This is a genomic window from Bifidobacterium choerinum (genome assembly GCF_002761235.1).
Taxonomy (GTDB): Bacteria; Actinomycetota; Actinomycetes; order Actinomycetales; family Bifidobacteriaceae; genus Bifidobacterium; species Bifidobacterium choerinum.
This window is the reverse complement of record NZ_CP018044.1, coordinates 1,496,812-1,611,597: the sequence shown is the minus strand read 5'-3', so window position 1 is coordinate 1,611,597 and position 114,786 is coordinate 1,496,812. Positions and strand designations below refer to the sequence as shown.

The following is a 114,786-nucleotide window of genomic DNA, read 5'->3' as shown; positions in this document are numbered from 1 at the left end:
CCGACCACATGCCGAATACGTCGTCGCCGCCGGTCTGCGTCTGCGTCATGTCGAACATGCCGCGGGCGTCCATGTCGGCCGCGTCCTGTTCGAAGTCGGCCGTGGTCGTCTCCGTCGCCCCGCCGGGCGCGGCGTCGCGCAGTTCGCCGCGTTCGATCTCGCTGGTCTCGGCCGGTTCGATGCCGGCGGCGGTGCGGTCGGCGGGCGCGGATTCGTCGAGGTCGAGGTCCTTGAGGTAGGCGATGGCGTCGTCGACGCCGTCGGAGTCGATGTCCTCGTTGGCGGCGCGCATGACGGCGTCGTGGATGCGCGTTTCGTCCCACCCGTACCATTGGCCTCCCCACCGGGTCTGCACGCGGAAGCCCACCGGGTGGGCGGCCAGGAACCCCTGCGGGTCGTCGGCGCGTTGCAGGCGCACGGGGATGCCCCCCTTGCGCAGCGCGTCGAGCGTGGCGTCCAGGTCGGCGCCGTGCGTCGCGTAGGTGATGACGGCCCGGTTCGTATGCTGGCAGGCGACGGCGGCGATGTCCCCCTCGCCGTGGCGCCGTGTCCATTCGTCGCGCATGACGTGTTGCGCGCGCTCAAGTTTCGCCGCCCATCCGGGGTCCGCGCCCTCGAGCTGCTCGCCGACGATCCATGCGCGCAGCAGGCTACGGTCGTCGAGTTCGCCGGCGCGGCCCGACAGGACGCTCTGCTCGAGCGTGTACTCGAACCCCTCGTTGAGCCGGGCGCGGTTGGCCGTCTCCCATTGGTGCAGGGCGGCGCGCTGCGCCTCCAGGCGTCTGGCCTCTGCCTCCTGCTCGCGCCGCTCGTGCAGCGTCTCCTGGCGCGCCTCGCGTCGGCGCTGCTCATGCCTGGCTTTGAGCTCGTGGCTCTTGCGGTCGATCCACACGTGCAGCCGGCTGAGGGTCTGCGCGCATTGGCTGTTCATATTGGAGAGCAGCTGGTCGAGGCCGTCCTCCGCGTCCTGTCCGCCCATCATTGCGTCCTTTCTGCGTATCGTGGGCCGCGCGGCGCGCGTCCCGTGTCCTCGCGCCCGCCTGCCGGCAGGGGTTCGTCGTGTCCGACGGCGAGCGTGGCGGTGATGCGCTGCCGCCAGTCGGCGGGCGGCGGCGCGCACGGCAGGGGCTGTCCCCGGTCGGTGTAGGGCTGCGCGGCGGGCAGCGAGGCGACGATGCCGCGGTCCGGGTTGAACACGCGGTCGAGGACCCCGTACAGCTGCATGTACCAGACCATCATGCCGGCCGGCTGTTTGCGGGCGGCCTCGTAGCCGCGCCACAACGCGTCCAGGGGGAACACGATCTGGGGCCAGCGCCACCAGTCCTCGACCCACCGGTACGGCGAGGACGTGTTCTGCTGGAAGGCGAGCACGTGCGCGACGAAGCCCTCGACGAACGCCGGCAGGTTGCGGTAGTACAGGTCGCGCGCGCGTTCGCCGAACTGTCCGATGACGCGGTAGTCGGCCACCTCGGGCGCGTTCGCGTCCGGCTGCGCACCGTCCGCATCGTCTTCGGCCGGCCCGGGCGCGTCCATGTCCTCCTGCGCCGCGTCCGGCCCGTCCTGCGGCGCGTCGGCCGCGGCGGGCCCGTCACGTCCGGTATCGGTGTCGTCGCGCGCCTCGGCGGCCGGGTCGGCGTCCGCGGCGTGTGCCGGCGTGCGCCGCCGGGGCCGTATGTCGGTGGCGTCGTGGCCCGACGCGTCGATGCTCTCCTCGATCATCGCGCCGAACAGCAGGGTCGCCAGGGAGTGCCCCTCGGCGCGCACGATCAGGCGCGCGGCCTCCTGCAGCTGCGTGGTGGTCGGCGCGGGCGGCGGTCCCATGGGGGCGTGCGCCGGCATGGGCGCCTGTTCGGCGCCGTCGACCGGGTCCGGCGCCTCCGGGGCCGTCTGCCGCCGTGCGGGATCCGCGGCGGCGGACGGTTCGGATGCGCCGGGACGGCGGAACCGTCCGAAGAACTGGACGGCGTTGTTCTCGCTCATGCCGCCTCCTTCGTGTGCCGGGCCGCGTTGACGAGGTCGGCCCATTGGCGGTGCTCGGTCCATGGCACGGTGCGCGCGATCTGCGCGCGGCATTGCGAGGCGAGGACCAGCGCGCGTCCGACGGGCCATTCGGCCAGGTCGGACACGTCGAGGATGTTCTCGCGTTGGATGGAGCGGTTCACGCTCCTGGATCCGCGCGAGTCGACGTTGACCGAGCCGCGCACGATGTCGCGCTGGCCGACCAGGCCGGAGATGTCGGCCAGCCATTTCGCGTCCTTGATGCCGCCGATGTACACCAGGGTGTTGGCGTTGTTGAACAGCGAGCCGAAGTTGGTTTCGCCGAACGCGGCCTTGCCCTGGTCGGGGTTCTGCCAGATCGTCATGATCGGGATGCCGGCCGATCCGAAGTAGCTGTACACGTCGGCCAGTTCGGGCCAGCGGCAGATGTTCGCGGCCTCGTCGAGCACGAGGCACAGCGGCACGGGCAGGCGCCGGTTGTTGGACGCGCATTCGCCCTGGGCGATGTTGAACGCGGTGAACGCGGTCATCGCGGTGAACGCGGCCGTCAGCGCGGTGCTCGGCCGCCCCTGCGCGCTCAGCAGGTAGAGCGTGTCGTGGCCCAGCGCGAACTCGCGCGCGTCGAACACGGGCCGGGGGTCTCCCTCGCGCGGTTCGACCCAGTCGAGCAGGTCGGGGTCGGCCAGGAACGCGACCATGGTCTGCAGGGAGCCGAACACGCCCGAGCGGGTCTCGGGCGTCAGCGCGATCACGGAGGCGACGCGGGCGGCGATGTTGTCGTAGCCGCCGTGGCGGCGCAGGATCTGGGCGGCCTCGTCGTCGCGCTCGTTGCTGGCCCATCGGAACACGTCGCTGATCGGCCGTCCGCCCAGATGCGCGGCGAACAGGTAGTCGGCGAGCTGCTGGGCGGCGGTGCCCGGGAAGAAGTCGTCGCCGCCGGTCTGGGGCTGTCCGGACGCGTACCGCCAGCAGTCGGCGACGCGTTTGGCGTCGGCCAGGGTGCGGATCGCGCCCACCAGGTCCCATACGAAGTTCGCGCGCCCGCGCCCGGGGTCGGCGATGCGTTCGGGGTCGAACACCCAGATGCGCCCGTCGGGGAAGCGGTGTTCGCGCACGGCGCGCGTGTTGTCGATGATGTCGCCCTTGTTGCTGGTCGCCAGGCACGGCCCGGGCGCGGAGTTGACCGCGGGGATCGCGTAGCACAGGGATTTTCCCGAGCGCGGGCCGGCGAACACGACGACCATGTCCTCCCAGCTGGTGCTAATCGGGCGCCGGTCCTTGAGGTTGACGCCCAACGGGTATCCGGGCTCCATCGTCGCCGCGTCCCAGTCGGCGACCAGGCGGCGCGCCATGTCCTGCGCGTGCTCGCGTGACAGTTTGCGCGTCGCCTCGCCGTATCCCATGGCCGCCGCGTACACGTCGACGCGCGTCTCGCCGCGTCCCGCCGCGCGGCCCGGGCGACGCCTCCAGGCGAGGGACGCGGCCAGGGCTGCCGCGCCCGCCGCGGCCATGATCGCGGCGAACCGCCACCATGTGGCCGCCTCGGGCCGCCACCGGCCGGCGGACACGGCGAGCATGGCGAACAGGTCGAACGCGCGGCCCTCGCCCATCGCCGCCGCGGCGAACGCGGCGAGCACGCCCACGACGCACAGGATGCACACGAGCGCGATCCTGCGGCTGGGGCGCACCGTGGAGCCCAGGTCGGCGATGCGGTTGGTCTGCAGGTGCGGGTTGACGCCCATGCTCACGCCTCCGTGCCGGCCGCGTCCGGCGCGGCCTCGCGTTCGGCGTACGGGCGGCTGCGGTCCGCGGCGTGCTCGGCGCGCCGGCGCAGCAGGATCGTGTCGAAGCACACGGCGGCCGCGGTCAGCTCGAACCGGGCGGCCGGCTCCCCCTCACGCGTCATGTAGGAGTCGACGCGCACCTGCTCGCCGATCGCGACGACCGGGTCGCCGCGGTGCATGTCGCATCGCGCGAGCGTCATCGCCGCGGCCCCGTACACGTTGACCGCGACCGCGACCGGTCCGCGCGGGTCGTCGCGCCATTCGCCGTCGGCGCCGCGCACGCGGCGGCTCTCCAGCACGGTCGCCGACCATCTGGCCGGCAGCATGACGCCACGGTCGTCGGGTTTCTCGGGCCAGAACACCGGGTTGGCGGCCAGGTTGCCGCGCACTGTCTGCATCGCCTGCATCATGTCTCCTTCCGCGAGGGTGCGGCCGCGCCGGTCCGTCGCCGGCGCGCCGTCTCCATCACATGCTCGCATCCGTGCGCGCGTCCCGCGGACCACATGCGCACGGCGGGTCGGGCAGCACGGCGAGCACGCCGCGCGCCCACGGGTGCGCGGCGTCGCCGTCCAGCACGTCGAGCGCGTCGACGAGCGCGTCCCCGGGCCGGCCCGCGGCCAGGTCGAGCACGCACAGCATCGCGCCCATGGCCGTGCGCTGCGCCGGGTCGTCGCAGGTGGCGCCGATCGCCCCGACGGCGTGGATCGCGCGCGTCAGCCGCATGTCGGCGCCGCGCGGCGCGCAGGCCGCGCGCAGCACCGCGTCGCGGTCCATGCCCGGCGCGCCGTCCGGGGCGAGCGTCATGGACAGCAGGGCGCGCATGAGGTCCTCGCGCTGGTAGCGCAGCCCCACCGATACGAGGGCCGTGTCGTCCATGCAGCCGCGGCCCTGCAGGGTGCGCGTCCAGGCCGTGCGCGCGGCCTCGGCCCAGCGGGCGCGCACATGCGGGTCGAAGCCGCCGCGCGTGCTGCCCTCGAACAGGTAGCGTGCGGCCGCGTGCCGGGTCCGGGCGCGCAGGTCGCCTCCCGACGGGGGCGTCAGTCTCATCGCCTCGCCCCGGGCGCGGCCGCCTCCGCCCCGCGCGCGCAGGCGGGATCGGGGTATCCCCATCCGGCGTCGCCGGCGAGCGTGCGCATGTCCGTGAAGCCCCAGTCGTCGCCGTCGACGGCGGCCAGGGCCCCCGTGTCGATGGCCTCGGCCAGGGCCGGCGGGGCGACGATGTCCATGCGGTGGCCGACCAGGCGCCCATGGCCCGCCGACAGCGTCTCGTCGTCGCCCTGCGCGGCGGGGCGCACGCCCCATCCGTGCGGCAGCGCCGTGCGCACGGACTGCGGCAGGCGCCCGTCGTCGAGCGCCCAGCCGTGCAGGGTGCGGCCGGGCAGGTCGAACTCGATGCGCCGCAGGCCGCGCGGGTCGGCGCCCGCGCGTTCCAGGGCCTCGCATACGGCGCCCATCTCCTCGTAGCCGTCCTCGTGCATCGCGTCTCCTCCTTGTCAGTGCCATTTGGCGTTCGTGTCGTTGAATCCGCCGCGTTCCAGGTCGCACAGCTCAAGCGAGATGGGGATGCCGGGCAGCCCCCCGAGCTTGATCAGGAACTTGCCCATGCCCTTGAGGGCGGCGTGGGCGCGGAAGTTGGTCGGCGTGGCCCAGTCGTCGAGCAGGTCCTCCTCGCGCGCCGACACCGGCAGGCCGCTCTCGGAGCGCAGGAAGCGCGACACCTCGGTGCGGCTCAGGGCGCCGAGGACCTTGATCTTCGAACGTTCCACGAATCCGCGCGCCTTGGCGTTCTGGGCGGCGGTGTCCAGGCACATGAGGTCGGCGAACGTGTGCGTGATCATGATCTGCCCGACGCCCCACTGTCTATTAAGGCGGGTGAGCAGGTCGAGCGAGTCGACCATGAGCGGGCTGGCGCGCAATGCGCGGTGCATCTCGTCGAGGATGATCACGTGGTTGCGCGCCGGGGCGAGGCCCGCGTCGGCGAGCACGTCCGCCTTGTTCTTGGCGGCGAACGCGCTCGTCCAGGTCGCGGCGAGGGTGGCCGCGACCACGTCGTCGCCGCCCTGGGCCAGCGCGCTGATGTCCCAGTCCACCGGACGCGTCAGGTCGACGTGCTCGGTGGTCTGCTCGCAGAACAGCCGCCCGTACCGGCCGCGCGGGTTGGCGATGCCGTGCAGGCTGGCGATCAGGTCCCGGGTGGCCCGCCGGTAGCGTTCGTCGTCGTCGGGGGCGTCGAACACGGCTGCGGCGCGCACCGCGTCGGGGCCCGCCTGGATGAGGTCGCGCAGGTCGGCGACGACCGGGGGCACCGCGTCGCCGCCCGTATGCTCGTGCAGGATCTGCAGGCTGGTGGACAGGATGTTGGATTCCACGTCCGAGACGGTGCGCGCGCCGTCGGCGCGGCCCGAACGCGAGATGGTGAGCACGATCTCGAGCAGCGTCTTGCGCCTCTCGTGCCAGTCGGCGAGCATGTCCGCGCGCGCGTCGCCCGTCACATGGCGCAGCGCCGCATGCACGTCGCCGGGGTCCATGATGTTGATCGAGCCCACGCCGGCGCCCAGCCGGATGACCTGGCCGCCGAGCATGCGCGTGAGCGGCGCGTAGTCGGGTTTGAGGTCGCCCGGGATGATCGCGTGCATGCCCAGGGCGGCCAGCCCCCACACCTGGCGGCGCACGAACGTGCTCTTGCCGATCGCGGGCAGCCCCATGACGAACATGGAGGGCTGCTCGATGATCCCCGCCTTGAACCAGCTGATCGGGTCGCAGCACACGGCCGCGCCCGTCGCCAGTGACCGGCCGACCGGCACGCCGTCGACGGGCAGCGCCATGTCCGTGGAGAACGGCCAGAAACCGCCGCACACCTGCGTCGACGCGCCGTAGAACTCGTCGACGCTCGGCATCAGGGCGGCGCGCCCGCCCCCGACGCCGGCCCGGCCGGCCCATGTCGTGCGCGCGGCCGCGTGGGACCGGTCGGCGCTCACGGGCTCCTCCAGCGCGCCCGCGCTGAACGCGTCCTCGTCCATGTCCCCGCCGTGTCGCCGCCATGCCATGACGTCCTCCTTTCCTATCCGACTTTCCTATCCGATGAATCCGGTCAGCGTCGACGGCTTGTAGCTGCGCACGTCGAAGCCGAGCGGCAGGCATGCGGCGAAGCCGGTGTCCTGCGCCGCGTAGCAGGGACGCAGGTTGATCTTCGCGGCGCCGGCCGCGGATTCGACCGCGTGGCTGGCGGCCTCCAGACGCGCCTCCTCCTGCTCGCCCGCGCGCACCGTCGCGGTCACCAGCAGGCCGAAGTACACCAGGACCGCGCCGTCCGCGGCCTCCTCGGCCTGCCGATTCGACATGGCCATCTGCTTCGACGCCTTCATGGAGGGGCGTTTCTCCTGGCTGATCTGGTTGACGGCCTTCTGCCGGTTCTGCTCGACCATGAACGCGGTGCGGTCGGAGGGCACCGCGTGGAAGATCAGGGTGACGCGTTTGCGGTCGACGTCGCGCAGCGGCCCCAGCAGCGCGGCCAGCGTGCCGCTCGTGACGTTGCTGGCCGGCGGGTCGCACATCTGCCAGGTCCTGGACAGGCCCGAATCGTGCCGGTAGTAGTCCCAGCGCGCCTCCGCGGCGACGGGGCCGGCGTCACGCCAGTCGACGTACGGCGCCTCGTCGCGCTCCTCGATCGTCTCCTGAGCGCGCGGATCGTACGCCTGGGCGACCAGGCGCGCGATCTCGTCGGACGTCATGCACCGCGGCGTGCCGCCGCCCGCGTCCGTGATCCTGCCCGTCAGCGACGGGATCAGCTGGCCGATGCGGCGCGCGGCCTCCTGACGGTCGAGCCATTTGCCCTTGCGGTCGCGGTAGCGGAACGTCAGCGTGAGGATCGTGTCGCTCGACGCGCCGCCCTGGGCGTACGAGTCCATGACCTGGCGCATGCAGCGGGCGGCCAGGTCCGGCGCGTCGTCGACCATGTGCCGGGTCAGGGATCGGCGGAAGCGCACGCCCGAGTCGGGCGCCGTGTCGACCGTGACCGCGAGCTGGGCCACGCCGTCCTCGTCGGCCAGCGATTCGAGCACGTGCGCCCAGGCCGCCACGTACGCGTCCTCGACGTGGTCGTCGGCCATCGCGGTGCCCTGCGGCTGGCACGCCATGAGCAGCGCGTACTCGCCCGTGTGCCCGTGCGACACGAGCGTGAACCGGTGGCCGAACGGGTCGGATGCCTCCACGAGCGTCACCTCGGAGCAGATGCCCGGCAGCGCGCACACGCCGGATTCGACCGGCGCGAGCATCCCGGAGCGGTACAGGGCGGCGCGCGAGCGGATCTGGCGGCGGTACGCGGCCCGTTCCAGCTGCCGGTCGGCGATGTTGCGGTGGGCGCGGTCGCGCACCGCCAGGACCGCGACCGTCCCCTCGCCCACCGCCAGGATCGCCAGCGCGACGAGCGGGTTCGCCATCATCACGAAGATGCCGACCACGAGGATCGCGATCGCGGCGATCGTCAGCGGCATGCCGATGTTGCGCAGGCCGCCGGGCATGTCGCGCATGTAGTCGCCGTACGTCGTGTTAGAAGCCATTGGACATCACTCCTCCCGTTCGTCCCTCGCCGCGGCGCGCCGCCTTCCTGTCCGCGCCGTCCGGCGCCGGCGCGGGCGCAGGCGGCGCGCCGGAGGGATCCATCGCCTCGGCCATGCGCGACGTCGCGGACCGCGCCGCCCCGGCCGCTCCGGCCGGCGGCGGGGGCGAGGGGCGCTGCGCGGATTGCGCGCCCCGGGCCCGGCCGGGGTCCCGGTCCGCGCCGTCCGGCGCCCCGCCCTGCGCGCCGGACGGGGCGGAGGGCTGCGCGGGCCGGGGTGCGCCCTTGGCGCCGGCGGAGCCGGCCGTGCGCGTCTTCGCGTCCTTGCCGGCCGAGGCGGCCGCGCCGGACGACAGGGCGCCCGCGCCGGCCGCGCCGGCCTTCTTCGCGCCGTCCGGCGCCACCGCCCCCTTGATCTTCGAACCCAGGGAGCCCAAAGCGCCCAGGGCCTTGCCGCCCAGACGCCCGCCGGTCCTCAGGCTGCCCGCCGCGGCGCCTCCCATGGCGCCGGCGGCGGTGCCGAGCACGGCGGGCGTCGCGCCGCCGCCGGACACGTTCGAGGCGACCGCGGGCACGATCGTGCGGATCATGGCGGGCAGCATGACGACGACCATGATCGTCAGCGTCAGCGTGATCGCCTGGCTGTCGTCGCCCTTGCCGGCCGTGACCATGATCGCCGAGCCGGTCGCCATGACCAGGGCGGCGATCGGCTTGTACAGCAGGAACGCGACGAGGGTGCCCAGCACCTTGCCGAACGACTGGCGGCCGTGCTCGGACCAGCTCATCGCGGCGAACACGGGGGCCACGCCCACCAGGATCGGCAGCATGCCGGCGCGCAGGTAGGTGAAGATCTTGCCGATCAGGTTGCACAGCCACAGGATGAACGTGAGCACGAACGCGAGCAGCGGGTCGAGGCGGAAGAACTCCCATGCCGCCAGCGTGTTCGACTCCCATGCGTCGCGCATCATGGTCGAGGCGCGTTTGAGCACGTCGCTCGTCCACACGTCCACGACGCCGGTGACCAGGTTGACCGCGCCGGCCAGGCACACGGAGGTGACGATCGCCCACATCAGCGCCTTGCCCAACGGCACCAGGTCGCGGCCCTCCTGGGTCGTGACCAGCTTGTAGCCGGCGGCGAACACGCCGAGCACGGCAGCGATGATCAGGAACGGGTCGACCTGCATGCGCACCCAGTCGGACACGAAATAGCCGTACCCCTCGCCCGGCGTCCACGACTGCAGGTGCGGCGCGACGGGGATCTTCGAGAACCCCTCCCCCCGGTAGTAGTCGCGCGTCGGCGTGAAGAACGTGCACGCGATCGACACGCACGACGAGGCGGCGAACACGCCCAGGAACACCCATCCGGTGCGGTCGAGCAGGCGGTGGTCCTCGCCGAGCAGCCCCTCGCGCGTGTTGGACACGACGCGCGCGCCCACCACGACCAGGCTGACCGCCGCGCACACCGCGAGCAGGCCCTGCAGCACGGGCAGGTACTTGTTCAGGATCGAGAACCATCCGTCGTACATCGGCTCGTCGTTCGCCTGCAGCGTGCCCACCGTCGACGGCGACGCCACCAGCGTGTTGCGGCTCGTGGTCAGCCAGCTGATCGTCTGCGCCGACTGGTCCTCGTACAGCGCCCACAGCGTGGCCTCCAGCCAGCTGATCTTGCGTTTCTTCTCGCAGGCGATGGCGCGGGTGCGCGCCTGGTCGTCGTCGGCGTATTTCGGCTCCCAGGCGCCCTCGTCGGGCGATTCCTCCTGATAGCCCTTCTCCAGGGCGTCGCACTGCAGGAACGCGGTCGCGGCCAGCTGGTCGCGCACGTCCTCGACGACCTCCTTGCATTGCGCGTCGTCCCAGTTGCTGCCGTTGCACAGCCCCGGGTTCACGCTCACGTCGGCGACGGCGGCGCGGATCTCGTCCTGGCCGATCCATTCGCCCAGACCGTCGGCGGGGATCTCCATGCGTGAGATCACCATCTCCTTGTTCACGACGGTGTCGTTGCCGAACTTGAGCTGCTCGCCCAGGTCCTCGGCGCCGGTGAGCTCCATGGGCGAGCACGCGCCCGCGGCCGCGAGCACGCCCACGGCGAGCATGACGGCCGCGGCCCACCGGCCGAAGCGACGAAGCACACGGATCACGGGTCCTCCTAGCAGCTGCCGGACACGGCCAGGCCGATCGCGGCGAGGAACGCCGCCGCGCCGCCGATGAACAGGGCGCCCACGACGAAGTTGAACAGCTTGTCGTACGTGTCGTCGCGGTCGGGCACGCCGTCGCCCTGCTGGCGCAGGACATGCACGCCGATGCGCATCAGGCTGATGATCGCGATCATCAGGCCCAGGGCCTTGACCCACTGCAGCACGGTCGTCATCGGGCCGCTGAACCCCGGCGGCAGGCACGCCTTGGGGTCGGTCAGGTCCTCCGCGAGCACCATCATCGCCATCGTCTTGAATTCCATCATCGTCTCCTTTCAGGTTCCGCCAATGGCGCCGCCGCCGCGCCGGCCCGCGGCGGGGCGGGCGGCGGCGTCGTCCAGGTCCCATCCTCGCGCAGCCTCGGCGGGGCCGCGGACCACGCGCGCGCCATGGCGTCCCCGGCCGCGGCGCGCACCTGTCCGCGCACGCGCGCGTACGCGCCCGGCCACCGTTGAGGGAAGCCGTCGACCTCGAGCCCCCTGATGTACGGCAGACGCCACAGGCGCGGCGCGCCCGCGCCCACGAGCGCCGTGCCGCGCCGCAGCGCCATGGGCGTGCGCGCCATGGGCGCGGTCACGGCCGCGCCGAGCAGCACGCACGTCCCGAAGGCGCCGGCGTCCCAATCGGCGAGCAGGGCGCGCAGCGATTCGAGGCCCCGCCCCGTGCCCATCGCGCACAGCACGACGAGGCTCGGCCGCGCCGCCTCGACGCTCGCCGGCAGCGCGCGCCCCGCGTCCGCCCACATGGGATCGCCCGCCATGGCGCCCTCCGTGTAGATCGTCGTGCATCCCGCGCCGCCGTGCGCGGCCACGAGCCATACACGCTCCGTGGCCGGCGCGGCGAACACGGGAAGCAGCGTCGTCGTCGCATTGGTCATGTCCTCAAAGCCTTTCCGTCACAGTCCCGGATCGCGTTCGGCAAGGGCGCCGTCGCCGGGGTCGGCCGGCACGCTCCACGAGGGCGGCGCGTCCGCCGCCCCGGGTTGCGGCGCCGGCGTCCATATGGGCGCGGGCGCCGTGCCGCTATCGGCCGGGGCCGTCGGGGCGCCGCCGGCCGCCGGAGTGTCCGCCGCCGACGTGCCGGAGGCCGCCGCCGTGCCGGACGTATCCGTTGCCTCGCGCCGTTCCCGTTCCTCCCGCTCCTCCCGCTCCCGGTCCTTCATGCTGGCGCGCACGCGGTCGCACGCCTTGTCGATCTCGTCCGTGCGCCGTTCGAGTGCGGCCGCGTCATCCGTGTCCGTCCCGCGCGCGAGCAGCGCGTCCAGGGCGGTGCGGGTCGCGGCGTCGGCGACCTTCCCGTCGCTCGAGGCGAGCAGGTCGCGCGCGGCGCGCGCGGAGGCGTCGTATCCGGATTGGGCGGCGGCGAGCAGTTTGCGCTCGTGCGCGGCGAGCAGGGCGGCGGCCAGATCCCCCACGCGTGCGGCGCGCCCGTCGAGCGCCGTCGTGCGCGAGGCGGCCTGCGACGCCGCCTCGCGCAGGCGCCCGGGGTCGCCGGCCGCGCATACGGACGCGTCCGGATCCTGCGGCGCGTCGAGCAGTCCGGCGAGTTGCCCGACCAGGGAGGCGGCCGTCCCGTCCACGTCGTCCGTGCCGATGGCGGCGGCGCGGGCCGTGTCGTCGGCGTCCAGGACGGCGCGCAACGCGGCCGCCGCTTGCGTCTGCCCGTCCAGTGCGGCGCGGCACTCGGCGGCCGCGCGCGACAGGTCGGCGTCACGGTGCCGCGCGTGCGCGACCAGGCCGCCGGCCGCGGCCGCGCACAGCGCGCACGCCACGACGGCGACCGTGATGATCCCGCGCATGCGGCGGGCCGGTTCATGCGGCTCCTCGTCGCACACCCGTTCCAGCGCCTGCGCGTCCCCGGACCCGTCGCCGTCCGCATCGTCCGATGCCGGGCGGGCGGCGGGAACGGGCGCGAGGGGGTCCGCGTCACCGTCGTGCACGGCCGTGCGCGACGGGTCCGGCACGAGCATGGGCGGCACGCGCCACGGGTCCGCGCCGCTTCCCTCGCCGCTCATCGTCTCGTGGCGGCGCCGGGTCGCGTCATGCGGCGCAGCGCGGCGTCCGCGTCCGCCGCCGGCCCCCCGTCCAGACGCGCCGTTTCGTCCTCCGCGAGCCTGTCGCGCGCGTGTTCGGGCGCGTCGCCGCGCGCATAGGCGGGCACCAGCGCGTTCGCGAACGCGCGCGACAGGCTCGTGCGCATGTCGTCCTCCCCGATCGCGTCCCACAGGCGGTCCAGGTGCGCCTTGAACTCCATCGCGGGGTCGTTCACGAGCCAGGACGCCATCGCGGCGACCCGGTACGCGCCGAGCCTGTCCGCGCTCTCGGGGATGCCCGCGGCGAGCTCGGCGAACGCCCGCGGCACGTCCCGCCGGTAGTGGGCGCGCACGGCCCGCTGCACGTTCCAACCCGCCTTGTACATGACCTTGTCGGCCAGTTCGGCCATGACCTGGGCGGCCTGCAGCTTGCCGCGCTGGTCGAGCCGTTCGCGTTCGGCGAGCAGCGTGAACCGTTCCGGATCCAGCCCCGGGTCGATGATCTTCGCGATCACCGCGTCGAAGAGCGCATGGTCGCCGCTCATCGCACGGCACGCGTCGCGGTAGCGGCGCTGCGCGTCCCCGTCGTCGCCCGGCCTCCACCGTTCCGAGCGCATCGTGCGCTCCATCAGATCCCACATGGCCTGCGCGTGCGCGTCCATGAGCGTCCTCCTTCCCGCCCGGCATCGCCCGGGCGTCGTTCGTGTCCCTGACGTCTTCCAGCATCCCGCGGCATGCGCTTGCGCGCGGACCACGCCCGCGGCTTGCCCGCGGGCGAAGACGGGAAGGCCCCGTCCCGCGTGTCGTGCGGGACGGGGCCTTCCGGTGCGGCCGATGGCATGGCCGGCGGCGAGAGAAAAGGGAAAGAACCGCGCGACCGTGCCATCGCCGCCCGGGTGCGCCGCGCCGGACGGGAGGGGGGAAGAAGAACCCGTCCGGCGCGGCGCAAGCGTCAGCGTCGTGCCGTGTGGCGCGACGCGTGCGTGCCGCGGCGGCGCACGACGAGCAGCAGTCCGCCGCCCAGGCCGCCGGCGCAGATCACGGCGGCGGCGATCAGGCCGATCGCGGCGCCCGTGGACGCCAGCGGGTTGGCGCGGTAGCCGTTCCAATCATCGCTGTCGTGCACCGGGGTGTCGTAGCATGGGCCTTCCTGCGCCACGCCGGGCTTGTCGTCGAACGGGTCGTCGTCCACGACCGGGCAGTCCACGACCGGCGTGCCCGTGACGCTCACGCGGTTCGTGTGCTTGTCGCCCGCCTTGACGCCCTTGAGCATGGCCTTGAGCGTGACGGACTGGCCGGGCTGGAGCACGAGCGTGTCCCAGTCCTTGGGGTACTCGATGTCCTCGAGTTCGCCCGAGCCGGCCAGCAGCGCGTCCGTGAGGGTCAGCTTGGCCAGATCGACCTTGCCGGTGTTCGTGATCTTGATGCCGATCTCCTGGTCGGCGCCGTCCATCTTGAGCGCGTCCTTCGTCTCGTCGCGGTCGCCGAGTTCCTCGCCCGACGCCAGATCGTACTTCTCGACGTCGATCGACGGGGTCTGGTCCGGGGTCTTGGTCCACACCTCGTTCGAGGGGCGGTCCGTGCCGTTGAGCGTCTCGGTGAACCGGTTGACGATCTTGTCGCCCACGGCGATGCGCGTGCACTGGATGTAGGCGCGCCATCCGGCCTCGGCGTTCGCCGCGCTCACGAGGTCGAGGTAGCGTTGGGTCGCCGTGATGGTGATGGTGCCGTCATCGGCCTGCGTCAACGTGAACAGGTCTCCGCCGAACCTGGCGGAGTCCACGCCGCTGCCGGCGATGCGGTCGCCCTTGGAGGCGAGCTTCGTGTCCCCGTCGGTCAGGTCGCGCGTCGCGTACACGGCCCACTGGCCGGTGTACTTGTCGTGCGCCGTGTCGATCTTGTCGACGATCTTCCAGTCCGTGACCTGCTGGTAGGCGCGGTCGGCGGGCAGGACGGAGCTGTCGAGCTGGTACAGGAACGTCGAGCCCAGATAGATCGACTTGCCGTTGGCGGACTCGTCGCCCATGTTGACCACCACGTCCTTGCCCGGGTTGATCTCCTTCAACGGATTCGACACGACATTCGTGGTGTCCTTGCGGTCGTTGGTGATCTGGGTCGCCTGGTTCTTCACCACATACCCATCGGTGACCTTGGTGACGGTCATCGGCAGCACCACCTGGTACTTCTGGCCCAGCAGCGACTGGTCGATGTACGCGTCCTTGAGCGGATCCAGCTTGCGGTCCGCGTATTCCTTGAGGTCCTCGGGCTGGGGGTCGCCCTTGAGGGTCTCGCCCGTGGCCGGGATCTCGGTGTCCACCGTACGCGCGAACACGTAGGCGACGCCGTCGCGGAACTCGATGTTGAACTTCGAGGTGACGTCCTTGCCGGCCGCGTCGAGGACCTCGACGCCCGTCTCGTCCGCGGCCAGGTACTCCTGGTCGTAGTCGTCGACGATGCCGGCGCGCTGGACGCGGTACGCGAGATTGTTCTGGTCGATGTGCTCCAGGTCCAGGCCGATGCGGTAGTAGACGCGGTCGCCCAGCAGGGCGGTCTTGCCGTCGATGCTGATCGTCGGGTCGGCCTGCGTGTCCTGCTTGTCGGGGGTGATGTCCGGCGGGATGTTGAAGACCTTGTTGCTCGGCGTGAGCGTGTTGTTCAACGTCAGCATCCACTGGTTGTCGACCTTGGTGTCCGCGGGCGCGTCCTCGCTCACGGTGCCTTCGAACCGGATCATGATCCGCGGGTTCTGCCCGTTGCGCCAGTTCGCGGCCACGTACGCGTCCGTGAACGTGAGCGTGAACATGTGCGCCTCGTCATCCCACTGGGTGGCGTACTGCTTCTTGCTGATGCTCTTGCCGGTCGACAGGTCGGTGACTTCGAGCGTCTGCTTGTCCGGCACCAGGTGCTCGTCGTACTGGTCGGTGACGGCCACATGCTCCACCTGGTACGCCAGGTCGCCCGGCAGCTTCGGCTGCGTGGTCAGCTGGTACTCCACCCGCTGGCCCGGGAACACGACCTTGCCGTCGACGGATTCCTGTTCGCCGCCCTGCGAGGATTCGGACACGACGTCCTTGACGACCGGGGGCACCCAGCCGCAGATCCATGGCTCGTTCGTCGGCACGCGATGCCCGTTGATGGTCTGCGCGCCGGCGTTGGTCAGCTTCGCGTCCGAATCCGGCACCGTGCAGAAATCGACCTCCGCGCCCGGCTCCTTGCCGAAATCGGCGCGCACCTGTTCGGCGCCGCCGCCGTTCGCGAAGTTGATTGTGCCGGGCACGACCATCGAATACTGGCGGTGGCTCTTGAGGCCCTGGAGGCCGGCGAGATGCTCGTTCTTCATGTGTGCGATCGCCTTCGTGCCCTCGATCGTGATGTCGAACTGGTCGGTGACGTCGGTGCCCTTGTTGGCGATGTCGGACACGCTCGACTCACGGTCGGACTGCGCGTCGGCCATGTACACGCGCACCGCCGACACATCGTCCGCGTCGAAGATGTAATCCGCGCCCTTCCAGTCGTCCTCCAGCTCGAATGCCGTGGGCGCGTCGATCAGGTTCGCGCTCACCGTGCCGTTGACCACGGATGCGACTTTGTCGCCGTCCATGAACCGGTTGCGGTCCGCGCCCGTGGCGTTCGTCTCGTCCGGGTCGATGACCGCGGCCCACGAACCGTCCGCGTTCTGCTTGATCCACGACTTGTCAGGGTTCGGCGCCCAGGTGGGGAACTCCTTCTGGTCGGTGTCCTGGCTCGTCTCGTTCCAGATGACCGTGCCCTTGTCGGTCACCTTGTTGATGTCGGGCTTGGCGACCGTCACGTCCAGATGGAACGCGTACGTATGCTCGAGCGGCATCGGCGTCGACGTGTCCTTGCGCACCGCCGTCACCGTGTTCGCCGCCTTGTCCCAGCCAATCGTGAACTGCTCCGAGATGTCCTTGCCATTGTCGGATTCGTCCACGACCCGCATGTTCGACACCGTGTAGTCGATGCCGTTCGGGGTGATCACGTCACGGAAGGTCATCGCGTATCCGCCGCGTCCCGTCGAACTGCGAATGATCGTGTGGTTGACCATCTGGTCCGCGCTCACGCCCTGCTCGATCTCCTTGACCGGCGGCTGCGGCGGCACGTCGACGATCCTGAACGACTCGGACGCCTCACGGTCGGCCGTGTCAACGGCGGCCTTCATATTGCCTTGTTTGGCGATTTTCACGTCGAACCAGTGCGAGCCGGCAGGCCATCCGTTGGTGAATCCGAAGTCGGCGGGGGCGAACTCGGGGGTGCGCGTATCGCCATTCGTGGTGATCTTCACGGTCTTGGTCACGCTCTTCGCGGCCACGTACTTGTTGCCGTCGAAATGCATGATCGCTTCCGCGTTCACCTGCTGCGGCTCGCCGCCCGACTGGGACGCGTGGATTACGTCGCTCACCTTGTCCATGCTTCCGGCCTTGAGGTCCTTCGGCTTGTTGACGTCGGTCGTGATGGTCAGATCATAGTCCAGCGGAGGCTTGGGCTGGTACTTGTTGAGCACGATCACGATGACGCCGGTCTGCGGCTTGGCGGCCTCCTTCTGCATCAATTTCGTCACGCTCATCGACGGGTCGTCATAGAACGGATCACCAACCATGTACTGCTGACCACCGTGTGTACGAGGAGTCGGCGCCACGTCCTGGTCCCAGAGCTGCTGCCACATGTCCTGCGCGGCCCAGCCCGAGCCGTCGTCCTTGTTCGAGGCCGCCGCGTAGACCGCGCCCACGCCCACGACGCGGCAGTCCGCCGCGCCCTGGCCCGGATGGTGCGCCGCGAAGTTCTTCTCGCACTCGGCGCGCGCCGCGTCTAGCGATGCCTGCGCGCGCGTGACGCCCGCGCCGGTCACCGTCACGCCGGCCGCGTTGAACGCGGCCTGCACGCTCGAGAAGCTCGACGCCGAACCGAATGAGCCGTTGTTAGTGTCTCGGTATTGCCAGAACATGGCGGGCGCCTGGTCGCCGCCCGTGCCTGATCCGGATCCAGATCCGCCGTCCGCAAACGCCGCCGGAGCGATCATGCCCAGCATGGTCGTGGCGGACAGCAGGGCTGCGGCCGATCTGCGCCACAGCCCCTTCTTCAGATTGTTCCTCATAGGGAATCTCTCTTTCCACTGTCCCGGCATCCGTCGCGCCGGACGCCAGCGATGGCGCATCTCGCCACCATGTGCCATCACACCATGCATCCGACGGCGCCGCGGACCACACGCGCGCACGACAAAGGCGGCCGCCGACGCACGTCGACGGCCGCCCTCGAAAAAGGTCAGCGATCAGAAGGTATCAGAAACCGTTGTGGTTGAACCCGTCATAAGTGCCGCAATCAACACCAGGAGTACAGCCGCCCTGCCCTGCACCTGAATGATTGAATATCATGCCGCCGCTTCCGGTGTTGGGTTTGCTGGGCGTCGTGGTCTGGGGCGCGCTCTGCTGCGGCGCGGCCGGCGCCGTGTACTGGGGTGTTGCCGGCGCCGTGTACGTCTGCTGGGGTGCGGTGTAGGTCGGCGTGTACGACTGCTGCGGCGCGACGTACTGCTGCTGCGCCTGCGCTGCGGCCGCTGCTTCGGCTTCCTGGCGGGCCTTCTCCTCGGCGGCTTTCTTGTCGGCGTCGGTCTTGGCTTTGACGGAGGCGTCCACCTTGCCCATGAGGTCCTTGAGCTGCTTGGCCTGCGAGTTCATCGTTTCCGCGTCTTTGCCGTCCTTGGTTTTGGCGGCCTTGTCGATCATGGCCTTGAGATCCTTGCGGGTCTTGTCGTCCTTGACCTTGCCGTCCGTGCTCTTGACCTTCTCCTGCGCGGCCGTCAGCTGCTTGGACAGGGCATCCTTGGCGTCCTTCAACGTCTTGGCGTCATGCGACTGGTTGACCGCGTCCACGGCCTCCGTCAGGGAGGCGGTGTGCGTGTCGTACCATGCGGCGTTCTCGTCGATGCGTTCCTTCGCCGCGCGCAGCTGGTCCACGCCTTGCACGTTGCATGCGGCCAGGGCCGGCGCCTCCTCCTTGTAGGTGTCGGCGAGCGTGGCGACGACGGCGGTGTCCGCGACCTGCTTGTCGGTGATCTTCACGGCCTCGGCCGCGTCCTGGTCGTGCAGCGCGTCGTACTTGTTGCGCGCCACCCGCAGCGTCTCGCTCGCCTGCGCGCACGCCTCCTTCGCCTCCGCCAACTGCGCGGACGCGCTGTGCTGGTATACGGCGACCGCGCCGCCGGCGGCCAGGACGGCGACCAGCAGCGCCGATCCGATGACGGCGGCGGTCCTTCTCGTCCGCTTCCTGCGGTCCGTTGCGCTATCCGCGTTCATGGTCGTTCTCTCCTTCGCTTGTCTCGGGCGGCGTGCGCCCGTCGATGTCCGGCGTGAAACCGAGCACGTAGTCGGCGCTCACGCCATGCCGGTGGAAGAACTCGAAGTCGCGGCGCACCCATTCGCATTCGCCGCGTTCCTTGACGCTGAGCGTCGCGGCGGTGATGCCCATCATCGCCGCCAGGCGTTTCTGCGTGAGCCCCAGGCCGCGACGCCACAGGGCGATCGGGTTGTCCCGCTTCCGTTCGGTTCCGGTCATGCTCCCATCATACCCCGGAATTAGACGATGTCTAACGTTGTCGTGTTCCGCGCGGCGTACGCGCACGGATATGACGACGTGGCGCCTTGACACCATGGTGTCAAGGCGCCACGTCGCGTCAGCGCGCCGGGGCGGAGGGCGCCGGCGCCGCGCAGGCGGCCGCGGGGTCGCCAGGGACGCCCGCGGCGGCCCGGTCGGCTTCCACGTCCCAGTCGTAGCGTTCGGTGTAGAACGCGTAGTCGGGTTGGAAGTCGGGGTCCTCGTATGCGGCGCGGATGCCCTCGGGGGTCATGGCCTCGACGTCGGCGGCGGAGTACTGGCCGTTGTCGCACAGCATCCAGGCCTGCTCCTCGAGCCGGTGGCCCTCCCATACCTCGTCCCAGGACTCCGCGGTGACGTAGTCGCCCATGTCGTTGATCCGGAAGCAGCCGCCGACCGGCAGTTCCGTCCAGTCCATGGCGCGTCCGTTCAGGCCGTCCGCGATCCTGTGCGCGCGCTCCACGAACGCCGCGCCGACGGGCAGTCCCTCGTGCACGGCCTCCTGCGTCCCGTCATGTGCCATGATGCTCCTCCTCGCCAGATAGTTAGTTATATATCTATATAGTTATTTATATAATATAATGGTTGGTGTTCATCGGGCGTACCCGCCGCCATGGGCCCACGGCGCGTACAGGGACTGGTCCGTCGCCGCGGGCGCGAACGGACGGCGCACGGCGGCCCGTTCGGCCTCGGCGAGCCAGGCGGGGTCGAGGGTGTCGAGGTTCGCGGGGATGTCGGTGTGGGCCCATACGGCGTGCGCGCGGCCGTCGAGGTCCGTGAACGCGGCGAGCGTGTCGATGACGTCCCCGAGGCCGGCGTCGTCGATCGGCGAGCCCGCCATGCGCCTGGCGGCGCCCCACTCGTACAGGTCGGCCGCCATGTCGTCCCTTCCCGTCCATCCCGCGCGGTCCCGCCCGGGCGTGCCGAAGGCGTGCAGGCGCGCGGGGAGGCCGGCGGGCGCGTCGGCGCCGCAGCGCATCACGGTCGCGTCCCCGGTGCCGTCCGCGAAGCGCGCGTAGCGCGTCTCGAGGACGCCCTCCTCGCCGAACCATGCGTCGAAGAAGGTCGGCTCCCGGGCGTCGGGGCCCATGGGGCGCAGGTCCGCCGGGCCCAGGCCGGTGCCGCGCAGGTCGCATGACGTCAGGTCGCACCCGGCCCAGTCGGCGGCCAGCAGCGAGCGGCGCGGCCAGGCGCGCAGATCGAGGCCGCGCACGGCCTCGCCGGCCGCCACGGGCGGCGCGCCGGGCGCGAAGCGCGAGATGTCCCGCGGGACGGCGGGCAGCATCCACCCTCCCCCGACCTCCAGCGCTCCGGCGGGGAGCCCCGCGGCGGGCACGGGTTCGGCGCCGAGCACCGCCGACGCCAGCGCGCCGAACCCGCCCGCGTCCAGATCCGGCCGTTGCGCGCGCAGCCGGCGCAGCGTGACGGCGACGGCGACGCGCGCGTCGCGGCGCAGGTCCCCGTCGCCCGCCGCGATGCAGTTGCGCATCGCGCGCGAGGGATCGCCGGGCAGCGTGTAGAACGCGATGCATTCGCGCGCGTCCCGCAGCAGGGCGCGCATCAGCTCGAACCGTCCGGCCTCGTTCATGGGGCGCCGTCCCCTCGCCCCGCCCGTGCCTGCCGCATGATGCCTCCTCCCGCCGAACCGATGGACAACGTGCGTCCATTGTCGGCGCGACGCGTCCGGGGCGCGGACCACCCCGCCCCGGACGGACGGCGAGCAACAAACTAGTTATATAACTAATTATCTATATATATAGTCGGATGGTCCACGAGCGCGCCCCGCCGTCGCCGCGGGACGCAAAGGGCCGGGCGCCCGTCGGACGCCCGGCCCCGCTCCCCCGGCGCGCTATTCGCCCATGGAGGCCAGCTCGCGCCGGATGGCGTCCACGACGATGGACGCCATCGTGCGCCCCGAGCGGACGGCCGCGACCTTGAGCTCGGCCTTGAGCGAGACGGGGACCTTGACCCCCATGAGCACGCTCGCCTCCGGCTCGACCGGCGCGCCGGCGTCGCCCTTGCGCTCGGTGTCCTGGATGTCCATGAGCCTGGGGGCCGCGGCCGGCCCCTGCGGGCGGGCCAGGTTCCTGACGGGTTTGATCATCGCATTGCCTCCTTGAGTTCGCGCCACACGTCCTCGTATCCATGCAGGTTGCTCGCGAAGCGCTGCCCGTACGCGTTGGACAGGTCGCTGCGCTTGGGGATCTCGGCCTCGAACACGCTCGCCTGCCGCGAGGCGAAGTACTCGCGCGCGGCGCGGGCGGCGAGCGTGTTCGCCTCGACGCGCACCATGAGCACCGCGTAGGGCCGGCCCGCCGCCTCGAGCACGTCGACGACGGCGCCCGTCTGCTGCAGGTCGAGGCCCGACGTGCCGGTCGGCACGACGACGAAGTCGGCCATGTCCTTGGCCATGTCCGTGACGTTGCCCGTCGGCGGCGTGTCCACGACGACCAGGCCGTCCCGGCCCTCGTCGCGCAGCCGCAGCAGGTCGGCCATGTTGGCGCTGCGCACCTCGAAGCCCAGCGGCGAGCCGCCCTGCGCGGCGTTGTACTGCCACAGGCTCGCACTGGACTGCGAGTCCGCGTCCAGCACCACCGTCGGCACGCCCTCGCGCGCCGCCTGCGTCGCCAACGCCATCGCGGTGGTCGTCTTGCCGACCCCGCCCTTGAGATTGATCACCGAGACGATCATCGTCGCCTCCCTTCCGCGGCGCACGCCGCATGGATACGGAACAGCATCATACACGCACCTATATAACTATATAACTAACTATATGCCCGTAGGCGCGCCACCGGGTCGAACCCGATATAGTTAATTATATAGATATATAGTTAACTAGCAAGCCCGGCGCGCCGCGGGGTGGCCCGCGCCCCGCGGCGCCGGATGCGACAATGGCCGGGACGCACAAGGACCGACGAAAGGAGACGCCATGGCGATCGACGAGGAGACGCTCAAGGCGTTCAGCGGCGTATACGACATCGAACAGCCGTCATACGACCGCGTCATCACGCTAGACCACATGAAGGAGCCCGTACCCAACCCATTGCTGGACAAGGACGACGTGTGCGCCGTGGTCCAGATCAACGCGCGCGGCGGCGAAGGCCCCTACGCGGTGGCGGCAGGGCACGGGGCCGCCATCCGCGACGCCCTGTTCGACGGGCTCACCCCCGGCCTCGACTACACGAAGCTCACCAGCGAACAGGCGTTCGACGACGAGGCCGCGCGCCGCATCATGGACGACTACCGTGAACGGGGATGGGACGCGGGCGAGTTCTGGATCGACGACGCCCGGCTCGTCGTCGCCGCGGCGCCCGGATACGGCACCGCGCAGGACGACTTCGACCTGCTCAACGACTGGGCCGCCGGCGATGTGTACGAGATCCGCGAATACCGCCGCCACGAATGGCGCGACGAACACGGGGCGACGATGAGCACATGGGACCAGACCGGCTACCTCGGCGACGTGTACCTCGGCGGCGAGCGGGACTGGACCGCTGCGTTCGACGACCACGAGGACACGCGGGACGCGGGCATCTCCGCCATGCCGGACATGGCCGCCGTCCCGACGGCCGCGCCCGACGTCCACGGAGCAGTCCGATGAGCGCCGGGGAACGCACGCCGGCCGACCCGACCAGCACTGGCCACGCGCACGACCCGGCCGCATGGCAGGCGTACTGGCGGACGCACGGCTACGAGCCGGTCGGGCTCGACGAGACCCAGGCCTCGACGAAGGCGGTCGAGCTCTCCCGCAGGGCGTCCGCGATCCTCGAACGCGAACGGCTCGACCTGCATGAAGGATCCGCCGCGCCCATCGAGATGCGGCGGTGGGGCGAGGAGGTGTGCTTCGCCGCCGACGCGCCGCACGGCTCGCAATGCCTAGTCTGGATCAGCGTGCAGGACACCGACCCCGAAGAGCTCGAGGCCATCGTCGCCGAGGAGCTGCTGCACTGGCGGCCCGAACACCCCCGCAGCACCCCGGACGGACGGCACGACGATCACCCAGGGCGACTATACAGCGCTAATGCGCATGCTCGACGGCCAGATCATCCGGCTGGGCGCCGACGTGGACTCGATCAACGTCACGGGCCCCGACGACGTACACGACGAACCGCGATTCGACATGACAGCGCCCTGGAACGCCATACCGGGCGAGGACGCACACGGCATGAACCGCTGAAACCCCACGGTTCCGGAGCGGCGCCCCCGCCAGCCCAAGGAAGAATCCGGCGGCGGCACGCCGTTGTCCCGCCGCCGCCACGACGGCCAGACCGGACGCAGGATCGGCGCGACGGCCTCTCGAACACCCCGGGACATCTTTAGCGATGAACGCCGGCCGCGTCCTCATAATAATGCTTGGTTCACGAACTTATCGAAATCGGTGCCCGAAAGCATGTGCCCCCTGCGGAACAGGGATCCCTCGGCGAGGCGCAGGAACTCGGCGATCCCCTTCTCTTCGTTCCCGCCGTCGTCGCCCTTCGCCTTGCCCCGCACCCGATTCCCGATGCGGGTCCGGGAAGGATGCACATACATGTATTCGACATGGGACCGCATCTGCTTGCAGGTCCATCCGGTGAGGTCGGAGAGCACCAGCAGGGAGCTGATCGCCTTCTCCCGGACATCATGCGCTTTGACGTTCTTCTGGGAGCCGGCTTTGAACTCGATGAGGTACACCGTGTCGCCTATCGCGAGAAGCGCATCGGATGACTTCAGCACATGGTCGGTGCATCCGCACTGGTTGAGCCACCGTGTCTTTACGGCGTCCATGTTCACGGCGTCCACGTCCAGCCCGGACAGCTCCTGTTTATTGTCCTCGTCCCGTGACGCCGCACGCAGCGTGGTGCGGCATGCTTTCAGCATCCGATTGGATCGCACCAGCCGCGCGAACGAGCGCGGTCTGCGCCCGCTCTTGCCGCGCGTCATCGCATCCCCGTTTCATCATCCAACCGGTCGAATGGCGCGGCAAGCAGCCCATACGCCTGTTCAAGCCGGTGGGTGACGTCCTCGCACACGCACACGCCGTCCTGCCTGCGCATCATGTAGTAGGACGTTTCATCCGCCATCCCCTGATGATCGGTGTACGTTTCCAATGCTTCGAGGAAATAGGGGCTGTGGGTGCTCACGAGGATCGTCAGATGGAACGCGCGCCGCAATTCCACCAGCATCTCCGCCAGATCAAGCTGCCAAGCGGGATGCAGATGGATTTCCGGCTCGTCCAGAATGAGCACGTCATCCTCACCGACCCGGTTGCCGGACAGCAGCTGCAGCAGCATGATGAACGTTTTGCGCCCATCCGACACGTCGCGCATGTCCAGATCGCGCCCGAGGCCGTCCTCCTTGAATTTCAACCCGTAGCGGTCAACGATGAGGTCGCCTCCCGCGTGGTCGCGCAATGCATTCAGCACGCCGGCAATGGAATCGTTGTTGGCCAAGGTGGTGACGGCATCCGTCTCGCCCCGGGAGAGTATCTTCTCGGCCAAGTCGGACGCATGGGCGTCCCCCCTCCCCCAGAAGGCGCTCCTGAACGAGGAGACGCCGGCCCTGTCCAACAGCCGCGGATCGTCCAGCATGGTCACGTCCGTCGTCAATCCCATCAGGGGATTCTCCGGGCGCGGGTTGACGGTCGCGTCGCCCTGCACGGTCAACCGGGTAAGGGGACGCCCCGGGAACTCCACTTCCGCATACCCGTCAGCGCCGCGGGCGCCGCGTCCGGAGACGTGTTCCCCGCGCAGCACATCGCCCCGCAATTGCCTGAGGACCTCCTCATCGCTGAACGACAGGCGCTTGCGCAGACGATCCATCAGGAGCGCCCTCTCTGCCTCGTCATCGGGCCCATCCGACGGGAGCGACCGGTCGATTACACCCGCGACGGACGAGTCATCCACCTGCTCGGGGAGCATGGCGACCAAGGCGTCCGCAGTTTCCGAAAGGGACGATTCAGGCATATCCTCAAAAGCATGGTCGCCGCGCATGAGGTAGTCCACAAGCAGGTTATAGGTGCTTCGCCGGCGTGATCTGCGCACGTCGTCCGAACCTTTGCGCAGCGCTTTGACCGTGGCGAACAAGGTGCGGCATACGGTGGATTTCCCCGTGCCGTTCTCACCGGTCAGGACGGTGATGCCCTCCAGACGCATGTCCGCGTCCCTGATGGCACCGATGTTATTGATATGCAGCCTCATGCTCCGCAGTCTATCGCACACCCCACTACGAAGCGAAGCGGCATGCCGATGTTGCGCCTTCCCGTCCCCTCCCGTCGTCCGCGTCATTCTCACCGCATGTCTGCAAGCATTCTCGCTCCACGGCCGGTATCCGATAGCCGGGCCGCGCCGCCCGGTTATCATGGACGGCATGGACCGGGTCATGAACATGGAGGGCGCACCGTTGTCCCGCCGCTACTACGGCGGCCAAGCCGGACGCAAGATCGGCGTGACGGCCGACGGGTATAACTGGCTGCTCAAATACCCCGCGGCCACGCGCCGCCTCGCCGGATCCGTCCCCTCATACACCACCGCGCCCCTGTCCGAGTACCTCGGTTCGCACATCTACTCGGCCCTCGGCATCCCCGTGCACGACACCAGACTCGCGGTGCGCGACGGCAGGATCGTGTGCGCGTGCCGCGACTTCGTCGCGGACGGCGAACGCCTCGTCGAGTTCGCGCAGCTCATGAACTACATGGACGAGGACGACCTGCCATCCTCGTCGTCGCCCGACACCACCCACGGCCGGCGGATCGTGTACCTCGCCGACGCGAGGGCCGCGCTGTACAGGGTGCCCGAGCTCTCCGGCACCGAGGGGGTCGTCGAACGGTTCTGGGACATGTTCGTCACCGACGCGTTCATACGCAACATCGACCGCGACAACACCGACTGGGGGCTGATCGACCACGGACGCGAACACGCGTTCACGCTCGCCCCCGTCTACGACAACGGCAACTCCCTGAACAACAAGAAGACCGCCGCCGCGATCGGCAGGGCATTGGACGACCCCGACAGGATACGACAGGACGCGCTCGACGTGCGCTCCTGCTACCACGACGACCGCGGCCGCCCCATCGCCCCATTCAAATACATGCGCAGCGGCGACGACGACTGCGTGCAGGCGCTCGACAGGTTCATGCAACGCTGGGAACCGGACCATCTCGACGACATCCTCGCGGCCGTCCCAGAGCGCGCATACGGATTGAGCGTCATGGACGAACGGCAACGCGAATACCACAGGCACGTGCTGCACGCCAGATACGAGCAGGCGCTCACTCCGATATGGCAAGACACCGCCACGCATGCCACACCATTCGACATGACGGCGCCCTGGAACGCCATACCGGGCAAGGACGCACACGGCATGAACCGCTGAAAGCCCCACGGCTCCGGCACGACTGACGCGCACCGCCGTACATGGGTGGCGGGAGTCACTCGCCGCCCACGCCCCGCCGGTCGTCGTTGAACAGCTTGAGCACATACAGGGCGACGGCGCCCACGCCGCACAACACGACCAGGAACCAATTGCCCTGGAACAGGAACCATCCGATTCCCGCATAGCACGCCCACCGGCCGACCTTGAGCAAGGACCCGACGGGATCGGCGAGGACGATGACCGCGACGGAGAACACCACGAAACCCACGACCGCATACAACGCGAACGAAACGACGTCACCGAACCGCATGGCGACCACCTCCAAAAGACATATAGTTATATAATTATATAACTAATTATATCACCGGTTCGACGCTGGAGCAATAAGGGATGCGGCACCCGGGCCGCGTCGGCGCCGGACGGATGGGAGCGATGTCGAAAGCATGCGGCCCAAGCCCCTGCACCCCCCCTCAACGATCCTCGGCTGCGCTTCGGGGTATCGCACCCATGGAATAGAGGTCTTGCGCCTGCGTGAGGCACATTAGCGCCACGAATGATTCAACCAACGCCTTCGGCAACGCAACATGAAAACAGATATCCGCCAAATAACTGACCGCGCCGAAGAACAGCATCAAGTACTGATAGAATTTCCACTTCCCAGTGTATCGCTGAACGCTTTCGTTGCCCTTTGCCCTCCACAGCTTCGCGAACATCCAGGCGGCGAAGCATCCTTGCACGAAACAGTAGACCGCAATGAGGCCAAGAGATTGCCGGTCCCTTCCTTCAGGGGAAGCCAAAGACACGTACACCAGAACAATGCCAGATGTCACACAATACCACACCGCGGCACCCGCCGTCACGAATCTCATCATCAGATTATAGGAATCACATTTCACTTGACGTATCATGAAGAAAACCGCTATGGCAAATGCAATAGACACCGTCGAGACGGCCTTGCCTTCGACGGAATCCGAATGCGAAATGAGCGCATATGCATGCATCAGCAGCCCAATGAACGTACAAAACAAACATGCAATTATCACCAAATAACTAATATACTGGCCCATCGGAAGGAACGGATCCTTCAGCTTGTGACGCACCAACCATGCATCGATGCGTTCAACCTTGTTTTTCCCATTTGACATGAGGTTGCCTTTCTCTAAGCGACTACAGCAATTCGCCATTGCCCTATGACACTAGGGCACACCACCCCTTTCCCGCCCCGGGTCACTTGCAACATACATCAACCCACCAATTGGGCGCAAGCTGGGGCAACGCGCCCTGGGCCCCCGCGAACGACAGGCATGTGAGCACCAGGGACAAGCCCATGTCGAAACCATGCGCACGCCGGCTCATGCGGAACTCATACTGCTCCATACAATCATGCATCGGATCATTGTCATGGTCGAAGATACCGGGCTCACGCAATTGCGCCTTGGGCAGCGTCCCCGGATCCGTGCTCACAGGCCGCTCCGAACGCAGCCGCTTGCGAAACACACCCCCATCCGCTCGGCCTGTCTGGCTAACGCGATCGGCGCGGCCGACCAATGCGACGATCATGCCGAGGCAGCTCGCCGCCGCGGCGATCATCATCAGCCACAGGATCACATACAGCCACACCTCGGAACCCTCACGGATCACCGCCGATCAACTCCTTTCGATGCGTGCGCGTCCGGCTTGCCGAGCGCCGGCTGGTCGTCGCGCAGCCAGTCGGTCACGAGCGCGTTGACGCTGGACCGTTGGCGGCGGGCGTGTTCCGCCAGCCGCGCGCACAGCGCGGCGGGCATGCGCACGCCGATGCGCACGGTGGCGCAGGGCGCCGCCTGCCGGCGCGGCCCGACGCCGCCCGTGGCGCCCGCGGCCCGGTCGAGCCTGGAGCGGATCACGGAGACGATGAGCGAGTTGAGCGATATCCCCGCGGCGTACGCATGCTCGGACAGGGCGTGGTGCAGCGGCAGCGGCAGGCGCAGCGGGACGCGCGGACGCTCCTCGCGGTCGATCCGGTCGAGTCTGGAACGGTCCAGCACCGGCGTATTGATATCCATGTTTTCTCTCTTTCCTTGGATGCCTAGTGTGTTCTGAATACGTCCCTGAGCTCGTTCGCCAGGGTGCCGTAGCCGGTGCCGGCCGGCGGCCGCTCCCCCGGTTCGGGCAGGGCGGCGAGTCCGTCGTCGTGGCCGATGGCCGCCACGGTGTGCGCGAGGCGGTGTTCGTCGAGCCATGCCTGCGCGCGTTCGCCCTCGCGACGGTCCGCGGCGTCGGCGATGAGCACGGACGACGCCACGGCGAGGTGGTGGCTCATCTGCCAGGTCGCTTTGAGCGATTCCTCGTCCGTGCGCGACACCAGGATCGCAAGGCTCGCGCATTCCAGGGCGCGACGTGTGCCCCGGGAGGCGCCGTGCGGCGCGTCCAGCAGCGTCCAGCCCCCGTCGTGGCCGGCGCCGGACTCCTCGAAGGCCGCCGCGTCGACCACGTCGAACGGCAACGTGCGCCCCGACCGCTCCGCCGTGCGCGCCCACGCGCACAGATGCCCGTCGGGGGCCATGTCGACCACGCGCACGGGGGCGCCGTCCGACGCCAACGCCCACGCGGTGCACACCACGCTGATGGTCTTGCCCGCCCCCGAGAGCGTGGACAGGAACGCGACCGTGCGCGCCCTGCCGCCCAACGCCTCGACCGCGCGGCTGCGCCGGTCGCCGCGTTCGCCGCGACGGCGTTCGGTCTGCACGATGCGGGCCTGGTCGATCGCCTCGGGATGCATGTCGAGCCACGCGACGAACCTGCTGCGCGACAGCTCGCTGCCGTCGGGCACGACGCCCTCGGTCTGGGCGAACCGGGCGAGCGTGCGACGGCCTTTGACCGTCAGGCCGCCGAACACGCCGTATTGGTCGTCCGCGCCGATCGCGTTAGCCAGACAGGCCGAGCGGATGGGGCACATGTCGCACAGCACCTGCGCGGCGGCCGTCAACGCCCGCTGCCGGGCGGGGTCGTTGAGCCGGTCGGGGCCCCACATGTAGTCCTGGATGCGCGGATGCAGCCCCGAGCACACGCCCTTCACGACGCGCCGCCTTGCTCGCGCAGCCGGCGCAGGACGCGCGACGTGTACGCCTCCACGGCGATGATCGCGCGCCTTCCCAACGGGCCGGCGCTCGGGTAGCCGGCCGTCACGTCCGCCAGCAGCCGGTCGATCGTCTCGTACGCGCCGCGCGCCATGAGGCGCAGCACCCCGGCCTCGCCGGGATCGCACGGCCCGTCCAGCCTTGCGAGGATGCGCTGCCCGTAGCGCAGTTCGGCCGACAGCGCCGGCAGGGTCAGCCGCAGCCATACGTGCATGAGCGCGTTCATGCCGCACCTCCCCGACGTTCGCGGGCGCCGATGAACATCGATCCGCCACGGCGGGCGCGTTCGGCCGCGATCTCTTGCTGGACGCGGGCCTTCTCCCGGGCCGCCTGCTCGGCCTGTACCCGCTGCGCCTGCGCGTCCTCGCGCAGCAGGCCGCGCAGCACCGCGCGCAGCTCCGTCTGCGACAGGCCGTCGTCGGCCAGGGAGGCCAGACGGCGGTCGTGCGCATGGCGCACCGCGAACGACGGATAGCGTTGCGTGAACTCGGCCGCCTCGCCGACGCCGCGCACATGCGGGCAATCCTCGCGGTGCCCGGCGGCGCACGCCGCGCCGGGCGACGGCGTGCGCGCACCGGACCGGCCCCTTGCCAGCGTCATGTCGTCGACGAGCTCGTCGAACCCGTCGGCGAGCCGGCGTCCCGAACGAAGCCGGCGCCGCCAGTACTCGCCGCCGGACATGCCGTCGCCGCCCATCGCCCAGTCGACCGCGGCGCACGCCCGCGCCGCCGGATCGGCCACGCCCTCGGCGCGCAGGCGGCGCAGCAGACGGGCCACCGCACGCAGGTCACGGCCCGTGGCCTCGGGACAGGTCAGCGACGCGGCCCGGCGCGCCTCGGCCAGATGGTCGCACACCCGGCGCGCCTCGGCGTCCGGACACGCGTCCGCATCCGGCCCGTCCCCCTCCCGCTCCGTTTCGGGGCTCTCCCCGCTTGCGGGGGGATACCCCGTAGGGGTAGGGGGTAGTTGTTGGTTATTAGTTGGTTGGGTGACATTGTGACACCCCTGCCCGGTCACAATGTCACCCCTGCCCGACGCATCCGGTTCAGGGGTGACATTCTGACACCCCTGAACAAACGGCGTGTTTCCAACGGTTTCGTCAGGGGTGACATTCTGACGCCCCTGACCCGCGACGGCCCCGCGCCCGTCACGGACACGCTCGGCGGACACGTCCTCCACACGCTCGAAACGCTCGGTGAGCACGTCATAGACGACCGTCCTGTACCCCTTGCGCTTCCACTCGCCCGTCTCGGGATCCATCCGGTTCCATGCCTGGTTCGGGTTCTGGCGCACGTACCCCAGATCGATCAGCGCGCCGAGCGCGCGGGTCACCGTGCGCTTCGACAGGAACGTCGACGCCGCGATCGTGTCCACCGAGGGCCACGCGCACCGGCCGTCCTCGTAATACGCCCTGAACGCCAGATACGTCAACACCGCGCCCATCGCCGGCGTGACTCGCCCGTCACGCAGACGATACACCCGCTCCGCAGTACCCGCCGTCATCTCAGCCTCCCCCGCTCATGCGCCGCGCCCATCAGACGCGCACGCTCCACCGCGACCATCGGCAACGGCATGCCCACCATCACCGACACATAGAAATCCTGGCTGCCGTCCGGCGGCGACGACACGATCAGACGCACCTGCCACCGCGCATACCGGCGCGGCGCACCATCATCGACAACACGCATCAGCACTTCCCCTTCCCGCCGGCACAATCGGCGATATGACGTTCGAACGAATCAAGAACCTCCTGCGCCGATGGTCCGAGCGGCACGTACCTGACGCGACCGTCCGGATTGTCATCGCGCGCGACGATATGGAGGCACAGATGATCTGGGGCCTGCCCGCCGAACAGATCGAGCATGGCTGGGACCAGCGCATCGAATACCCCGGGGCCGACACCCACGACCTGTTCAGGCCGACGCTTATAGGGGCGTGGGCCGGCGACGACCTGATAGGAGGAGCGTTCGTCATGCCAGACGAGCAGGACGCCGAGAGCTACAGGCCCGGCGCCGGCGACCACGGCGCGCAGACCGTCGAACGATACCGCGTAATGATCCAAGGGATCGCGACGCTCCCCCAGCACAGGGCAGAAGACGTCGGAACGCAGCTCAAGTACTTCTGCGAACAGTGGGCGCGTGAGCACGACGCTCTGCTCATATCGGGCATCCCGACCACCGATCAGGCGTACGCACTCAACCGACGCTGCGGCTACCACGTCCTTGAACCGCTGGTCCCGCTCATCATGCAACCCCACGACGCGCACACGGGACTCACGCCCATGCCCATACCGTTCGACGACACCATCCCCGGCTCCAGATGGGCGTTCAAAACACTCGGCCACTCTGCGTCGGCGTCCTTCCGCATCGGACAATTCGACGACACCCAGATCCCGGGACGGAGCGACGACCAGCGAATCCACATCCACTGGATCGCCGACACATTCCCTACCGGGCATCAAAGCCGGCTCAACCGCGCCATGCATGGGCGGCCCCCTTTCCCGTAGAACCGACACCATGGCATCGACGTTCGAACGAATCAAGAACCTCCTGCGCGCACGGCGCGCCGGACACCAGCCAACGACGGACGCGGGCGGGCCCGTACTCGCGGCACATCCAGCCGCCGCCATCGACATCCGGCCCGTCGAAACGCAGATGGAGGCAGACGAAGTCTGGGCATTGCTGTCCGAACAGATCGAGCATGGCTGGGACGACTGCCTGCCACAGCCCCTCGCCCACGACGACGACGCGTTCCGGCCTACGCTGATAGGCGCGTGGGGACAAGACGGCCTCATAGCAGGCGCGTTCGTCATGCCAGACGAACAGACAGCCGACACTTTCATGGCGAACGGCGTCCAACACGCCGCACAGATGACCCTGCGCGCGGTAGCCGTCACCCAAGGCATCGCCGTCGCACCGGAACACCGGCGTGAAGGCGTCGGACTCAAGATCAAACGCTTCTGCGACGCCTGGGCGGCACAACACCACGCTTGCCTCATGCTGTCCGTCATCACGGCCCACGAGGCGCTGGGACCCGACCAGAAAACCGGCCACCACATCCTGCCAACGGACGTCGTCCCCGTGATACAGATCCACGACGACGCCACGGGAACCGGCTGCCTGATCGACCTCGGCCCCCGCGGCCAGACAGCCGGGCACAGCCAATGGTCGATCGGCGTAATCGGCCAGACGCACGGGCTCACCATCCATCTCGGACAATACGGCGCGACCGAGGACCCGCCTCGGGGCCCGGACGACATCACATGGATAGCCCATATCGGGACCTGAACCACGCATCAGCACGTCTCCTTCCGTGCGAACGGGTCGATGACCGGCTTGCGCATGATCGCCGTCATATCGAACCGTGCCTTCGAACGGGCCTCGCGACCCCGCGAACCGGGCGTCGCGTCCGATGGCGGGAAGAGCAGATCCTCGTTCACCCGCGCATCCGCGCCACCCCCGGACGACGGGTGCTGCGCCTTCGCCGCCTCCACCGCCCGGCGTCTCCTTGATTTCCTGGACATAAGTCCTCCTCTCTCTCCATTCGTCTCCGTCGCGGCCCGTCTACGCTCTCGGAAGACACCGCATTGACATCCACGACCCAACCCGATACGCTGAAACGACGGGAAGAGCCGGGAACGAGCCGGGCGGCGCATCCACGCGCATACCGAACCGTTCCGGGAATCCTCTCTCCTTCTCGGACCGCCGAAGACCATACCCACATGAACCCGGCGGTCCTTTTTCATTCCCATCGGGCCTCACCGGTCCAGATCCTCGACGCCCAGCAACGACGCCACCGCCAGGACCGCCACCGCGAACCACCACACCGCCAGATCCGCAATCCGTCCGAAAACCGCACGGACACGCGCGGCGATCTCAGACACCATCGGAACCCCCGACGGCCGGCGCGTCCGTGAGTTCGCCGCCGATCCGCTCCAGCTCCCGACGGCACTGCGCCGCCCGCTTGTGCTTACGCTCGTTCTCGATCCGCTCGCTCGACGCGATCAACTCGTCGAGCAGCTCGTCCACACGCTCCTTGGCATGACGGTAATACTCCACGTCCCTGCCGCATCCGCGAGGTTCGGGCACCACGAACACCCACTGCGGGTCCGCGTTGTAGCCATCCTGGACGATCCGATACGAATACCCCGCATACAACGGGATCTCGAAACGATTCTCATTGGACATGATCCAACAACCTTTCAATAAACCGATACAAAGCCACCGCGCCACACGACCGCACGCACCATGCGGACCGCGGACCACACGAAACGCGCATACCATGCGACCGTGGCAGGAAACACGCCCCCACCCACGCCCGACGAGTAGCAGTCGCCGGACGAGGGAAGGACGCAACAGCGCCGGCAAGGAATACAACCGGCACCGCCATCCCGCCACAGCGAAAACAACGGGTCCAAACACAAGACCCCCGAATGCTCGCCATGAACGTGGCGGGAAAGGAATTATGATTATGGTCATTCTCAAAGCCATGACCCCGGACGGCACGATCCACACGTGGCAGATGCTTGAAACGGACGCCCGGCACTGCTTCGACGACAGCAAACCGCTGCCGAATCGAATGCCCGCTTCCACGATTGACACACCCATAGAACGGGTATTCGTCAACCCGCACCAGTTCATGCAATGGGAACTCCACCACATCTGACACACATAGGCCACACGAGTGGTCCGCAGCATGCACCGAAACCATATAACGTGACGAACGTGGCAGGAAACGCGTCTCTTCCTGCCCGACGAGTGCAAGTCGTCGGGCAGGAGAAGACGCACGGAACCGGCAAGGATACGACCGGCACCGCGACCCCACCACAACCAGCAACCGGGTCAATGATCCAGACCCCCGATTACTCGCCACGAACGTGGCGGGGAAGGATACAACCATGAGCATCGAACTCATCACATGGGAGCCGAAGCATGTCTGGCACCTGGCCGACGACACCAACCCCACGACACTGCTCGACACCATGTCGAAACACGCACGACGAGGCAGGACCCTGACCATCACGGACAGCCACGGCAACACCACGATTCTCAATCCGGCACGGCTCCAAGCCTGGACCATCGAAGTCAACCGCGAATAAACCGCAACCGTGATTCTGGTGGTCAGCACATGTGCGCGAGCCACCAGAATCACACCCGAATACACCCTGTCGCACGAGTGGTCCGCGACATGCACCGAAGCCATATAGCGTGACGAACGTGGCAGGAAACGCGCCCCACCCGCGCCCGACGAGTACCAGTCGTCGAGCACGGGAGGACGCACGGCACAGGCCAGCATTGGCTCGTACCGCAATCCCGCCGCACACAACATAACAACACCAAAACCAATAAAGGCTCTACTTTTCGTCGCTATGCGGCGGGAAAGGATTGAAACATGCAACTGCACACACTGACGGAAACCGCACGCGCGATTCTCGCCCAACACGGCGAGACCCGATTCTTCTGGCGATATCAGGACCAGTACGTGCCAACCGCACAATTCGAGGTGCTTTTCACGGCGACGCTCGCCAACGACGGCAGTATCGGGGATGCCGAACTCTTCATATGCCAATGTGGCGGAATCAACAATCCGTGGAATCACTCCTTCAGTCTGCTCATGCGCAACGGAACCTACCAATGCTCCGCCAGGCTCGAAGGCAAGGACTACTACACGCTGATCAACATCCTGCACATCGGACGCCGACGGCAAGGCACCGACCCGTGGAGTCCTGCGATCTTCCTTGGCGATGTCGACGGATCCTCCGCACATGTACGGAACAACTGGGCAAGACACCGCATACGAACCATCAATGACCTGCCCGCAACCTACCGATCGAATATCGAGGAATCGAACAAGATCTACTACATCTGCGCACGGGAGATCAGCCCGAACGGCCCCACCGAGGCGAATCAAGAAAAGACCCGCCGTCTGATCGGCCCCATGTGGGCACAGCAATGCAAAAAGCTGAGAAAATCCACCTGCTGGACGGATCAGCCCCCTAGGGATAAAGACGGGCATCCCATCCCCGTGAGACTTCCGAAGGACACCGATGCCATGAACAACTTCCACTGAGAACCGAATCATCACCACGCATCCCCTTCCTGCGGCAGCAGCAACGCCGACGCCACGGCCAGGGCAATGTCCTCCAGTTGCCCGGTCAGGAATACGCGTTCCCCGACCGGGAACGAGAACACCAGATCAGTCCACGATTCGCGCAGCACACGCACGCCAGACGACATGATCTCGCTCTCACGATCACAACGCTCGCCACGCACGACCCGAACCAGCATGCGCTCAACCGGCTCATCCAGTTGGGCGCATGCTTCACCCAACGGCTTGTGCAGACCCGCATGCAACAGCGCGCGTGCGGCACGTTCCACACCCGCGTCTGCCATAGGCGTCCCATGCCGCATACGCCAATAGCGGGCATCACGCATGGGGGCATCGGAAAGCAATTCCCGTACCTCCGGACGGCACACATCATATATGCACAACAGCCAGTCCGCCCCCAACAACGAATCCACATACCCGTTAAACCTGGCGATCAGGGCATCATCCGGCAAAGAGGACAGCTCATCCACCGACACGGTACTGTGAACACCGGCCGGCATACGAAGTGCACCGGAATGATCAATATCCAATAACACGGACCGCAGCAGCTCCCGTTCCACCGGAGTGAGAAAATCCCAACCCACCGCAGACTCGCACGAGAGCAGCCCCGCATACCCGGACTCTGACACGCCTAGGCTACGCACAGCCATCACGCCACCTCCAACCGTACGTCCGCACGCCCAGCCTCACCATCAAAACCAAACGCGAAAAACAAAAAACGACAGAGGCACCCGCCCGACACGTGGGCCGCGACCAGCGCCAAAACCTTATAGCGTGACGAACGTGGCAGGAAACGCGCCTCCCCCACGCCCGACGAGTACCAGTCGCCGGACGCGGGAAGACGCACGGCACAGGCCCGAACGGCCCGCACCGCAATCCCGCCGCGCACAACACACAAACCGGAACCAGCAGGTTCCCCAGCAAAACGTCGCGCCGCGGCGGGAAAGAATGAAACATGACAACCAGGATCAAATCTGGAGAAGACCCGACGATTCCTCGGCCCCGCGATCGCGGATGAATGCCGACGCCTGCGGGTCTCCTCACGATGGACCACGGATCAGAAACTGGCCAAACCGTTGCCGTGCCAGCAAGGCGCCGTGGAAGCCTATACACGCCAAGCATTCCAGAACCCTTGAGTGCCGTTCCCATGTCGATCAGCCCCTTTCGAACAGGAACTGACGCGCATCGGGATACGCACGGGCCCCGCCGCCACGACCGGCGAACAGCGACGGCAATGCATCGGCCAACGCCAAGGCCACGGACCCCGAATACAGGTACGACACATCACGGTCCGCCGGATCAATGGCCGACACCAGACCAAGCCACATCTCACGCAGCACCGCGACCGCATCATCACCCACATGCCCGTCATCGTTCACAACGCCGATGAGCATACGGGACGCACTCTCGGACGGCTCCATGCACCCGCACGCCAGCAGACACGAGACGCCGGCATCATTGAGCAGGCGGGCGCGGCGCTCCACCGAGGCAGCCTCCATGCCGAACCCGTCACGGCGACGCGCGAGCTCCGCATCCGCGTACGGCAGGCGCGGCAACAGCCAACGCACCTCCAACCGGCACGCATCATAGACGAACAGGAAATGACCCGACGGTTCGCAACCGGTGACCAACGCCGCGAACCTGTCAATCAGCTCGGCATCGCCCATCGCCTCAAGCCGCACATACAACGAACCCAGATCAGCCTCCGTCGGCATCGGCTCGGCCAGCTTTTGCACCAGCACCTGCCCCTCGCCGTCCAACACGGCCCACTGCATCAACGAACGCTCCGCCCGCGTCAGGAACCACCTCGTCCCATCAACGCCACCGAACGACGGCAAACCCGCATACCCAGCCATCACGCCACCTCCAACCGTGCGTCCGTACGCTCAGCCTCACCATCGAGACCAAGCACAAAATCAGACGAAAGGCCAAACTTGTCATGAAAGAACACAAGGTCACGAAGTTGCCACTGCACATCCCCATGCACCTTTTGCCACACAGATGTGGCCGAGAGCCCCATCTCAGCCGCAAGAGAGCGGTACGTCAGTCCCTGTTCCTGCATCCAGCTGCGCATATCACCAGTCATCTCCACTCCACACCAACACTAATCTTTGTTTGGGAATAACATACAACATATGTTTACATCCGTCAAACAGAGTATGACCATCATGCAGAATGGCTGTTTGAAGTTGACAAACGCGTAGAATCAGATAAAGATGTTTAACATAGCATAAAGAGGTGATTCCGTTGACTATGACACAGACCCCACCAGTAACCCAAAATGATAGGGACATTAATGAGGCCATCTCATTTAACGTAAAGACGCTGCTGGGGCTTTATGGTTATTCCCAGACAGAGCTCGCCCAAGCTCTCGGCATCAAGCGAGCGGCAATGTCACTGAAACTGACCGGCCGCACCAATTGGTCTGCTGCTGACTTGGCGAAAACGGCGACTTTCCTCGACACGACTGCCGACGCTTTGCTTAGCGGCAATTTGATGGGACGACTAAGCGAGGTCGTTAACACAGAATTAACAAAAAGCCCACGGCGACACGCCGTGGGTAATGATGGTGAGCTCCTGCGGCTGGGCTTGAACCAGCGACCGTCCGATTAACAGTCGGATGCTCTGCCAACTGAGCTACGCAGGAATACTGCTTGCATCGAATCTCTTCAACGCAACAAAAAGACAATATACGCGCCATGCACCGAATATGCAAATCGGCGTGTCGCACATATTCGCCAAAGCCGGGAACCGTCGCAGATAAACGAAAAAATCGGTTCAAGGCCGGCGGACGGGTCGCGGATTCCGCGCCCCCGAAACCAATGACGCGAACCACCCATGCGTCCGACGGGATCCGTTCCGCCGTCGGCCTTGAACCGACACCATCCACTGTACGCGCTTTGCCCATAGGCGGTGCGATTTCGCCCGCATGCATACAAATTCCCCATACATGCTTCACGGTTTGGACAAATCCGTCCACAGCGCAGCGCCTGCATGCGCGACGGTAACGAAAAAAGCCGCACGGAGGCGGCTTGTCGGCTCCTGCGACTGGGCTTGAACCAGTGACCGTCCGATTAACAGTCGGATGCTCTGCCAACTGAGCTACGCAGGAATACTGCTTGCATCGAATCTCTTCAACGCAACAAAAAGACAATATACGCGCCATGCACCGAATATGCAAATCGGCGTGTCGTCGTCATGGCATCACGATCCGTTCGAGCGGCATCGCCGAGTCGATTGGGAAGTCCGGCGACGACGGTGCGACACCCGACTGGACAAGGTTCGAGCCGAGCATGGCCACCATCGCGCCGTTGTCGGTGCACAGCGCGATGCGCGGCAGCCGCACGTCGACGCCGTGCTCCTCTCCCGCCATCAGCAGCGCCTGCCGCAGCTGAGAGTTCGCCGAGAATCCGCCTCCGACGATGAGCGTGTCCGCGTCGTACTGCGCACAGCCGCGCATCGCCTTCTTCGCGAGCACGTCGGCGACCGACGCCGCAAGCGACGCGCACACGTCGTCCACCGGAATCAGCTCACCCGCGGCCTGCCGTTCCTCGATCCAGCGCGCGACGGCCGTCTTGACGCCCGAAAAGCTGAAGTCGTACGGATGCTGCTTACCGGCGCGTCCCTGCGTGAGCCCCTGTGGCACATGGATCGCGTGCGGGTCGCCGCGCTGCGCGTGCGCGTCGATGTGCGGACCTCCCGGATACGGGAAGCCGAGCAGCCGCGCCACCTTGTCGAAGCATTCGCCGGCCGCGTCGTCGAGCGTCGTGCCGACGACGTCCACATGGCGCGCGATGTCCTCGACGTGCAGCAGCGACGTGTGGCCGCCCGAGACGATGAGCGCCATCGTGTTCGCCGGCAGCGCGCCGAACTGCAGCTGCGTCACCGCGACATGCCCGATCACGTGGTTGACGCCGTAGACCGGCTTGCCGGCGGCCCATCCGAGCGCCTTCGCGCCGGAGACGCCGACGGCGAGGCATCCGGCGAGGCCCGGCCCGGCCGACACTGCGATCGCGTCGACGTCCGAGATCTCCAGCCCGGCGTCCGCGAGCGCCTTCGAGACGACGGGAACGAAGGCCTGCGCGTGCGCGCGCGACGCGATCTCGGGGATGACGCCGCCGTAGCGCGCGTGTTCGTCCATCGACGACGCGACGACGTTCGAGCGCAGCGTGCCGCCCTGCACGACGGCCGCCGCCGTCTCGTCGCAGGTCGATTCGATGCCGAGGATGATCGGTCCGTCCATCGCTGCTGTCTGTTCCATGCTTCCACCTTGTCCTGTCATGTGTTCCCGTCCTGCCGCCGTCATGCCGTGAACCCGACGACGCGGGGCCTCAATTCGAGGCTCATCGTGTACGCGTCCACGCCTTCGGGCTGATAGTACCGTCTGCGCAGCCCCATCCGTTCGAATCCCATGCCCCGGTAGAGCGTGAGCGCGGCATCGTTGTCGACGCGCACCTCGAGCAGCATGCGTTCGGCGCCGGCCGCCTTCGCGTCCGCGACCATCCGTTCGAGCAGCGCGCGGCCGATGCCTTCGCGCTGATGGTCCCGGGCGACGCCGATCGTCATGATCTGCGCGTCGTAGCCGTCGTACCAGTATCCCGCGTAGCCGCGTATGCGCGGGGTCGCGTCGTCCGTTCCGCCCGCGCCGTCGTCCGTGTCGTCCACGTCGAAGTAGTAGGAGCGTGCGGGCGCGTCGAGCTCCTGCGCGATGGCGCGTTCGCTCCAGGCGCCGGCGCCGAAGAGGTCCCGTTCGAGCGCACCCATCGCCTTGATGACCGTCGCGCGGTCGAGCATGTCGCCGGTCACGATCATGCCGTCGCCGCCCCGTCGCCCGTCCCGTGCGCCGGATCGTGGTTGAGCACGTGCTTGAGCGGGTTCGGCACGCTGACGTCGGGCCTGCGCAGATACAGCGGCTCGACGGCGCCCGTGCCCTCGTCTGCCGGGGCGTGCGCCTGCGCGACGTCGGCGAACAGTGCGAGCCCCGCGGCGCCCATGTCGAGCGCGCCGATGTCGCTCACCGTCTCCAGCCGCGCGAGGCCGTCCCATGCGGACGCGTACTTGCGTGCGCCGTGGCCGACGACGTCGAGGACGACGTCGACGCCGGGGTGGGCGTCGCGGTAGCGGTCGACGGCCTCGCCGACGCGCCGCGCGATATGGTCGGGCGCGTCGATGTCCATGTCGATGAGCGTCGTCGGGTCGCCGGTGCCGGCGTCGAGGTCGGCATACAGGCCGAAGTAGAGCTGCCGGCGGCGCGCGTCGTTGACGCTGAGCGTGAGCGCGACGCGCGGCGTCCCGTCGGTGACGACGCTCACGTCGGCGTAGTCGAAGCGGTCGGCGAAGCGCGGGTCGTGGCGGTGGGCGTAGTGCATGAGCACGGCGTTCGGCGTCAGGTCGTCCTGTCCGAGCAATGTCGCGCCGGTCGCGTAGGCGATCGCCTTCGCCGTGACGATGCCGGCGCGCAGGCCGGTGAACGGCGCGGGCCCCACGCCGACGACGATGCGTTCCGCCTCGTGCGGTGCGACGCCCGCCTGCCGGCATGCGGCGTCGATGTCGTTGCGCAGCTTCTCCACATGAGTGCGCGAGTCGTGTTCGACGACCGGGTCGTGTCCGACGACGCCCACGGTCGAGCCGAACGATGTGTCGATGACTAGTGTGTGCATGTTCCGTCTTTTCGTTGTAGTGCGTCGGTCGTCGTCACCGGCGCGGGTCGAAGTCGAAGTCGTCGAGGAAGCCGTCCCAGCGCGCGCCGACGCCGGTGAGCGTCGCATAGCGCACGCCGTCGCTCGTCAGCGCGGCCCCGTCGGCCATCCCGTGACGCTCGGCGGGGCGTTCGAGCACGACGTCGAGCCGTTCGTCGGCGAGCGCGGCGGCCATCTGCTCGCCCCATTCCATCAGGACGACGGCGCGTTCGTCGACATCCTCGAGCTCCTCGTCCAGACCGAGCGATTCGAGCTCGTCGAGGAGCCGGTCGACGCTGTCCTGTCCGGGCGCGTAGTCGACGCCGCCCAGACGGTAGGCGTCGACGTGGATGAGGCGTGCGGGACGTCCGTCGGCGAAGGTCCCGGTCAGTTCGCGCGCGATCGTGAACGTCGGCGAGACAATCAACTCGTCGATGCCCAGCCCCGCGCCGAAACCCTGCGCGAAGGTCGTCTTGCCGGCCCCGAGCGGGCCGGATAGCAGAATGACCTCGCCGCCGCGCATGCGCCGCGCCACGACGGCGCCGAGCGCGCGCATGTCCTCGGCGCGCGGCACCGCGAATCGTTTCGATTCCATGTCCTTCGACCTTCCGATGTTGCCGTTGCTGTCCCGCACCATGTTACTCAACGCCTTTGTTCGCGATGAGCTCCACGCAGCGCTCGATCGCGTAGGCGGCGTCGCCGCCGTTCGTCTTGCACTGCTCGTCCGCCCAGGCGAGCCTGCGCACGCAGCGTCCGAGCGCCTGCGACGACCAGCCGGCGAGCTGGCGCTGCGTCTTGCGGATGAGCCATGGCTGCATCTTCGCCTCGGCGGCCGTGATCGACCCGGCGCGCACGGCGGACGCCTTCGCCAATGAGCGCAGCTTCATCGCGAGCGCGCCGACGAGCGCGATCGGGTCGACGCCCTGGACGAGCGCCGAACGCAGCATGACGACGGCCTGCGCGCCGTCGCCGGCGAGCGCGGCGTCGGCCACGTTGAAGCCGGTGACCTGCGGATTGCCGATCATGTACCGGTTGACCTGCTCGCACGTGATCGGGTCCTCGTCGAAGTCCATGCACAGCTGGCCGACCATCGCGCACAGCTCGCCGAAGCCGTGCTCGCCGTAGACGGCAGCCAGCTGTTCGGCGGCCTGCGGTTCGACGCGGCGTCCGCGGCGTTCGAATTCGCCGATCGCGAAGTTGCGCACGCCGCCCTTCTCCTTGAGCGCCTTGAGGTCGTCGACCTGCTGCATCGCGGCGCCTGCGCGCCGCAGCTCGTCGACGAGGCGCCTGCCCTTGGCGCCGCCGGCGTGGCGCATGACGACGCCCGAGGCGTTCGGGTCGCCGGCCGAGTCGCGCACGTAGGCGACGAGCGCCTTGCCGAGCGATTCGTCGGCGTCCTCGAGATGGGTGAGCAGCACGCCGGCGCGTTCGCTCAGCAGCGACGGGCTGACCGCCTCGTCGAAGTCGTACCCTTCGGTCATGCGCGCGTCGAGTTCGACGAAGTCGGCGTCGCGGTGGTTGTCGAGCCATCGGCGCACGTCGGCGCGCGCCTCGCGTTCGTTGAGGAACTCGATGCCACCGAAGACGATGACGCAGTTCGCGTCGTTGTTCACTCCCATAGTCCCAATGTGTGCGCATCGTTGGACAATCACGGCCCGCTCCCCTCCCCGCCGCCGGACGCCCGATGGCGAGGCGGCCGTGAGCCCGCCCCGACCCGTCCATGCGGCCGCCGACGCCCCGTCGCGCGGGCCGTGCGCGGACGCCAGCGCAGGCGCACGAGCATCGCGGCCGTGCGTCGCCACCACAGCCGAGACCGGACGATGGGCGCGGGCGACGCGAAGGCGCGACGGCGCGGCATGCCGTCGCGCAGCCGCGCCATCGCGCGCAACAGCACGGCGATGAGCAGCACGAGGATCTCGGCGGCCGCCATCCGCAGCGCGCCGACCGTGTCCGACGGCCATGCAAGCGTCGCGGAGCCGTCCTCGGCGCCGAAGACGTCGGCGGCGATCTCGACGCTCTTCGTGCCGAGCGACGCGCACCACGCGAACGCGAAGCCGACCCGCGGCATGCACCAGCTGACCGTGTACGCGACGAGTCCGCATACTGTGGCGGCGTCCATCCACGGAGCGACGAGCAGATTCGCCGGCACCGCCCACAGCGCGATCCGCGGCTGCATGAGCAGCTGCAGCGGCGACGTGAGCAGCTGCGCGCCGAGCGTCGTCGCGAGCGCGTCGGCCATCGTACGCGGCAGCCATCGGCGCAGCGCGGCGGCGAGTGGACCGGAGGCGAGCGCGATGCCGAGGACCGCCGCGCAGGACAATGCGAAGCCGAGATCGGCTGCGCGCGCCGGTCTGGCGACGATCGAGACGATGGCCGTCCACAGCAGCAGCGGCGCCGTCTGGCTGCGCCGTCCCAGCAGCACGTAGCCGAGGGCGAACAGATGCATGACGACGGCCCGCGTGATCGATTCGCTCGGCACGAGGACGGCGGTGAGCGCCGCGACGGCGGCGGCGCGGGCGCAGGCGACGGCCCAGCGTGGCATGAGCGCCCATGAGCACAGCGCCGTCGCCGCCGCGACGAGCAGCGCGTAGTGGCCGCCGGAGACGGCCATCAGATGGATGATGCCCGCACGCCGGCTGCCCTCCTCGAGCCGGCGCGCATAGACCTCGTCGACCGGTTCGCCCTCGCCCAGCGCGTCCTGTCCGAGCACGCCGAGCGTCAGTCCGGGCACGAGGACGCGCCCCTGGTCCGAAAGTCCTTCGACGACGTCGAAGAACCGCCGCTGCATCGCATGCACGGCGCGCCGCCACGGCGCCGGCGGCCGCAGGGCGAGGGCCGAGCCGGTGTCCCGCCGCGCCACCGTCAGCTGCAGCGTGCGCGCGTCCCACGGCGCGCGGGCGAGCGTGCCGGCCATGCGGTATTCGCCGCCCTGCACGATCCGCATGCACAGCGCCTCGGGAAGCAGCGCCTGCACGTCGACGGCCGAGGGCGTGCGCACGCCGGCCGCCTGCACGGCGCGCGTGGAGGCCCGCACCGTGCAGGCGGCCGCACGCGACGACGACCGCAGCGCCGGCGCCCGGGCCCTGAAGTCGACGGTCGCCCGCGACGGGCCGTCATGGGACAGCCGCATCGCCGGATCGGCCGCCTCATGCGTCAGCGCGACGACCGTCGACAACGCGCCCGTCAGCGCCGCCGCCGCGCACATGAGCAGGCATGAGGCGCAGCGCAGCGCGGGACGCGCGCGGCCGGCGCGCACATGGCGCAGCCAGGCGGACACGCCGTGCAGCGCCGCGAGCATGACGGTGCAGGCGGCAACGCACGTCGCGGCGGCGAATCCACGCAGTCCGGGCGCGCCGTCCGGCGGCAGCGCGGCGCGCGCCGCGAGCGCCGCCGCCCACAGGCACAGCGCGACGGGGAGCATCCGCAGGTCGCGGTGTCCCGATTCGCCGTCGATCCAGCGGGCCGGAAGACCGCGCAGGCCGACGTGGCCGCCGCCGGCCGGTCGCCGCCGCGCCGTCCCGGCCACCGTTCCCTCATCGCTCATCGTTCCCGCGCCGGTCATCGCACCGTCACCTGTCCGCGGATCTTCTCGAGCGTCTTGGGGCCGATGCCGTCGATGTTGAGCAGCTCGTCGACGGCACCGAACCGTCCCACGCCCGCGCGGTAGGCGATGATGTTCGCCGCCGTCACCGGCCCGATCCCCTTGACCGTCTCGAGCTGCTCCTGCGTCGCCGTGTTGAGGTCGATGGGCTGCGACGACGTGCCCGGCAGGGCCTGCTGCGCCGTCTGCGGCGCCGGATCCGTCGTTGGCTGCTGCTGCGGCGACGTCTGCGCCGCATCCTGCTGTCCCTGCGCCGCGCCGGTCCGGGACGACTGCGACTGCGCATCCGGGGCGCCAGACGTGCTCGGCGTGCATGAGGGGGCGGTGTCCCCGGAGGCGTGCGGCGACGTCGCGATGGATGTCGGTTCGGGCGAGGCGGCGGCCAGATTGACCGACTGCTGCACGAGCAGCGCGAGGCTCGCCGCGAGCATGACGACGAGGATCGCCATGACGACGAGCGCATGCACCGGTTCGACGCTCAGCCTGGGCCGCGTGCGGGGCTCGCTTCCCCGCCGTTCCTCGTCCGCGTGCACGCCGGCGAGGCCCTCGAGCAGCGCACGCGCGCCGGTGGCGTCCGCACCGTCGGCCCTTGTGTCCGCGTCCCCTGCGCCGTCGCAAGGGCCGACGCGCTCGCCACCGAAACCGCGCGCGCCGCGATCGTCCGGCGAGCCGCGCTCACATCGCCCACTGCGTCCATCCTGCCCGCCGCGCCGCGCAGTACCGGGTCGCGGCGGCAGCGGCACGTCGGGCCGGCGCGAACGGCGCGCGTCGGCTCCCCGTGTCGGAGCGGCCGGACGGCCCTCATCATCGTCATCGAACATGGCCCCACTATCGCGGCCCGGACGTGTCCGTGTCCATCCGGACGGAAGCATGTGTACGGACGGCCCCTCCGTCCACATTCCGCCATGGGCCAAGAACGGCGCCATATCAACGAAAAAGGGAGGGTCGCCCTGACGGGCGGCCCTCCCCCACGACGTGTCGCGGTCAGTCGCCGGGCACGACCGACACGATCTTCGGCGCCTTGACGATGACCTTGCGCGGGGGCACGCCGCCGAGACGGTCGGCGACGGCCTCGAGCGCCATCCGTTTGAGCTCGTCCGGATCGATGTCCGGGCTCACCTCGAGCTTGGCGCGCACCTTGCCCTTGATCTGCACGACGGCCGTGACCATGTCCTGGCCGACGTAGCGTTCGTCCGCCTGCGGCCACGGATGGTGCGCGAGCGAACGGTCGTGGCCGAGCCTGCTCCACAGCTCCTCGGCGATGTGCGGGGCGATCGGCGAGACCATCAGGATCAGCGGCTCGACCGCGGCGCGCGGCACGCGCTCGAGGCCGGTCAGATGGTTGTTGAGCACGATGAGCTTCGCGATGGCCGTGTTCGGACGCATCGCCTCCATCTCGACCGTCACCTCGGCGATCGTGTTGTTGAGCAGCTTGAGCGTCTTGTCGTCGGGCGTCTCGTCGACAACGGTGACCTCGCCGGTCGCCTCGTCGATGACGTTGCGCCACAGACGCTGCAGGAAGCGCATGCCGCCGACGACGTTGCGCGTGTTCCACGGGCGGGACTCATCGAGCGGACCCATGCTCATCTCGTACAGGCGGAAGGTGTCCGCGCCGTAGTCGTCGTACATGTCGTCCGGCGTCACGATGTTCTTCAGGCTCTTGCCCATCTTGCCGAACTCGCGGTTGACGTGCTGGCCGTGCCACGTGAAGGTCGGCTCGCCGGACGCGTCCGCCGGACCCTCCTCGACCTCGTCGGCCGGGACGTACTCGCCGCGGTCGTCGGTGTAGGCCCAGGCCTGGATCATGCCCTGGTTGAACAGCTTGTGGAACGGCTCGCTCGAATCCACGTAGCCGAGGTCGAAGAGGATCTTGTGCCAGAAGCGCGAGTAGAGCAGATGGAGCACGGCGTGCTCGACGCCGCCGATGTACAGGTCGACGCCGCCGGATTCGCCGGCCGTCGGATTGTGCTTCGGGCCCATCCAGTAGTCGTATTCGTCGCGTTCGACCATGTGCTCGGTGTCGTGCGGGTCGAGGTAGCGCATGTAGTACCAGCACGATCCGGCCCAGTTCGGCATCGTGTTCGTCTCGCGGTGGTAGCGCCTGGGGCCGTCGCCCAGGTCGAGCGTGACCTCGACCCAGTCCCCGTTGCGGCTCAGCGGGGCCTCCGGGTTGGACTGCGCGTCCTCCGGGTCGAAGGTCTTCGGGCTGTAGTCGGGCACCTCCGGCAGGTTGATCGGCAGCATCGAATCGGGCACGAGATGCGGTACGCCCTCGTCATCATAGACGATCGGGAACGGCTCGCCCCAGTAGCGCTGACGGCTGAAGAGCCAGTCGCGCAGGCGGTAGCTGACGGTGCCGTGGCCGACCTGCGCCTGCTCGAGCCACGCGGTGACGGCCGCGATCGCGTCGTCGACGCCCATGCCGTTGATGTCGAGCGCGTCGCCGCGCGCCCAGGTGGCGTCGACCGACGAGTTGACGACGACGCCGTCATGGGAGGTGTACGGTGCCTTGCCCTCGTAGTTCGCGAGCGTGTCGCCGCCGTCGGGCAGCGGCGCGACGGTGTAGATGACCGGCAGGCCGTACTTGGCCGCGAAGTCGTAGTCGCGCTGGTCGCCGCCCGGCACCGCCATGATCGCGCCGGTGCCGTAGTCCATCAGCACGTAGTCGGCGGTGAACACCGGCAGTTCGGCGCCGGTGATCGGGTTGATCGCATACAGGCCGGTGAACAGGCCGGTCTTCTCTCCGGCCTCGTTGACGCGGTCGGCGGCCGTCTTCGACTCCGCCACCGTGCGGTAGGCGGCCACGGCTTCGAGCGGCGTCGCATAGCCGCCGGTCCACTGCCCGCTCACGCCGTCGGGCCACTGTTCGGGCACGTGCATCAGCAGCGGATGCTCCGGGGAGACGACGCAGAAGGTCGTGCCGAACAGCGTGTCCGGACGGGTCGTGTAGATCTCCATGTCCTCGAGGCCGTCGCCGGCGCGCACCTTGAAATGCACCGACGCGCCATGCGACTCGCCGATCCAGTTGCGCTGCATGAGCTTGACCTTCTCGGGCCAGTCGATCGTGTCGAGGTCCTCGATCAGGCGGTGGCCGTAGGCGGTGATGCGCATCGACCACTGGCGCAGCTCGCGCTGGAACACCGGGTAGTTGCCGCGTTCGGAACGTCCCTCGGCGGTCACCTCCTCGTTCGCCAGCACGGTGCCCAGACCCGGGCACCAGTTGACCGGCGACTTCGAGATGTAGGCGAGGCGGTACTCGTTGAGCACGTCCGCCTGCTCGGCCTCGCTCAGGTCGTCCCAGGCGCGGCCCTCATGGCCGTCGATCGGGCGGGCGCCGGAGCGGAACTGCTCGACGAGCTCGCCGATCGGGCGCGCGCAGCCCATCGAACCGCTCGGGTTGCGCTTGTCCGGGTCGTACCATGCGTCGAAGATGCGCGAGAAGATCCACTGCGTCCAGCGCACGTAGCCGGGCTCGATCGTCGCGAAGGAGCGGCGGTCGTCGAAGCTCAGGCCCATGCGGTGCAGCTGGCGGCGCATGTTCGCGATGTTCTGCTCGGTCGTCACGCGCGGATGCTGTCCGGTCTTCACCGCGAACTGTTCGGCCGGCAGGCCGAAGGCGTCGTAGCCCATTGCGTGCAGCACGTTCTCGCCCTTCATGCGGTGGTAGCGGCTGACGACGTCGGAGGCGAGGTAGCCGAGCGGATGGCCCACATGCAGGCCCTTGCCCGACGGGTACGGGAACATGTCCATCGCGAAGAACGGCCGGCGGCCGTCCGCGTGCCGGCCCTCGCCGTCGGTCAGCCCGCCTTCGACGTTCGCCGCCCAGAACGTGCCCTGCTCGTCCCAGATCCTCTGCCATTTGCCTTCGATGGTCTGCGCCATCGCGGCGTTGTACCGGAATGCGGACTGATCCGCATCGTGCGCCTGCGCCGGCGCGCTCGCTTCGTTCTCACTCATAGGGCACGATTATCGTTTTTCAGCTGGACAGTGCCCTCCGCGCCGTCCGCAGTGCGAACGTGCGGCTCATTCCTCGTAGCGCGAGTCGACGATGTCGGGCGGGTTGAGTCTCAGGTCCGCGTCGACGCCGAGCGCGCGGCCCGCCTCGTCGACGATCCGGTCCCACGATCCGTCGTAGATCATGCCCTGCAGCGTCGTGTTCATCTGCGCGAGCAGCTCGTCGCCGCCGGCGATCGCGATGCCGTAGCCGCGCTCGCCGAAGGACGCATCGACGAGGCTCACGTATTCGGCGCCGGCCTGGGCGCGCAGGCCGGCGAGCACCGGACGCGCGCCGGCCACGGCGTCGGCCTCGCCGGCGAGCAGCGCGGAGACGCAGCGGGAGAAGTCGTCCTCCTCGCGGAAGCGTACGCCGTCGATGTGTGCGGCGAGCTGTTCGCGCACGCCGTCGTGTGCGACGACGCACACGCTGCGGCCGCGCACGTCGCCGGCTCCGCGGATCGCCGCACGTTCGTCGTTGCGCACGAGCAGCCCGTCCTCGGCGATCAGGTACGGCCCCGAATAGCGCACGTCGCCGCCGCGCGAGGCGAGCTGCTTTGTGAACGCGCGCGCGTCCTTGCCGCCCTCGTAGGCGTACGACGTCATCGCGAAGTCGATCGTGCCGTCGGCGAGCATCGCGTCGCGCGTCGCCGCCGTCATCGCGTGGAAGACGATCTGGCGGTTGCTGTAGCCGATCTTCTCGGCGACGTACTTGGCCACGTCGACGCTCAGGCCGCTGTATCCCTCCTCGTGGTACCAGGAGACGCCGGGCTCGTCGACGGCGACGCCGATGTCGACCATCGGGCCGTCGGCCTGCCCGGGCACCGTCACCTGCACCGACGTGCCGCACGCGGCGAGCGGCGAGACGGCCGCCACGGCGCACAGCGCGGCAAGGACCCTCATTCCTCCACGGCTACGCATGCTGCCTCACTTGAACAGACGGGAACGGGTGAGGAACCACAGCACGAGCAGCGCGAGCACGAGCGCGAACACGATGATGATCAGGAACCCCCAGCGCGAGCCGGTGAACGGCATGCCGAGCATGCCGTTCTGGAAGTTCATGCCGTACATCGAGAAGATGAGCGTCGGGACCGACAGCGTGATCGAGATGATCGTGAAGATGCGCATCACGTTGCTCAGGTTGTTGGAGACGACCGACGAGAACGCGTCGGTCATGTTCGCGAGGACGCCGCTGTAGATGTTCGCCATCTCGATCGCCTGCTTGTTCTCGGTGATGACGTCGTCGAGCAGGTCCTCGTCCTCCGGGTACTGCTTGATGCGCGAGAGCGTCGTGAGCTTCTCCATGACGATCTCGTTCGACTTGAGCGACGTGTTGAAGTAGACGAGCGTCTTGCTCAGCTCGAGCAGCATCAGGATCTCGCGGTTCTGCATCGAATGGCGCAGCCGCAGCTCGAGCTTGTCGGTCTCGCCGTCGATGATGCGCAGGTAGCGCAGGTACATCGTCGCGTTGCGGTAGAGGATCTGCAGGATGAAGCGCGAGCGCATGAAGGTGTTGAAGCCGCGGATCGTGCCCTCCATGAACGGGTGGAGCACCGGCGTGTCCTGCATGCACACGGTGACGATGAGCGTGCGCGTGACGATGATCGACAGCGGGATCGTCTCGTACCAGTTGCGTCCCGAACGCTCCCCGACCGTCGGGATGTCGACGATGATCATCGTGTAGTCGTCCTCGACGTCGACGCGCGAACGCTCCTCGTCATCGAGCGGGGCGCGCAGGTCGGCGAGGTCGATGCCGGTCTCCTGGGCGACGGTGGTGAGCTCGACGTCGGTGGGGTCGCACAGCGCGAGCCATGAGCCGTTCTCCGGCTTGTCTATCTGTTCGACCTGTCCGTGAACGGTACTGAACATGCGCAGCATGAGATCACCCGCCTCTCATTCGCCGAGCCGCGCGACGGACGCGGCCTGTCCTTGTGCAAACATCAACAGCTTAGCCGCACCTATGAGACACGCCGCCCGGGCGGGGCCGGGCGGCGTGGGCGCCATGCGGGCGGCTTCAGCCGGCGATCGGCCTCCACATCGGCATGTCGGGGTTGCGCAGCTGCTCGGGGCCGTTCTCCCAGTCAACGAACTCGGCGATCTGCGGGCCGTGGTTGAACTCGGCGAGCAGCCAGCGGTCGCCGTCGGCGCCGTGCTCGAGGCTCAGACGCGACCAGAAGGCGTTGCGCATGGCGTCGAGCCCGTTGGCGGCGTCGACGTCCATGCCCAGCAGCGTCGCGATCGTCGCGACAATCCACGATCCGTGGGAGACGACGAACAGCGTCTCCTCGCCGGGCACGTCCCGCGCCTGGCGCACATACGAGCGGATCGTCTCGGCGCCGCGCTCGCCGACCTCGCGCCGGCTTTCGACGCCGTGGGCGAGCTCGCCGCCCTCGTGGCGCCTCCAGGAGCGGAAGTCCTCGGGCCAGCGCTCGCGGATCTCCTCGCGCGTCATGCCCTCCCATTCGCCGAAGCCGCGCTCGCGCAGCCTCGGGTCGAGATGCACGTCGAGTCCGAGGATGTCGGCGAAGACGTGCGCCGTCTGCTGCGCGCGGAACAGGTCCGAGCTGACGACGACCATCGTGCGCTGCGAGGCCGGCGCCTTGCGGTACTCCTCGGCGTCGACGGCGCGCACGGTCGCCACCGGCGCCTCCGGCAGCAGCTCGGGATGGGTGGCCAGATTGCTCACCTTCGCCCAGTAGTAGCGCTGCGCGAGCGCGAGGCCGCTCTGGTCCACCTGCCATTGGCCGACGATGTCGAGCGGGACCTCGACCTGGCCCTGCAGGCGGCGTTCGAGGTTCATCGAGGTGCGCCCGTGGCGCAGCATGACGATGTCGGTGATCATCTTTCCTTGTGACTCCTTACGCTTCGTGGATGGCGACGGGGCCGGTTCAGTCCTTCGCGATCGTCTTGCCGGCGTGCGCGCCGGCGGACAGGTCCTCGATCGTGTCGATCGTCATGACCGGCACGCATGCCGGGACCTTCGTGCCGCGTTCCTTCGCGAGCCTGACCTGCTCGTCGTAGACCGCGTCGTCGGTGTGCAGGATGACCTCGCCGCGGAAGCGGTAGCCCTTCTTCTGCTCGAAGTTGACGAACGCGACGACCAGGGGGCTGCCGTTCTCGAGGTTGCGGTAGGTCTGTCCGGCGGTACGCTCGTGGTAGGCGAGATGCTCGTCGTCGAGCGCGAACATGCTCATCTTCGGTCCGAGGTCAGGCACGCCGTCGGGGCTGACGGTGGCGACCCATGCGAGGTTGTCCTTGATGAAATCCTTCATCGCTTCAGTAAGCTGTGCCATTGTGGGGCTCCTTTCTGTACACTCCCCACACTACGCGACCGCGGCCGGCCACATGCCCCGTTGCGCTGTGGAATGAGCGCGACGCATGTCATGCTGCTCACATGTGAGCCCGCTCACACCGATGCCGCACCGTCGCGGCCCGTCGGACGCTCTCCGTCGTGCAGGGTGCCGATAACGAAAAACCCGGCCGAAGCCGGGTGTCGATCGTGGAGCTAAGGGGATTCGAACCCCTGACCCTCTCCATGCCATGGAGATGCGCTACCAGCTGCGCCATAGCCCCGAATAGGGAGGAACCTGATGCCAGGAACCTTCGTGGAGCTAAGGGGATTCGAACCCCTGACCCTCTCCATGCCATGGAGATGCGCTACCAGCTGCGCCATAGCCCCATCGGCTTTTCAGCCAACTCGAAATAGTGTACATCATGGATTCCCAATATGCAAAGGTCCGGCGTGTCGCACTCTGCGACACGCCGGACCTTCCCTGTCGGAACACCGTCACTGGGTCTGCTGGCCGGTGTCGTCCTTGTGTCCGGAGTCGCCCTGCGTGGTCGTTCCCTCCTGCCCGTCGTCCGTGGAGCCGCCGTTCTGCGACCCGTCGCCGGTTCCCGCGCTCTGCGACCCGTCGCCGGTTCCCGCGCTCTGCGACGGCGACGGCGTCGCGCTCGGTTCGACGACCGGCGAGTTCGAGCCCTGATCGTCCTTCGTGTCCGAGCCGCCGTCCTGACGCCGGTCGTCCGTCGAGGGCGTCGACGCCGTATCCGACGCCGAAGGCTCCGGCGTCGGCGTGATGACGCTCTGCGACGGCGCCGGAGAGACGTCGCCGCCCTCCTCGCTCGTCACGCTCGGGCTGACGATGTCGTGGACGACCGAATCGGTGCCCCTGCCGCCGGTGAGCGCGAGGATGACGCCGGCGGTCACGGCTACGGCGACCAGACCGGAGACGACGGCCACGACGATCGCCACGCGCTTGTCATGACCGGTGAGCTGAGGCCCGGAGGGAGCCGGCTTCGCCGGCGCTTTCCCCGATGTGGAGGCGCCGGCGCCGTTCGACGCGACGACGCGGCCCTTGCGTCCGCGTTCCTGCGCCGGCCGGCCGACCGGGGTGATCGTCTGCGTGTCGTCGGACGCATCGGAGGTCCCCTCCTGCCGTCCATCCTTCTCGCCGAGCTGCTGCGCGGCTGCGTCCTGCAGCTTCTTGCTCGAGGCGTCGATGACGTTCTTGTAGATCTGCGATGCCGACGTCGACACGATCGAGGCGACGGCGACGCCGATCACCGAGCCTGCGATGCCGATCTTCGACGACAGCAGGAACGACGTGACCGCCGCGAGCGCGCCCGCGAGCAGCTGGGAGAACGATAGTCCATTGAAAAAATTCTTCACGGTCGATTCATCCGATCATGGCGCGCCCGCCGGCCGCTTGGACCGTCGGGCGCGTCGGTGGGCAGAACTGCCATAAGCATAGACCAGTTCACCGTCCGTCGGCCTTATGCCGTGTCGGGTTCTCCCACAGCTCAGTGTCGGCGAGCGCGGGCCCGTGGTTGTAGTCGACGAGGATCCAGCGGTCGGGGTCGTCGAGCCCCGCGTTGACCAGACGCGCCCAGTGCGCGTTGCGCATCGATGTGACGGAGACGAAGTCCGGCAGCGCCAAGCCGATGCCGAACAGCACCTGCAGCATGTTCTCGATGAGCGCGCCATGGGAGAACACGAACAGATCGGTGTCCGCGTCCGCCCGGTGCGACCAGTCGCGCAGCGCCTCGACGCCGCGTTCGCCGGCATGTTCATGGGATTCTGCCCGGTGGCGCATCTCGCCGCCGAGGCCGCGGCACCACAGCTCGAAGTCCTTCGGCCACTGCGCGTCGAGCTCCTCGCCGGACATGCCCTCCCAGTCGCCGAAGCTGCGTTCGCGCAGCCGCGGGTCGGCGTGGACCTCGAGGCCGAGCGGGTCGGCGAACAGATGCGCGGTGCGGTTCGCGCGCCGCAGGTCGGAGGCGACGACGAGCTGCCGCGCGACGGGGTCGCGTTCGACGTAGAGCCTGCGCAGCGCGTCGCCGGTCTGGCGCGCCTGCCAGACCCCCACGTCGTCGAGCGGGATGTCGATGCTGCCCTGAACGCGGCCGGCGAGGTTGTAGGAGGTGCGCCCATGGCGCACGAGCGTAATCGAACGCACCGTCCCGATCGCCGTCATCGTCGCCCCCCCCATCGGTCAGTCGGCGTCGGCGGCCGCGTCGGCCGCCTCGGGTAGTTCGAGGTCGATGCGCGGGCAGTCGCGCCACAGGCGTTCAAGCCGGTAGAAGTCGCGCGCCTCCTCATGCATGACGTGGATGATGAAATCGCCGTAGTCGAGCAGGATCCACTGCGCCTCCTGGATGCCTTCGCGGCCCTGGGGCTTGAGCTTGCCGCCCTTCGTGTACAGGTCCTTCTCGATCTCCTCGGCGACGGCGAGCACCTGGCGCTCGTTCGTCGCCAACGCGACGAGCATGCAGTCGGTGATGCCGACCAGGTCGCTCACGTCGTAGGCGACGATGTCGGACGCCTTCATGCGGTCGGCCGCCGCGGCCGCGATCCGCACCGATGCGATGGATGATTCAAGTGCCGTCATATCAACGCTCCCAAGCTGGTTTCCAATGCTGCACGATGTGCTGCGTGTTCTCCGAATAGACCATCGCGTCGTCCGGCACGTCATGGCGGATCACCGATCCGGCGCCGCTCGTGACATGGTCGCCGACCTCGACCGGCGCGACGAAGAGGTTGCCGGCGCCGATGTGCACGTCCGAGCCGATCGTCGTGTGGTTCTTGTGCACGCCGTCGTAGTTGGCAGTGATCGTGCCGCCGCCGATGTTCGTGCGCTCGCCGAGGTCGGCGTCGCCCACGTAGCTCAGATGCGGCACCTTCGTGCCGTCGCCGATGTGCGCCTTCTTCATCTCGACGAAGGCACCCGCCTTCGAGCCCTCGCCGAGCTCGTTGCCGGGACGCAGGTACGTCCACGGCCCGATGTTCGCGTCGCGGCCGATGTGCGACTCCTGCACGCGCGAGCGTTCGACGTGCGCGCCGGCGTCGACGGTCGCGTCGATGAGCGTCGTGTACGGGCCGACGACGGCCTCCTCGCCGACGGCCGTGCCCCCCTGCAGGAAGCAGCCGGGCAGGATCGTCGCGTCGCGGCCGATCGTCACGTCGTCCTCGATCCACGTCGTCGACGGGTCGAGGATCGTCACGCCCTCATGCATCCAGTACTCGCACACGCGCAGGTTGTGGGCGCGCGCGAGCGCGGCGAGCTGCACGCGGTCGTTGACGCCTTCGACGCTCAGCGGGTCGGGCGCCGCGAAGGCGCCGACCTTGCCGCTCGCCTTCGCCGCCTTGAGCGCGTCGGTCAGGTAGAACTCGCCCTGCGCGTTGTCGGCGTCGAGGTCGGCGATTGCGGCGGCGAGCGCATGCGCGTCGAAGACGTACACCGACGTGTTCACCTCGCGCACGGCGAGCTCGCTGCTGTTCGCGTCCTTCTGCTCGACGATCTTGAGGACGTCGCCGTCGGGGGCGCGGATGATGCGTCCGTAGCCGGTCGGGTCGTCGAGCACCGTCGTGAGCACCGTCGCGTCGTCGCCGCTGGCCGCATGGTAGTCGAGCAGCGCGCGCAGCGTGCCCGTGTCGAGCAGTGGCATGTCCGACGCCGTGATCAGCACGTCGCCGTCGAGGTCGCCGCCGGCCGTCAGCTGGCGCATCGCGCACTGCACGGCGCGGCCGGTGCCGGGGATGTCGTCCTGCTCGACGATCGTCACGTCGGGGTCGTAGCCGCGCGCCGCCTCGGCGACGCGTTCGCCCTGATGGCGCACGACGACGGCGAGCGTAGCGGGCCCGAGCGCCTCGACGGAGGACATGACGCGTTCGAGGAAGGTCTTGCCCGCGAAGGTGTGCAGCACCTTCGGCTTCGACGAGCGCATGCGCGTGCCCTCGCCGGCTGCCAGCACGATTGCGGCGGTTACCGTCATCTGTTCTCCTTTGCGAGGACGGGGCCGATCGCCCCGTCATGGTCCCTGATGCGAAAGGCGTCCACATCCAAACGCCGAAGGCCGGATGCGGACGCCGCTGGCTCCCCCACCTGGACTCGAACCAAGACAAAGGGTTCCAAAGACCCGTGTGCTGCCATTACACCATGGGGGAACGGCGGGCGGACCCGCCAAGTGTTCATTATGCCATAGGGCCGGACCATGGGCGCGACCCCGTGGCGGGTCAGGCAAAGAGGAAGCCCTGGCCGTGGTGCTCGGGATAGGTCTCGAAGAGCTCGGCGACCGAGCCGTCCTCGAACACCGCCTTGATCGCGCTCGCCAGCAGCGGCGCGATCGACAGTACGGTCAGGCCGTCCCAGCGCTTCTCCTCGGGGATCGGCACCGTGTCGGTGAGCACGACCTCGCGCGCGCCGCAGCTCTTGAGCCGTTCGACGGCCGGGCCGGAGAGCACGCCGTGGGTCGCCACGACGGTCACCGACTTCGCGCCGGCCTCCTGCAGCACCTTGCACGCGCCGGCGATCGTGCCGGCCGTGTCGATCAGGTCGTCGACGAGCACGCAGTCCTTGCCCCTGACGTCGCCGACGACGCGGTTCGCGACGGCCTGGTTCGGCCTCGTGATGTCGCGCGTCTTGTGCACGAAGGCGAGCGGGCCGCCGCCGAGGCGCTGCGCCCACTGCTCGGCGACGCGGATGCGGCCGGCGTCCGGGGAGACGACGGTCACATTGTCGAGCTGGTTGGAGAAACGGTCGCGGATGTAGTCGACGAGCACCGGCATCGCGATCAGATGGTCGACCGGGCCATCGAAGAAGCCCTGCGACTGCGCGGCGTGCAGGTCGACGCTCATGATGCGGTCGGCGCCGGCCGTCTTGAGCAGGTCGAAGACGAGACGGCACGAGATCGGCTCGCGGCCGCGGTGCTTCTTGTCCTGGCGCGAATAGCCGAGCAGCGGGCTCACGGCCGTGATCGAACGCGCCGACGCGCGCTTGAGGGCGTCGATCATGATGAGCTGCTCCATGATCGACTGGTTGACCGGGTTGCTGTGGCTCTGCAGCACGAAGACGTCGGCGCCGCGCACGGATTCGGTGTAGCGCACGTACATCTCGCCGTTCGCGAAGTCGTAGGCGGTCGTCTCGAGCACGTCGATGCCGAGCTGGTCGGCGACGTCACGGGCGAGCTTGGGATGCGCCCTTCCGGTGACGAGTATCAGGTTCTTGTCTGGTTTGCCTTCGAGGATTGCGCTCACCGTATCTCCAAACGTCGGTTGGTTCGTAGCCGAGTCCCCAGTGTAGTGCCGGCAGCTGACGTGGGCGGAGGGGACTCCTCAGCCGCGCCCGCGGTACAGGCCGTGCTTGCCGATGTACTGGACGACGCCGTCGGGCACGAGGTACCACACCGGCTCGCCGTGCGTCGCGCGGTCGCGCACGTCGGTCGACGAGATCGCCAGCGCCGGGATCTCGAGCATGTCGACGCGCCCCGCCGGCAGCGTGACCGCCGACGAATAGCCGGGGCGCGTGACGGCGACGAAGTGCGCGATGCGGAACATCTGCTCGACGTCCTTCCAGCGCATGATCTCGGCGACGGCGTCCGCGCCGGTGATGAAGAACAGCTCGGCGTCCGGATACAGCGCGCGCAGGTCGCGCAACGTGTCGATCGTGTAGGTGACGCCGGGACGGTCGATGTCGACGCGCGAGACGGTGAACTTCGGGTTCGACGCCGTGGCGATGACGGTCATCAGATAGCGGTCCTCGGCGTTCGTCACATGCTTGTCGAGCTTGAAGACCGGACGCCCGGTCGGCACGAAGACGACCTCGTCGAGGTCATAGACCCACGAGACCTCGGACGCGGCGACGAGATGGCCGTTGTGGATCGGGTCGAAGGTGCCGCCCATGATGCCGATGCGCGGGCGCGTGTGCCAGTTGCCGCGCGGCGAACGGCGCCCCGGCGGCGAGACGAGGTGCGCCGTGGCCGCGTCGGACACCGACAGCTCGGCCATGCGCCGTGGCGCGTCGGCGACGCGCGACGCGTCGCCGTTGTCGCTGCCCGCCATGTCAGCGCTTCTCCTCGGCGCCGGCCGCGGCGCTGTCGGCGGCGACGCGATCGATCTCCTGCTGCAACGTGAGCTCCTGGGCGCGGTCGTCGGCGGCGTCGCCGTCGGGGTCGATCTTGCCCATGTCCTCATTCCATTCGTCCTGCACGACGCGCCGGATCTCGGCGAAGGTCGGCAGCAGGAAGCTCGGCTGGAACGCGCGGCGCACATGGGCGACGCGTTCGGTGATGCGGATGAGCGTGTCGGTCATGCCGTCGATGTCGTTGTCGCGTTCCATCGTGCGGAAGCGGTCGATGTAGTCCTCCATCAGCACGATCTGTTCGACGACTTCGCGGTAGCGTTCGTCGTCGACGTCGACGACGTCGGCGGCGTCCGTCTCCGGCCATCCGATGAGCACGGCGTCGGCGTACTCGAGCGACGCGCGCTGCGCCGCCGAGGCGATGCCGTCCTCGATCTGCACGAGGAACACGTAGCGCACGAGGCTGAGCCGTTCGGAGGCGACCTTGAGCAGGTTGCGCCGGTCGGCGAGGTCGACGCCCCATGGGTTCGCGAGCACATGCGCGTCGTCGAAGGTGACGGTCGCCGCGTCGTCGCGCGCCGTGGATCCATTGTCCGCGACGCCGGCGTTCGCCGGCGCGTCGTTCTTCGCAACGCCGTTCCTCGCGGCGTCGGCGGACGTCATCGTTCCGTCGTCGTTCCTGACGTCGTCCGCACCGTCGTTCACGCCGTCGTTGCGCACGCTCATGCCCTCACCTGTCCCGTGCCGTAGCCGATCCATTTCGTCGTCGTCATCTCCTGCAGTCCCATCGGGCCGCGCGCGTGCATCTTCTGCGTCGAGATGCCCAGCTCGGCGCCGAAGCCGAACACGCCGCCGTCGGTGAAGCGCGTCGAGGCGTTGACCATGACGACCGCCGAGTCGACGTCCTTCGTGAACCGTTCGATCGCGCCGTAGTCCTCGGCGAGGATCGCCTCGGTGTGGTGCGTCGAATAGCGGTTGATGTGCGCGATCGCCTCATCCATCGAATCGACGACGCGCACGCCGATCTCGAGGGCGAGGTACTCGGTGCCCCAGTCGGTCTCGTCGGCCTCGAACAGCTTGATGTCGCGGATGTTCGCGTCGCCGATGATCTTATACGAGACCTCGTCGGCGTGCATGACGACGTCGGCGTCCGCGAGCGCCTTCGCGACGGCCGGCAGGAACTCCTCGGCGATGTCGCGGTGGACGATGAGCTTCTCGGCGGCGTTGCACACGCCGACGCGCTGCGTCTTCGCGTTGAGGATGACCGGGATGGCCTTGGCGAGGTCGGCGGAACGGTCGACGTAGATGTGCACGTTGCCGGCGCCGGTCTCGATGACCGGGACCTTCGACTTCTCGACGACGGCCTGGATGAGCTGGGCGCTGCCGCGCGGCACGAGCAGGTCGATGTGGCCGCGCGCCTCCATCATCGCCGTCGCGCCCTCGCGCCCGTAGGCGTCGACGGAGCCGACGAGCGCGTCGTCGAAGCCGAGTTCGCGCAGCGTGTCGCCGACGATGGCGAGCGTCGCCGCGTTCGTGCGCTCCGCCGCGTGGCCGCCGCGCAGAATCGCCGCGTTGCCGGACTTGATGCACAGCGCGATGACGTCGACGGTCACGTTCGGCCGCGCCTCGTAGATCATGCCGATGACACCCATCGGCACGCGCACCTGCTGCAGACGCAGGCCGTTGGGAGCCTCGAAGCCGCGCACGACCTGGCCGACCGGGTCGGGAAGCGTCGCGACGTGGCGCATGTCGTCCGCCGACGCGGCGACGCGCGTCACGTCGAACTTGAGACGGTCCAGCTTGCCGGCGTCCATGCCGTCCTCGAAGGCGCGGTCCATGTCGAGCGCGTTCGCGCCGGCGATTTCGTCGGCGCGCGCGTCGAGCGCGTCGGCGATCGCGTTGAGGATGCCGTTCTTGACGTCGGTCGTGGCCTTCGCGAGCTTCGCCTGCGCGGCGCCCGCACGGTCGGCCATCGCGCACACCGCGTCGAAGACGTCGTCGCTGACCTTGTTGTGTTCGCTCTGTGTGTTCGTCATACTTGCACATTAGTGGACGCCCTGCCCTCATGCGCGCACACGTCCGCGGGACGGTCGCCTGGCCGCGCGCGTCCGCCCGTTCCGCGACGCGGACAGCGTCGACGCGACTTTCGTCTGTGAACCCTATACTGAAATCATCCACACACTTCATCTCTCTACATCGTTAAGGACGGACGAGTGAACAAGTTCCACAGCACACGCAGCACCACCGACTCACTGACCTCGAAGCAGGCCATCCGCAAGGGCATCGCGGACGACGGCGGCCTCTTCGTCACCGACGAACTCGGCGAACGCCTCGTCCCCATCGACGACCTCGCCGGCAGGAGCTACCAGCAGATCGCCTATGACGTGCTCTCCGTGCTCCTCGACGACTTCACCGAAGAAGAACTCAAGGCATGCATCACCAAGGCCTACGGGCCGCAGTGGTCGGACGAGCGCATCACGCCGGTCAAGCCGCTCGGACAGGACTGGGTCATGGAACTGTTCCACGGCCCCACCTCCGCGTTCAAGGACGTCGCCTTGCAGATCCTGCCGCGCTTCATGGCGCGCACGACGCCCGCCGACGGCGACCCGGACGAGAAGATCATGATCGTCACGGCCACCTCCGGCGACACCGGCAAGGCCGCGCTCGCCGGCTTCGCCGACGCCGAGGGCACCGGCATCACCGTCTTCTACCCGCAGGGCCGCGTCAGCCGCGTGCAGGAACTCCAGATGACGACGCAGCAGGGTTCCAACGTCAACGTGTGCGCGGTCGAGGGCAACTTCGACGACGCGCAGTCCACCGTCAAGAAGATCTTCGGCGACAGGGACCTCACCGCGCGTCTCGAAAAGGACGCGCACGTCGCGCTCTCATCGGCCAACTCGATCAACGTCGGCCGCCTCGTGCCGCAGGTCGTCTACTACTTCTCCGCATACGCGCAGCTGCTCGAACAGCAGGCCGTCAACGTCGGCGACCCGGTCGACTTCGTCGTGCCCACCGGCAACTTCGGCGACGTGCTCGCCGGCTACTACGCGAAGATGCTCGGCCTGCCGGTGCGCCAGCTCGTCGTCGCCTCCGACAGGAACAACGTGCTCTTCGACTTCCTGACGACCGGCACCTACAACCGCAAGCGCCCGTTCTACGAGACGATCTCGCCGTCGATGGACATCCTCATCTCCTCGAACCTCGAACGCATGCTCTACTACATGAGCGAGAAGGACCCGCGCCTGACCGCCTACCTGATGAACGACCTCGCCGAATGGGGCGCGTTCGAGGTGCCGCCGGAGCTGCTCGCCCAGATCCGCCGCCTGTTCGCCACCGGCTGGGCCGACGAGGACCAGGTGCGCCGGATGATCGCCGAATGCTTCAGCGAACACGGCTACGTGCTCGACCCGCACACCGCATGCGGCTACTTCGTCATGCAGCAGATGCCCGCCGATCCCGGCGTGCCGCGCGTGCTGCTGAGCACCGCCAGCCCGTACAAGTTCCCGCGCGTCGTCAACGAGGCGCTCGGCCTCAAGCACGACGGCACCGACTTCGAATGCATGGACGAGCTGAGCGAGAAGACCGGCACCGAGATCCCGCCGATGCTGCGCAGCCTCGAGACCGCCGACGTGCGCTTCCGCGACTGCGTCGAGATCTCCGACATGGGCCACTACGTCGAACAATGCGCCGACCGCCTGTGACACCTGTGCCGCCTTACCGGTAGCATCGTAACGCACGACCGCCCGCAGTCCTCACGACTGCGGGCGGTCGTGCGTTACGGGTCGTGCGTTACGGGTCGTGCGTTACGGGTCGTGCGTTACGGGTCGTGCGTTACGGGTCGTGCGTTACGGGTCGTGCGTTACGGGTCGTGCGTTACGGGTCGTGCGTTACGGGTCGTGCGTTACGGGTCGTGCGTTACGGGTCGTGCGTTACGGGTCGTGCGTTACGGGTCGTGCGTTACGGGTCGTGCGTCGTTTGATCCGCCGTCGCTACCGGTAGCGCCGCATCGGCTCACTGCAGCCGGCGCGGCGCGTCGGCGAAGTCGAAGAGCACGCCGTCCGCGAGCGTGCAGATGCGGTCCCAGTCGTGGTCGGAGGAATCGTCGTGCACCGCCCACACCTGCATCCCGGCGGACTTCGCCGAACGCATGCCGGCCAGCAGATCCTCGAACACGGTGCAATGGGCCGGGTCGACACCTACCTGTCGCGCCGCCAGCAGATACACGTCCGGATGCTCCTTGCCGCGGTCGCCGGCATCGTCCACGCCGACGACCGCGTCGAACAGATCAGCCATCCCCGCATGCTCGAGCGCCGGCGTGCGCAGATCGGGCAGCATCGTCGTGGCGACGGCGAGCCGCGCGCCGCTCGCCTTGAGCGCGCGCAGATAGTCGACGGCGTGCGGCTTCGGCTCCACGGCCTGCGCGTACATCCGCCTGGCCATGTCGTTCCATTCGGCGACGAGCGCCTCCGGCGTGTCGTGCAGCCCGAACCGTTCGATCGTGTATTCGGCGATTTCCATGAACTGCATGGCGCTCACCTTCGCCATGTAGTCGTCCGGCACCGTGATGCCGCGCTTCGCGAGGAACTCCTCGTCGATCCGGTCCCACACGCCCATCGAATCGAGCAACGTGCCGTCCAGATCGAAGATCGCGGCGCGCCCCGTGTTATCGGCGGCGCCGCCCGCCGTCATGTCGTCGGTCCGCGTGCCGCCGGTAAGCGAATCGTCCATTGCATTCCTCCTGTCGAACCGTCGAATCGAATCGCCGTCTGATGGGTGCCGCCCGTAAGCATAACGGCTACGGGCGGCACTCGCAGCGGCATGTGCTTCCCGTAGGCATGGCGTCGGCCGATACCGCCCGTAAGCAGGCTGTGCCGTGTGATGCCACCCATAGGAGCACAGCGCCATCCGTAGGTGCGCCGTGCCGCCCATAAGCGGGGGCGTCGCCCATGCAGGCGATGCCGCCCGTAAGCGAACGGAGGCCGCGCGGGCGCGCCGTGCCGCCATGTCACGTGAGCTTCGAGGCGGCGAGCAGCTCCTTCGCATGTTCGAGCGACGTGGGCGTCGTGCTGCCGTCGAGCATGCGCGCGATCTCCTCGGTGCGCGCGTCGCCGATGACCTCCCGCACATGTGTGCTCACGGTGCCGTCGTCGTCCTTGCTTTTGCCGACGACGAACTGGCTGTCGGCCCACGACGCGACCTGCGGCAGATGCGTCACGACGATCACCTGCGCGCGCCGGGCGAGTCTGGCGAGCCTTTTGCCGAGCTCGACCCCGGCCTTGCCGCCCACGCCGGCGTCGATCTCGTCGAAGATGAACGTCATCGCCGGCACCGCCCCGTCGTCGCTGTCCGACTCGTCGGTCGCGCGCTCGCCGGCGCACGACAGCTCCAGCGCGAGCATCAGACGGCTGAGTTCGCCGCCGGACGCACTTTTGCCCATCGCGAGCGCCGGCGACCCCTTGAACGGCGTGAACAGGAATTCGACGTCGTCGCCGCCGTTCATGTCGAGCGCGTCGGCGCCGTCGCGCGCGTGCACGGCGACCGTCAGCGACGCGTCGGCCATCGCCAACTGCGCGAGTTCGCCGTCCACGTCCTTCGACAGTCGTTTCGCGGCGCGTTCGCGTGTCTTCGTCAACGCGGCCGCCGCCTTGCGCGCGGTCTCGAGGCAGCGGTCACGCCGCGCCGCGAGTTCCTCGAGCTTTTCGGGGGATGCGTCCAGGTCCTCCACGTCGAAGCGCGCCTTGTCGCGCCATGCGATGACGTCGTCGAGCGTCGGACCCCAGCGGCGCGTGAGCTCGTCGAGTTCGTGGATGCGGCCGTTGATCGTGTCGAGGTCCTCTCCCGACTCGTCGAGGTCGAGCTGCTGCGACAGCGTGAACGAGATGTCCTCGAGTTCCGCCTGCAGCGAATCGAGACGGTCCGCGCACTGTTCGAACACGCCGCCCAGACGGATGCCGCGCAGCGCCTGCGACGCGTAGCGGACGAGCTCGTCGGCGCCGCGGTACTCGCCGCCGTCGCCCTGCGACGAGTCGAGCGCGGCGAGCGCGCCGGCGACGCCCGCGTTGATCTGCGCGGCGTGCTCGATGCGTTCGCGCTGGCCTTTGAGCTCCTCGAGCTCGCCCGGCTGCGGGTCCACGCGGTCGATGCGCGCGATCGATTCGCGCAGATAGTCGGCCTGCTGGCGCATCGACGATTCCTGAGAGCTGAGCCTGCGCAGACGGTCGTCGATCTCGCGGTACGCGTTCCATGCCTTCGCGTAGGCGCGGCGCTCCTTCTCGTTGTTCGCGCAGCGGTCGAGGAACTCACGCTGGCGCGACGGCGACGCGATGCGCAGCTGGTCGCTCTGACCGTGGATTGTGATGAGTTCGCCCGCGATCGAGGCGAGCACCGACTTCGGCACCGTCCTGCCACACAGGATGGCGCGCGAACGTCCCGACGCGGGCACCGTGCGCGACACGAAGATCTCCCCGTCGTCGTCGGTGGCGCCCGCCTGTTCCGCAACCGCGAGCACGGCGTCGCCCTCGTTGGCCAGGAAGATGCCCTGCGCCCACGCCTGCTTCGCGCCGGCGGAGACGCGGCCGGAGTCGGCGGCGCCGCCGGAGATGAGCCTGATCGCGCTGAGCAGCATCGACTTGCCGGCGCCGGTCTCGCCGGTGATCGACGTCATGCCGCGCGCGGGCACGAGCTTCGCCTCGCGGATCGGTCCCAGATCACGCAGTTCGAGTTCTTCCAGCACCTGTCACCGTTCCTGTTCCGTCGTCGTGCCTTCGTCCGTCGCGTCGCCGCGTTCGGGATCGTCGAAGTCGCCCTGACCGCGCAGCGACGTGTCGACGCGCGCGCCGGCGGCGGCCGGATGCAGGTCGCGCCAGCCGACGACCGGAAGATTGAACTTCGTGACGAGTCGGCTCGTGAACGGCGCGTCGGACAACCGTGCGAGGCGCAGCCGTCCGGAGGACTGGCGAATGTCGACGCGCGCGCCGCGCGGCAGCGGGCGCTGGCGGCGGCCGTCGCAGCAGATCCAGCCGTCGGAGGTCGAATCGTCGTCGATGCGGATCGAGAACGTCGAATCCGAGCCGATGACGATTGGCCTCGAGAACAGCGCGTGCGCGGCGAGCGGCACGAGCAGCAGCGCCTCCACCGTCGGCCAGATGATCGGGCCGCCCGCCGAGAACGCGTACGCGGTCGAGCCGGTCGGCGTGGAGACGATGATGCCGTCGCAGCCGAAGGAGCTCATCGCCACGCCGTCGACGGCGATCGACAGCTCGACCATCTTGCCGCGGTCGGCGCGTTCGATCGTGATGTCGTTGAGCGCCCAGTCGCCGAGCGGCGCCGACGCGCCGGGCAGCCACACGTCCACATGCGCGATCATGCGTTCATCGATGCTGTAGTCATGCACGGCGATGCGGTGGATCGCCTCGTGGATCTGGAAGCTTTCGAATTCGGCGAGGAAGCCGACGTGCCCCATGTTGATGCCGAGGATGGGCACGTCCGTGCAGGTGACGAGTTCTGCGGCGCGCAGGATCGTGCCGTCGCCGCCGAGCACGAGCACGATCTCGGTGTCCGGGTCGACCTTCGGCGACGGCGAGCCGAAATCGGGCGCTTCCGTGTTGTCGATGACGGAGACGTCGAATCCCTCGTCACGCAGCTGTGCGATCGCGTTCTCGACGACCGTGCTGCGCCGGAGCCTCTCGTGGGTCACGACGACGACATGGCGTGGCCCTTTCGTTTCCGCTGCCTGCATGGACACCCCTTTACGCATGATGTTTCCACTCACAGTGTAATGGAACCGCCGGCGCAACGGAACCGACGCATGCGGGAGGTTTTCCCCTCGGCCATGCGCCGCCCCGCCGATTCCTACGGGCGGCACGTGCATCCCGTAGGCGCGCGCATCCGGCGCTCACGTCTACTGGATGCGCCTCACCCCCGAAGAATCGCGCCCGGCCGCGGACGCCGTGCGCCGCACGCCATGTGACGCGATCGCCGCAGGCGTCCGCGGCGCTCCCCGCAGGCGTCCGCGGTGATGCGCGGGTCGACGAAACGTCACCGACCCCTCTACAATGAGCAGCGTACTGAAAACAAGGATGGCGACCAATCGGAGGCAGCATGGCCAATCTCCTGTTCGACGAATCGGCGTCGAACAGCGACGCGTCGAAGGGATACGCCTGGTGGTTCTCCGGCGACACCTTCGAACAAGCAGCCGCTAACGAACGCCATCCCCGCAAACGTTCGCTCTCCTACCGGATCAACTCGCATCCCGGAAGGCTGACGATCCTCTACTTCCTGCTGCTCATCAGCGTATCGACGGGGCTGCTGCTGCTGCCGATAGCCACGCAGCCCGGGGAGAGGACCGAATTCTCGACGGCGTTCTTCACAGCCGTGTCCGCGCTGTCCACCTGCGGCATCTCGATCGTGAACACGACGACGCACTGGACGTACTTCGGGCAGGCCGTGCTCATCGTCTCCGTCCAGCTCGGCGGCCTCGGCGTGATGACCTTCGCGTCGCTCATCGCGCTCGCCGTCAACCATCACCTCAAGGCGATGCAACGCCTGCTCACGGCGAACGAACTCGGCACGAACAAGCTCAGCGAGATCCGCGGCGTGCTCGCCGTCGTCCTCACGACGACCTTCGTCATCGAGCTCATCACGTTCATCGCGCTGTTCCCCGGCCTGTTCCACGTCAACAAGGGCAACGTGGGCAACACGTTGTGGGAGTCGCTCTTCTTCGCCGTGATGGCGTACAACAACTCCGGCTTCACGCCCGACGGCGCCGGCCTGTACGTCGACAACTGGGCGGTCGGCATGCCGATCATGCTCTCGGCGTTCTGCGGCACACTCGGCTTCCCAGTCATCCTCAACATCTACCGCACGGCGCGACGCCATCAGAGCCCGAAACGCTGGAGCCTGCACACGAAGGTCACGCTCGTGACGACCTTCGCGATCGTGCTTGCCTCCCTCATCTGGTTCCTCACCGTCGAATGGGACAATCCGGCGCTGTTCAAGTACGCCGATGTCGAGACGCGCATGCGGCGCGCGATGGTGGCCGCCGTGATGCCGCGCTCGAGCGGCTTCGACCTGTCGTGGGTGCCGCAGGTGAGCGAGGCGACGAAGGTATTCATGAGCGTCGTCATGTTCATCGGCGGCGGCAGCACGTCGACGGCCGGCGGCATCCGCGTGACGACCTTCGCCGTCATCCTGCTCGTGTGCAAGGCCGCGTTCACCGGACACAGCGACGTCACGGCGTTCAAGCGGCGCATCCACACGCACGTCGTCATGACGGCGGTGAGCATCACGACCGCCTGCTTCGTGCTCGTCCTCTTCGCGTCGATGGCGCTCATGCTCATCACGGGCGCGTCGTTCAGCCACGCCGTCTTCGACGCATGCTCCGCCTTCGGTCTGGGCGGATACACGGTGGGCGTCGCGGACGTGAACAATCCCCCGTCCCTGTACATCCTCGCCGCGACGATGCTCGTCGGCCGCATGGGTCCGATGACGCTCGCGTACGCCGTGAGCCGTCCGCGTCAGGCCGAGCTCGTGCGCTACCCCACCGACCAGATCGTCGTCGGCTGACCGCGCCATCTGCCGGCAACGATGCGCCGCCGGCAGCACATCGTTACGGGCAGCGCATCATTATCGTTATCGGCAGCACATCGTTACAGGCAGCGTATTGCCGCCCATAAGGCAGTGCGTCCTTATGGGCGGCATCGCCTACAGGCGGCGCAACGTCACCGGATGCACACCATCGCATCACTACGGGATGCACATCACTACGGGAGACGGTGTCGCCACCGGTAGCGACACCGCTATCGATGACGCATCCATCATCATCGATTGCGCATCGTTACGGGTAGCATGCTGTAGCGGAACACAAAGGCAGGCGTACGGGTAGCGCGTCGCAGTCGGCACATCGGCTACCGGTAGCGGACCTGCAACAGACCTTAGGAGGTCAGGATGGCAGATAATCGCAGCGTGCTCGTCGTGGGACTCGGCCGTTTCGGCAGCGCGGTCGCCACGACGCTCGACGAGATGGGACAGGATGTGCTCGCCGTCGACAAGGACGCCGAGCTCGTCAACCGCTGGTCCGCGCAGATCCCCACCGTCCAGGCGGACATGACCGACGTCCTCGCGCTCGAACAGATCAACGCCTCCGATTTCGACATCGCCGTCGTGGCGATCGGCGACAGCGTCGAAGCCTCCGTCATCACCGCCGGCAACCTGCTCGACGCCGGCATCTCCGACATCTGGGCGAAATCGGTGTCCAAGGAGCACGCACGCATCCTGCAGCGCATCGGCGCACGCCACATCATCAACGCGGAGACCGACGCCGGCAAACGCGTCGGCCATCTCGTCTCCGGCAACTATCTCGACTACATCGAGCTCGAAGGCGCATACAACGTCGTCAAGATCCACACGCCGTCGCAGTTCGTCGGCTACACGATCGGCGACGCGAAGATCCACGACCGCTACGGCATCACGATCGTCGGCGTCAAATCCCCCGGCCACGAGTTCCAGTACGCGTCCAACGACCTCGAGCTGCGCCGCAACGACGAACTCATCATCATGGGCAAGCAGGACCAGATCGACCACTTTATCCGGGGCTGATCCGTTACAGGCGGCAATCCGCCCGCGCACGTCGAACAGGCCGCGCCATCGCTGCCGTACCTTAAGACTTACGGGAAGCGTCATCGCTTACGGGCAGTGCCTCCTCTTACCGGCGGCACTGCCCGTTCTGGTATGCGCCCCGCCTTTCTTACGGGATGCGCTCCGCCCGGTCATAGGTGGCACGCCCATTACGGGCAGTGCGATCGTTACGGGCAGTGCGATCGTTACGGGCAGTGCGATCGTTACGGGCGGCACGGCGTCATCCTGACTGTCGCGCCCATCACTGCTTACGGTTCGTGCCTTGCTTACAGGTCGCATGACGCGGACGGCATCTGCGTCTTTGCCTTCTTACAGGTCGCACCGTCTACGGACGGATGTCGTTCCGACGTCGCGTCGCATCGCATCGTTCCGCTCAGTCTCGCCTACGGGTAGCGGCATTGCGGAAACGAACACGGAAGGCATCCGCCGTCGGAAGATGGAGCCGGGCTTTCGCAACAGATGCCGCCCGTAAGGAGAACAGCTCGGTCGACACGACGACAGAGCTGCCCGTAAGAGAATGGTTGTGCAGTAACCCGTAAGTTAGGTGCGGCTACAAGCCAGACACGGCTACCCATAGGCATGGCACGGGCAGCTGCCCGTAAGCACAGTTAGCCACCCGTATACGATGCCGCCTGTAAGCGTCGGAAGCGCGAGAGCGCCGAAAAGGTACGAAGGCGACGGAGCGCAGGATCACAGAGTCACGGCGCGCGTCTTGACGGCGCTTCAGTCCGTCCGCGCGTAGAGCAGATATTCGATGTTGCCGTGGGTGCCTTCGATCGGCGACGGGGCGGTCGCCACGACGTGCATCCCGTAGGCGCGGGCACATTCGACGACGTGGTCGAGGGCGGCGCGGCGCTTCGCCGGATCGGTGACGATGCCGTGCTTGCCGAGCCCTGCGCGTCCCACTTCGAACTGCGGCTTGACGAGCAGCACGACCTGCGCGCCGGGTGCCGCGATACGGGCCACTACCGGTAGGACATAGGTCAGCGAGATGAAGGAGACGTCGGAGACAATCATCTGCGGACGGTACGGCAGATCGTCGGCTTCGACGTTGCGGATGTTGACGCCGCTCATCTCGATGACGCGCGCGTCGTCGGCGATCCTCGAATCGAGCTGCCCGTGGCCGACGTCAAGCGCGATCACATGGCGCGCTCCCCCGCGCAGCAGCACGTCGCAGAAGCCGCCCGTCGACGCGCCGATGTCGAGGCAGTCAAGCCCCCGCGGCCCCGTCAGTCCGTCGGCGGCGAAGACGTCGAAGGCGCCGAGCAGCTTGTAGGCGCCGCGCGAGACATAGTCGTCGGCATCGCGCACCTCGATGCGCGCGTCATCGCCGACCTTCATCGACGCCTTGCCCGCCCGCACGCCGTCGACGTACACATGGCCGTCGTCGACAAGGCGCCGCGCCTTCGCGCGCGACGGCGCCAACGCGCGCGCCGTCATCGCGACGTCGAGCCGTTCGTCCGCGCCCACGTCACGCTCCGGCGAAGGAGAACGCGGGCAGTGCGACGCCGTCCAGATCGACGCCGGCGTCGCGCAGGCTCCATCCGAGCATGCAGGCCGCACGCAGCGCGTCGACGCTCGCTGTGTCGTCGACGACGATCGCGTCGTCGACGAACCATGCCTTCGCGTCGCGGCAGCGGAACACATCGCCGCGCACGCCGGCGCCGGCCGCGCCGCCGTGTTCGCGCGTCACGGCGGGCTGCGCCTCATTGAGTCCGCGCAGGTCGAGCGCCACATAGGTCGGCCGCAGCTCCTTCGGCGCGCGGATGAGCAGGTCCGGATCGGTGACGCCGGTGAGCACGAGCAGCGAATCGTAGCCGCCTCGGTTGCCGGCCTCGATGTCCGTGTCGAGCCGGTCGCCGATCGCGAGGCTGTCGCCGACCGAGACCATGTCCTCGTCGTCGTGCGCGGCGAGCATGCGCGCCTCGTCGTACATCGCCGGTTCCGGCTTGCCCGCCGAGGCGACGGGCTCCACGCCGGTCGCGTTGACGACGGCCTGGATCATCGATCCACAGCCGGGCGCGACGCCATGCTCACGGGGAATCGTCAGGTCGCGGTTCGTCACGAAATACTGCGCGCCGCGTTCGACGGCGAACGACGCCTCGGCGAGCTGCTGCCACGTCATCTGCGGATACCAGCCCTGCACGACGGCGGTCGGCGCGCGGCCGGCGCCGTCCACGCCGTCGTCGACGATGCGCAGTCCCGCCTTGCGCACCTCGTCGCGCAGATGGTCGGCGCCGACGACGAACACGTCCACGCCGTCGTCGACGTGGCGCGCGACCATGCGCGCGGCCACGACGGACGACGTGATTACCTGCCATGCGGCCACGTCGAGCCCGAAGCCGCGCAGCTGTTCGGCGACCGTCTCCTGCATGCGCGACGAATTGTTCGTCGTGTACTCGATCGTCATGCCGTGGCCTTCGGCGTCGCGGATGGCGTCGGAGGCGTGCGCGACCGGCTGCTTGCCGTAGTAGACGACGCCGTCGAGGTCGAGCAGCGCGAGACGGTAGCGCCGTGACAGCGGCGTGTTCGTTGGTTTCAGCACGCCGCGCTCACTCCGTTTCGCTCTTGAGCTGCTCTTCGTAGTCGCCGACCTCGGCGTTCTCCTCGTCCGCGTCGTCAGCGGCGTCGGTCAGGTCGGGATCGCCCATCACGCCTTCCTCGTCGCGGCGCGTGTTGCGGTCCTCCATCTCGGCGGGTTCGATGTCCATCTCGGCGCCGGCGCGCTGCTCCTCCTCGGGGATGCGCGTCTCGTCGTCCATGTTGACCCCGTCCTCGTCGTCGAGCGGCGCGTACTGCGCGTCGTCGGGCGTCACGCCGAGCTTCGCCTGCAGGTCCTCCGGAAGGTCCTCGACGTCGTAGTCGACGACGAAGTCGTCGCTCGTCTCGTCCTCGTCGGCGTCGGCGTAACGCGCCTCGAGATCGTCGATGAGCTCGTCGAGCGCGACTGCCTCGTCGTCGCGTCCGGCCTTGGACAGGAAGTACTGCTCGGCCTGCGCGGCGCGCATGCGGTATTCGCCGGCGAGTCCCTTGGCGTGCACGAGCTTGGAGACGACCTCGATCGCCTGGTCGACCATGCCCATGTCGTTGAGCGCGCCCGCGTAGACGAGGAACATCTCCGCCTTCGCCTCGCCGGTGAGCCGCTTGGCGTTGTCGGAAAGCGCGATCTCGATCGCCTTCTTCGGCTTGTCGAGTCCGCGTTCGCAGTCGGCCATGAACGGCAGGTAGTCGAGGTAGCCGTTCATGCGGAACGCCGTCTGGAACTCGCGCAGCGCAAGCTTGTAGTCGCCCTGACGGTAGGCGACCATCGCGAGCGTCTCACGGGCGATGTCGACGCGCGACGCCTGCTTGGCGGCCCACTTGGCGTGCGCGAGCGCCGCCTGCGGGTCGTCGGCCTCGAGCGTGTACGCGGCGAGGATGTGCAGGCCGATGTTCTCGGCATGCTCCTTCGACAGGCCGCGCAGACGTTCGCGCTCGTCCTTGCTCAGCATGTTCCATTCGAGGCCCTTCGGCATGACCGGCTCGCCCGGACGGCGGTCGGTGTACGGGTTCTGCGATGGGAAGCTGACGGTGCCGTCCGAGTTCTTGCGCGAATGCGCCATGTATTCGGCGCGCTTGCGGTCGTGGGGCGCCTGGCGCTCGGCGGCGTCGTGACGCTGGCCGCGGCGGTCGTCGCGGCGGTCGTCATGGCGGAAATTGCGGCGGTCGTCGCCGCCACGGAAATTGCGGCGCTGGCCGTTGCCGTCACGACGGAAATCACGACGATCGTCGTCACCACGGCGGAAGTCACGACGCTGACCGCCGTTGCCGCCGTTGCGGTTGCTGCGATGGAAGTCACGGCGGTCGTCGTCACGACGGAAGCCGCGACGCTGGCCGTCGCCGTCACGACGGAGATCACGACGATCGTCGTCACCACGGCGGAAGTCACGACGCTGACCGCCGTTGCCGCCACGATGGAAGTCGCGGCGCTGTCCGCCGCGCTCGTCGTCGCGTCCACGGAAACGATTGCCGGAACGCTGACCGCCGTTGCCGCCGTTGCCGTTGCGGTGGAAGCGACGCTGTCCGTCGCCGTCACGACGGAACTCGCCGCCGCCCTCGCCGTCACGGCGGAAGTCGTTGTTCCTGCCGCCGCCGTTGCCGTTGCGGTGGAAGTTGCGTCCGCCGCCGTTGCGGTTGCCGCGATGGAAGTCCGAGCCGCCGCGCGAACGGAAGCCGCCGCCGGAGCCGTGACGATGGCCGCCGTTGCCCGATCCGTAGCGGCGGTTGCCGCCTTGGGAATGATGCTGTGATCCGCGTTCGTCTGCCATGTTCGTACCTTTTCAATCGAGAGGCGGGCATGTCGCCCGCCTCGTCCGTCATTGTCTTCCAGTGTAGTCAATCAGCGGTCCGGATCCGCCGTTTCGGCTGTCGGTGTGCAAAAAATCAGCCGAGTTCGACGACGCCGAGCGCCTTCTTGCCGCGGCGCAGGATCGCGAAGCGTCCCTGCAGGAAGTCGTCGCCGCCGAGCAGCTGCTCCTCGTCCTCGACGCGCGCGTTGTTGAGGTACACGCCGCCGGACTTGATCGTCTTACGCGCCTCGGAGATCGACTTGAACAGGCCGGCCCTGACGCCGGCCTCGCTGACGCGGTCGCCGGCAGCGGCCTTCGCGAAGGCCTTGGCGCCGTCCTCGTCCTCGACCTTGAGTCCTTCGAGCGCGGCTTCGAGGATGTCCTCGCCGATCTCGGCCACGTCGCCGCCGCGGCCGAACAGCGCGGTGGACGCCTCGATCGCCTGACGCGTCGCATCCTCGCCGTGCACGAGGCTCGTGACCTCCCATGCGAGCGCGCGCTGCGCCTCGCGGGCGCCCGGGTTCGTCTCGGTGGCTTCGAGCAGCTCCTCGATGCGCGCCTTCGGCAGGAACGTGAACGCCTTGAGCAGGCGCTCCATCTCGGCGTCCGGACGGTTGACCCAGAACTGGTAGAACTTGTACGGGCTGAGCATCGAGCCGTCGAGCCACACGGCGTTGCCTTCGGACTTGCCGAACTTCTTGCCGGTCGCGTCGGTGATGATCGGGCTGGCCATGACGTTGACGTTGACACCGCGCACCTTGTGGATGAGGTCGAGGCCGGAGGTGAGGTTGCCCCACTGGTCGGAGCCGCCGAGCTCGAGGACGCAGTTGAAGTGGTCGTACAGATGCAGGAAGTCGTTGCCCTGCAGCACCTGATAGCTGAATTCGGTGAAGGAGATGCCCTCCTCCGAGTTGAGGCGGCGGGCGACGATGTCCTTCGACAGCATCGTGCCGACGCGGAAGTTCTTGCCGACGTCGCGCAGGAAGTCGAGCACGTTCATCGTCGCGGTCCAGTCGTAGTTGGACACGAAGGTCACCGGGTTGTCGCCCTCCTGCACGAGGATGTCGCCGATCTGGATGCGCAGGCGCTCGCACCACTGCTCGACGACGTCCTTCGGGTTGAGGATGCGCTCGCCGGACTGGCGCGGGTCGCCGATGAGGCCGGTGGCGCCGCCGACGAGGGCGATCGGATGATGGCCGGCCTCCTGCAGGTGGCGCATGATGATGAGCTGCACGAGATTGCCGATGTGCAGCGACGGCGCCGTCGGATCGAAGCCGCAGTAATAGTAGATGGGCTCCCCGTTCAATGTCTCGGCGAGTCGATCCCTGTCGGTGGATTGCGAGATCAACCCGCGCCATTGCAATTCATCGAGCACGGAGTCGAATCCGGCTTCCTTGAAATCGATGACGTGAGCCATGCCAAACATCTCCTTGTGAAGTTTTCGAAGGTGCTCCCCGCCGTCCGGTCGGCGCGGAGCAAACACTGCCAGTGTGTCACACCTCGCCGACACTGCGCCGACGGCGTCACGGCCGCATCCACTCGCCTGTCGACTCCCCGAGATGCACCATGCCGCCCCGCGCGAGACCGCTCTCCCTCAGTGCCTTCCCTACCGGCTGCACCCCCGATTCCCTACCGGCGGCACATCTCGATTCCCTACGGGCGGCACCGCCGATTCCTTACGGGCAGCACCGCCGATTCCTCATCGATGGCGCCGTCTTGCAGGCGCCGCTTCTCGGTTCCCTACCGGTGGCACCATCGATTCACCGTCAACACTTATGGGTAGCACCTCTTACGGGCGGCATCGTCGATTCCCGACAGATTCCTTACGGGCGGCATCATCGGATTCCTATCGGCAGCGCCCCCGATTGCCCATCGACGGCGTCATCGATGGGCAAATCCTTACGGGCAGCATCATGTACCCCCTACCGGCGACGTCGCTGACGCTTACGGGCGGCATCCGCACGTTTACGCCGCAACAGCCGCGACATCCACGATGCGAGCGTCTCTTGGATGGCGCTCGCCGTATCGGCGACGTTCACAATGACCCCCTCAAGATGTTTCGGCGGTATCGGCGTCAGAGGAAACATATGCGTGCGGATGCTGTTCGCGACGACGTCGTCGATCTCGAAATCGGTGCGCGCGTTGCGTTCGGCGGCGTACGGGTGGCGGAATCCGTGCAGCCGATGGCTGCCGTCGTCGTAGTCGTGCCAATCGTACAGGAAGTAGTCGTGCAGCAGTGCCGCCCGTACGAGCGCGCGCAGGTTCACATGGTTCCACAGTCGCAGCCGATCGGCGATCGCCACGCTCAGTCGCGCCACCTCCAGCGAATGCTCGTACGTCGTGACGTCGCCGTGCTGCAGACTTCGTTTTTCGATCTCCATGTGCTCGTGGTCCAGAATGTCCTGCCCGTAGTGATGCACGATGGCGTCGATGCGTTCCCGACTCAGCATGCGCTCCCCCTTCATTCATCCGACCATGATGCGGCCATCCGCAATCGGTGCCGTTCTCTTACGGGATGCATCCCGTAAGAGAACGCCTCCCTAGACAGTGCGTCCCGTAAGCGTATGCGGACGCAGACGATATTGTTCACGGACGCCGCTGCCCGTAAGCGATGGCCGTGCTCAATCCCCGGGCGATACGTAGACGGCGCCGTGCTCCGAACGTTGCCGCCCGTAGACGATTGCGGGACGATATATGCGCGGCGCACGCGGCAGTCGACGGCGATGTCGACGGCCGTGTGCGCCGCGCGAACGCATGGGCGCACCGCCGGAGGTCTCCGTGCGGCGCGCCCATGCGTCAGGCGGACGTCACTGTTTCTTCGCGAGGGAGCCGGCCGCCTTGTAGGCGATGCCGTCGCTCTTGGCCTGGAACATGCCGTGCAGGCGCTCGATCTGCGACTTCGCCGACATGATCTGTTCACGCACGCGCGTCGGCGCCGTGCCGCCCTTGCCGGCGCGCGCGGAGACGGAACCCTCCGTCGACAGCACCTCGCGCACCTTCACCGCCTGCTCCGGCGCCACGAAACCGCGGAAGATCTCGATGAAATCGTCGTCGGACAGGTCCCACAGCTCCTCGCCGCGGCTTTCGGCCAGCTTGACGCATGCGCCGGAGAGTTCGTGCGCATGGCGGAACGGCACGCCGTTCTTCACGAGCCACTCGGCGATGTCGGTCGCGAGCGCGAAGCCGGTCGGCGCCTCCTGTTCGAGACGCTCCGCATTGAAGCGCATCGTGCGCACCATGCCGGTGAACGCGGGCAGCAGCACCTCGAGCGTGTCGGTCTGGTCGAACACCGCCTCCTTGTCCTCCTGCAGGTCGCGCGCGTACGCGGTGGGCAGGCCCTTGAGCGTCGCGAGCAGGCCGGTGAGGTCGCCGATGAGACGGCCGGCCTTGCCGCGCGCGAGCTCGGCGATGTCCGGGTTCTTCTTCTGCGGCATGATCGACGAGCCGGTGGAGTACGCGTCGTCGAGCGTGACGAAGCCGAACTCCTGCGTGTTCCAGATGATGATCTCCTCCGACAGTCTGGAGATGTCGACGCCGATCATCGCGGCGACGAACGAATATTCGGCGACGAGATCGCGGCTCGACGTGCCGTCGATCGAGTTCTCGGTGACCTTCGTGAAGCCGAGTTCGCGCGCGACGGCCGTCGGTTCCAGGCCGAGCGTGTTGCCGGCGAGCGCGCCGGAGCCGTAGGGGCTCGCGTCGACGCGGCTGTCCCAGTCGATGAAGCGTTCGACGTCGCGCAGCAGCGGCCACACGTGCGCCATGAGCTGATGTGCGAGCAGCACCGGCTGCGCGTGCTGCATGTGCGTGCGCCCCGGCATGACGGTGCGGCCCGCCGCCTTCGCCTGCTCGCACAGCGCGTCGGCGAGCGCGAGCACCTGCTTGGCGACGATGCGTGCGTGGCGGCGCAGCCACATGCGGATGAGCGTCGCGATCTGGTCGTTGCGCGAACGTCCGGCGCGCAGCTTGCCGCCGAGTTCGTCGCCGGCGATGTCGATGAGTCCGCGCTCGAGCGCCGTCGCCTCGTCCTCATCGTCCTCGATCGGCGCGAACTCGCCGCTGTCGACGCGGCGCTGCAATTCGTCGAGCGCGTTCTCCATGCGCTGCAGCTCGTCGGGAGTGAGCAGGCCCGCACGGCCGAGCGCACGCGCGTGGGCGCGCGAGCCGGCGATGTCGTCGTCGGCGAGTCGCCAGTCGAACTGCGTGGACTTGCTCAGCAGCGCGAGCTCGGGCGACGGGCCGGAGGAGAAACGGCCTCCCCACAACGCGAGATGCTCCCCCGACGGCTGTTGCTGCGCGGTCGGCGAGGTCTCGATGTCGGTCGTTCCGACGATGCGTTCGTCACTCATGATGTCTCCATGTCTCCTTCGTCGCCATGCCGACGACGTGATATGCAGTGGCGCGCGACGTCAGGCGCACCTGTGTTTTCTTCCTGCCGGTGTTCATCCTACCGGTGTTCGTCGAAATCCGCCGCCGTTTTCCACGTCCGCCGGCCGCCGAAGGTCGTCACGGCCCGTTACGGGACGTACGTCCTGCGTCATCTATCGTCATCTATTACGGGATGATATTACGGGATGTACGCGCCGCATCGTTACGGTGTGGTCGCTACGGGATGCATCCCCCACATCGTTATCGTTACGGGACGCATTCTCTCTCTGTCCTTAGTCCTTACGGGATGCGGCGAGCGGTTCGAACGGCTCGCCGAGCGTCCTGCGCACCCTCCGTGTCCTTACGGGATGCATGCTCCCGGTTGCCGTTCGTCCCGCCATCGTTCGTCGTTACGGGTCGCATGCACCCGCGACGGCAAATCTGTTACGGGAGGCGACGTCGCCTACGGGAGGCGAACGCGGCGGAAAAACGAGGAGGACGCGCAGCGCGCGGCTGCCGCCCTCCCCATGATCGGAACGTTCATCGATCGGAACGTTCATGCGCGATACGAGTCAACGTCACTCGACGTCGTTGTCCGGGACCTCGATGCCGTTGCCGAACTTGACATCGCGCGCGGCGGCGACCTTCGTCGGCAGGCCGTAGATCTCGATGAAGCCGTTCGACGCGTTCTGGTCGAAGGTATCGCCGGAATCGTAGGTCGCGAGGTTGTAGTCGTAAAGCGATTCCGCGGAGCGACGTCCGACGACGACGGCGCGGCCGCCGTGCATGACCATGCGGATCTCGCCGGAAACGTACTGCTGCGTGTCGTTGATGAACGCGTTGAGAGACTTGACCGCCGGCGAGAACCACTGCGCGTCGTAGACGAGCTCGGCCCAGCGCTTGTCGATGTCGCGCTTGATGCGGTGCTGCTCGCGCTCGAGGCACATGTTCTCGAGTTCCTGATGCGCGGTGATGAGCGCGATCGCGCCCGGCGCCTCATACAGCTCACGCGACTTGATGCCGACGAGACGGTCCTCGATGAGATCGACGCGGCCGATGCCCTGGGCTCCGGCGCGGCGGTTCATCTCCTCGATCGCCTGCAGCGGGGTGACGTCGCGGCCGTCGATCCTGACCGGCACGCCCTGCTTGAACTCGATGACGACCTCGTCCTCGACCGGCGGGAAGTCGGGATCGTCGGTGTAGGAATAGCAGTCCTTCGTCGGCGCGTTCCACGGATCCTCGAGGAAGCCGGTCTCGATGGCGCGGCCCCACACGTTCTGGTCGATCGAGAACGGGCTCTTCTCGGTCTGCACGATCGGCAGCTTGTGGTCGTTCGCGTAGGCGATCTCGACGTCACGCGTCAGCGAAAGGTCGCGGATCGGGCTGATGGCCTTGAGCTCGGGGTCGATCGACTGGATCGAGACCTCGAAGCGGACCTGGTCGTTGCCCTTGCCGGTGCAGCCGTGCGCGATCGTGTCGGCGCCGAACTGGTGGGCGGCACGCACGAGGTGCTTCGTGATGAGCGGACGCGAGATCGCGGAGACGAGCGGGTACACGCCCTCGTACATCGCGTTCGCCTTGAGCGCCTGCATGCAGTATTCGTTCGCGAATTCGTCACGGGCGTCCACGACGTAGGCCTCGACGGCGCCGCATGCGAGTGCGCGTTCCTTGATCGTCTCGAGGCTCTCGCCGCCCTGGCCGACGTCGAGGGAGACGGCGACGACGTCCTTGCCCGTGCGGTCCTTGAGGTACGGGATGGCGACCGAGGTGTCGAGACCACCGGAATACGCCAGCACAATGCGATTCTGTTCGCTCATGGGTTGACCTTTCTGTTCAGATATTCATGAGTATATACAGTCCTCTGTATAAATATTCATTCCGTGTCCATGACCGCGACCTCCCCAATCGCCTGCGTGCGGCATTTGCTTACGGGACGCATCGCTTACGAGCGGCCACTGCGGAATGCTTACGGGATGCATCGGCGAGCGTTTACGGGCCGCATCGCAGATCGTCTATCGGCAGCACCGCCGATCATCTACCGGTAGCACACGCATCTATCGACGTCACGATCAATCCCCCACTGGCGCCGTCGCCCGCCTGCCGACAGCACCGTCATCCGTCGTCCCGCCATCGATCTCCTACCGGCGGCAACTGCCTCCGCTACCGGTAGCGTCAACGTTCGTCGTCGGGCAACGGCATCCGCCGCCGATAACGACGGTATCCGCTTACCGGCGGCGCCGACGGATCGGCCATCCGCCGTCCGCGACGATTGCTTCCCATAAGCGACATGTACGACATGTGATGCACAGCGCACGTCATGCACAGCGCACGTCGTACGCCGCATGCCGCTTACGGGATGCGGCGTACGACGCGTTCTGCATGGCGCATCAAATACTCGACTGCCGGCTGCCGATTATCGGCAGCCGGCAGTCAGGCGGGCATTGCACAGCCACTCCCCGTAAGGGTTCGCGACGACGGGTCGCGCTCAGCTCTGCGTGGAGGCGACCTCGAGCAGCCATGCGGAGCGACGCTCGGCCATCGCATCGTCCACGCAGATGACGAGCACGGTGTCGTCGCCGGCGATCGTGCCGAGGACGCCGCCTATCGGATGCTTGTCGATGACGCTCGCGACGTACTGCGCGGCGCCCGACGACGTGTGCACGACGATGAGGTTGCGGGCGCAGGCCACCGACGTCACGAGTCCGGACAGGATGCGCGTCATCTGCTGCTGCGAGCGTTCGTCGCCGTCGAAGCCGGCGGCAGGAATCGGCTGGTCGTCGATCGTGTACGCCACCTTGCCGTCCGGAAGCCGCGTCTTCGTCGCGTTCATCTCGTCGAGGTCACGGCTGAGCGTCGCCTGCGTCACCTCGATCCCCTGGTCCGCGAGGATCTCGGAGAGCTGCGACTGCGACGTGACCACATGGTCGGCGAGCGCCTGCTCGATCGCGTTGAGGCGTGCGGCGCGACTGGCCGGACGCTGCAGCGGAGTCGTCGAATCGGTCATCAGGAGAGCAGGCTTTCGTCGCCGCGCTGCTTGCCGATGAGCCATGTCAGCAGCGCCTTCTGCGCGTGCAGACGATTCTCGGCCTCGTCCCAGACCACCGACTGCGGACCGTCGATGACGGCGGAGGTCACCTCCTTGCCGCGGTAGGCGGGCAGGCAGTGCTGGAAGAGCGCGTCCGGCTTGGCGAGCGCCATGAGCTCCTCGTTGACCTGATACTGCCAGAAGGGCTTCGAACGCACGTCGTACTGGCTCTCCTCACCCATCGACACCCACGTGTCGGTGAAGACGCAGTCCGCGTCGCGCACCGCCTCCTGCGGATCGGTGGTCACGAGGATGTTACCGCCGGTAGTGGCGGCGATCGCCTCGGCGTCCTGCACGATGGCGTCGTCGGGCAGGAAGCCGTTGGGCCCCGCCACCCGTACATGCATGCCGGCGACGGCTCCGGCGAGCAGGTAGGAGTTGGCCATGTTGTTCGCCGCGTCGCCGAGGTAGGCGATCGTCATGCCTTCGAGCGCGTCCACGCCGCCCTTGAACTGCGCGATCGTCAGGAAGTCGGCGAGCACCTGGCACGGATGGAATTCGTCGGTGAGGGCATTGACGACCGGCACCGTCGCGACGCGCGCCATCTCCTCGATGCGCGACTGCTCGAAGGTGCGCCACACGAGCGCGTACGCCATGCGCGTGAGCACTTCGGTGGTGTCACGGATCGGTTCACCGCGACCGAGCTGGGATCCCGACTTGTCGATGACGAGGGGGTAGCCGCCGAGTTCGGCGACGCCGATCGAGAAGCTGGAACGCGTGCGCGTGCTCGGCTTGTCGAACAGCACGGCGACGCCCTGCGGCCCCTCGAACGGGCGGTGGTAGAACCTGTTCTCGCGGAACTTCATACCGAGTTCGAGGATCTGCTTCTGCTCGTCATGGTTGACGTCGTCGTCGCGCAGCATGTGACGGAGCTGTCCCATGATGGCCTCCTTCTTGTTTCCCTGATGTTGGTTGTTGCGATTGTTTGCTTGCTTGTTGCGGCACGTATGCGCGGTGTCCTTTTGCCTCGTGCGGTCACGCCGCTTACGGGCGGCGGGCGGCGCCGCTTATCGGCAGTGCCGCCCGTAGCAGCGGCACTGCCCGTAGGCGATGCCGCCCGTAAGTGCGCGGATCAGTCGTCAGGCAGATCGTCGGGCAGCTGGGAGAGGATCACCACCGCCTCGTTCACCTCCTGCTCGCTGACAACGAGCGGCGGCGCCAGACGCAGGACGTTCGGCGCGCAGGCGTTGACGATGAGGCCATGTTCGAGCGCCCAGTCCACGGCGGCGTGCGCGCACGGACGCTTCAGCACGATCGCGTTGAGCAGGCCGCGTCCGCGCACCTGCTCGAACAACGGGTTGTCGGTGGCACGCAGGTCGGTGCGCAGCTGCTCGCCGCGCGCCTCCGCGCACTGCACGAGCCCCTCGTCCTCGATCACGCCGATCGTCGCGAGCGCGGCGGCCGCGCCCAACGGGTTGCCGGCGAAGGTCGAACCGTGGGTTCCCGGCGAGAACAGCGAGGACAGCTCCTCGCCGAAGCTGATCATGCCGCCCATCGGGAAACCTCCGGCGACGCCCTTCGCGAAGGTGACGATGTTCGGCGTGACGCCTCCGAGGTCCTCGCGCTGGAACGCGAACCACGATCCGGTGCGTCCCATGCCGGTCTGCACCTCGTCGATGATCAGCAGCGCGCGGCGCTCGTCGCACAACGCGCGCACGCCGCGCACATAATCGGCGTCGAGCGGCAGCACGCCGGCTTCGCCCTGCACGAGCTCCATGATGACCGCGGCCACCGGCCCCTTGTCGGCGGCGTCGAAGGCGGCCTTCATCGCGTCGATGTCGTTGGCGTCGACGAATTCGATGTTCGGCACGAGCGGCTCGAAGGGCACGCGGATCGCGGGCTTCCAGGTCGCGGAGAGCGCGCCCATCGTGCGTCCGTGGAAGCCGTGCGTCAGCGCGATGATGCGGTACGGCTTGTCCGTGCCGAGCTCGTCGCGCAGCCGCGCCCCGTAGAGCTTGGCCATTTTGAGGGCCGCCTCGTTGCCTTCGGCGCCTGAGTTGCCGAAGTAGACGTGCGATCCCTTCGGGGCTCCGGCGAGCTCGATGAGCTTCTCCGCGAGCCTGATCTGCGGACGCGTCGCGAAGTAGTTGCTCACGTGCGCGACCTGCGCGGCCTGCGCGGCGACGGCCTCGATCCACTTCGGGTGCGCGTAGCCGATCGAATTGACGGCGATGCCGGCGAGGAAGTCGAGGTATTCGTTGCCGTCGACGTCCCAGACGTGCACGCCCTGCCCATGGTCGAGGACGCGCAGCGGCGTGCCGAAGACGTGCATGTGCACGTCGTTATATTCGTCGAGCAGCCGCCTGTCCTCGGTCAATGCGCCGCTTGTCGCGCCATCGGTAGCGGATGCCGCGTTCGTGTCATGCTCGGTTGTCATATGAGTTCCTCATTTCCAGTCCCTCGCCGGGTTCGACCATCGTGCCGATCCCTGCGCTTGTGAATACCTCGTTGAGTATCGAATGCGGCTTGCGGCCGTCGATGATGTGCGCCTGCTGCACGCCGCCGTCGATGGCGCGGATGCACGCCTCCATCTTCGGTCGCATGCCGCTTTCGAGCTGCGGCAGCATGTCGCGCAGGTCCTCGACGCCGATGCGGCCGATGAGCGAGTCGCGGTTCGGCCAGTCGGCGTACAGGCCGTCGACGTCGGTGAGGATGATGAGCTTATGCGCGCCCAGCGCGGTCGCGAGCGCGGCGGCCGCCGAGTCGGCGTTCACGTTGAGCACCTCCGTCGCGTCCTCCTCGTTCGGCGCGACCGACGACACGACCGGTATGCGTCCCGAATGGATGAGGTCGATGACGGCGGACGCGTCGACGCCGATGACGTCGCCGACCAGACCGATGTCGGTGGGCTTGCCGTCGATGATCGGCATGCGCTGCGTCGCCGAGAAGAGCGCGCCGTCCTCGCCGGACAGTCCCACCGCGTACGGGCCGTGGGCGTTGATGAGGCCAACGAGTTCGCGCGACACCTTGCCGGTGAGCACCATGCGCACGACGTCCATCGCCTCGGGCGTCGTGACGCGCAGGCCGCCCTTGAACTCCGAATGGATGCCGAGCGCCTTGAGCATCTGCGAGATCTGCGGGCCGCCTCCGTGCACGATTACGGGATGCAGGCCCACCTGACGCAGGAACACCATGTCGTCGGCGAAGCAGCTCTTGAGATGGTCGTCGACCATCGCGTTGCCGCCGTATTTGATGACGACCGTCTTCCCGTAGAACTCCTCCAGCCACGGCAGCGCCTCGATGAGCACCTCCGCCTTCTGGTCCGGACGCAGGTCCGTGTGCACGTCCAGATGGAAGCCTGGACCTTTCAGTTGTTTCGTCATGATTCCTTATCGTTCTCCTGTTCTCGCGCCGTTGCGCCTGCACCGCCGGCGGCCCATACGGCCACGATAGTCGCCGTCCGCCCCCTGTCGCTTACGGGTGGCATGCGACATGCGGGCGGTTGCGGCGTTCCCGTTTACGGGTGGCATGCCGCCGAGGGTGCGCCGCGGAATCGGCCGTCCGCCTCCCGTAACGGCATGGCGAACGGTGCCGCCCGTAGCTGGCGGGGAGATCCGCGGCGCCATGGCGCATGCCGCCCGTAACGACGGATGGCCTTCCGCGATGGTCGCCGCGGACCGCCGCCCGTAGGGAGTCGCATCCCGTAAGGGTGGTGCCGCATCCCGTGGCGCGTGGCGCGCGCCGCCGGATGCGACGGTCAGCTTTCGTAGTCGGCGTTGATGTGCACGTATTCGTGGGTGAGGTCGTCGGTCCACACGGTGGCGTGGGCGCCGCCGACGTTGAGCCCGATGACGATGTCGACCTCGCGCGGGGTCATGTCGACCTCGCTGCGGTCACAACCGGGCTTGCCGCCGTCGCACACGCGCACCCCGTTGACGTCGACGGTCACCTGGTCGGGATCGTAGGGGGCGACGTCCACGGGCACCGTGCCCAGCGAGCTGACGATGCGTCCCCAGTTCGGGTCGTTGCCGCTGATCGCGCATTTGAGCAGGTTCGACGCGGCCACGGCGCGAGCGCACGCGAGCGCGGCGTCCTCGTCGGTGGCGCCGTCCACGGTGATCTTGATGTCGTGGCTCGCGCCTTCGCCGTCGCCGATGATCTGTCGGGCGAGCGCGGAGCAGCAGTCGGCGACGATCGCGTCGAACTCGTCGGCGTCGGGCGTGATGCCGGAGGCGCCGGACGCCAGCAGCAGCACGGTGTCGTTCGTGGACATGCAGCCGTCCACGTCGATGCGGTTGAACGACGTGTCGGCGGCGGCGTCGAGCGCACTCCGCAGCTGTTCGGGCGTGACGACGGCGTCGGTCGTGATCACGCACAGCATCGTCGCCAGCTGCGGCGCGATCATGCCCGATCCCTTGACCATGCCGCCGATGCGGAACCCGTTCGAGCCCAGACGCGTCACGGTCTTCGGCTTCGTGTCCGTCGTCATGATCGCATGGGACGCGTCCTCGCCGGCCTGGACGGTGTCGTCGAGCGCGGCGTATGCGGCCTCGGCGCCGGCGAGCACCTTGCTTAGCGGCAGCAGCTCGCCGATGAGTCCGGTGGAGCACACCGCCACGTCGTCCGCGTCGCAGCCGAGCAGCTCGCCGACCTTGTGCGCGGTCTTCGAGGACTGTTCGTAGCCTTCGACGCCGGTGCAGGCGTTGGCGCCGCCCGAATTGAGGATGACGGCGTCGACGCGGCCGTCCTTGACCACCTGACGCGACCACTGCACCGGCGCCGCGCAGAACCGGTTCGTCGTGAAGACGCCGGCGGCGGCCTTGAGCGGTCCATCGTTCACGACGAGCGCGAGGTCCTTCTTCCCCTCCACCGACGAGATGCCGGCGACGACGCCGGCGGCCGTGAATCCTTGTGCGAACGTTACGCTCATGGTGCCACTCCGATCTTGCTGAGTCCTGTTTCTTCGTTGAGTCCGAACGCGAGGTTGAGCGACTGCACCGCCTGCCCCGCCGTTCCCCGGTTGAGGTTGTCGATCGCCGCGAAGGCGTGCAGCGTCCGGCTTCGTCGGTCGACCGCCACCTGTATGTGCGCGGCGTTCGAGCCGAGCACGTTCTGCGTCGCCGGCATCACGCCTTCGGGTAGCACGAACACGAATGGCTGCCTCTCATAGGCCTTCGTCCATACGGCGCGGATGGCGTCGTCGTCCATGTCGAGCGCCTTGTCGGTGAGCTTCGCGCTCACCGAGGCGAGGATGCCGCGCGACATCGGCACGAGCATCGGCGTGAACGCGAGCGTGAATTCGTTCGCGGCCTCGGCGCCAAGGCCGGCCGCGTGCGCGAAGTTCTGCAGGATCTCGGGGATGTGGCGGTGCGTGCCTCCGACCGAGTACGGCGTCGCCGAGTTGAGCGCCTCCGATGCGAGCAGATTCGTACGCTTGAGGCTTTTGCCCGCCCCCGAATAGCCGACGGCCAGATCGGCGACGATCGTGTGCGGCACGACGAGGTTCTCCGCGATCGCCGGCTGCATCGCGAGCGTCGTGGCCGTGACGTTGCAGCCGGGTCCGGCGATCCGCCGCGTCCCCGTTCTTACGGGCCGCACGTCGTCCGACGTCTGCGTCCCGCTTACGGGCTGCACGCCCGTCGCCGCGGCACCGCTGATGACGTCGCGCTGCCTCAGGTACTGCCCGTTGGAGTCCTTGCCCAGAATGAGCTCGGGCATGCCGTAGGTCCAGTGCTCGTAGAACACGCCGCCGTAGTAGTCGTCCCATGCCTGCTGCATCTCCAGGCGATGGTCGGCGCCCAGGTCGACGACGGTCGCCGATTCGTCGAGCTGCGCGGCGAGCGCGCCCGATGCGCCGTGCGGCAGTGCTAGGATGATGACGTCGTGGCCGTTGAGCGCGTCGGCCGTCGTGTCGACGATGGTCAGGTCGGCCAGCTGCGGGATGTGCGGCTGGTAGACGCCGAGCTTCTCGCCGACCGACGAATGGCCGGCGACGGTCGTCACTTCGAAATTCGGATGGGCCGCGAGAATGCGCAACGCCTCCCCACCCGCGTAACCGGTCGCGCCCGCGACCGCGACGGTGTACTTCGTCATTCCCGATGCCTTCTTTCCCGACCCCGCCGGGGCCGTGCCGTCAGTGTTCTCCGTTGGTCGCCGACCATCCGCCACATGCCGCGCGCCGCATGTTCCTTACGGGCGGCACCCGCCGTCCGTCGTCCACATACGCCAGTCTCTTACTGGCGGCACCGCGTATGTCCATATGCATATGCGCCCGCGGCGCACGCCCGCATGGAGCGTATACGAGCGACGGACATCCGTTACGGGCGGCGCCCGCCGCTTTCCGCATCCGGCATCATGCTTCATGTGTCGCCGCTGCGGGCGACGTCCCATCGTTACGGGCGGCACGACGTCCACGGACATCCGCACATACGCCGCCGGTAGCGGCAGTAGTCGGTGATCGATGCGACCAACTTTTTGGTTATGCGAACGACGATACTCTTTATGCAGTACATTGCATAATTATGCATTCATAATCGCACGGGAGAAGACATGGCATCGCTCACATTGCCCCACGCTCGCGAGCATGACCACCCATAAGACGACGCTGCCCATAAGACGACGCCGCCTGTAAACACAGACGTCCACCACCCGTAAGGCGACATCAGGCGGATTCGGCTGGCCGCCGCCCGTAAGACCGCCCACACCCATAGATGCGCACGACCGCCAGTAAGGCATTCAGCCGACCGTCGACCGCCCATACGCAACGGACGACCAAAGAACCGAACGAACCGACTCTTCCGCACGTCCGTCCCTTCTCCACGCTCCACGTCCGCAACGCATATCTTCTGCGTGCTCTGATAGCCGGAGTTCCTACCAACTGCTCCGCACGCGCATCCTCCCTGATTTTCCGCATCCCATAGATCTACGCCACACGATCCCAAGCGGCCGCCGACATGCGCAGCGCATGGTCGGCGATCGCCTCAAGCGGGATCACGTCGTCGGTCGGATATCGCACGCCGGTGCGTTCCTCGAGCGCGTCCGCGACACGTCTGGCCATCCATGCGCGCGCGTCCGGCGTCGCCATGTCGACGCGCGTCACCTGCACATACAGCCAGCCGGAACATTCGATCTTCGCACGGCGTATGCGATCCTGCTCCAGCTGTCTGAGATGGTGCGCGCCGTCGTATTCGCAGACGACGCCGGCCTCGACGAACACCAGATCGCCGCGCACGACGGAACCGTCGTACAGCATGATCGACAGGTTGACGGACGGTTCCGGCAGTCCGCGTTTCTTCAGCTCCAGTGATAGGCGCGCCTCCTGCGGCGACTCCATGTTCCCCCGGAGCAGGGCGATGGCGCGACGTGCCTTCTTCACACCGCGCGGAGCGCGCTTGCGGCCGAGGACGTGCGATTTGCCGAGCTTCTCCATCTGTGTGACGAACGCGTCGAAATCCCCGATCGTGACCCGATCGTGCACGGCGCTGCGCATGAGCAGGCAGTCGCCGAGCGTCACGAGTTCCTCCAACGATAGGAATCGGGCAATCATGAACCACGCGCATACGACGTCCACGCAGCGCACGCCTGGCATCGGCTCCACGATCCGCAGCGGGATGTTCATATGGTAGAAGCGCGCGCCCTGCAATCGACTGCGCGTATTGCGACGCGTCGCGAGCACGCACAGGTCGTCGCTGCCGACCGTGTCCCCGTATCGGGGCAGCGTGCACGGCAACGGCACCCCCTGCAGCCGCAGCGCGGTGAAGCCGCCGAACAGCAGGTCGCGGCTGAGTCGCGACCGCGCCTCGAGGCATCGCGCGATCTCATGCGCCTGCAGCTCCATGAGCTGCAGGCGCATCGGCAGCAGGTTCGGCGGGCTTCCCTCGCGGAGCCTGCGTTCGTATCCGTCCTCATGCCCGGCCGGATCGTACTCCGGCCCATACGTCTGCGTTTCCATGTATCGACGGTACGGACGCGGCGCGCGCCGTGTCCACTCGGATGGGGGTATGTGACCGGATGGGTGTGTCGACGGCGTGTCGACGGAATTTCCACGGCGTGTCGCTGTGGATAACTCCTCCGGGCTTCGTCTTCCCTGTTCGCCTTCCGTGATATCCGCATCCCCGCCGTGGAAAGGCACCGCCCAGGCGCCGCCCGACACGCATATGAGGCGTGACCGGTCCCGATACGTTTGCGACTTTGATACGCCGATGACCCCGACGTGCCGACGACGAGCACGCCGTCCACCGCACGCTCTCGCCCTGCCGGCTCTTACCGGCGGCGGCCATGTTGCCGACGGCGTCCGCGTTACCGGCGGCAGCCATGTTGCCGGCACCGGCACACATGGCGTTTACGACGCACCGACGGTGATGGCATCAACGACGATGCCGCCCGTATCCCCGCGCCGACGATGTCATCGGCATCGGGTTACGGGCGGCATCATGAACGACGTCGCCGAAGGTCAGCGCACGTCTCCGTCACAATCCCATCGCGGACGTCACACCGTCACCGGCGGTGCCGCCCGTAGACGACGGCGAAGGCATCGGCGCGGCCGTATCGGTAGGAGTGGGCGTCGGCGTCGTGGAGGGGCTGTCGGTGGGGCCGCTGAGCCCCAGCATGTGCAGCATGTCGTTGAGGACGTCCTGGGTGGATACGCCGTTGATCATCATCCAGATCATCGCGATCGAATAGATGACGTTGATGATGACGGCCGCCAACGCGAAGCCGAAGCCCTTCATCCTCATCAGCTTCGTGCGGTACATCCCGAAAGCGCCGAGCAGCGCCGGCAGGAACGGCACCGGCAGCAGCAGCGACAGCGCGAACGCGATGATCGAGCTCGTGTCCCACCGCCCGTAGTACACGTTCTGATTGGGGTCGTCGAGGTCGATGCCCTGCACATAGCGCGGCAGCTTGCCGCGGCTGTCGGCGTTGTAGTTGCGTCGGTCGCCGAAGGGCGCGTTCGGGTCGGCGTTCTGGTTCGACCACGGTGCGCCGTTCTGCTGCCCGTAGCCCGCAGGCGGCGTGGCCATCGGGTTCGGCTTCCGCAGATCCGCGCGACGCCGTTCGATGCGGTTCTCCTCGTCGCGGGCCTCGCGTTCGACCTGTTCGTGCGTCTCCCCGCTCTCTGGGCGTCCGAAGATGTACGGGTCGTAGCCCGGCGGGAATTGGCTGTCCATCGCACCGTATGCGAGTCCGTTCGGCGGGCCTTCGACCGGCATGTCGGTCTCCAGAATGGCCTGCGACACCTCCGAGTCCGGAATGTCCGCGGCGCTCCTGTCCTTTGAATCGATCGGCGACTGCGTCGTCGCGGGCGTCGCCGTGTCGTGCCGCGTATCGGGAACCGTCGGCTGCGCTGCGGCAGGCTGCGTCGATTGTGTCGTCTGTGCCACGGACGCATCGGGATGCGACGCGGTCGGCACGGCGTGCGCATCATACTCGGATGCATCCTGTGGCTTGTTCTGTTCCGGTTCGCTCATCTTATGTCCTTACCGGTCGTCGATTGCGACGTCCGTTCCTGCGTTGTCCCGACATATATGATGCCGCCGACCTCCCCGCTACGGGTAGCCGTATCTCGCCCATCGGCGACCGTCGCCTGCCGTCCGCGGTCATCCAACCGACGATGCCGCCCGTAGCCAGCCAAACGTTACGGGCGGCATCATCGCGGATTCTCGGCGCGCGGCTCCATGGCTGTCGCGCTGCCGGCGTTCATCGCTACACACGCTACCAGTAGAAGAAAACGTCCGGGTGACGTGCTGCCCGTAAGCGCAATCATCGGGTGGACGGCGCATGCAACCTGTAAGGCGCCGCTCATCCGATGCCACCCGTTGCGTGGCGGACGCATGCCGCCCGTAGACGATGTCCTGCGCAATCGATACCGCCCGTAAGCGCATACCGCCCGTAAGACACGGTGCGACAAGAACCGCAAGCGCGACGCGTTTGAGACTGGGCGGAAGAACCGGCAGACGGGGTGCAACAGGCAGCGACAACGGGCAGCGGGGACGCAGGAGTCCTTCTGACGCCGACGTCCCCGCCTCGCGACGCTACGCGCGCAGCTGCGCGCCGAGCGTCGCCGCGCGTTCGACGATCCTCGCGCGGATCGCCTCGCTGTCCTCGCTCGTGAGCGTGCGGTCAGGCGCGCGGAAGGTCACCGCGTATGCGAGCGACTTCTTGCCTTCGCCGAGCTGGTCGCCTTCGTAGACGTCGAACAGCTCGATCGATTCGAGCACGTCGCCGGCGGCCTGGCGGATCGCCTCCTCGAGTTCATGCGCGGTCAGCGAATCCGGCATCGTGAACGCGAGGTCCTGCTTGACCGGCGGGAACGTCGAGATCGGCTTGGCTTGCACCGGCTTGTCGCTCAGCGTCGCGAACAGCACGGTCAGGTCGATCTCGAAGGCGGCCGTGTGGTGCGGGAAGCCGAGCTCGTCGTCGACCTTCGGATGCAGTTCGCCGACGAATCCGACGGTTTCGCCGGCCGCGACGATGCGTGCGGCGCGTCCCGGATGCCACTGCGCGGGTACGTCCTCGGCCTTCGGCTGGTCGAGCACGATGTCGGCGCCGAGGCGCTTGGCGACGCGGCGCGCCGCCTCGACGGCGTCGCTCCAGTCGACGGCGCGCTTGTCGCCGAGCCATCCGTCGTCCTCGGCGAGGCCGGTCATGATTGCGGCCACGTGCAGCGGCTGCTCGGGCAGTCCGGCGTCAAGCGCGGCGAGCTGCTCGTCGGTCGGCTTGACGGCGCCCGGCAGCGCCGGGATCGCCGGCGCGTTCGGGTCGGCGAGGTAGACGTGGCCGATCTCATAGCAGCTGACGTTCTCGATGCCGCGGCGCAGGTTGCGGCGCACCGTCTGCGCGAGCGTGAGCAGCAGCTCGCGGCGCAGGAACGGGCGGTCGTCGGCGAGCGGGTTGACGATCTGCACGCTCACCGGCTCGACCTTGTCGGCGTCGATCATGAACGCCTTGTAGTCGGCGGGTCCGACGAACGGGTAGCTGAGCGTTTCGACGAGACCGTATTCGGCGAGTTCGTTGGCGACCTGGCGCTTGTGCTTCTGGTCGGCGGTCAGTCCGACGTGGCCTTCGACCGGCGCGTGCGGCACGCGCGTCGGGATGCGGTCGTAGCCGTAGATGCGCGCGATCTCCTCGACGAGGTCGCACGCCTCGGTCAGGTCGGGGCGCCACGACGGCGGCGTCACCGTGAATTCGCCGTTGCCGCCGCCGCCGACGACGCAGCCGATGTCGGTGAGGATGCCGTTGATCTCGTTGAGGTCCAGATCGAGGCCCGCCAGACGCTTCACCTCGCTCGCCTTGAAGACGATCGGCGTGCGGCGCTTCGTCGTGTCGACGTCCTCCGGCGTCAGCGACGGCGTCGCCTCGCCGTACTTCTCCAGCAGCTCGCTCGCCATCTGCGCGGCCGCCGGCTGCAGCTTGTCGTCGACGCCGCGCTCGAAGCGGCGCGAGGCCTCCGACGGGATCTTGTGGCGGCGCGCCGAACGCGCGATCGTGATCGGGTCGAAGTGCGCGGCCTCGAGCAGGATGTTCGTCGTCTCGTCGGTCACCTCGCCGTACATGCCGCCCATGACGCCGGCGATGCCGAGGATGCGCGAGCCCTGCTGCCCGTTGGGGGAATCGGTGATGAGCAGATCCTCGGGGTCGAGGTCGTGCTCCTTGCCGTCGAGCGTCGTCAGCTTCTCGCCGGCCTTCGCGCGGCGCACGACGATCGGTCCCTCGATCTTGTCGAGGTCGTAGGCGTGCATCGGCTGTCCCAGCTCGAGCATGACGTAGTTCGTGACGTCCACCGGCAGCGACAGCGAGCGCATGCCGGCTCGCGTGAGCCTGCGGCGCATCCAGTTCGGCGTCGTGCTGCCCGGCTGGTAGCCGTGCACGGCGCGCGCGTAGTAGCGGTCGCAGCCGACGACGCCGTGGATCGGGTTGTCGTCGTCGATGATGACGTCGACGTCGCGCTTCGCGTCCCCGGTGTTCTCGACGTGCGGGACGCGTTCGTTGAGCGCGACGACCGGGTCGGTGAACTTCGCGCCGGTCGAGTTGTGGAACTCGCGCGCGATGCCGCGGTAGGAGAACGCGTAGCCGCGGTCGGGCGTCACGTTGATCTCGAGGATCGGCTGGTCGAGGTGCAGCAGGTGCATCGCGTCGTCGCCCGGCTTGAGCGAGTCGTATTCCTCGGGCGTGAAGCCGTAGTCGCGCAGCAGGATGATGCCGTCGTGGCTGTCGCCGAGGCCGAGCTCGCGCTCCGACGCGCACATGCCGTCGGAGATGTGGCCGTAGGTCTTGCGCGGCTCGATCCGGAAGTCGCCGGGCAGCACGGCGCCGGGCAATGTGACGACGACCTTCTCGCCGGCCTTCATGTTCGGCGCGCCGCACACGATGCCGCGCGGCACCTTGTTGCCGTTCTCGTCGACGTCGTTGTACTCGTCGCCGACGTCGACGTGGCACCAGTTGATCGTCTTGCCGTTCTTCTGCGGCTCGGGCGTCGCGTCGACGACGTAGCCGATGACGATCGGGCCGGTCAGCTGCGAGGTGTGGATCTCCTCCTCCTCGAGTCCGACGCGGACCAGGTCCTTCGCGAGCTGCTCGTAGGTCAGGCCCTGCGGGACCTCGACGTCGTCGCGCAGCCAGTCAATATCTACCATTGGCATTGGGTATCACTCCCCCATCACAAACTGTTCGCTGAAGCGCACGTCGCCTTCGACGAGGTCGTGCATGTCGTTGATGTCGTGGCGCAGCAGCAGCGTGCGCTCGACGCCGACGCCGAACGCGAATCCGGTGTAGTCGTCCGGGTCGATGCCCGCCGAGCGCAGCACGTTCGGGTTGACCATGCCGCAGCCACCCCATTCGATCCAGCCGGGGCCGCCCTTCTTGTCGGGGAACCACAGGTCGATCTCGGCGCTCGGCTCGGTGAACGGGAAGTAGCTCGGGCGCAGGCGGCTCTTCGCCTCCGGGCCGAACATCGCCACGGCGAGCTTGTCGAGCACACCCTTGAGATCGGCCATCATCAGGTCCTTGTCGACGGCGAGCGCCTCGACCTGATGGAAGACCGGCGTGTGCGTCGCGTCGAGCTCGTCGGTGCGGAACACGCGTCCCGGGCAGGCGATGTACAGCGGGACGCCGTGGTTGATCAGGCCGCGGACCTGGTCGGAGGAGGTCTGCGTGCGCAGCACCATGTTCGATCCGACGAAGCCGGCGGCGTCCTTCGCCTGATTGCCCTTGACGTAGAAGGTGTCCTGCATCTGGCGCGCCGGATGGTCGGGGCCGAAGTTGAGCGCGTCGAAGTCGAACCATTCGGTCTCGACCTCCGGGCCGTCGGAGATCTGCCAGCCCATGCCCACAAAGAAGTCCTCGATGTCCTCCATGAGCTTGGGCAGCGGATGGCGCGCGCCGAGCGGCCTGCGGCGCACCGGCAGCGTCATGTCGACAGTCTCGGAGGCGAGTTCCGCAGCCTCCTCGGCGGCCTTGACGGTGGTCTCCTTCGTGCCGTACGCGCGGCCGAAGTCGGCGCGCAGCTTGCCCATGAGCTTGCCGGCTTCCTTCTTCTGGTCCTTGTCGAGCGAGCCGATCGCCTTGCTGGCGAGCGTCATCGCCGACTGCGCGCCGGCGTACTTGCTGCGGATGGCCTTGAGCTCCTCCATGCTGGAGGCTTGTTCGATTGCGGCGATGCCTTCGGCGACGGCTTGCTGCACCGCATCGGCATCGAATTGCGTGTTCCCTGCCACGAGTTACCTTTCATCAACAGGCGTCTTCTGGCGCGAAATCGCGTCATTCCAACGTTTTATCGACTTCACATTCTTTCAATACGACTCGACATAGCCAGCGTCATCAGCATGACCGCCGCGCTCGTGCCGAGATTGAGCGACTCCGCCTTCCCGTAGATCGGAATCGAGCACACGACGTCGGCGCGCGCCAGCAGCGCGTCGTCGAGTCCGCGCGCCTCATTGCCGAAGAGCACGACCTTCGCGCCATCAAGCACATCCCCCTGGCGCACGAGGTCCGGAAGGCTTACGGGCGGCATCTGCTCGGTGCCGTACACGTCGGCGGCGACGACGCTCGCCTTACGGGCGGCGCACGTCGCGAAGAACATGTCCTCATCCATGCGCACGACCGGCAGATGGAACAGCGATCCGGTCGTCGCGCGGATGACCTTCGGGTTGAACACATCGACGCAGTCGCCGACGAAGACGACGGCGTCGCATCCGGCGGCGTCGGCGCTGCGGATGACGGTGCCCGCGTTGCCCGGGTCGCGCACCTGCCAGAACGCAGCGATGAACGGCCGTGGCGTTTCAGGCAGCGCCGACAGCCGTTCGCGGCACAGTTCGAGGTCGCCGACGGCGAAGACGCCCTGCGCGTCCCGGCTCACATGGTCGACCACGCTACGGGTGACCTTGTGCACGTAGACGCCCTCGCCCATCGCGAGTCCGGCGAGTGACGCGACGGTCGCGTTCGCGAACGCCGCGTCCGTGGCGTCGCCGTCGGCCGCGACGTACAGGTCTCGCACGACGTCCGGCTGCCAGGTGAGCGCCTCGCGCACCGCCTGCGGCCCCTCGATGATGAACCGTCCGCTGTGCTCCCTGTGCTTACGGGATGCAAGCTCGACGAGCCTGCGCACGCGTTCGGACTTCGTGTTCGTGATTACATGGTTGTCGATCGGCATACCCGCCACACTACCGTGATACCCAGTCCTGCCCGTAAGCCCGCTGCCGCATCGACGACGCCCGGATGCGCGACGGCCGACACCTCCCACAGGTGGTGTTCCTCTTACGGGTGGTGCGCCTTCTTACGGGTGGCGCGCCTTCTCTTATGAACGGTGCTTGTCTTACAGGGAGCGGACTCCTCCCACAGGCGGTGCTCTTCTTTACGGGCAGCATCCCTTACGTCTTATGGGCAGCACCCCTTACGGGCAGCATGCCGCCGATAACGCATCGGCGACGCATGATGCCGAAGCGATCGCGCTGCCACCGATGACGAAGGCACCGCCGGTAACGAGAATGCCACCAATCGCACGGTTGCTGCCGGTAACGAGATGACGGCGGGTCGATTGGCGCCCACATGCCACCGGTAACGAGACGGCGGCGGCGACCACGGGTGGTGAACAGCCGACGGCGCATACGGCGGCGGCGCATGCGCCGCCGCCGTGCAGTGCGCGGACGCGGCTGTCAGGGAAAGCACAGTCGGTTTCCAGAAAACCGTCGGCAACGATTCGGCATCGTTCCAGCGTTTCCTCCGACGTCATCCAACTCGGGACTTTACGCTGACGGCATACGACAACCGTTCGTGCACAGCCAACAGATCAACGGAACACCGAAGGACGGCCATGTTCATCATCGGGAACGCACTGAAGAACATCACCAGAAACAAGGGGCGCAGCGCGCTCATGATCATCATCGTCGCGATCGTCACCGCAGCGGCTACGATCGGGCTCGCCATCGTACAGGCGGCGCAGCGCGCACGGACCGACGCACTCGCGAATACGACGATCTCGGCGCAGATCACGCTCGACCGTCGCGCACTGATGGATGAAGCGCGATCCAGCTCCGACGGCGCCGACGGCAAACCGGACATGGACGCGATGCGCGCGTCGGTCGCCGACAAGACACTGACGCTCGCCGACTACGAGCGATACGCGAAGGCGTCGTACGGCGTCAAGTCGTCGTACTACATCGAAACGGCGGCCGTCGCCGTCGCAAACGATGGCATCGATGCGGTCGACTCGAATGGCGGAACCGTCAAGGAGGAGACGGGCTCGAAGCAGTCGGAGCAGTCAAACGGCACGAATGACGGCGCACAGTCGGGCGACGGCGTCGACGGACAGCGCAATCCGCCGCAGATGCCCGACGGAGTCACGGGCATGGACGCAGGGGGCGATGCCGGAGCACAGATGACGGTCGGCGATTTCTCGCTCATCGGCTTCTCCAGCGACGAGGCCGTCGCGAACGCGCCGAACGGCGCCTTCACGATGGACGACGGCCATGTCTTCGGATACGACGCCGGCGACGACAACGATGTCATCATCTCCGAGACGCTCGCCGCGGCGAACGACATCAAGGTCGGCGACACGATCACCGTCGCGAACGTCGCCGACGAGGACACGACGTACACGTTCAAGGTCATGGGCATCTACAGCGACGCGAGCGACTCGTCGACGCCGATGGGCGGCCCGATGACGTCGACGACGAACGATCCGGCAAACGCGATCTACACCTCCGTGTCCACGCTCGACAAGCTCGGCCTTACCGCCGATAAGACGATCGATGTGACCGACGCGCATGGCGACACGCGCGAGACGCGTGCGGCGACGCTCAGCTACACCTACGTGTTCGACGGCAAGGACGGATACGACGAATTCGTCCGCAGCGTGAAGAAGGCGGGGCTCGGCGACGAGTACACGGTCGTCTCTCAGGACGTGCAGCGATACGAATCGAGCCTGCTGCCGATAGAGAACGTCGCGAAGTTCGCGAAGACGCTGCTCATCGTGGTATTGGCGGTCGGCGCCGTCGTACTCGTCGTGCTGACGATATTCAACATCCGCGAACGCAAGTACGAGATCGGCGTGCTCACGGCGATCGGAGTGAACAAGATCAAGGTCGCGACGCAGTATGCGGTCGAACTGCTCGCCGTGACGCTCATCGGACTCGCCGTGGGCGTGGGCGCCGGCGCTGCCGCGTCGATGCCGGTGTCGAACGCATTGCTCTCCTCTCAGGTCGAGGCCCAAAGCGCCCAAATCGCCCAGCAGCGCGACCAGTTCGGCCGCGACATGCAGTCCGGTCCTGGCCAACGTCCGGATGCCGACGACGCTACGGGCGGCACATCCGGCGGCACCAATCCCGACGACGCGTCGAACGACGCTACGGGCGGCAATGGCGGAGATGCCACGGACGGCGCTATGGGCAATGGGCGGCAGCCGGACAGCATGCGCGACGGTTTCGGCAACGCCTCGCAGGTGATCGCGAAAATCAACGCGACCGTCGATTGGGCCACGCTCGGATGGATGCTGCTCATCGGTCTGGGGCTGACGTTACTGGCGGCACTCGTGGCCGCGGTGTTCGTCATGCGCTACGAACCGTTGCAGATCCTGGCCGACCGCTCATGATCGCACCAATTCTGACCTCAATTCGGCACCGACCATAGTTCGGTTCATCCGACATCCGTCGCCCCGGCGGCGGCCGTCGTTATCGGTGGCGCACTCCGGCTATGTCGCCGATAACGATTCCGATACGTCGCAGGACACGATTGCGGATGCGCCGCCGACGGCACGCGGCACATCCGTGCTACCGGTAGCGCCTCACATTATTTACCGGCGGCACATCTCCTAGCGGCGGTGCGTCCCTTACCGGCGGCACATGCCGCCGAGTGCCGCCAATAACGCGCTGCATCCGGACGCCGACGATCTCATCTCTCACATCCCACATCGCACATTTCGCACATTCCAAAGGAGCACATCATGACGAAGCCCTCAGCGTCGCGAACGGACGCAAACAACAATGACGATGCCACCCGTACGCCGATACTCGTCCTGGACGACGTCAGCTACGCCTACGCAAAGGGCGGCAGGCGCGTCGTCGACCATGTCAGCACGTCATTCCACCGCGGCGAGGTGACGTCGATCGTCGGATCGTCGGGAGCCGGCAAGACGACGCTGCTGTCGCTGATCAGCGACCTGACCACGCCGACCGAAGGCGCCGTGCTCTTCGACGGCACGGATCTCGCGACGATGGACCGCTACCGGTACCGCAGCCGCGATATCGGCGTCATCTTCCAAAGCTTCAACCTGCTGCCGCAGCTCACCGTGCTGGAGAACATCATGCTGACGATGGATGCATCCGGTAAGCGCTTCGACCGGCCGAAGAAGGACATCGCGCTCGAACTGCTCGGGCGCGTGCATCTGCCCGAACGGTATGCGAACGAACGCATCCTGCATCTGTCGGGCGGCGAGCAGCAGCGTGTGGCGATCGCCCGCGCGCTGAGCGACGACCCGCGCGTCATCATCGCCGACGAGCCCACCGGCAATCTCGACGGTGCGACGCAGTCGGACATCATGAAGATCTTCACCGACCTGGCGCACAGGGACGGCCGCTGCGTCATCATCGTCACGCATAGCCCGCAGATCGCCGCGCAATCGGATACGGTGTTCGAGCTGAAACCGCAGCCGCGCTGAACGATTCGTCAAGGCGCGCTTACCGCTACCGGCAGCAGCATCGTCACCGCCTACCAGCGGCGCGCATCCATTGCCGCTGCCGGTAAGCGATCCGCGTCCTCGTCGCTTACCGGCGGCAGACCGGACCAGCCACTACCGGTAGCGCCGGGGTACGCCGGAACGACGATTGCGCTCGACGAATTGATCCCCGGCGATCGTTCAGTTGCCCATGAACGAGAACGTTCCGGCGAACGCCGCGCTCAGCAGCGCGATCGTCGGCAGCGCCGCGCAGCCGATAAGGAACCACCAGTCGCGTGCATGCACTTCGCTCACACGCGCGTGGCTGCGAGGTGCGATGCCGCCGAATCCCCTCGCCTGCATCGCCGTCGCAAGCGTCGTCGATCTGCGGATGGACAGCACGAGCAACGCGAAGGCCTGCGGGAAGAACGCGGTGAATTTGTTGTCGTCGCCGAGTCCGCGCGAACGCCGCGACGCCGTGAGCGCCGTCCAGTCATCCTGAAGGACGGAGAACAGCCGCATGCCGGCCAATCCGCCGTAGACGAAACGGTCGGGCAGATGCAGCAGTTCGCTGAATCCGTCGGCCAGATCGGTCGCGTCGATGCCGAGCACGGCGATGATCGCCGGAATGCCGATCGCGAGAATGCGCAGCGCCGTGGCGAGCGCCAGCTGCGCGGAACGGTCGGTGACGGCGATCCATCCCCACTGCCACCAGACGTCGCCGCCCTGTTTGCCATACAGCAGCACGGCGAGCGCCGAACCGGGCGCGCCGATGAAAATCGGCCATGTCGATCTGATCACGCGCCACGGCGTGAGGCCGATGGCCAGCAACACGAGGAATTCAGCCGCGAGCGCGACCGCCGCCGACACCCAGTCGAGGCTGAGCAGCAGCGGCAGCGACGCCAGGAACGCGCCGCCGAGTCGGAACACCGGGTTGAGCGACGCCAGATACGGCGATCGGCTCGCCGGCTTGATGCGGTCGTGCCGTGCGTTGACCGGACTCACCCGCACGACCTGTTCGCCGTGCATCGCCACATCCACGCGCGCCGCCGGCGCCGACGTATCGTTACGGGCAGCACGACGTGCCGTCGTCGCTTCCGTCTGCTGCGTCGTCGTATCGTTGCCGGCGGCATCATCCATCCCGCTACCGGTAGCGACAGCCGATGCCGCATCGACGATGCCGCCCGTAGCACGATCGACGTCATCGTCAGCGACGGCGACGACGACGTCGGTGCTACTACTGCCCGTAACAAAGCCGGCGGCGGCAACGCTAGAAGGAGCGCCGCCCATAACGCAATCCGCGACATCCACAGCATCGGCGGCATCGTCATGCGAGCTCGGCGCGTCTGCGACGAATTCAACGACGCGCGCGCCGAGCGCGGTCACAAGTTCGCGGTCGTGCGTCACGACGATGATGCTCACGCCGTCGCCGCGCAGTCCCAGGATGAGCCGCACGATCTGCATCCAGGTGCGTCGGTCCTGCCCGAAGGTCGGTTCGTCGAGGATGAGCACCTTCGGTGCGGCGGCGAGCGCGGCGGCGACGGTGAGCCGCCGCTTCTCGCCGCCCGACAACGTGTACGGGTTCACGTCCGCGTACTGCTCGAGGTGGAACCGTCCGAGCAGTTCCTTCGCACGCGCCTGCGCCGTTTCCTCGTCGACGCCGGTGCGCTGCGGTCCGAGCATGACCTCGTCGAGCACGCTCGAGCATGCGAACTGGTGCTCCGGGTTCTGGAACACGTACGAGATGCGCGACGCGAGCTCCGTCGAGCTCCAGTCGATCGGCCATGCGCCGCGTGCGCCGTCGGCGAGCGACGTTCCGGCGACGACGCGTCCGACGACCGGCTTGAGCAGTCCCGCGAGCGTGAGCGACAGCGTCGATTTGCCGGCGCCGTTCGCACCCACGAGCGCCGTGATCTGCCCGGGGCAGAACGCCACGCCGATGTGTTCGGCGATGGCGTCGCCGTTCCTGCCGATGCCGAGGTCGTCGGTGCTCAGCACGACGTCGCCGCTACCGGTGGCGGGGTCGCAGTCGGGTTCGCCGTCGACGTGCATCCGCACGATCTCGTCGCCGTGCCGCCGGTAGCGTTGCGGCACCCAGATGCCGAGCTCGGCGAAGTCGATCGTGTCGTCGCCGAAGACTTCGTCCGGCGTGCCGTCGGCGATGACGACGGTGTTGCGGAAGCCGTCGCGCGCAATCTCGTCGTCGTATCCCTGCTGGTTGACGGCGCGTTCGTCGTCGTCCTTCTCGAGTCCGAGCACGACGACGCGGTCGATGAGGTCGATCCAGCGGTCCGCGCGGTGTTCGACGAGCACCATCGTGCATCCCGTACGCTCGAGGACGGCGCCGACGGCGCCGACGATCTGCACGACACCGTCGGGGTCGAGGTTCGCCGTCGGCTCGTCGAGCAGCAGCACCTTCGGCTCCATCGCGAGCGCGCCGGCGAGCGCGAGGCGCTGCATCTGTCCTCCCGACAGATGCATGACGGAGCGGTCGAGCTGCAGTCCGCCGAGTCCGACCGCGGCGAGCGACGCGTCGACGCGCCGCCATATCTCGTCGCGCGGCGCGTCGAGGTTCTCGGGGCCGAACGCCACGTTGTCGCCGATCCTCTGGAAGATCGCCTGTGCGTCCGGATCCTGAAGCACGAGGCCGACGGCGCCGCGCGCGCGGTGCACTTCGACGCCATCGATATCGATGGAGCCTTCGGTGACGCCGCCGTCCGCGTCCATGACCGGCTCGTCGCCGTCGTGTTCGGCGAGCGTGGCCGCGTCCTCGTCGCCGAGCAGCCCCGCGGCGCCTTCGAGTATCGTCGATTTGCCGATGCCGGACGCGCCGAGCAGCAGCACATGCTCGCCCGCCTCGATCGTCAGGTCGAGGCCGCGCACGGCGAAGCATTCGCGTGACGCGTGGCGGTATCCCCACTTGCGCATCCGCAGCCTGCCGCCGCGCCGCGCCGTGTGTTCCCCGTCGTTCGCGCGGCCGCCCGCATGCGTCGCCGACGTGGATGTGTGTTCGATTGTCTGGGACACTGGAATCCGTTTCCTTCGCTTGACTTGCTGTGCGTCCGCCGCCGACACGTGCCCGCGAACGCCGTCCATAACGTTACCGGCGGCACTCGTCGTCACGATACGCGCTCTTTTCGCCGCGGACGCCGCCATGCCGCGCGCCGGTCGCCGCGCGCCGGTCGCCGCGCGCCGGTCGCCGCGCGCCGTCATGTTACGGGCTGCACAATGCATGGCGTCGCGCGACACGTCGTTTGCGTTACCGGCGGCATATACAGCCCATTGCCGGAGGTGAATCCCGCCGACCGCTCCTCTTACGGGCGGCGAACGATGGCATGCCGCCTCGGCCGCCGTCGCCGTGTCCGTCCGACCGGCGTCCGATCTTCATCGCATGACGTCCGCTCCACCATGGCCTTACGGGCGGCATCCCCGATGCGCTGCCCGTAAGCGTTGGCTCACGATGGGATACGGCTTATCCCCCGCCGTATCCCGTGACGTCGGCGGCACCCTCCGATGTGCCACCCGTGACGACGGATGCAGCTGTTCGATGCGACGGCTACCCGTAACGATCCGACCACCCGTAACGACGCTGCCGCCCGTAACGATTCGACCAACCGTCCCGCCTGATGCAACGGCTACCCATAGCAATTCGACCGCCCATAACGGCGCTGTCACCCGTAACGACGACTACCCGTAACGGAGACCGCCCGTAGCGACGGCCACCCGCAGCGACGGCCACCCGTAACGATTCGCCGTCGTCCCGTTCGCGGCCGCCGTCGGTGGCGTCACCGGCCGAGCGTCGGCTTCTTCTTCGCGCGGCGGATCCGGCGGCCCGATTCGAAGTTGTCGAGGGCGCCCGTCTTCGCGATCGCGATATAGAGGTACCACATCGCGACGCCGGCGATCAGCGCGCCGGAGACGACGGTCGCCAGCAGATAGACGACGCCGTACGTCTTGCCCACGTCGATCGCCTGCAGGTTCGTGAAGAAGGAGTATGCCCAGCAGCCGACGCCGCTCAGCGCGCCCGAAAGCACCGTCGTGCCGAGGTTCCATTTGCGGTACAGGAACACCGCGAAGGCGATTTCGGCGCCCAGACCCTGGACGAAGGCGATGAGGAAGGTGCTCACGCCTCCCCACATGTTGCCCATGAGCGCCTCGAGCACGCCGGCGACGATCTCCGCGTAGAGCGCCGCGCCCGGCTTGCGCACGATGACCGCCGCCAGAGGTCCGGCGAACAGCCACAGTCCGTTGATGACGCCGGCGAGTCCCGGCACGACGGCCTCGAGGAAGCCCCACGGGGCCGTGGAGAAGATGGCGACCAGCCAGTAGATCAGCGCGGACGCGACGCCTATGACGGATGCCACGGCGATGTCGACGACGCGCCATTTCATATTCGGTTTCGCTTCGATGACGGAAGCAGACATAACTTGTGCCTTTCTAATCTCGCCATGGCGATGGTCGCCATGGATGGTCAGGCACGGGAGATCTACGACGTCCGTGCGCCGGCATTGTCCGGATTCACGTTCAATCGGTCGAGGTTCGCCCTCTCTCAGCCGACGTCCCGCGCGCACACGTCATCGCGCGGGACGTCAGCCCCCGTGTCGCCCGAAAGTCTATTGCGACCCGACGACCTCGGGCGCCCGGCCACGCCGACGCGCACGTGGCGGCGCCCATATGGCGTCGACGGTCGCCACGGCGACTATAGTCGTACTCGGTACCGTATGATCTTATGGGAGGCATGGCGTACAACCGCTTGCCGCACCGGACGGAAGGCGGATATGCAGTTCATCATCGTGGACAACGACCCGCGCGCCGCGGAGAGCGTCGCCGGATTCATCAAGCTCGCCTATCCGCAGGCGATCATCCACCAGCTGCGCGGCACCGAACAGAACATCATCGAGGAATGCGACGCCGCGGACCTCGTCGTCATGGACATGCAGCTGTTCGAGGAATCGGGGCCCGAACTGTGCGCGAGGCTGCGCAGGACCAACGGACGCACGCCTGTGCTCGGCATGTCCTGCTTCCCGAAGGCCTATTACGATGAACAGTTCAGGGAGGCGGGCGGCCAGGCGCTCGTGCACAAGGAGGAGCTCGCCACATTGCTGGCGATGGTCGACCGGCTGCTGCGCGGCGGAGCCGAACCGGGATACCGGCCTCCGGACGCGGCGCAGCGCGCCGTGCTCGCGAACGACGCCCGCCCGGAGGCCGCGGACGACGACATACCGGACGTGCTGACGCCGACCGAACGCAACGTGTACCGTCTGATGGGCGAATACGGCAACGACCCGAGGCAGATCGCCGTCCAGCTCGGCAGCAAGCCGTCGACGGTGCGTACCCACATCCGTGCGATACGCCGCAAGCTCGGCCTGCCGACGACGAACGACCTCATGCGTCTGCTGCTGCGCCGCGGCAACCGGTAGCGCCTGCATGCCGCACCGTCGATGAATCGACTACCGGTTCCAGACCGCCCGCGACGCGCATGCCGCGATTGTGGAGACGCCCGACCAGGCAGGGCAGTCCGGATGCCGGCCCTTCTCTTCTCCGTCCAGCCGACTCACACCTCAGGAGCGAACGACCTTCGCATTGATGAGGCGGTACGGCGAGGACAGCGCAACCATCGCCGCGCGCATGGGTCTGAGCGCTTCCACCGTTCGCGGCTACATGCGCGGCATCGCCGCCAAATACGGCATGGACTCGCCCAAAAACGTCGTCAGGCTGCTGTTGAGTGGGCATTGACGGCGGGCGCCGTGCGCGCTCGCGCATCCGCTCCGATCGGCAGTTCGACGTGGCCCTTCCAGACGCCGTCCGCCCGGTCATGGCTGAGCGTGCCTCCCATCGACGTGATGAGCGAGCGCAGGGCGCGGATGCCGTTGCCTCCGTGCGTCTTCGTTTCGTCCGCTTCGGCGATGTCGTTCTCGTAGTCGATGCGGACGCGGGCGGCGGTCTCCTCCATACGCACCCGGTATCGTCCGGCGGCGTCGCCGTGCTTGAGGATGTTGACATAGACCTCGTGGCAGATCAATGTGACCAGTCCGCTGACGTCGCCGTCATGGACGTCCGCGTCGCGTATGACGTCCACTTCGGTGTCGCCGGTGAATCCATGCCTGTGCAGCAGCTCGTCACCCTCTCTTCCCTGATGTTCCAGCACCGTGGCGATGTCCTTGTCCTGGTTTTCGGACAGGCGCAGCGACATCGACTCATCGCGCAGGTTCATGATGATCTCACGCAGGTCGTCCAGGGCGTTGCCGGCGTATTCCCCGACGTGTTCCCACCGTTCGTCGTCGGACCTGCTCGGATCGGCGTTCCGCAGCTGCACCTCCATGGCGATGAGGGCGAGCTCCTGGGACAGGGCGTCATGCAGATAGGCCGCCAGATACTGGTTCGATTCCAACTGCCTGACCTTGGCTTCGAGCTCCACGGTCCTGCGCAGCTGCTCGTTGCGCTGGTCATTCCAGGCCAGGAACCGGCCGACCACGACCATGACGAGATACACCATGCAGAACGCCGTGCAGCCGTAGAGGGAGAAGGCGTCCGGCCGCACGCTCGTCTCTATGCACGTATATGCGGCCATGACGAACCACAGGGCCGCGGCGATCCGGGCCGACGTCCTGTAGCTGATCAGCACCACGGCGAGGAACATGAAGTAGGCCGTGAACTGCCCATAGCCGGGGATGGCGTATTCGCCGACGCCGTTGAGCAGCAGCACCGCGACGGACGCCCATACCGGGAACCAGTAGCAGCATACGACGATGGCCTGGGCCGCCATCAGCCACACCAAGGTGCCTGGGGAGGGCTTGGGCATCGCATACACCCATACGTTCAGCTCATACAGCAGCGAGAAGATGATGATGAAGAACGCCCTGTACGGGTGCCAGATGCGCTTCGTACCGCGCGGTTTCGACATCATGCCATCTGCCTCCCGCCGCTCAGACCAGACATAGACCGAGCCAATGCATGATCGCATTGCAGCCCCTGCCCGATTCGGCCGTGGTCGGCGCAGCGGCGGTCATCGTGCCGACCTGCATGGAAACGGCCGGCGCGGCCTGCATGGAGCATACCAGACCTATGGAGGCGATGATGGAGGCAATGGACATGATGATCTTCTCCTTTATTCATGATGATCCCATTCGGGATCATCCGCGGTTTCAGTTCCTGCCAAGCTTATCAAGCAGAAGCGCCTCGGCGACGACGTCCTTCTCGAGTCCGGAGACGCTCACCGATTCGTTCGGGCTGTGCGCGTTCGAGATCGGGTCCTCGGGGCCGGTGACGAGCACCTGCGCGTCGGGGAAGATCTTCTGCAGCTGAGGGATGAACGGGATCGAGCCGCCCTCGCCCTTGTTCACCGGCGCGACGCCGAAGGCCTCCTCGAGCGCGGCGGCCGCGTCGGCGCTCGCCTCGCAGTCGGGGTCCATCGCCCAGCCCATGCCGGCGTCGAGCGGCGTGACGTGCACGTCGGCGCCGAAGGGCGCATTGCCTTCGAAGAACTCGACCATCGCGTTCATCGCGGCGTGCGGGTCCTGCAGCGGCGAGACGCGCAGGCTGACGCGGAACGTCGTCTCCGGGCTGATCACGTTGAACGAGCCGTCGACCGGATGCGCGTCGAAGCCGATGACGGTCGCGCTCGGCTTCGTCCACAGCCGCGAGGCGAGCGAGCCGTCGCCGGCGAGCCGGTAGGAGTCGACGACGCCCGCCGCCGCGCGCATGTCCGTCTCGTCGACGTCGCGTTGCAGGCCGCCGATCGGCTCGCCGCCCTCGACGCCCGGAATCGCGAGTGCGCCGTCCTCGTCGTACATCTTCGCGATGAGCATCGCCGCGAGCGTGTTCGCGTCGAGCACGGGGCCGCCGTACTGGCCGGAGTGCACCGGATGCTCGAGCACCTTGACATGCACGTCACAGGTCGCGTTGCCGCGCAGCGACGTCGTCAGCGACGGCACGTCGGGCGCCCAGTTGCCCGAGTCGGCGACGATGATCACGTCGGAGTCGAATTCGTCGTGGTGCTCCTCGATGAAGGGGATGAAGCTCGCCGAGCCCATCTCCTCCTCGCCTTCGAAGAAGATCTTGATGTTGACGCCGAGGTCGTCGCCGAGCGCCTTGAGCGCGCCGTAGTGGATCGCGATGCCGCCGGTGTCGTCGCAGGTGCCGCGTCCGTACAGGCGGTCGCCCACCTGCGTGACCTCGAAGGGGTCGGTGTCCCATTCGTCCGGATCGGGTACGGGCTGCACGTCGTGGTGCGCGTACAGCAGCACCGTCGGCGCGTCCGGATTCGTTTCGAGCGAGCCGATGACCTCCCATGCGCCGGCGGATCCGTCGGGGTTGTGCGACTGCACGGCGCGCGCGTCGACGCCGACCTCGCGCATGATCCGCGCGACGTACTGCGCCGACTCCTTCATATGGTCGCCGGTGATGCCCTGCGCGGACACCGATCTGAGCGCCACCTTCTGACGCACGACGTCCATGATCTGCTGCCAGTCCGCCGCCACACGCGCGCGAATCTCCTTCGCCGATATCTCCATGTCGTTCCTTTCGCCGCCGCCGGCCGCACCGGCGGTCCGGACGCTTACGGGTCGTATGTTCCGATGTCGATTGTAGATGGCTCTCTCGCCCCGCGCCGCGCCCTGCGCCGAGGGCGGCGACGCGGCCGGCGGCGTCGATGTCTTCACGTACGCTCGTGCCTCATGGCAGTGAACAAGAAGGACGCAGGCAACGAAGGACAGGTCGCGCGCAGCGTGCACGACAAGAACGCGCAGTCCGGCGACGAGCAGGCCGGCAAGGGACGGCCGACGCCGAAGCGCAAGGACGCGCAGGCGAGGAACATCCGACCGCTCGTGCCGAAGGACAGCGCCGCACAGCGCAAGGAGGCGAAGCGCCGCATGCGCGAGCGCGAGAACCGCGAATACGAGGCGATGCGCACCGGCGACCTGCAGAACATGCCGAAGGCCGAACGCCTCCCCTGGCGCGTCTATGTGCGCGACTATGTGGACGCGCGCTTCAACATCGGCGAGTTCTTCATCCCGGTGGCGCTCGTCATCCTCGTGCTGTCCGTCATCGTCACGGCCTTCGCGCGGCAGATCCCCTACAGCATCCAGATCACGATGATCCTGATGACGCTGCTGTACCTGTATCTGTTCGCGATCATCGTCGACGTCGTCGTGATGTGGCGCAAGCTCAAGAAGCTGCTCGTCGCCAAGTACGGCGAGCAGGCCGTCGCCAAGGGCATGCGCACCGGGTCCTACGCGTGGAGTCGCGCGATCCAGCTGCGCCGCTGGCGTCTGCCGAAGCCGCGCTACAAGAAGCGCGGCCACTGGCCGAAGTAGACCATCCTCCGCGTGCATAGGGCCGGGACGAAGCGCATGCTTCGTCCCGGCCCTTTTCCGTTCGCGCCTCCTCCCCCGCGCCCTTCAACCCGAACATCCCCCGCTACGGGTTGCACTACAATGGTTGCCGGTTATCGGTCGTACATCGCAGCTTCCTGGAGGCATCGTGGCATCCCTACATTTCGACATCGCAATCATCGGCGCCGGCCCTGGCGGATATTCCGCCGCCCTGCGCGCGGCGGAACTCGGCAGATCGGTCGTCATGATCGAACGTGACGAAACACTCGGCGGCACCTGCCTCAACCGCGGATGCATCCCGTCGAAGGCGCTCATCACCGCCACCCGCACGCTCGACGCGCTCGCGCACGGCGAATCGATGGGCATCGTCTCCAAGCTCGAGGAGATCGACTTCGGACGCCTGCGCGACTACCGCGAGCACACCGTCGCGACGCTCGTCGACGGGCTGCGCGCGCTCGTCGAATACCGCGGCATCACCGTCTACCGCGGCGACGCGTCGCTCAGCGCCGACCATCATGTGCACGTCGTGCCATCCGCCGGACAGGAGCATGTGCGCAGGTTCGCGAAGAACGGCGGATTCGACGAGATCGCCGGCGACCTCGACATCACGGCCGACGACGTCGTGCTCGCCACCGGCTCGCGTCCGCGCGAGCTTCCCGGCACCGCCTACCACGGCGCGATCGTCGATTCGACGGCAGCGCTGTCGATCGACACGTTCCCCCACAGCGCGGTCATCATCGGCTCCGGCGCCGTCGCGCTCGAATTCGCGTCGATCTGGAACAGCGCGGGCAGCGACGTGACGCTGCTCATCCGCAAGGACAGCGTATTGTCGAAGAGCGACCGCCGCGCCGCGCTTGCATTGTCACGCGAACTCAAACGCCGCGGCATCGACATCATCCGCAACGCGCACGTGCGCGGCATCGACACCGGCGTGAACCTCGGCGTGACCGTGCGCTACACGCTCGGCGACGACGACGAGGAGCACATGATCGGCGCCGAGATCGCGCTCGGCGCGATCGGGCGCACGCCGAACACCGACGAGCCGTGGTTCGCCGACTGCGGCGTCGCGCTCGACGACGCCGGCATGGTCGTCGTCGACGACTACGGCCGCACGAACCTCGACCATGTCTGGGCGCTCGGCGACATCACCGCTGGCCATGCGCTTGCGCACCGCGCCTTCGCGCAGGGACTCGTCATCGCCGAGACGATCGCCGGGCTCAAGGCGAAGCCGGTGGACGAGGACGCCATCGCGAACATCGTGTTCAGCTCGCCGGAGTTCGCCACCGTCGGCCTCACGCTGCGCCAGGCGCAGGCGGACGCGCGCTACGCCGACGTGCGGGAGACCGTGTTCCCGGTGATGTCGAACCCGCGCATGGTCATGAGCGCCACCGGCGGTTCGTTCTCGATCGTCAGCGGGCGCGACGCGGGCGGCGACGACACCGAATATGTGCTCGGCGTGCACGTCGTCGCACCGGACGCGAGCGACATGATCGCCGAGGCCCAGCAGATCGTCGCCAACCGCATCCCGCTGCACGAGGCGTCCAATGCGATCCACCCGCACCCGACCTTCAGCGAGATGATCGGCGAGACGCTGCTCAAGGCCGACGGACGACCATTGCACACCCGCTGACGATTCCGAGCCGATCGTCGACGTCCCACGTTCCCGACTGCCGCCCGTAGGCAAACGGATGGGGATGGTCAGCTGATAGAGTATGGAACCATTGCAACAGCACGCATCGATAGCGTTCGCAGAGTGACAGGAGAGGCGATTCATGGCATCGAAGGACGAGCAGCCGAAGAAGAAAAAGCGCGGCATGTTCAGCCAGATCAAGCAGATCTACCAGTTCACGCACCGGGAGGACAAGGCGCTGCCGTGGATCGTCGGCGGCGTGTTCGCGGTCCCGCTCGTGATCGCGCTGGTCTGCGGATTCGTGTTCCACTGGGGTTGGTTCGGCTGGGTCAGCTGGATGATCCTCGCCGCCGTCACCGGCCTGCTGTTCGCCACGATCGTGCTCACCCGCCGTGCGGACGCCATCGGTTTCAAGCAGCTCGAGGGCCAGCCTGGCGCGTCCATCAGCGTCCTCGGCAACATGAAGAGGGCCGGCTATGACTTCCCGCAGGAACCGGTGTGGGTCGACCCGCGATCGCATGACGCGATCTGGCGCGGCACCGGCTATCAGGGCATCTATCTGATCGGCGAGGGCGACTACGGCCGCGTCATGCGTGCGATGGACCGCCAGGAGAAGCTGATCAAGGGCGTGACCGCGGGCTCGCAGATCCCGATCTACCGCATCTGCGTCGGCACCGGCCCCGAGCAGGTGCGTCTCAAGGACCTGCGCAACGTCATCCTCAAGAAGCGCACGTACATCCCGAACACGAGCTCCAACAAGCTCGTGCGCGCCGTCAAGAAGCGCCGCCGCTTCGTGATGACCAAAGACCAGCTCATCACGCTCAACGAGCGTCTGCACACGCTGCAGCGCAAGAGCGGCATGGGCATCCCCAAGGGCATCGACCCGATGCGCATGCAGAAGGTCAGCAAGCGCGCGATGCGCGGACGCTGACCGCACGCGCTTTTCTCGTTCTGGGACCGGCTTTGCCGGTCCTTTTTTCGTTGCATTCATCCGTCGATGCACCCGTCTCCCCTTTTCCCGCGACCGTCATCGTTTCCGCGACCGTCATCGGCGATCGTCTCCCCGGCGGACGCCGCTGCCCGTAATGATAGATATGCGCTGCCCGTAACAACGGATGCCTGCCCGTAACAACGGACGTCCCGCCACCCGTAAACGATGACGTCCGCTACCTGTAACGGACAAACGAACGAACAAAGGATGTCCGCCTCCCGTAAACGGTCGCGGCGACGACGCGGTGTCCACATTGTGCGCAGCCGCACGGTGCACGCGTCGTCGCCGCTTCGGCAAAGCATCGTCGTCGTTCCAACGTTTCCGCCGTATCGACGACGTTGTTCGCGCTGCACGAAACATGTTCGTAACTCAAACTTCGAGTGAGCGAAACGCTGTGACCTATGCTGATAGACGTAACCATTTATTGAAAGGAGCGGTCCCGTGACCACACTCGAAACCAAGGAAGACGCCGAGGCCCTGATCAATCAGGAAGGCATTGAATATGTCTCCGTTCGCTTCACCGATCTGATTGGTGTTCAGCAGCATTTCACGGTCCCTGCCAGCGAATTCCTCAAGGACGCATTCGACGAGGGCATGCCGTTCGATGGCTCCTCCATCGAAGGCTTCCAGGCCATCAACGAGTCCGACATGAAGCTTGTCCCGGACATCACGACCGCCTACATCGATCCGTTCCGCAAGCACAAGACGCTCAACGTCGCGTTCTCGATCGTCGACCCGCTGACCGATGAGCCGTACTCGCGCGATCCGCGCCAGGTCGCGGCGAAGGCCGAGGCCTACCTGAAGTCGACCGGCCTCGCCGACACCGCCTCCTTCGCGCCGGAAGCCGAGTTCTTCATCTTCGACAAGGTCCGTTTCGGCAACGACATGCGCGGCTCCTTCTACGAGGTCGACTCCGTCGAGGCGCCGTGGAACTCCGGCCTCGACGTCGAAGCGGACGGCACGCCGAACATCGGCTTCAAGAACCGCGTCAAGCGCGGCTACTTCCCGGTCCCGCCGATCGACCACACGCAGGACCTGCGCGACGACATGGTCGCCAACCTGCAGAAGGTCGGCCTCATCCTCGAGCGCGCGCACCACGAGGTCGCCGGCGCCGGCCAGCAGGAGATTAACTACCGCTTCAACTCGCTGCAGCATGCAGGCGACGATCTGATGAAGTACAAGTACGTCGTCCATGAGACGGCCGCGCTCGCCGGCAAGGCCGCGACCTTCATGCCGAAGCCGATCGCCGGCGACAACGGCACCGGCATGCACTGCCACCAGTCGCTGTGGAAGGACGGAAAGCCGCTGTTCTACGATGAGAAGAACTACGGCGGCCTGTCCGACATGGCCCGTTGGTACATCGGCGGCCTGATCAAGCACTCGTCGTCGGTGCTCGCGTTCACGAACCCGTCGCTCAACTCCTACCATCGTCTCGTCCCGGGCTTCGAGGCGCCGGTCAACCTCGTCTACTCGGCGCGCAACCGCTCCGCCGCGATCCGCATCCCGCTCGCGGGCACGTCGCCGGCCGCCAAGCGCATCGAGTTCCGCGCCCCGGATCCGTCCTGCAACCCGTTCCTCGCGTTCTCCGCGCAGCTGATGGCGGGCCTCGACGGCATCCTCAACCACATCGAGCCGCCGGAGCCGGTCGACAAGGATCTTTATGAGCTTCCTCCGGAGGAGCACGCCGGCATCAAGCAGGTGCCGTCCTCGCTCGCCGAGGCGCTCGACGCGCTCGAGGAGGATCATGACTTCCTGACCGCCGGCGATGTCTTCACCGAGGACCTCATCGAGACCTGGATCGACCTCAAGCGCAGCGAGATCGATCAGGCCCGTCTGCAGCCGACCCCGCTCGAGTACGAGCTCTACTTCCACATCTGATCCCTTCTCTGATTCGATAGCGAAGCGACAGGGGGCGGGTGACGTCATTCGACGTCACCCGCCCCCTGTGTCGTCTTCGCCATGCGATCGGCCGGCCGAAAGTGCATGGCCTCTGCTTTACTGGATGCGGACACGGGGGCTTGCCCAGGCAGGCTGAGAGGAAGCATGAGCTTCGACCGCATGAACGTGAATCGGATAATGCCGACGCACGGACGTCTCTTCTCCCCGTGCCTTCCCCATATGAACCACATATGGATATGATCAGGAAAGGCACTTTTCATGACCGATACCGAAATCAACGCCGCACGGATCCAGTACGCTTCGCGCCGATGGCGCGTCGTCGATCTGGTGACCGCCACCGCCATCGCCGCCGCATCCGGCCTCATCTTCTGGGTGTGGGACCTCATCTGCACCGCGCCGCTGGCGCTGTTCGGCGCCGTCACCCCGGGATTAGAAGGCATCCTCAACGCGTTCTGGCTGTTCGCAGGCCCGCTCGCGGCCATCATCATCCGCAAGCCCGGCGCGGCGCTGTATGCGGAGACCGTCGCGGCGATGCTCGAGCTGCTGCTCGGCAACCAGTGGGGCGCCGGCGGCTCGCTTGTCGTCGGCATCATGCAGGGCCTCGGCGCCGAACTCGGCTTCGCGCTGCTCGCCTACCGGGTGTGGAATCTGGCGGCCACGATGCTTTCCGGAGCGTTGGCGGGGCTGGGCTGCGGCATCTACTACTGGGTCACGAATCCCGGCTGGAGCGCTCTGCGTGCAGGCATCTATCTGGGCACGTCGGTGATCTCCGGCGCGCTCATAGCCGGCGCGTTGAGCTGGGCGCTCTACCGGATGCTGGTGAAGACCGGCGCGCTCGACCATTTCGCCGCCGGACGCCGATGACGTCCGGCGCGTTGCGGATGCATCCCGTAACCGTCGGCGCATGCGCACACGCTGCTTACGGGACGCATCGATGAGACGCCATTGATTGCGCCCCGCATACGATACACCGTTACGGGCGGCACGATCACCCTCGTCGTGATCGTGCCGCCCGTAACGATTCGTCCGCCTCTGGCGCGTCATCCCCGCATGCAATACAGTGGGTCATTGTTCGACCCCGACGAAATCTCCCTCGGGTCCTGTCCCCCATGCATGCAGAAAGGCATCGAAACCGAATGAGCGACGAGACGACGATCATTGAACACGCCATCATGGAACGCCTGGATCACGTCATCGACCCCGAATTGGGCCGCTCCGTGACGCAATTGGGAATGATCGCCAACGTCACCGTCATCCCGACCTCCGGCGGCGCCTCCCAAAACGCTACCGGCGGCATCTCCTCCCCCACGCTTACGGGCGGCACTCCGCGTACCGGCGATGCCACCCGTAACGATTCGGATGCCGCTGCCAGTAACGACGATGCTGCCGATCGCGATGCCACCCGTAGCGACGACGCCTCACGTAACAATGTCGATGATGCCACCCGTAACGATTTCGGCGATGCTACCGGTAGCGATGCCGGCGATGGGCGCGATGGGGCGCGGCGCGCCTATGACGTGGTCGTCGACGTCGAGCTGACGGTGCCCGGATGTCCGCTGTCCGAACAGATCGCCGCGCAGATCGAGCAGGCCGTGACCAGCTACCCGTACGCGCGGCTCACGCCGCATATCAACGTCGGCACGATGGCCGACGAGAAGCTGCACGCGCTCGTCAACGACCTCAAGGCCGCACGCCGCGAGAACCCGTTCAACAAGCCGGGCATCAAAACGCGCGTCTTCGCGATCGCATCCGGTAAGGGCGGCGTCGGCAAATCGTCGATCTCCGCGAACCTCGCAGCCACCTTCGCCGCGCTCGGCTACGACACGGCGGCGATCGACGCCGACATCTACGGTTTCTCGCTGCCGCGCCTCTTCGGCGTGCACAGCCAGCCGACAAATCTCAACGGCATGCTGATGCCGGTCACGTCGTGGGGCGTCAAGCTCATGTCGATCGGCATGTTCGCCGGCTCCGACCGCGCGATCCTGTGGCGCGGCCCTCGTCTGCAGCGTTCCCTCGAACAGTTCCTCGCCGACGTGTGGTGGGGCGATCCGG

The 114,786-nt window shown here is 67.5% G+C and carries 102 protein-coding genes, 5 tRNA genes, 3 pseudogenes and 1 riboswitch (2 of these 111 cut by a window edge); of the genes and pseudogenes, 22 read left to right on the top strand and 88 right to left on the bottom strand.

The genetic code is table 11. From position 1 onward, the window contains the following. From BcFMB_RS06495 to BcFMB_RS06400, 20 genes are all read right to left on the bottom strand, one after another. A protein-coding gene (locus tag BcFMB_RS06495; protein ID WP_157775174.1) for a hypothetical protein crosses the window boundary here: on the bottom strand, positions 1-982 show its 5' portion. Its footprint begins 107 nt before the window's first position; the window shows 982 of its 1,089 coding nt (coding positions 1-982); it begins with the start codon at positions 980-982; the stop codon falls past the left edge of the window. Beyond that, complete coding sequence (locus tag BcFMB_RS06490; RefSeq protein WP_099721334.1) at positions 979-1,980, bottom strand: DUF4913 domain-containing protein; 1,002 nt, start codon at positions 1,978-1,980, stop codon at positions 979-981. The genes BcFMB_RS06495 and BcFMB_RS06490 overlap by 4 nt, the downstream gene beginning before the upstream one ends. Beyond that, positions 1,977-3,740 carry a type IV secretory system conjugative DNA transfer family protein gene (locus BcFMB_RS06485; protein WP_099721333.1) on the bottom strand — a complete coding sequence of 588 codons (1,764 nt, stop codon included), beginning with the start codon at positions 3,738-3,740 and terminating at the stop codon, positions 1,977-1,979. The genes BcFMB_RS06490 and BcFMB_RS06485 overlap by 4 nt, the downstream gene beginning before the upstream one ends. Before the next feature lie 2 nt (positions 3,741-3,742). Further along, a complete protein-coding gene (locus tag BcFMB_RS06480) occupies positions 3,743-4,192 on the bottom strand; it encodes a single-stranded DNA-binding protein (protein ID WP_051920870.1) in 450 nt (149 codons plus the stop codon). Between the two features lie 55 nt (positions 4,193-4,247). After that, positions 4,248-4,829 carry a hypothetical protein gene (locus BcFMB_RS06475; RefSeq protein WP_099721332.1) on the bottom strand — a complete coding sequence of 194 codons (582 nt, stop codon included), beginning with the start codon at positions 4,827-4,829 and terminating at the stop codon, positions 4,248-4,250. After that, positions 4,826-5,260, bottom strand: coding sequence for a hypothetical protein (locus BcFMB_RS06470; protein ID WP_099721331.1), 435 nt, complete (start codon positions 5,258-5,260; stop codon positions 4,826-4,828). Before BcFMB_RS06470 ends, BcFMB_RS06475 begins: the two co-directional genes overlap by 4 nt. A gap of 15 nt (positions 5,261-5,275) precedes the next feature. Next, positions 5,276-6,802 carry an ATPase gene (locus BcFMB_RS06465; protein ID WP_407641090.1) on the bottom strand — a complete coding sequence of 509 codons (1,527 nt, stop codon included), beginning with the start codon at positions 6,800-6,802 and terminating at the stop codon, positions 5,276-5,278. Positions 6,803-6,856: 54 nt separating this feature from the next. After that, positions 6,857-8,341 carry an SCO6880 family protein gene (locus BcFMB_RS06460; protein ID WP_033518625.1) on the bottom strand — a complete coding sequence of 495 codons (1,485 nt, stop codon included), beginning with the start codon at positions 8,339-8,341 and terminating at the stop codon, positions 6,857-6,859. Then, on the bottom strand, positions 8,331-10,478 hold the full coding sequence (locus BcFMB_RS06455) for a hypothetical protein (protein WP_232513770.1): 2,148 nt from the start codon (positions 10,476-10,478) through the stop codon (positions 8,331-8,333). Before BcFMB_RS06455 ends, BcFMB_RS06460 begins: the two co-directional genes overlap by 11 nt. An 8-nt stretch (positions 10,479-10,486) precedes the next feature. After that, positions 10,487-10,798, bottom strand: coding sequence for a hypothetical protein (locus BcFMB_RS06450; RefSeq protein ID WP_232513769.1), 312 nt, complete (start codon positions 10,796-10,798; stop codon positions 10,487-10,489). Beyond that, positions 10,795-11,409, bottom strand: a complete 615-nt coding sequence (locus BcFMB_RS06445; RefSeq protein ID WP_232513768.1) for a hypothetical protein — start codon at positions 11,407-11,409, stop codon at positions 10,795-10,797. The genes BcFMB_RS06450 and BcFMB_RS06445 overlap by 4 nt, the downstream gene beginning before the upstream one ends. Before the next feature lie 18 nt (positions 11,410-11,427). Further along, positions 11,428-12,546 (bottom strand): hypothetical protein, encoded by a 1,119-nt coding sequence (locus BcFMB_RS06440; RefSeq protein ID WP_099721330.1) that lies wholly within the window; start codon positions 12,544-12,546, stop codon positions 11,428-11,430. Beyond that, the gene (locus BcFMB_RS06435) at positions 12,543-13,226 is read right to left on the bottom strand and encodes a hypothetical protein (protein WP_099721329.1); all 684 of its coding nucleotides are present in this window, start codon (positions 13,224-13,226) and stop codon (positions 12,543-12,545) included. Before BcFMB_RS06435 ends, BcFMB_RS06440 begins: the two co-directional genes overlap by 4 nt. Positions 13,227-13,516: 290 nt before the next feature. Further along, the gene (locus tag BcFMB_RS06430; RefSeq protein ID WP_099721328.1) at positions 13,517-17,677 is read right to left on the bottom strand and encodes an LPXTG cell wall anchor domain-containing protein; all 4,161 of its coding nucleotides are present in this window, start codon (positions 17,675-17,677) and stop codon (positions 13,517-13,519) included. Positions 17,678-17,861: 184 nt separating this feature from the next. Further along, the gene (locus tag BcFMB_RS06425) at positions 17,862-18,875 is read right to left on the bottom strand and encodes a hypothetical protein (RefSeq protein WP_099721327.1); all 1,014 of its coding nucleotides are present in this window, start codon (positions 18,873-18,875) and stop codon (positions 17,862-17,864) included. Next, positions 18,862-19,134 (bottom strand): helix-turn-helix domain-containing protein, encoded by a 273-nt coding sequence (locus BcFMB_RS06420; protein WP_099721326.1) that lies wholly within the window; start codon positions 19,132-19,134, stop codon positions 18,862-18,864. Before BcFMB_RS06420 ends, BcFMB_RS06425 begins: the two co-directional genes overlap by 14 nt. Before the next feature lie 118 nt (positions 19,135-19,252). After that, positions 19,253-19,696, bottom strand: a complete 444-nt coding sequence (locus BcFMB_RS06415) for a hypothetical protein (protein WP_099721325.1) — start codon at positions 19,694-19,696, stop codon at positions 19,253-19,255. 69 nt (positions 19,697-19,765) lie between these two features. Beyond that, positions 19,766-20,761 carry a hypothetical protein gene (locus tag BcFMB_RS06410; protein ID WP_099721324.1) on the bottom strand — a complete coding sequence of 332 codons (996 nt, stop codon included), beginning with the start codon at positions 20,759-20,761 and terminating at the stop codon, positions 19,766-19,768. A 261-nt stretch (positions 20,762-21,022) separates the two neighbouring features. Continuing rightward, positions 21,023-21,277, bottom strand: a complete 255-nt coding sequence (locus BcFMB_RS06405) for a hypothetical protein (RefSeq protein ID WP_099721323.1) — start codon at positions 21,275-21,277, stop codon at positions 21,023-21,025. Beyond that, entirely contained in the window at positions 21,274-21,864 is a 591-nt protein-coding gene (locus BcFMB_RS06400) for a ParA family protein (protein WP_099721322.1), read from the bottom strand. Before BcFMB_RS06400 ends, BcFMB_RS06405 begins: the two co-directional genes overlap by 4 nt. 238 nt (positions 21,865-22,102) lie before the next feature. On the opposite strand from BcFMB_RS06400, the gene BcFMB_RS06395 reads away from it, so the two are divergent. Both BcFMB_RS06395 and BcFMB_RS09580 read left to right on the top strand, forming a co-directional pair. Further along, complete coding sequence (locus tag BcFMB_RS06395; protein WP_099721321.1) at positions 22,103-22,774, top strand: hypothetical protein; 672 nt, start codon at positions 22,103-22,105, stop codon at positions 22,772-22,774. Between the two features lie 420 nt (positions 22,775-23,194). Then, positions 23,195-23,350 (top strand): hypothetical protein, encoded by a 156-nt coding sequence (locus BcFMB_RS09580; RefSeq protein ID WP_157775171.1) that lies wholly within the window; start codon positions 23,195-23,197, stop codon positions 23,348-23,350. 164 nt (positions 23,351-23,514) lie between these two features. Here BcFMB_RS09580 and BcFMB_RS06390 read toward each other — a convergent pair whose 3' ends face one another. After that, on the bottom strand, positions 23,515-24,093 hold the full coding sequence (locus tag BcFMB_RS06390; RefSeq protein ID WP_099721320.1) for a hypothetical protein: 579 nt from the start codon (positions 24,091-24,093) through the stop codon (positions 23,515-23,517). Continuing rightward, complete coding sequence (locus BcFMB_RS06385; protein WP_157775168.1) at positions 24,090-25,349, bottom strand: AAA family ATPase; 1,260 nt, start codon at positions 25,347-25,349, stop codon at positions 24,090-24,092. Before BcFMB_RS06385 ends, BcFMB_RS06390 begins: the two co-directional genes overlap by 4 nt. Positions 25,350-25,518: 169 nt before the next feature. On the opposite strand from BcFMB_RS06385, the gene BcFMB_RS06380 reads away from it, so the two are divergent. Next, positions 25,519-26,523 carry a HipA domain-containing protein gene (locus BcFMB_RS06380; protein WP_157775165.1) on the top strand — a complete coding sequence of 335 codons (1,005 nt, stop codon included), beginning with the start codon at positions 25,519-25,521 and terminating at the stop codon, positions 26,521-26,523. Between the two features lie 55 nt (positions 26,524-26,578). Here the strand turns inward: BcFMB_RS06380 and BcFMB_RS06375 are convergent, their stop codons facing one another. The 8 genes from BcFMB_RS06375 to BcFMB_RS06345 form a co-directional block, all read right to left on the bottom strand. Continuing rightward, the gene (locus BcFMB_RS06375; protein ID WP_099721318.1) at positions 26,579-26,833 is read right to left on the bottom strand and encodes a hypothetical protein; all 255 of its coding nucleotides are present in this window, start codon (positions 26,831-26,833) and stop codon (positions 26,579-26,581) included. Positions 26,834-26,993: 160 nt separating this feature from the next. Then, complete coding sequence (locus BcFMB_RS06370) at positions 26,994-27,668, bottom strand: hypothetical protein (protein WP_033518309.1); 675 nt, start codon at positions 27,666-27,668, stop codon at positions 26,994-26,996. A gap of 82 nt (positions 27,669-27,750) precedes the next feature. After that, a complete protein-coding gene (locus tag BcFMB_RS06365) occupies positions 27,751-28,164 on the bottom strand; it encodes a hypothetical protein (RefSeq protein ID WP_099721317.1) in 414 nt (137 codons plus the stop codon). After that, positions 28,161-28,568, bottom strand: coding sequence for a hypothetical protein (locus BcFMB_RS06360; RefSeq protein WP_099721316.1), 408 nt, complete (start codon positions 28,566-28,568; stop codon positions 28,161-28,163). Before BcFMB_RS06360 ends, BcFMB_RS06365 begins: the two co-directional genes overlap by 4 nt. Before the next feature lie 23 nt (positions 28,569-28,591). Then, positions 28,592-29,581: a WhiB family transcriptional regulator gene (locus BcFMB_RS06355; protein ID WP_157775162.1), complete on the bottom strand. Its 990-nt coding sequence runs from the start codon at positions 29,579-29,581 to the stop codon at positions 28,592-28,594. Continuing rightward, the gene (locus BcFMB_RS09575; protein WP_033518771.1) at positions 29,578-29,868 is read right to left on the bottom strand and encodes a hypothetical protein; all 291 of its coding nucleotides are present in this window, start codon (positions 29,866-29,868) and stop codon (positions 29,578-29,580) included. The genes BcFMB_RS06355 and BcFMB_RS09575 overlap by 4 nt, the downstream gene beginning before the upstream one ends. Then, positions 29,865-31,145 (bottom strand): helix-turn-helix domain-containing protein, encoded by a 1,281-nt coding sequence (locus BcFMB_RS06350; RefSeq protein WP_099721314.1) that lies wholly within the window; start codon positions 31,143-31,145, stop codon positions 29,865-29,867. The genes BcFMB_RS09575 and BcFMB_RS06350 overlap by 4 nt, the downstream gene beginning before the upstream one ends. Beyond that, positions 31,142-31,330, bottom strand: coding sequence for a hypothetical protein (locus BcFMB_RS06345; RefSeq protein ID WP_099721313.1), 189 nt, complete (start codon positions 31,328-31,330; stop codon positions 31,142-31,144). Before BcFMB_RS06345 ends, BcFMB_RS06350 begins: the two co-directional genes overlap by 4 nt. Before the next feature lie 35 nt (positions 31,331-31,365). On the opposite strand from BcFMB_RS06345, the gene BcFMB_RS06340 reads away from it, so the two are divergent. Together BcFMB_RS06340 and BcFMB_RS06335 are read left to right on the top strand one after the other, a co-directional pair. Next, positions 31,366-32,148, top strand: a complete 783-nt coding sequence (locus BcFMB_RS06340) for a GNAT family N-acetyltransferase (RefSeq protein ID WP_099721312.1) — start codon at positions 31,366-31,368, stop codon at positions 32,146-32,148. Positions 32,149-32,158: 10 nt separating this feature from the next. Further along, entirely contained in the window at positions 32,159-32,929 is a 771-nt protein-coding gene (locus tag BcFMB_RS06335; RefSeq protein WP_157775159.1) for a GNAT family N-acetyltransferase, read from the top strand. Between the two features lie 8 nt (positions 32,930-32,937). Here the strand turns inward: BcFMB_RS06335 and BcFMB_RS06330 are convergent, their stop codons facing one another. The 3 genes from BcFMB_RS06330 to BcFMB_RS06325 form a co-directional block, all read right to left on the bottom strand. Beyond that, positions 32,938-33,135 (bottom strand): hypothetical protein, encoded by a 198-nt coding sequence (locus tag BcFMB_RS06330; RefSeq protein WP_033518263.1) that lies wholly within the window; start codon positions 33,133-33,135, stop codon positions 32,938-32,940. A 264-nt stretch (positions 33,136-33,399) separates the two neighbouring features. Continuing rightward, a complete protein-coding gene (locus BcFMB_RS09970; RefSeq protein ID WP_257790232.1) occupies positions 33,400-33,528 on the bottom strand; it encodes a hypothetical protein in 129 nt (42 codons plus the stop codon). Then, positions 33,518-33,829 (bottom strand): hypothetical protein, encoded by a 312-nt coding sequence (locus tag BcFMB_RS06325; RefSeq protein WP_099721310.1) that lies wholly within the window; start codon positions 33,827-33,829, stop codon positions 33,518-33,520. Before BcFMB_RS06325 ends, BcFMB_RS09970 begins: the two co-directional genes overlap by 11 nt. Before the next feature lie 283 nt (positions 33,830-34,112). Between BcFMB_RS06325 and BcFMB_RS06320 the strand changes: the two genes are divergently transcribed. From BcFMB_RS06320 to BcFMB_RS06310, 3 genes are all read left to right on the top strand, one after another. After that, positions 34,113-34,307, top strand: a complete 195-nt coding sequence (locus BcFMB_RS06320) for a hypothetical protein (protein ID WP_157775156.1) — start codon at positions 34,113-34,115, stop codon at positions 34,305-34,307. Between the two features lie 232 nt (positions 34,308-34,539). Further along, positions 34,540-34,740: a hypothetical protein gene (locus BcFMB_RS06315; protein WP_099721308.1), complete on the top strand. Its 201-nt coding sequence runs from the start codon at positions 34,540-34,542 to the stop codon at positions 34,738-34,740. A gap of 293 nt (positions 34,741-35,033) precedes the next feature. Beyond that, positions 35,034-35,711, top strand: coding sequence for a DUF6037 family protein (locus tag BcFMB_RS06310; protein WP_099721307.1), 678 nt, complete (start codon positions 35,034-35,036; stop codon positions 35,709-35,711). 11 nt (positions 35,712-35,722) lie between these two features. On the opposite strand, the gene BcFMB_RS06305 is transcribed toward BcFMB_RS06310, so the two are convergent. The 28 genes from BcFMB_RS06305 to BcFMB_RS06170 all read right to left on the bottom strand — a co-directional run bounded on the left by BcFMB_RS06305 (position 35,723) and on the right by BcFMB_RS06170 (position 60,417). Beyond that, entirely contained in the window at positions 35,723-36,400 is a 678-nt protein-coding gene (locus tag BcFMB_RS06305) for a hypothetical protein (RefSeq protein ID WP_099721306.1), read from the bottom strand. A gap of 504 nt (positions 36,401-36,904) precedes the next feature. After that, on the bottom strand, positions 36,905-37,606 hold the full coding sequence (locus tag BcFMB_RS06300) for a hypothetical protein (protein ID WP_099721305.1): 702 nt from the start codon (positions 37,604-37,606) through the stop codon (positions 36,905-36,907). Further along, positions 37,606-37,836, bottom strand: coding sequence for a helix-turn-helix domain-containing protein (locus tag BcFMB_RS06295; RefSeq protein ID WP_198405398.1), 231 nt, complete (start codon positions 37,834-37,836; stop codon positions 37,606-37,608). The genes BcFMB_RS06300 and BcFMB_RS06295 overlap by 1 nt, the downstream gene beginning before the upstream one ends. Before the next feature lie 488 nt (positions 37,837-38,324). After that, positions 38,325-38,397, bottom strand: a tRNA-Asn gene (locus BcFMB_RS06290). A 392-nt stretch (positions 38,398-38,789) separates the two neighbouring features. Continuing rightward, a tRNA-Asn gene (locus tag BcFMB_RS06285) sits at positions 38,790-38,862 on the bottom strand. A gap of 84 nt (positions 38,863-38,946) precedes the next feature. Further along, a complete protein-coding gene (gene tsaD, locus BcFMB_RS06280; RefSeq protein WP_099721304.1) occupies positions 38,947-39,993 on the bottom strand; it encodes a tRNA (adenosine(37)-N6)-threonylcarbamoyltransferase complex transferase subunit TsaD in 1,047 nt (348 codons plus the stop codon). Between the two features lie 59 nt (positions 39,994-40,052). Then, positions 40,053-40,562 (bottom strand): ribosomal protein S18-alanine N-acetyltransferase, encoded by a 510-nt coding sequence (rimI, locus tag BcFMB_RS06275; RefSeq protein WP_024540433.1) that lies wholly within the window; start codon positions 40,560-40,562, stop codon positions 40,053-40,055. Continuing rightward, complete coding sequence (gene tsaB / locus BcFMB_RS06270) at positions 40,559-41,410, bottom strand: tRNA (adenosine(37)-N6)-threonylcarbamoyltransferase complex dimerization subunit type 1 TsaB (RefSeq protein WP_024540432.1); 852 nt, start codon at positions 41,408-41,410, stop codon at positions 40,559-40,561. Before tsaB ends, rimI begins: the two co-directional genes overlap by 4 nt. A gap of 34 nt (positions 41,411-41,444) precedes the next feature. Continuing rightward, entirely contained in the window at positions 41,445-42,023 is a 579-nt protein-coding gene (gene tsaE, locus BcFMB_RS06265; protein ID WP_099721743.1) for a tRNA (adenosine(37)-N6)-threonylcarbamoyltransferase complex ATPase subunit type 1 TsaE, read from the bottom strand. A 43-nt stretch (positions 42,024-42,066) separates the two neighbouring features. Further along, the gene (gene holA, locus BcFMB_RS06260) at positions 42,067-43,047 is read right to left on the bottom strand and encodes a DNA polymerase III subunit delta (protein ID WP_099721303.1); all 981 of its coding nucleotides are present in this window, start codon (positions 43,045-43,047) and stop codon (positions 42,067-42,069) included. Between the two features lie 29 nt (positions 43,048-43,076). Beyond that, complete coding sequence (locus BcFMB_RS06255) at positions 43,077-44,972, bottom strand: ComEC/Rec2 family competence protein (RefSeq protein WP_157775153.1); 1,896 nt, start codon at positions 44,970-44,972, stop codon at positions 43,077-43,079. A gap of 14 nt (positions 44,973-44,986) precedes the next feature. Further along, positions 44,987-45,850 carry a ComEA family DNA-binding protein gene (locus tag BcFMB_RS06250; RefSeq protein WP_099721301.1) on the bottom strand — a complete coding sequence of 288 codons (864 nt, stop codon included), beginning with the start codon at positions 45,848-45,850 and terminating at the stop codon, positions 44,987-44,989. A gap of 163 nt (positions 45,851-46,013) precedes the next feature. Further along, a complete protein-coding gene (gene leuS / locus BcFMB_RS06245; protein ID WP_024540429.1) occupies positions 46,014-48,986 on the bottom strand; it encodes a leucine--tRNA ligase in 2,973 nt (990 codons plus the stop codon). A gap of 66 nt (positions 48,987-49,052) precedes the next feature. Next, positions 49,053-49,925, bottom strand: a complete 873-nt coding sequence (locus BcFMB_RS06240; RefSeq protein ID WP_024540428.1) for a transporter substrate-binding domain-containing protein — start codon at positions 49,923-49,925, stop codon at positions 49,053-49,055. Positions 49,926-49,949: 24 nt separating this feature from the next. Continuing rightward, positions 49,950-50,900 carry a magnesium transporter CorA family protein gene (locus BcFMB_RS06235; protein WP_024540427.1) on the bottom strand — a complete coding sequence of 317 codons (951 nt, stop codon included), beginning with the start codon at positions 50,898-50,900 and terminating at the stop codon, positions 49,950-49,952. Positions 50,901-51,036: 136 nt separating this feature from the next. Continuing rightward, positions 51,037-51,864 (bottom strand): histidine phosphatase family protein, encoded by an 828-nt coding sequence (locus BcFMB_RS06230; protein ID WP_099721299.1) that lies wholly within the window; start codon positions 51,862-51,864, stop codon positions 51,037-51,039. A gap of 46 nt (positions 51,865-51,910) precedes the next feature. Continuing rightward, entirely contained in the window at positions 51,911-52,315 is a 405-nt protein-coding gene (locus tag BcFMB_RS06225) for a pyridoxamine 5'-phosphate oxidase family protein (RefSeq protein WP_024540425.1), read from the bottom strand. A gap of 207 nt (positions 52,316-52,522) precedes the next feature. Continuing rightward, positions 52,523-52,595, bottom strand: a tRNA-Ala gene (locus tag BcFMB_RS06220). A 33-nt stretch (positions 52,596-52,628) separates the two neighbouring features. Further along, a tRNA-Ala gene (locus BcFMB_RS06215) sits at positions 52,629-52,701 on the bottom strand. A gap of 108 nt (positions 52,702-52,809) precedes the next feature. Next, the gene (locus BcFMB_RS06210; RefSeq protein ID WP_024540893.1) at positions 52,810-53,694 is read right to left on the bottom strand and encodes a hypothetical protein; all 885 of its coding nucleotides are present in this window, start codon (positions 53,692-53,694) and stop codon (positions 52,810-52,812) included. An 88-nt stretch (positions 53,695-53,782) separates the two neighbouring features. Then, on the bottom strand, positions 53,783-54,499 hold the full coding sequence (locus tag BcFMB_RS06205; protein ID WP_024540892.1) for a histidine phosphatase family protein: 717 nt from the start codon (positions 54,497-54,499) through the stop codon (positions 53,783-53,785). An 18-nt stretch (positions 54,500-54,517) separates the two neighbouring features. Further along, a complete protein-coding gene (rsfS, locus tag BcFMB_RS06200; RefSeq protein ID WP_099721298.1) occupies positions 54,518-54,913 on the bottom strand; it encodes a ribosome silencing factor in 396 nt (131 codons plus the stop codon). 1 nt (position 54,914) lies between these two features. Beyond that, entirely contained in the window at positions 54,915-56,297 is a 1,383-nt protein-coding gene (glmU, locus tag BcFMB_RS06195; protein ID WP_099721297.1) for a bifunctional UDP-N-acetylglucosamine diphosphorylase/glucosamine-1-phosphate N-acetyltransferase GlmU, read from the bottom strand. Between the two features lie 98 nt (positions 56,298-56,395). Then, a tRNA-Gln gene (locus tag BcFMB_RS06190) sits at positions 56,396-56,469 on the bottom strand. 69 nt (positions 56,470-56,538) lie between these two features. Further along, positions 56,539-57,558 carry a ribose-phosphate diphosphokinase gene (locus BcFMB_RS06185; protein WP_099721296.1) on the bottom strand — a complete coding sequence of 340 codons (1,020 nt, stop codon included), beginning with the start codon at positions 57,556-57,558 and terminating at the stop codon, positions 56,539-56,541. A gap of 78 nt (positions 57,559-57,636) precedes the next feature. Beyond that, a complete protein-coding gene (gene nadD / locus BcFMB_RS06180) occupies positions 57,637-58,362 on the bottom strand; it encodes a nicotinate-nucleotide adenylyltransferase (RefSeq protein ID WP_024540888.1) in 726 nt (241 codons plus the stop codon). Position 58,363: 1 nt separating this feature from the next. After that, on the bottom strand, positions 58,364-58,918 hold the full coding sequence (locus tag BcFMB_RS06175) for a phosphoribosylglycinamide synthetase (protein ID WP_232513916.1): 555 nt from the start codon (positions 58,916-58,918) through the stop codon (positions 58,364-58,366). A gap of 185 nt (positions 58,919-59,103) precedes the next feature. Beyond that, positions 59,104-60,417 (bottom strand): glutamate-5-semialdehyde dehydrogenase, encoded by a 1,314-nt coding sequence (locus BcFMB_RS06170; RefSeq protein ID WP_024540886.1) that lies wholly within the window; start codon positions 60,415-60,417, stop codon positions 59,104-59,106. Positions 60,418-60,594: 177 nt separating this feature from the next. Here BcFMB_RS06170 and thrC point away from each other — a divergent pair, with 177 nt between their 5' ends. Continuing rightward, the gene (thrC, locus tag BcFMB_RS06165) at positions 60,595-62,082 is read left to right on the top strand and encodes a threonine synthase (protein WP_099721295.1); all 1,488 of its coding nucleotides are present in this window, start codon (positions 60,595-60,597) and stop codon (positions 62,080-62,082) included. Positions 62,083-62,392: 310 nt separating this feature from the next. On the opposite strand, the gene BcFMB_RS06160 is transcribed toward thrC, so the two are convergent. From BcFMB_RS06160 to BcFMB_RS06150, 3 genes are all read right to left on the bottom strand, one after another. Next, positions 62,393-63,070: an HAD family hydrolase gene (locus BcFMB_RS06160; protein ID WP_024540884.1), complete on the bottom strand. Its 678-nt coding sequence runs from the start codon at positions 63,068-63,070 to the stop codon at positions 62,393-62,395. A 316-nt stretch (positions 63,071-63,386) separates the two neighbouring features. Further along, positions 63,387-65,114, bottom strand: a complete 1,728-nt coding sequence (gene recN, locus BcFMB_RS06155) for a DNA repair protein RecN (RefSeq protein WP_024540883.1) — start codon at positions 65,112-65,114, stop codon at positions 63,387-63,389. A 3-nt stretch (positions 65,115-65,117) separates the two neighbouring features. Beyond that, positions 65,118-66,119: an NAD kinase gene (locus BcFMB_RS06150; RefSeq protein WP_024540882.1), complete on the bottom strand. Its 1,002-nt coding sequence runs from the start codon at positions 66,117-66,119 to the stop codon at positions 65,118-65,120. Between the two features lie 362 nt (positions 66,120-66,481). On the opposite strand from BcFMB_RS06150, the gene BcFMB_RS06145 reads away from it, so the two are divergent. Both BcFMB_RS06145 and BcFMB_RS06140 read left to right on the top strand, forming a co-directional pair. Then, positions 66,482-67,945: a TrkH family potassium uptake protein gene (locus BcFMB_RS06145; RefSeq protein ID WP_024540881.1), complete on the top strand. Its 1,464-nt coding sequence runs from the start codon at positions 66,482-66,484 to the stop codon at positions 67,943-67,945. Between the two features lie 381 nt (positions 67,946-68,326). Then, positions 68,327-68,977, top strand: a complete 651-nt coding sequence (locus tag BcFMB_RS06140) for a potassium channel family protein (protein WP_024540880.1) — start codon at positions 68,327-68,329, stop codon at positions 68,975-68,977. A 762-nt stretch (positions 68,978-69,739) separates the two neighbouring features. Here the strand turns inward: BcFMB_RS06140 and BcFMB_RS06135 are convergent. The 19 genes and pseudogenes from BcFMB_RS06135 to BcFMB_RS09565 all read right to left on the bottom strand — a co-directional run bounded on the left by BcFMB_RS06135 (position 69,740) and on the right by BcFMB_RS09565 (position 95,963). Continuing rightward, entirely contained in the window at positions 69,740-70,486 is a 747-nt protein-coding gene (locus BcFMB_RS06135) for a TlyA family RNA methyltransferase (protein WP_024540879.1), read from the bottom strand. A 1-nt stretch (position 70,487) separates the two neighbouring features. Then, positions 70,488-71,561: an HAD-IIA family hydrolase gene (locus BcFMB_RS06130; RefSeq protein WP_024540878.1), complete on the bottom strand. Its 1,074-nt coding sequence runs from the start codon at positions 71,559-71,561 to the stop codon at positions 70,488-70,490. Positions 71,562-71,568: 7 nt separating this feature from the next. Further along, positions 71,569-73,323 (bottom strand): tetratricopeptide repeat protein, encoded by a 1,755-nt coding sequence (locus tag BcFMB_RS09995; protein ID WP_024540877.1) that lies wholly within the window; start codon positions 73,321-73,323, stop codon positions 71,569-71,571. A gap of 115 nt (positions 73,324-73,438) precedes the next feature. Next, positions 73,439-74,761, bottom strand: coding sequence for a tyrosine--tRNA ligase (tyrS, locus tag BcFMB_RS06120; RefSeq protein ID WP_024540876.1), 1,323 nt, complete (start codon positions 74,759-74,761; stop codon positions 73,439-73,441). 505 nt (positions 74,762-75,266) lie between these two features. After that, a complete protein-coding gene (locus BcFMB_RS06115) occupies positions 75,267-75,809 on the bottom strand; it encodes an HD domain-containing protein (RefSeq protein WP_232513765.1) in 543 nt (180 codons plus the stop codon). Positions 75,810-76,151: 342 nt separating this feature from the next. Beyond that, positions 76,152-77,693 (bottom strand): argininosuccinate lyase, encoded by a 1,542-nt coding sequence (gene argH / locus BcFMB_RS06110; RefSeq protein ID WP_099721294.1) that lies wholly within the window; start codon positions 77,691-77,693, stop codon positions 76,152-76,154. 597 nt (positions 77,694-78,290) lie between these two features. Beyond that, the gene (locus BcFMB_RS06105) at positions 78,291-79,529 is read right to left on the bottom strand and encodes an argininosuccinate synthase (RefSeq protein WP_099721293.1); all 1,239 of its coding nucleotides are present in this window, start codon (positions 79,527-79,529) and stop codon (positions 78,291-78,293) included. Between the two features lie 668 nt (positions 79,530-80,197). Beyond that, the gene (locus BcFMB_RS06100) at positions 80,198-80,716 is read right to left on the bottom strand and encodes an arginine repressor (RefSeq protein ID WP_024540872.1); all 519 of its coding nucleotides are present in this window, start codon (positions 80,714-80,716) and stop codon (positions 80,198-80,200) included. After that, complete coding sequence (gene argF, locus BcFMB_RS06095; RefSeq protein ID WP_099721292.1) at positions 80,716-81,681, bottom strand: ornithine carbamoyltransferase; 966 nt, start codon at positions 81,679-81,681, stop codon at positions 80,716-80,718. The genes BcFMB_RS06100 and argF overlap by 1 nt, the downstream gene beginning before the upstream one ends. A 188-nt stretch (positions 81,682-81,869) precedes the next feature. After that, a complete protein-coding gene (locus BcFMB_RS06090) occupies positions 81,870-83,174 on the bottom strand; it encodes an acetylornithine transaminase (protein ID WP_099721291.1) in 1,305 nt (434 codons plus the stop codon). Further along, positions 83,158-84,120 carry an acetylglutamate kinase gene (argB, locus tag BcFMB_RS06085; RefSeq protein WP_099721290.1) on the bottom strand — a complete coding sequence of 321 codons (963 nt, stop codon included), beginning with the start codon at positions 84,118-84,120 and terminating at the stop codon, positions 83,158-83,160. The genes BcFMB_RS06090 and argB overlap by 17 nt, the downstream gene beginning before the upstream one ends. A 374-nt stretch (positions 84,121-84,494) precedes the next feature. Beyond that, positions 84,495-85,667 carry a bifunctional glutamate N-acetyltransferase/amino-acid acetyltransferase ArgJ gene (gene argJ, locus BcFMB_RS06080; protein WP_024540868.1) on the bottom strand — a complete coding sequence of 391 codons (1,173 nt, stop codon included), beginning with the start codon at positions 85,665-85,667 and terminating at the stop codon, positions 84,495-84,497. Next, positions 85,664-86,830, bottom strand: a pseudogene (locus BcFMB_RS06075) (N-acetyl-gamma-glutamyl-phosphate reductase); the annotation flags it as partial. The gene argJ and the pseudogene BcFMB_RS06075, both read right to left, overlap by 4 nt. A gap of 829 nt (positions 86,831-87,659) precedes the next feature. Continuing rightward, a complete protein-coding gene (locus tag BcFMB_RS06070; protein ID WP_024540866.1) occupies positions 87,660-88,688 on the bottom strand; it encodes a hypothetical protein in 1,029 nt (342 codons plus the stop codon). Between the two features lie 517 nt (positions 88,689-89,205). Continuing rightward, complete coding sequence (locus BcFMB_RS06065) at positions 89,206-90,204, bottom strand: hypothetical protein (RefSeq protein WP_099721289.1); 999 nt, start codon at positions 90,202-90,204, stop codon at positions 89,206-89,208. A gap of 564 nt (positions 90,205-90,768) precedes the next feature. Beyond that, complete coding sequence (gene pheT, locus BcFMB_RS06060; RefSeq protein ID WP_099721288.1) at positions 90,769-93,375, bottom strand: phenylalanine--tRNA ligase subunit beta; 2,607 nt, start codon at positions 93,373-93,375, stop codon at positions 90,769-90,771. Between the two features lie 6 nt (positions 93,376-93,381). Then, positions 93,382-94,449 carry a phenylalanine--tRNA ligase subunit alpha gene (pheS, locus tag BcFMB_RS06055; protein ID WP_024540863.1) on the bottom strand — a complete coding sequence of 356 codons (1,068 nt, stop codon included), beginning with the start codon at positions 94,447-94,449 and terminating at the stop codon, positions 93,382-93,384. A gap of 65 nt (positions 94,450-94,514) precedes the next feature. Further along, positions 94,515-95,384, bottom strand: coding sequence for a TrmH family RNA methyltransferase (locus BcFMB_RS06050; RefSeq protein ID WP_099721287.1), 870 nt, complete (start codon positions 95,382-95,384; stop codon positions 94,515-94,517). A 240-nt stretch (positions 95,385-95,624) separates the two neighbouring features. Next, entirely contained in the window at positions 95,625-95,963 is a 339-nt protein-coding gene (locus BcFMB_RS09565; RefSeq protein WP_157775150.1) for a hypothetical protein, read from the bottom strand. Positions 95,964-96,044: 81 nt separating this feature from the next. Here BcFMB_RS09565 and BcFMB_RS06045 point away from each other — a divergent pair, with 81 nt between their 5' ends. Together BcFMB_RS06045 and BcFMB_RS06040 are read left to right on the top strand one after the other, a co-directional pair. Beyond that, a complete protein-coding gene (locus BcFMB_RS06045; RefSeq protein WP_099721286.1) occupies positions 96,045-97,820 on the top strand; it encodes an FtsX-like permease family protein in 1,776 nt (591 codons plus the stop codon). A gap of 351 nt (positions 97,821-98,171) precedes the next feature. Beyond that, on the top strand, positions 98,172-98,885 hold the full coding sequence (locus BcFMB_RS06040; protein WP_099721285.1) for an ABC transporter ATP-binding protein: 714 nt from the start codon (positions 98,172-98,174) through the stop codon (positions 98,883-98,885). A gap of 198 nt (positions 98,886-99,083) precedes the next feature. Here BcFMB_RS06040 and BcFMB_RS09845 read toward each other — a convergent pair whose 3' ends face one another. Both BcFMB_RS09845 and BcFMB_RS06025 read right to left on the bottom strand, forming a co-directional pair. Continuing rightward, complete coding sequence (locus BcFMB_RS09845; RefSeq protein ID WP_232513914.1) at positions 99,084-101,810, bottom strand: ATP-binding cassette domain-containing protein; 2,727 nt, start codon at positions 101,808-101,810, stop codon at positions 99,084-99,086. An 857-nt stretch (positions 101,811-102,667) separates the two neighbouring features. Beyond that, the gene (locus BcFMB_RS06025) at positions 102,668-103,306 is read right to left on the bottom strand and encodes an ECF transporter S component (protein WP_024540858.1); all 639 of its coding nucleotides are present in this window, start codon (positions 103,304-103,306) and stop codon (positions 102,668-102,670) included. Between the two features lie 354 nt (positions 103,307-103,660). On the opposite strand from BcFMB_RS06025, the gene BcFMB_RS06020 reads away from it, so the two are divergent. After that, complete coding sequence (locus BcFMB_RS06020; protein ID WP_198405397.1) at positions 103,661-104,302, top strand: response regulator transcription factor; 642 nt, start codon at positions 103,661-103,663, stop codon at positions 104,300-104,302. A gap of 166 nt (positions 104,303-104,468) precedes the next feature. After that, complete coding sequence (locus tag BcFMB_RS09560; RefSeq protein WP_157775147.1) at positions 104,469-104,618, top strand: hypothetical protein; 150 nt, start codon at positions 104,469-104,471, stop codon at positions 104,616-104,618. Here the strand turns inward: BcFMB_RS09560 and BcFMB_RS06015 are convergent. From BcFMB_RS06015 to BcFMB_RS06010, 3 genes are read right to left on the bottom strand one after another with little or no spacing between them, the layout of a single operon-like run. Next, a complete protein-coding gene (locus tag BcFMB_RS06015) occupies positions 104,593-105,789 on the bottom strand; it encodes a sensor histidine kinase (RefSeq protein WP_099721283.1) in 1,197 nt (398 codons plus the stop codon). The genes BcFMB_RS09560 and BcFMB_RS06015 overlap by 26 nt on opposite strands. A 19-nt stretch (positions 105,790-105,808) precedes the next feature. Continuing rightward, positions 105,809-105,976 carry a hypothetical protein gene (locus tag BcFMB_RS09555; protein ID WP_157775144.1) on the bottom strand — a complete coding sequence of 56 codons (168 nt, stop codon included), beginning with the start codon at positions 105,974-105,976 and terminating at the stop codon, positions 105,809-105,811. A 51-nt stretch (positions 105,977-106,027) separates the two neighbouring features. Next, positions 106,028-107,395 carry a dipeptidase gene (locus BcFMB_RS06010; RefSeq protein ID WP_024540855.1) on the bottom strand — a complete coding sequence of 456 codons (1,368 nt, stop codon included), beginning with the start codon at positions 107,393-107,395 and terminating at the stop codon, positions 106,028-106,030. Between the two features lie 162 nt (positions 107,396-107,557). Between BcFMB_RS06010 and BcFMB_RS06005 the strand changes: the two genes are divergently transcribed. From BcFMB_RS06005 to BcFMB_RS05975, 7 genes and pseudogenes are all read left to right on the top strand, one after another. Then, positions 107,558-108,196: a DUF3043 domain-containing protein gene (locus tag BcFMB_RS06005; RefSeq protein ID WP_099721282.1), complete on the top strand. Its 639-nt coding sequence runs from the start codon at positions 107,558-107,560 to the stop codon at positions 108,194-108,196. 166 nt (positions 108,197-108,362) lie between these two features. Further along, positions 108,363-109,844, top strand: coding sequence for a dihydrolipoyl dehydrogenase family protein (locus tag BcFMB_RS06000; protein WP_024540853.1), 1,482 nt, complete (start codon positions 108,363-108,365; stop codon positions 109,842-109,844). Between the two features lie 142 nt (positions 109,845-109,986). Next, positions 109,987-110,775, top strand: a complete 789-nt coding sequence (locus BcFMB_RS05995) for a DUF4191 domain-containing protein (protein WP_099721281.1) — start codon at positions 109,987-109,989, stop codon at positions 110,773-110,775. Positions 110,776-111,276: 501 nt separating this feature from the next. Beyond that, the gene (gene glnA / locus BcFMB_RS05990) at positions 111,277-112,713 is read left to right on the top strand and encodes a type I glutamate--ammonia ligase (RefSeq protein ID WP_024540851.1); all 1,437 of its coding nucleotides are present in this window, start codon (positions 111,277-111,279) and stop codon (positions 112,711-112,713) included. A 122-nt stretch (positions 112,714-112,835) separates the two neighbouring features. Continuing rightward, a riboswitch (TPP riboswitch) is annotated at positions 112,836-112,944 on the top strand. A gap of 48 nt (positions 112,945-112,992) precedes the next feature. Beyond that, on the top strand, positions 112,993-113,598 hold the full coding sequence (locus BcFMB_RS05985; RefSeq protein WP_033491186.1) for an ECF transporter S component: 606 nt from the start codon (positions 112,993-112,995) through the stop codon (positions 113,596-113,598). A 272-nt stretch (positions 113,599-113,870) separates the two neighbouring features. Beyond that, positions 113,871-113,993: pseudogene (locus BcFMB_RS10075) on the top strand (iron-sulfur cluster assembly protein); the annotation flags it as partial. 234 nt (positions 113,994-114,227) lie between these two features. Continuing rightward, positions 114,228-114,786, top strand: a pseudogene (locus BcFMB_RS05975) (Mrp/NBP35 family ATP-binding protein); its annotated part runs 467 nt beyond the window's last position; the annotation flags it as partial.

Excerpts from the sequence above, each read along its gene's own strand:
- BcFMB_RS06490 (WP_099721334.1), bottom strand. The coding sequence starts at position 1,980 with ATGAGCGAGAACAACGCCGTCCAGTTCTTCGGACGGTTCCGCCGTCCC.
- BcFMB_RS06485 (WP_099721333.1), bottom strand. The coding sequence starts at position 3,740 with ATGGGCGTCAACCCGCACCTGCAGACCAACCGCATCGCCGACCTGGGC.
- BcFMB_RS06480 (WP_051920870.1), bottom strand. The coding sequence starts at position 4,192 with ATGATGCAGGCGATGCAGACAGTGCGCGGCAACCTGGCCGCCAACCCG.
- BcFMB_RS06475 (WP_099721332.1), bottom strand. The coding sequence starts at position 4,829 with ATGAGACTGACGCCCCCGTCGGGAGGCGACCTGCGCGCCCGGACCCGG.
- BcFMB_RS06470 (WP_099721331.1), bottom strand. The coding sequence starts at position 5,260 with ATGCACGAGGACGGCTACGAGGAGATGGGCGCCGTATGCGAGGCCCTG.
- BcFMB_RS06465 (WP_407641090.1), bottom strand. The coding sequence starts at position 6,802 with ATGGACGAGGACGCGTTCAGCGCGGGCGCGCTGGAGGAGCCCGTGAGC.
- BcFMB_RS06460 (WP_033518625.1), bottom strand. The coding sequence starts at position 8,341 with ATGGCTTCTAACACGACGTACGGCGACTACATGCGCGACATGCCCGGC.
- BcFMB_RS06450 (WP_232513769.1), bottom strand. The coding sequence starts at position 10,798 with ATGATGGAATTCAAGACGATGGCGATGATGGTGCTCGCGGAGGACCTG.
- BcFMB_RS06445 (WP_232513768.1), bottom strand. The coding sequence starts at position 11,409 with ATGACCAATGCGACGACGACGCTGCTTCCCGTGTTCGCCGCGCCGGCC.
- BcFMB_RS06440 (WP_099721330.1), bottom strand. The coding sequence starts at position 12,546 with ATGAGCGGCGAGGGAAGCGGCGCGGACCCGTGGCGCGTGCCGCCCATG.
- BcFMB_RS06435 (WP_099721329.1), bottom strand. The coding sequence starts at position 13,226 with ATGGACGCGCACGCGCAGGCCATGTGGGATCTGATGGAGCGCACGATG.
- BcFMB_RS06430 (WP_099721328.1), bottom strand. The coding sequence starts at position 17,677 with ATGAGGAACAATCTGAAGAAGGGGCTGTGGCGCAGATCGGCCGCAGCC.
- BcFMB_RS06425 (WP_099721327.1), bottom strand. The coding sequence starts at position 18,875 with ATGAACGCGGATAGCGCAACGGACCGCAGGAAGCGGACGAGAAGGACC.
- BcFMB_RS06420 (WP_099721326.1), bottom strand. The coding sequence starts at position 19,134 with ATGACCGGAACCGAACGGAAGCGGGACAACCCGATCGCCCTGTGGCGT.
- BcFMB_RS06415 (WP_099721325.1), bottom strand. The coding sequence starts at position 19,696 with ATGGCACATGACGGGACGCAGGAGGCCGTGCACGAGGGACTGCCCGTC.
- BcFMB_RS06410 (WP_099721324.1), bottom strand. The coding sequence starts at position 20,761 with ATGAACGAGGCCGGACGGTTCGAGCTGATGCGCGCCCTGCTGCGGGAC.
- BcFMB_RS06405 (WP_099721323.1), bottom strand. The coding sequence starts at position 21,277 with ATGATCAAACCCGTCAGGAACCTGGCCCGCCCGCAGGGGCCGGCCGCG.
- BcFMB_RS06400 (WP_099721322.1), bottom strand. The coding sequence starts at position 21,864 with ATGATCGTCTCGGTGATCAATCTCAAGGGCGGGGTCGGCAAGACGACC.
- BcFMB_RS06395 (WP_099721321.1), top strand. The coding sequence starts at position 22,103 with ATGGCGATCGACGAGGAGACGCTCAAGGCGTTCAGCGGCGTATACGAC.
- BcFMB_RS09580 (WP_157775171.1), top strand. The coding sequence starts at position 23,195 with ATGCGCATGCTCGACGGCCAGATCATCCGGCTGGGCGCCGACGTGGAC.
- BcFMB_RS06390 (WP_099721320.1), bottom strand. The coding sequence starts at position 24,093 with ATGACGCGCGGCAAGAGCGGGCGCAGACCGCGCTCGTTCGCGCGGCTG.
- BcFMB_RS06385 (WP_157775168.1), bottom strand. The coding sequence starts at position 25,349 with ATGAGGCTGCATATCAATAACATCGGTGCCATCAGGGACGCGGACATG.
- BcFMB_RS06380 (WP_157775165.1), top strand. The coding sequence starts at position 25,519 with ATGGACCGGGTCATGAACATGGAGGGCGCACCGTTGTCCCGCCGCTAC.
- BcFMB_RS06375 (WP_099721318.1), bottom strand. The coding sequence starts at position 26,833 with ATGCGGTTCGGTGACGTCGTTTCGTTCGCGTTGTATGCGGTCGTGGGT.
- BcFMB_RS06370 (WP_033518309.1), bottom strand. The coding sequence starts at position 27,668 with ATGTCAAATGGGAAAAACAAGGTTGAACGCATCGATGCATGGTTGGTG.
- BcFMB_RS06360 (WP_099721316.1), bottom strand. The coding sequence starts at position 28,568 with ATGGATATCAATACGCCGGTGCTGGACCGTTCCAGACTCGACCGGATC.
- BcFMB_RS09575 (WP_033518771.1), bottom strand. The coding sequence starts at position 29,868 with ATGAACGCGCTCATGCACGTATGGCTGCGGCTGACCCTGCCGGCGCTG.
- BcFMB_RS06350 (WP_099721314.1), bottom strand. The coding sequence starts at position 31,145 with ATGACGGCGGGTACTGCGGAGCGGGTGTATCGTCTGCGTGACGGGCGA.
- BcFMB_RS06345 (WP_099721313.1), bottom strand. The coding sequence starts at position 31,330 with ATGCGTGTTGTCGATGATGGTGCGCCGCGCCGGTATGCGCGGTGGCAG.
- BcFMB_RS06340 (WP_099721312.1), top strand. The coding sequence starts at position 31,366 with ATGACGTTCGAACGAATCAAGAACCTCCTGCGCCGATGGTCCGAGCGG.
- BcFMB_RS06335 (WP_157775159.1), top strand. The coding sequence starts at position 32,159 with ATGGCATCGACGTTCGAACGAATCAAGAACCTCCTGCGCGCACGGCGC.
- BcFMB_RS09970 (WP_257790232.1), bottom strand. The coding sequence starts at position 33,528 with ATGGTGTCTGAGATCGCCGCGCGTGTCCGTGCGGTTTTCGGACGGATT.
- BcFMB_RS06325 (WP_099721310.1), bottom strand. The coding sequence starts at position 33,829 with ATGTCCAATGAGAATCGTTTCGAGATCCCGTTGTATGCGGGGTATTCG.
- BcFMB_RS06320 (WP_157775156.1), top strand. The coding sequence starts at position 34,113 with ATGGTCATTCTCAAAGCCATGACCCCGGACGGCACGATCCACACGTGG.
- BcFMB_RS06315 (WP_099721308.1), top strand. The coding sequence starts at position 34,540 with ATGAGCATCGAACTCATCACATGGGAGCCGAAGCATGTCTGGCACCTG.
- BcFMB_RS06310 (WP_099721307.1), top strand. The coding sequence starts at position 35,034 with ATGCAACTGCACACACTGACGGAAACCGCACGCGCGATTCTCGCCCAA.
- BcFMB_RS06305 (WP_099721306.1), bottom strand. The coding sequence starts at position 36,400 with ATGGCTGTGCGTAGCCTAGGCGTGTCAGAGTCCGGGTATGCGGGGCTG.
- BcFMB_RS06300 (WP_099721305.1), bottom strand. The coding sequence starts at position 37,606 with ATGGCTGGGTATGCGGGTTTGCCGTCGTTCGGTGGCGTTGATGGGACG.
- BcFMB_RS06295 (WP_198405398.1), bottom strand. The coding sequence starts at position 37,836 with ATGACTGGTGATATGCGCAGCTGGATGCAGGAACAGGGACTGACGTAC.
- tsaD (WP_099721304.1), bottom strand. The coding sequence starts at position 39,993 with ATGGACGGACCGATCATCCTCGGCATCGAATCGACCTGCGACGAGACG.
- rimI (WP_024540433.1), bottom strand. The coding sequence starts at position 40,562 with ATGATCGTGACCGGCGACATGCTCGACCGCGCGACGGTCATCAAGGCG.
- tsaB (WP_024540432.1), bottom strand. The coding sequence starts at position 41,410 with ATGCACACACTAGTCATCGACACATCGTTCGGCTCGACCGTGGGCGTC.
- tsaE (WP_099721743.1), bottom strand. The coding sequence starts at position 42,023 with ATGGAATCGAAACGATTCGCGGTGCCGCGCGCCGAGGACATGCGCGCG.
- holA (WP_099721303.1), bottom strand. The coding sequence starts at position 43,047 with ATGGGAGTGAACAACGACGCGAACTGCGTCATCGTCTTCGGTGGCATC.
- BcFMB_RS06255 (WP_157775153.1), bottom strand. The coding sequence starts at position 44,972 with ATGAGCGATGAGGGAACGGTGGCCGGGACGGCGCGGCGGCGACCGGCC.
- BcFMB_RS06250 (WP_099721301.1), bottom strand. The coding sequence starts at position 45,850 with ATGTTCGATGACGATGATGAGGGCCGTCCGGCCGCTCCGACACGGGGA.
- leuS (WP_024540429.1), bottom strand. The coding sequence starts at position 48,986 with ATGAGTGAGAACGAAGCGAGCGCGCCGGCGCAGGCGCACGATGCGGAT.
- BcFMB_RS06240 (WP_024540428.1), bottom strand. The coding sequence starts at position 49,925 with ATGAGGGTCCTTGCCGCGCTGTGCGCCGTGGCGGCCGTCTCGCCGCTC.
- BcFMB_RS06235 (WP_024540427.1), bottom strand. The coding sequence starts at position 50,900 with ATGCTGCGCATGTTCAGTACCGTTCACGGACAGGTCGAACAGATAGAC.
- BcFMB_RS06230 (WP_099721299.1), bottom strand. The coding sequence starts at position 51,864 with ATGATCACCGACATCGTCATGCTGCGCCACGGGCGCACCTCGATGAAC.
- BcFMB_RS06225 (WP_024540425.1), bottom strand. The coding sequence starts at position 52,315 with ATGGCACAGCTTACTGAAGCGATGAAGGATTTCATCAAGGACAACCTC.
- BcFMB_RS06205 (WP_024540892.1), bottom strand. The coding sequence starts at position 54,499 with ATGACGGCGATCGGGACGGTGCGTTCGATTACGCTCGTGCGCCATGGG.
- rsfS (WP_099721298.1), bottom strand. The coding sequence starts at position 54,913 with ATGACGGCACTTGAATCATCCATCGCATCGGTGCGGATCGCGGCCGCG.
- glmU (WP_099721297.1), bottom strand. The coding sequence starts at position 56,297 with ATGACGGTAACCGCCGCAATCGTGCTGGCAGCCGGCGAGGGCACGCGC.
- nadD (WP_024540888.1), bottom strand. The coding sequence starts at position 58,362 with ATGGCGGGCAGCGACAACGGCGACGCGTCGCGCGTCGCCGACGCGCCA.
- BcFMB_RS06170 (WP_024540886.1), bottom strand. The coding sequence starts at position 60,417 with ATGACGAACACACAGAGCGAACACAACAAGGTCAGCGACGACGTCTTC.
- BcFMB_RS06160 (WP_024540884.1), bottom strand. The coding sequence starts at position 63,070 with ATGACGGCGGGCGGCGCCGCCGATAACACGGGGCGCGCCGCGATCTTC.
- BcFMB_RS06150 (WP_024540882.1), bottom strand. The coding sequence starts at position 66,119 with ATGCAGGCAGCGGAAACGAAAGGGCCACGCCATGTCGTCGTCGTGACC.
- BcFMB_RS06145 (WP_024540881.1), top strand. The coding sequence starts at position 66,482 with ATGGCCAATCTCCTGTTCGACGAATCGGCGTCGAACAGCGACGCGTCG.
- BcFMB_RS06140 (WP_024540880.1), top strand. The coding sequence starts at position 68,327 with ATGGCAGATAATCGCAGCGTGCTCGTCGTGGGACTCGGCCGTTTCGGC.
- BcFMB_RS09995 (WP_024540877.1), bottom strand. The coding sequence starts at position 73,323 with ATGGCAGACGAACGCGGATCACAGCATCATTCCCAAGGCGGCAACCGC.
- tyrS (WP_024540876.1), bottom strand. The coding sequence starts at position 74,761 with ATGGCTCACGTCATCGATTTCAAGGAAGCCGGATTCGACTCCGTGCTC.
- BcFMB_RS06115 (WP_232513765.1), bottom strand. The coding sequence starts at position 75,809 with ATGAAGGGGGAGCGCATGCTGAGTCGGGAACGCATCGACGCCATCGTG.
- argH (WP_099721294.1), bottom strand. The coding sequence starts at position 77,693 with ATGAGTGACGAACGCATCGTCGGAACGACCGACATCGAGACCTCGCCG.
- BcFMB_RS06105 (WP_099721293.1), bottom strand. The coding sequence starts at position 79,529 with ATGAGCGAACAGAATCGCATTGTGCTGGCGTATTCCGGTGGTCTCGAC.
- BcFMB_RS06100 (WP_024540872.1), bottom strand. The coding sequence starts at position 80,716 with ATGACCGATTCGACGACTCCGCTGCAGCGTCCGGCCAGTCGCGCCGCA.
- BcFMB_RS06090 (WP_099721291.1), bottom strand. The coding sequence starts at position 83,174 with ATGACAACCGAGCATGACACGAACGCGGCATCCGCTACCGATGGCGCG.
- argB (WP_099721290.1), bottom strand. The coding sequence starts at position 84,120 with ATGACGAAACAACTGAAAGGTCCAGGCTTCCATCTGGACGTGCACACG.
- argJ (WP_024540868.1), bottom strand. The coding sequence starts at position 85,667 with ATGAGCGTAACGTTCGCACAAGGATTCACGGCCGCCGGCGTCGTCGCC.
- BcFMB_RS06070 (WP_024540866.1), bottom strand. The coding sequence starts at position 88,688 with ATGGAAACGCAGACGTATGGGCCGGAGTACGATCCGGCCGGGCATGAG.
- BcFMB_RS06065 (WP_099721289.1), bottom strand. The coding sequence starts at position 90,204 with ATGAGCGAACCGGAACAGAACAAGCCACAGGATGCATCCGAGTATGAT.
- pheT (WP_099721288.1), bottom strand. The coding sequence starts at position 93,375 with ATGCCAATGGTAGATATTGACTGGCTGCGCGACGACGTCGAGGTCCCG.
- BcFMB_RS06050 (WP_099721287.1), bottom strand. The coding sequence starts at position 95,384 with ATGCCGATCGACAACCATGTAATCACGAACACGAAGTCCGAACGCGTG.
- BcFMB_RS09565 (WP_157775150.1), bottom strand. The coding sequence starts at position 95,963 with ATGACGTCGGAGGAAACGCTGGAACGATGCCGAATCGTTGCCGACGGT.
- BcFMB_RS06045 (WP_099721286.1), top strand. The coding sequence starts at position 96,045 with ATGTTCATCATCGGGAACGCACTGAAGAACATCACCAGAAACAAGGGG.
- BcFMB_RS06040 (WP_099721285.1), top strand. The coding sequence starts at position 98,172 with ATGACGAAGCCCTCAGCGTCGCGAACGGACGCAAACAACAATGACGAT.
- BcFMB_RS09845 (WP_232513914.1), bottom strand. The coding sequence starts at position 101,810 with ATGCGCAAGTGGGGATACCGCCACGCGTCACGCGAATGCTTCGCCGTG.
- BcFMB_RS06025 (WP_024540858.1), bottom strand. The coding sequence starts at position 103,306 with ATGTCTGCTTCCGTCATCGAAGCGAAACCGAATATGAAATGGCGCGTC.
- BcFMB_RS06020 (WP_198405397.1), top strand. The coding sequence starts at position 103,661 with ATGCAGTTCATCATCGTGGACAACGACCCGCGCGCCGCGGAGAGCGTC.
- BcFMB_RS09560 (WP_157775147.1), top strand. The coding sequence starts at position 104,469 with ATGAGGCGGTACGGCGAGGACAGCGCAACCATCGCCGCGCGCATGGGT.
- BcFMB_RS06015 (WP_099721283.1), bottom strand. The coding sequence starts at position 105,789 with ATGATGTCGAAACCGCGCGGTACGAAGCGCATCTGGCACCCGTACAGG.
- BcFMB_RS09555 (WP_157775144.1), bottom strand. The coding sequence starts at position 105,976 with ATGTCCATTGCCTCCATCATCGCCTCCATAGGTCTGGTATGCTCCATG.
- BcFMB_RS06010 (WP_024540855.1), bottom strand. The coding sequence starts at position 107,395 with ATGGAGATATCGGCGAAGGAGATTCGCGCGCGTGTGGCGGCGGACTGG.
- BcFMB_RS06005 (WP_099721282.1), top strand. The coding sequence starts at position 107,558 with ATGGCAGTGAACAAGAAGGACGCAGGCAACGAAGGACAGGTCGCGCGC.
- BcFMB_RS05995 (WP_099721281.1), top strand. The coding sequence starts at position 109,987 with ATGGCATCGAAGGACGAGCAGCCGAAGAAGAAAAAGCGCGGCATGTTC.
- BcFMB_RS05985 (WP_033491186.1), top strand. The coding sequence starts at position 112,993 with ATGACCGATACCGAAATCAACGCCGCACGGATCCAGTACGCTTCGCGC.